An 86978-nucleotide genomic window follows, 5' to 3' on the forward strand; every position below is an offset into this window, starting at 1 on the left:
TCAGGTGGTTGACGATCTGGTTGTGCTGCTTGGGCAGCAGGTAGTACTCGCCACGGAACGGGCAGATGATGAAGCTGGGTTCGATGCCCAGCATGCGCACCACACGGTCGGCCATCAGCCCGGAACAGGTAATGAGGAAGCGCCCACGGAACTCGTCGGCCCCCGCACGCACCACGACCTGGTCGGCATGTTCCTGGAGGCCCTGTACCTGCGCGCTGTAGCGGATCTCGCCGCCTGCCGCCTGGAACTCGCGGGCCATCGCGGCAGTGACTTCGGCATAGCTGACGATGCCGCTGGAGGGCACGAAGATACCGCCGATGCCGACGATATTCGGTTCACGTTCACGCAGTTCGGCCGCCGACAGCCACGAGCGTTCCAGGCCATTGGCAGCGGTACGCTCCCACAATGCCTTCATGCGCTCCATTTCCAGGGCATTGGTGGCCACCAGCAACTTGCCGCACTCGTCGTAGCGGATGGCGTGCTTGTCGCAGAAGGCCTTGGTGGCTTTGTTGCCCTCCAGGCAGAAACGTGCCTTGAGGCTGCCGGGGGTGTAGTACACACCGGCATGGATCACGCCACTGTTATGGCCAGTCTGGTGACGGGCAGGCCCGGACTCTTTCTCCAGCAGGAGCATCTTGGCGTCCGGGTAGAGCTGAATCAGCTGCATGGCTGTGGACATGCCCACGATACCGCCGCCGATGATGATGAAATCGTACACAGCCATTACCTCTTTACCGGTGGCGCGCGGCGCCAGCCGGTGGTTTTGTTTCGGGCACGACGAAGGGCCGCCCCCTGGGCAGCCCTGCAGCGTTGGAAGGGTTACTGGCCGCGCTGGTACAGCGGCTTTTCGTAGCTGATGTAGCCTCGCTGGCGCATCAGCTCACGGCGCAGGCCGTCATGCGGCGTGAAGCGGTCGCGGCCGTGCAGCCAGAACAGGTTGTTGATCAGCAGGAAGCTGCCGACCGGCACTGGCACCGACAGCTTGCGCTCGCTGCCTTCCAGCGACTCGGAAAGCGCATTCAGCCAGATGCCTTCCTCGAAGTTTTCGGGCTGCACGAACTGGTCGATGTAGCGCATGGTCGGGCGGCCCACGGCGTCGGTGTCGAACACGGCGTGGAACACGTCCTCGCTGACCTTCTTGCTGGGCGGCGCGGTCCAGCGCATTTCGCGGCGAGCCATAGGGTGACGGAAGAACGACTCGCACTGCTCCCAATCATCCAGGTGCAGCAGCAGCGAGTTGCCGCCTTCCATGTTCTTTTCATCGATCTTGAGCATCAGCACGTAATCGGTGATCTGGTTCACGAAGGTGCCGTCGTTGTGCAATTCCATCACCCGGTGCGGCTGGCGCAGGTAGCTGTCGGAGTTGTCCGTGTTGACCACCACGAAGCGGGCATAGAACTGACCGCTCATGGCGTCGTAGTTGGAACGACCCACCAGGTGCGCGCAGGCGGTGGTGAACTTGACCATGTCCTCGGCCTGGCTCACATCGTCCAGCCCCTGCGGTGTGATCAGCATGCCACCGGTGGCACGGTCGAGCAGGCCGTTCAGCAAGACCGGGCGCAGGGTGCCTTCGCACAGCTCATCGAGAATCTGGCCAACGCGAAAACGCAGGAAGGACTTGTACTCCAGCGCCTGCACGGGCCATTCGGCCACGGCCTTGACGAACGCTTCCACCGTTTCGCGGGCAAACACCACTTCCAGCAGGCGTGGCGACTGTTCGGACGGTTTGACGGAGAAGCCCCGGGTTTCCAGAGGCATCGGCAGCACGGGTTCCTCGATCTTGGTGAAGGCGTTCATGGCGGTTTCCTGGCAGAGAGGTTCGAAGACAGTGCCCGGATCAGGTGGGCACGGCAAAAATATCGCCACAAAAGCAAAATGTCTACATTTTTATAAAACGATAACAAAACGCTCGTTTGTCCATTGTTTCTATCTGAAAAGACGTTTCGGTATGATTTGCAAAACGTTTTGAGGACAGCACCTTGGAAGCACACGCCCCACGGCAGAACTCGGCCTTCAGTGGGTATGAGTGGCTCAAGCAAGACATCATCCGCGGCCTGTTCAAACCGGGCGAAAAGCTGCTGATGAGCACGCTCAAGGAGCGCTACGACCTGGGCGTCGGCCCACTGCGCGAGGCCCTGTCGCAATTGGTGGCGGAAAAGCTGGTGGTTGCCATCAGCCAGAAGGGCTACCGGGTGGCGCCGATGTCGCTGGACGAGATGGAAGATATCTACGATGCCCGCGCCAACCTCGAAGCCATGATCGTTGGGCTGGCCATCGAGCGTGGCGATGACGCCTGGGAGGCTTCGGTGCTGGCGCAGTCGCATACCCTGGCCAAGGTCATGGAAGTGAAGACCCGTGAACAGCGTCTGGACGTCTGGGACCAGCGCCACAAGGCGTTCCATACCGCCATCGCGTCAGGCTGTGGCTCGAAGCACCTGCTGCAGGCGCGCACCTACCTGTTCGACCAGGCCGAACGTTACCGTCATCTGTGGCTGACCCATACGGTGTTTTCCGAGGAGGCTCTGGAAACCAAGCGCCAGGAGCACGCGGCACTGGTCGAGGCGATTCTCGCCCGTGATGCCGCCCGTGCCAGCACGATGATGCATGCGCACTTGATGACCCCGGTGCCAATCATCGCCCAGATCATGCGCGAGCAAGGCTGAGGAAGAAGCGACGCCCGGGCATCGCCCCTAGACGCCGCGTCGGTCCGCAGCGTGGCCTGAAGCTGCGTTTGGGGCCGGTGTCGTCACCCTTTCACGCACACCACCTGACGCAAAGTGTGCACCACCTCCACCAGCTCCCGCTGGGCCAGCATCACCGCGTCGATGTCCTTGTAGGCCATGGGGATCTCATCGATCACCTCCTTGTCCTTGCGGCACTCCACGTGCGCGGTCGCTCGCCGCTGGTCTTCGACGCTGAAACGACGCTTGGCCTGGGTGCGGCTCATGACCCGCCCAGCACCGTGGCTACAGGAACAGAACGACTCCTCATTGCCCAGGCCACGTACGATGAAACTCTTGGCGCCCATCGAGCCGGGGATGATGCCCAACTGCCCCTTCTGCGCCGAAACCGCCCCCTTGCGCGTCACCAGCACCTCGCGGCCGAAATGGTGTTCGCGCTGCACATAGTTGTGGTGACAGTTGACGGCTTCCAGGCGGGCCTCGAAGGGCCGCCCCAATACCTGCCGTGCGGCGGCGACCACTGCGTGCATCATCAATTCGCGATTGCGCCGGGCGTAGTCCTGGGCCCACTCGACCGCCTCGACGTAATCGGCAAAATGCCGGCTCCCCTCCTCGAAGTAGGCCAGGTCCTTGTCCGGCAGATTGGCCAGGTGCTGACGCATGTCGGCCTGGGCCAGTTCGATGAACAGGTTGCCGATGGCATTACCGACGCCGCGTGAACCGCTGTGCAGCATGAACCAGACCTGGTCGGCCTCGTCCAGGCACACCTCGATGAAATGATTGCCGCCGCCCAGCGTCCCCAGGTGATGGCGGTTGTTGGTCTTCTCCAGGCGAGGGTACTTGTCGGTGATCGCCTTGAAGCGACCTGCCAACCCACGCCACTGCTGGTCCGCAGAAGTGGGAACATCATCCCAGGCGCCTTGGTCGCGACGACCGAAGGTCTTGCCGTGGGGCACCGCTTTCTCGATGGCGCTGCGCAGACCGTGCAGGTTGTCCGGCAGGTCCCGGGCGTGCAGCGAGGTACGGGCAGCGATCATGCCGCAGCCGATATCCACACCTACCGCAGCCGGGATGATCGCACCGACGGTTGGAATCACACTGCCAATGGTCGAGCCTTTGCCCAGGTGCACATCGGGCATCACCGCCAGATGCTTGAAAATGAACGGCATCTTCGCCGTGTTCAGCAATTGCTGGCGGGCTTCGTCTTCAACCGGCACGCCGTCGGTCCACACCTTGATCGGCTTGCCGCCAGCGACTTGGAGAATGTCCATGATGTCGTTTTCCAAAAGACCCTGGCCGCATGATACCGCCGAAGGTCGTAGCCTGCCGGGTTGCCAGCGGGGTGGCACGGTGCTGTATGCTTGGGCGGTCTTCAGGGCGGGGTGAAAGTCCCCACCGGCGGTAAATCGAAAGATGAGCCCGCGAGCGCCCCGGCCATGCCGGGGGTCAGCAGATCTGGTGCGACTCCAGAGCCGACGGTCATAGTCCGGATGAAAGAAGGCGTCAGGCAGGGGCCGTTCGGGCGCCCCCGTGCACGCGTTTTGTTCGCCCCGAGACGTTCATCGATCATTCACGAGGAGCGTTTCATGTCCCCTATGCTGCAACAGCAATTCCCCAACGTATCCGCCGCCATCGCTGCCTTCCAGGCCGGTCGCCCCGTTTTGCTGCTTGACGATGACGACCGCGAGGACGAAGCCGACATCGTCGCCGCTGCCGAGAACCTGTCGTTACAGACCATGGCCATGATGATTCGCGACTGCAGCGGCATCGTCTGCCTGTGCCTGGACGAAACTACCGTCGACGCCCTGCAGCTGGCACCGATGGTGCAGAACAACCAGGCACGCCACGGTACCGGTTTCACCGTCAGCATCGAAGCCGCCGAAGGCGTGAGCACCGGGGTTTCGGCCCAGGACCGCATCACCACCATCGAAGCGTGCTTGCGCTCGAGCGCCGAACAGCGCCACATCGTCAGCCCCGGCCATGTGTTCCCGCTGCGTGCACGCAATGGCGGGGTGCTGACCCGCCGTGGGCACACCGAAGGCTCGGTGGACCTTGCGCGTCTGGCCGGGTTGCGCCCGGCAGCAGTGCTGTGCGAGCTGATGAACCCTGATGGCAGCATGGCCAGGGGCGAACAGGTGGCGGTGTATGCGCGGCAATACAATCTACCCGTGCTGACTATTGAAGAGCTGGCGCGGTACCGCGAGGCGATGCTGGTGCGGGAAGCGGAAATGGTGTGATTGCCTGCAGGCGCTCGCCTTGAGCGCAGTGGCGCAGCGGATCGCGAGCTAGGCTCGCTCCTACCGGTTGGGTTACCCCCTCCCTGGGCTGAATCAACCGTAGGGGCGAGCCTTGCTCGCGATGCGCCGCGCACGCGGCGCTCGATTTCACAGACACCACAGAAATCATGCCTACCCCAAAGAACCTGGCCCGCCACACAAGTTTGCTCCCCCCGCCCTGCTCTGCTAGTGTCGCGCCGTTCTGAACACCACCGAGACAGTCGCCATGGCCCGCAAAAAAGCCTCCATCGATTTCGAACAATCCCTCGCAGACCTGCAAGCGCTGGTCGAGCGCCTGGAGAACGGCGAATTGTCGCTGGAAGAGTCGCTGGCCGCCTTTGAACAAGGCATTGCCCTGACCCGTGATTGCCAGGGGGCGCTGGCCCAGGCCGAGCAGAAAGTACAGATCCTCCTGGAGCGGGACGGCGAGCTGGCCGCCCAGCCCTTCGATGCGGAGCCAGAAGCATGATCAGCGCTTACCAGGCCAGCAGCCAGGCCCGTGTCGACGCCGCGCTCGAACCCCTGTTCGAGGCCCCGTCCAAAGAGCTCGAACGCCTCTACGCAGCCATGCGCTATAGCGTCATGAACGGCGGCAAGCGGGTACGCCCACTGCTCGCCTATGCTGCCTGCGAAGCCCTGGGTGCCCCGGCCGAACAAGCCAATGGCGCGGCCTGTGCGGTGGAACTGATCCATGCCTATTCGCTGGTGCACGATGACCTGCCGGCGATGGACGACGATGACCTGCGCCGTGGCCAGCCAACTACCCACAAGGCCTTCGACGAAGCCTGCGCCATCCTTGCGGGCGACGGCCTGCAGAGCCTGGCCTTCAGCGCTCTGCTCGACCCGCGTCTGAGCCCCCAGCCAGACAGCATCCGCCTGGCGATGGTGCAAACCCTGGCCAAGGCAGCCGGGCCGGCTGGCATGGTCGGCGGCCAGGCCATCGACCTGGGGTCGGTGGGCCTGAAGCTTGACCAACAGGCGCTCGAATTCATGCACCGGCACAAGACCGGCGCGTTGATCGAAGCCAGCGTACACCTAGGCGCCCTGGCCAGCGCCCGCGCCGAGCAAGCACAGCTCGATGCCTTGAAAACCTATGCACGAGCCATCGGCCTGGCATTCCAGGTGCAGGACGACATCCTCGACGTGGAAAGCGATACCGCCACCCTCGGCAAACGCCAGGGCGCCGACATAGCCCGTGACAAACCGACCTATCCGGCCTTGCTCGGCCTGGACGCGGCCAAGGCCTACGCGCTGGAGCTGCGTGACCAGGCGCTGGCCGCGCTCGATGGTTTTGGCGAGAACGCCGAGCCACTCCGGGCGCTGGCACGCTATATCGTCGAGCGCCGCCATTGATCGGGGCCGCTTCGCGGTCCATCACCGGCACGTTTCACCGCAGCATTCGTAGGCGCCGGCTTGCCGGCGATGGGCTGTAAAGCAGCCCGAAGCGACCCCGACCCAATGGGCAGCTTTTCCCACAATGGGGTAAACTGCCGCGTCTTCACACCTATAACGACTCGCCTGATGCCCACGACGTTTCAAGAGATCCCCCGCGAACGCCCGGTCACGCCGTTGCTCGACCGCGCTGACACGCCTGCTGGCCTGCGCCGGTTGGCCGAAGCCGACCTGGAGACCCTGGCCGACGAGTTGCGCCAGGAGCTTCTGTACACCGTTGGTCAGACCGGTGGGCATTTTGGCGCCGGTCTGGGCGTCATCGAACTGACGATTGCCCTGCACTACGTCTTCGATACCCCGGATGACCGCCTGGTGTGGGACGTCGGCCACCAGGCCTACCCGCACAAGATTCTCACCGGCCGTCGCAACCGCATGCTGACGCTGCGCCAGAAAGATGGCATCGCCGCCTTCCCGCGCCGCAGCGAGAGCGAATACGACACCTTCGGCGTCGGCCACTCCAGCACCTCGATCAGCGCCGCCCTGGGCATGGCCATTGCCGCACGCCTGCAGAACGACCCACGCAAGTCGATCGCGGTGATCGGCGACGGCGCACTGACTGCCGGCATGGCCTTCGAAGCGTTGAACCACGCCCAGGAAGTCGACGCCGACATGCTGGTGATCCTCAACGACAACGACATGTCGATCTCGCGCAATGTCGGCGGCCTGTCCAACTACCTGGCCAAGATCCTCTCCAGCCGCACCTATTCGAGCATGCGCGAAGGCAGCAAGAAGGTGCTGTCGCGCCTCCCAGGCGCCTGGGAAATCGCCCGCCGCACCGAGGAATACGCCAAGGGCATGCTGGCCCCCGGCACCCTCTTCGAGGAATTGGGTTGGAACTACATCGGCCCGATCGACGGCCATGACCTGCCGACCATGATCGCCACCCTGCGCAACATGCGTGACCTCAAGGGTCCACAGTTCCTGCACGTGGTGACCAAGAAAGGCAAAGGCTTCGCCCCTGCCGAAGCCGACCCGATCGGCTACCACGCCATCACCAAGCTGGAACCGGCCGACAAGCCGGCCGCACCGAAGAAAGCCAGCGGCCCGAAATACTCCGCGGTGTTCGGCCAGTGGCTGTGCGACATGGCCGCCGCCGACAATCGCCTGGTAGGCATCACCCCAGCGATGAAGGAAGGCTCGGACCTGGTCGCCTTCAGCGAACGCTACCCGGAGCGCTACTTCGACGTAGCCATCGCCGAGCAGCATGCCGTCACCCTGGCGGCGGGCATGGCCTGCGAAGGCGCCAAACCGGTCGTTGCCATCTACTCGACCTTCCTGCAGCGCGCCTACGACCAGTTGATTCACGATGTCGCCGTGCAGAACCTCGACGTACTGTTCGCCATCGACCGCGCCGGCCTGGTCGGCGAAGACGGCCCCACCCACGCAGGCAGCTACGACCTTTCGTACCTGCGCTGCATCCCCGGCATCGTGGTGATGACCCCAAGCGACGAGAACGAGCTGCGCAAGATGCTCAGCACAGGCCATCACTACAACGGCCCGGCTGCCGTGCGCTACCCGCGTGGCACAGGACCGAACGCACCGATCAGCGGCGATCTCGAGCCCCTGGAAATTGGTAAGGGCGTGGTTCGCCGCCAGGGCGAGAACGTCGCACTGCTGGTATTCGGCGTGCAGTTGGCCGAAGCCCTGCAAGTGGCCGAGCAGATCAACGCGACTGTGGTCGACATGCGCTTCGTCAAACCCCTGGACGAAGCCTTGGTCCGCACGCTGGCTGACAGCCATGAACTGCTGGTGACCATTGAGGAAAACGCCATCATGGGCGGGGCCGGTGCTGCCGTGGGCGAGTTCCTCGCTCGCGAGGGCGTGGTGAAGCCGCTGCTGCACCTTGGCCTGCCCGACCTCTATGTCGAGCACGCCAAGCCCGCCCAAATGCTGGCCGAGTGCGGCTTGGATGCTGCCGGCATCGCAGCGTCGGTCAAAGCGCGGATGAACAAGCTCGGCCTGTAAAGCGCGTCGCTCCGAGCGCCAGGTTTCAATCTGGCGCTCGGGCCTCCAGCAGTGCACACAGACGCTTGGTGGCGTCGATCATCTGCCCGCTGGGCCGCTCCAGGCCCTTGTCCGGCACTACCAGCAAGCGCTTCCCCGCCACGGCACGCAGTCGCGGCCAGGCTTTCCAACGGGCCAATTGTGCCCAATCGCCGGCCAGAATCACCTGAGGATCACGTTGAAGCACCGCTTCCACGCTTATCTGCGGAGCAGGCAGGTTAATATCGTCGAACACGTTCCGGGCCCCGCATACGGCCAATGCGTCACTGATGATCTGCGTTGCACCCACTGTATAGAGCGGCGTGTCCCACACCTGGTAGAACACGCTTACCGGTTGCTCGCGCCGGTAGCGCTGGCGCAACTGCTGTAAACGATCACGAAGCAGCGCCCCATATCGCAGCCCTTGCTCGCCACGGCCAATACGTTCGGCTATCGCCTCGATCTGCTCGATAAGCTGGTCAAGGCTGTGGGGTTCGGCACTGAAGGTCTCGATGCCCAATCGCTTGAGCTGGGCTTGTTGGGCTGGCGACACGCCTGAGGGCCATACCAGCACCAGGTCGGGCCTGAGGCTGAGCAAACGCTCCATGTCCAGTTGCCCGTGGCGCCCCACCGAGGGCAAGGCACGTAGACCCGCTGGCCGCTCGCCGCCATCCAGTACGCCAACCAGCAGGTCATCGGCCTGCAGTTCGAGCATGATGTCGGTCATCGAGGGTGCCAGGCTGATCACCCGCAGCGGTTCCTGCGCCCGGGCACTGCACGCCAGCAGTGCCAACAGGCAGAGGAAAATGCGCATCAGCCCAACTGACGCGGAATACGGTAGAGGTAGAGCAGCACCACGGTCGACAGCGCCAGGAGCACCTGCGGCACGGCTTCCAGGCCCACCAGTACCGACAGCGCCGCGACCCAGGCAGGAAAACAGGCGTACAGCATGGCCCACCGTCGCACACGGGCCAGCTCGATCCAGGCCGCAGGCTCTTCAGCCGTGCCCAGCGCCTTGGAAGTGGCGATCAGGGCGCGCTTGTAGGCGCCAAAGCGCGGTAGGCTCAGGAACATGGAAGCAGCACCGGCGATGAACAGCGGCATCGCCAGTACCGGGATCAACGCATCGCCGCCGCCGAAGGCCCAGGCCATGACCGGCAGCGGCACGAGGCCCACCGCCAGGTATTGCCACCAGGCCAACGCCAGACGCCGCTTCACCTCGCCACGTGTCACGCCTGAGGCACCTCACCCTGGTGCTTATTGCCCATCATGTGGCCGAGTTTATCGGCCTTGGTCGCCAGGTAAAGACGGTTGTGCGGGTTGTGGCCGGTGTGCAGCGGCACGCGCTCGGCGACCTTGATGTTCATGTCGGTCAACGCCTTGACCTTGCGCGGGTTGTTGGTCATCAGACGCAGCGATTTCACGCCCAAGTGCTCAAGCATCGGCAGACAGATACCGTAGTCGCGCTGGTCGGCGGCGAAGCCCAGACGCTCGTTGGCCTCAACGGTATCGGCGCCGCCATCTTGCAGCTCATAGGCGCGGATCTTGTTGAGCAGGCCAATGCCACGGCCTTCCTGGCGCAGGTACAGCAGCACCCCGCGCCCCTCACGGGCGATAGCTTGAAGTGCGGCCTCCAGTTGCGAGCCGCAATCACAGCGCTGGCTGAACAGGGCATCACCGGTCAGGCACTCGGAGTGCAAGCGCCCCAGCACCGGCTCGCCATCGGCAATGTCACCCAGGCTGAGCACGACGTGCTCTCGGCCAGTGGCTTCATCGAGGAAGCCATGCATGGTGAAGATTGCAAAAGGAGTCGGGAGTTTCGAGGCGGCAACAAAGACGACGGGCACGTTGTGCTCCTGGATAAGTTTGAAATTTCACGTGAGCCGATTGTATCAGCAGGTTGGCGGCTGTGCGCTGGCTGAATATCGTGGCTTAAGATCGAAAAGTTCGATGCTTGAAATGCTCACGGGCGGGTCGCTCTCCAGTGGCGACAGCCGCGCTATTGCGGCTTGCTGTCCGGGGTGAATGGATACGGCTGCTTCCAGTGCTCGAAGATGGGCTTGAGTTCGCCACTTCGCACCAGCTCCGCCATTCGCCTGTCGAATACCCTGATCAGCGCCTTGGCCTCATCGCTGCGGCCAAAGGCCAGGTACAGCGGCAGTTCGGCCACATGGGTACGGCGGAAGCGCTCAGGCTGCGGCGCCTGCTCCAGCACATAGTCCACTTCGGTCAGGGCATCGATGTAGAAATCCACACGGTCGTGCTCGAGCATGGGCAAAATGCCTTCGCGCCGCTGGATCTCGCGGAATCTGCGCACATTTGGCAGGTAGTTGCCGTAGTCGTAGCCACGGACCCAGGCCAGGCGATACTGGCCGACGGTGTCCAGCGTCGGCGTGGGCTTGCTGGTCAAGCCAAGGGCATAGATATGGTCCATATCAAAATGCCAGCTCGGGTACAGGTTGTCGTCGTTCTCCTGCTTGTAGGAGCCGACCCAGGCGTCGGCTGCGCCGCGCTTGACCAGCCCAACCGCCCGGCTGTAGGGCGCACTTTGCACCTGGACCTTGATGCCGGCGGGCTCGAACACCTTGCGCAGTACATCCCATGCCACCCCGGTGCCGTCGGCATTGGTGTAGTCTAGCCACTGCTCGCTCACCAGCCGGATCTGCCTGGGCAATTGTTCGGCCACCGCGTTGCCCGCCCACGTGGCGAGAGTCAGCATCATTGCCAGCAGCATCGTCCTAATGGCCATTCGCGTACTCCCTGTCAGGCCACCACCCACACCAGAACCTGCATGCCCAGCCAGGCGAATACGCCAGCCAGGATATCGTCGAGCATGATCCCCACACCGCCGTGCACATGACGGTCGATCCAGCGGATCGGCCACGGCTTGAGGATGTCGAAGAAGCGGAACATCAAGAACCCCGCCAGCAGCCACTGCCATCCTTCAGGCACCAGCCACAGGGTGATCCACATGCCGACCATCTCATCCCAAACAATGCCCTCATGGTCATGCACACGCAAGTCATTGGCGACTTTGCCGCACAACCAGAAGCCAAACAGCATGGTAATGCCCAGCAGCAGCCAGTAGCCCCAGTCCGGTAGCATTTGCCACAACGGAATGAACGGCAAGGCCACCAGCGAACCCCAGGTACCCGGTGCCTTGGGCAGCGTGCCGGAACCGAAGCCGAAGGCGATGAAGTGCCACGGGTTGCGCCAGACCGATGGCGGAACGAACTCCGCTGGCACCTGGTTGGGGTGGTCGGTCACGGTGTCTCCCTAAAATGTTGATAACCCCGCTGCACGGGGGTGATGTCTCGGCCCTGCGGATCACGCAGCGTCACGCCTTCGCCCTCGAGTACCCGGCCGATGACGTGCACCGCTACACGGCCCTGCAGGGATGAAAGCGCCTCGGGCGGCAAGGTGAACGCCAGCACATAGTCGTCGCCACCGGTAAGCGCCGCTCGCCGCGCTGCGTCCTGGCCAAGGAAGGCCTGCAAAGCAGAAGACATGGGGACCTGCTCCAGGTTCACCTCGATCGCGACACCGGAGGCCTTGGCGATATGCCCGCAATCGGCGAGCAGGCCATCGGAAATGTCCAATGCCGCCGTCGCGTGCCCCCGCAGCAACTGCCCCAGCTCGAGCTGCGGCATCGGCGACCAGTAATGGCCCAGCAACGGCGCTGCCAGCTCGACCGGCGCCACACGCTCGCCCAGTACCAGCGGCAAGGCACCTGCAGCGTTACCCAACGCTGCGCCGACGCACAGCACATCACCCGGCCTTGCGCCACTGCGGCGCAGGGCCTGGCCAGCAGGCACACTACCAAACACGGTCACGGTGATGCTCAAGGGGCCTCGTGTGGTATCGCCGCCGATCAGGCTCATGCCGCAACGATGGGCCATGCGGCTGAGGCCTTCGGCAAACGCCGCGAGCCAATCAGGGCCTACATCGGGCAAGGTCAGGGCAAGGGTGAAGCCGATCGGCTTTGCCCCCATGGCCGCCAGGTCGCTGGCTGCCACCGCCAGCGAACGCTGGCCGAGCAGGCAAGGATCGCAGACAGCGGGAAAATGCACCCCGGCGACCAGCGTGTCGGTGGACACCGCCATTTGCTCGCCTGGGAAAAGGCTAAGCAGTGCGCAGTCGTCGCCAATGCCCAACACCACACCTTCGCCGCCTTGCGCACAGGACGCAGCAGCGAAGAAGCGGTTGATCAGCTCGAACTCACCCATGGCCCGACAGCGCCAGGATCAGCGCTTGTTCGCCTTGACTTCTGCTTCACGCAGGATCGGAGCGAGCTTGTCCAGCACGCCGTTGACGAACTTGTGGCCGTCAGTGGCGCCAAAGACCTTGGCCAGTTCCACGCCTTCGTTGATCACCACGCGGTACGGTACGTCGACGCGCTTGATGAACTCCCAGGTGGACAGGCGCAGCACGGCCAGCTCGACCGGGTCGAGCTCTTCCAGTGCCAGATCCAGGCAAGGTGCCAGGGCGTTGTCGATCTCGCCCTTGATCGCCGGAACCCCGTGCAGGATTTCGCGGAAGTAGGCGCCGTCGACATCGGAGAAATCGTTATCGACCCGGAACTGTGCCTCGATCTCGTTCAGCGAATGCTGAGCCATGTGCCACTGGTACAGGGCCTGGGTCGCGAGCTTGCGGGCTTCGCGGCGCTTGGCGCTCTTCGATGGCTTGCCGGCATCCGCAGGTTTTGGATCGCGCGGGTTGAAACGATCGCTTTCGTCGCTAATCACTTGGCCTCCAACTGCGCCAGCAGGCTGACCATTTCCAGTGCGGACAGGGCAGCTTCAGCACCTTTGTTACCGGCCTTGGTGCCGGAACGCTCGATGGCTTGCTCGATGGAATCGACGGTCAGGACGCCGAAGGCGACCGGTACACCGAACTCCATGGACACCTGGGCCAGGCCCTTGGTGCATTCGCCCGCCACGTATTCGAAGTGCGGGGTACCGCCACGGATCACTGCGCCCAGGGCGATGATCGCGTCGTATTCCCCTTGCTGGGCAACTTTCTGAGCCACCAGCGGGATTTCGAACGCGCCCGGGGCACGGATGATGGTGATGTCGCTTTCGCTGACGCCATGGCGAACCAGGGCATCGACTGCACCGCTTACCAGGCTTTCGACGACGAAGCTGTTGAAGCGGCCAACCACCAAAGCATAGCGACCTTTGGGGGCGATGAAGGTACCTTCGATGGTCTTCAGGGTCATTCCGATGTTCTCATCTTCAAGAGCGAGGCCGCGCGCAGGCGGCCTCGGGAGGGTTTGGACTCGAGCAGAAGGGCGTCAATGCCGCTTCAAGTCACTCGGAGGGCACGTATTCTACAACTTCCAGATCGAATCCGGATATCGCATTGAACTTCATCGGCGAACTCATCAGGCGCATCTTGCGCACGCCCAGATCGCGCAGGATCTGCGAACCGGCCCCCACGGTGCTGTAGGTGGTCGGCGCCTTGGCCGGCACATCGCCTGCACTTTCGCGGATGTGGGCCAGCAGCACATCGCCGTCCAGCGGGTGGCCCAGCAGCAGCACCACGCCACTGCCCGCCTCGGCCACCGCGGCCATGGCCGCACGCAGGCTCCAGCGGCCCGGCTGCTTGACCATCAGCAGGTCGCGCAGCGGATCCATGTTGTGGACCCGCACCAGGGTCGGCTCTTCGGCGCAGATCTTGCCCAGGGTCAGGGCCATGTGCACGTCACCTTCCACCGCGTCGCGGTAGGTGACCAGGTTGAACTGGCCCAGCTCGCTCTCGATTGGCTGCTCGGACACACGCTGCACGGTGCGTTCATGGATCATGCGGTAGTGGATCAGGTCGGCGATGGTGCCGATCTTCAGGCCGTGCTCGGCGGCGAACACTTCCAGCTCGGCGCGACGCGACATGGTGCCGTCGTCGTTCATCACTTCGCAGATCACACCGCTAGGCTCGAAACCGGCCATGCGCGCCAGGTCGCAGGCCGCTTCAGTGTGGCCAGCACGGGCCAGGGTGCCGCCCGGCTGGGCCATCAGCGGGAAGATGTGGCCAGGGCTGACGATGTCTTCGGCCTTGGCGTCCTTGGCGGCGGCAGCCTGCACGGTACGCGCGCGGTCGGCGGCGGAGATGCCGGTGGTGACACCTTCGGCGGCCTCGATCGACACGGTGAACTTGGTGCCGAAGCCCGAGCCGTTGCGCGGCGCCATCAGCGGCAGCTTGAGCGTTTCGCAGCGCTCGCGGGTCATCGGCATGCAGATCAGGCCACGGGCGTGCTTGGCCATGAAGTTGATGTGCTCGGGTTGGCAGCACTCGGCGGCCATGATGATGTCGCCTTCGTTCTCACGGTCTTCGTCGTCCATGAGGATGACCATTTTGCCCTGGCGGATGTCTTCTACCAGTTCTTCGATGCTGTTGAGCGCCACTCGGCACCCCCTTCTCAATCAGGATTTCAAGAAGCCGTTGGCGGCCAGGAAGCTTTCGGTAATGCCACTGCCCTTGCTCGGCTCGGCAGCCTTGTCACCCAGCAGCAGACGCTCCAGGTAACGGGCCAGCAGGTCGACCTCAAGGTTGACCCGACGACCTGCACGGTAGTCGGCCATGATGGTTTCGGACAGGGTGTGCGGGACGATGGTCAGCTCGAATTCGGCGCCATTGACCTCGTTGACCGTCAGGCTGGTGCCGTCGACGGTGATCGAACCCTTGTGGGCGATGTACTTGGCCAGCTCCTTCGGTGCACGCACGCGGAACTGGATAGCGCGGGCGTTATCGCTGCGCGAAATGATCTCGCCGACGCCGTCGACGTGGCCACTGACCAGGTGCCCGCCTAGGCGGGTGGTCGGGGTCAGGGCTTTCTCCAGGTTGACCTTGCTGCCGCTCTTGAGGTCGATGAACGCGGTGCGCTTGAGCGTCTCGACGCTGACGTCGGCCCAGAAACCGTCGCCCGGAAGCTCGACGGCGGTCAGGCACACGCCGTTGACGGCAATGCTGTCACCGAGCTTGACGTCACCCAGGTCGAGCTTGCCGGTCTCGACGTAGACGCGCACGTCGCCGCCTTTCGGGGTCAAGCTGCGGATGGTGCCGATGGATTCGATGATACCGGTGAACATGGGGTCTTCCTCAGGAACGGGTTGCGCAGGGCAAGCCCGGCATTATACGCCGGGCGGCGGCAAGGGGATGGCCGTGACCCGCCAGTCATCGCCCACAGCACGCATTTCAGTGATCTTCAGTCGTGGCGCCTCGCTCATTTTCGCCAATGGCCAGTCCAGCAGAGGGCGGGCCTGGGAGCCGAGGAAGGTACCGGCGACAAACAATTGGTACTCGTCGATCAGTCGTTGCCGGGCGAAGGCGCCAACCAGGCCGGCGCCCGCCTCCAGCAGGATCTCATTGACGCCGCGGGCAGCCAAGGTGCGCAGCAGTTCGGGCAGGTCGACCTGGCCATTCTCGCCTGGCAGGCACAGCAGCTCATGGCCGGCAGCGGCATAACGCGGGTCTTCAGCGACAGCGGTCACCACCAGCGCGGGGCCGGCCTGGAAGAATGGAGCGCTCAGCGGCAGGCGCAGGCGGCCATCGATGAGTACACGCAGGGGTGGCCGGCTCAGGGCCAGGGCGGTGGTTTCGGCATCCAGTCCCAGCTCGTCGCCGCGCACGGTCATGCGGGCATTGTCGGCCAGCACACTGGCGGCGCTGGTCAACACCACGCTGGAGCGGGCGCGCAGGCGCTGTACCGCCGAGCGGGCGGCCGGGCCAGTGATCCATTGGCTCTCGCCACTGGCCATGGCGGTGCGACCATCCAGGCTCATAGCCAGCTTGACCCTGACGAACGGGAGCCCATGTTCCATGCGCTTGAGAAAACCGGGGTTGAGCGCCCGCGCTTCGCCTTCAAGCACACCGCTGGCGACCTCGATACCCGCCTCGGCCAGACGGCGCAGGCCTTGTCCAGCCACTTGCGGGTTCGGGTCCTGCATGGCCGCCACCACCCGGGCGACGCCTGCCTTGACCAAGGCCTCGGCGCACGGCGGGGTGCGGCCATGGTGGCTGCAGGGTTCGAGGGTCACATAGGCACAGGCACCACGGGCACGTTCGCCAGCCTGGCGCAGGGCATGCACCTCGGCATGCGGTTCGCCGGCGCGCACATGCCAGCCCTCACCCACCACCTCGCCGTCACGCACGATGACGCAGCCCACCCGTGGGTTGGGGTGCGTGGTGTAGGCGCCCTTGCGGGCCAGTTCCAGGGCACGGGCCATGTAATGGGCGTCGAGGATCGCGGTCTGGCTGGGCATGCTTACTCTTTAGCTGGCTCGCGGGCCAGTCGGTCGATTTCTTCGCGGAATTCGTCGAGATCCTGGAACCGCCGGTAGACCGAGGCGAAACGGATGTAGGCGACTTCGTCGAGCTTGCGCAGCTCGGCCATCACCAACTCACCCACGACCAGTGACTTGACCTCACGCTCGCCGGTGGCGCGCAAACGGCTCTTGATGTGCGCCAGCGCAGCTTCCAGGCGCTCGACGCTGACCGGACGTTTTTCCAGCGCGCGCTGCATGCCGGCCCGCAGCTTCTCTTCATCGAAGGGCTGGCGCGTGCCATCCTGCTTGATCAGCCGAGGCAGCACGAGTTCGGCGGTTTCGAAGGTGGTGAAACGCTCGCCGCAAGCGACGCATTCGCGCCGGCGACGCACCTGTTCGCCCTCGGCGACCAGGCGCGAGTCGATGACCTTGGTGTCGTTGGCACCGCAAAAGGGACAGTGCATGGTGGCAGGCAACAAAAAAAGGGAGGGCCATGGTAGCGCATTGCACTGGCAAGACAAGCCAAAGGGGTTAACATCCATTCAATTCTGCCCGTGAAGGACGACCCCATGCATCTTCGAGCGCTCGCCGTGCTGTGCTGCGCCGCCCTGCTCGCCGCCTGCAGCAGCGAACGGCCCAAGACCGAACAGCCCCCCGCGCCCACACCGGCCAAGGTGACGAAAAAGGCCGAACCACTGGGTCCGTTGCCGGCCTACCAGCGTGAATTGAGCGGCACCTTGCTGGACATTCCTGCCGGCGCCGACGTCGAACTGGCCTTACTGGTGATCGACGAACGTGACCGTCCACAACAGTTGTTGGCCAGCAGCACCCTGACAGGCACCGGCCAGGCCCTGCCTTATCAACTGCGCTTCAACCCCGAAGTCTTTCCCACCGGCGCGCGGGTCGAGCTGCGCGGTCGAGCCAGTCAGTCAGGGCAACTGATCCTGCACCTGCCGCCGGTGCGCATCACCCAGGCGCAAACCCAGGCCACCGGCCCACTGCGTTTCAAGAAGGCGCCGTAGATGGCGCCGCAACACCTGCAACAGGCCCTGAGCGGCCTGATCGGCGAAGCACGCCTGATCGTCACCGACCTGCCGGGTTGCGAGCTCAAGCTCTGGCTGATCGACGAGCAGAACATGGACCGCGCCTTCAGCAGCGAGGAAACCCGGCGGATCCTCGAAGACCCGCCCTATTGGAGCTTCTGCTGGGCCAGCGGCCTGGCCATGGCCCGCTACCTGGCCGAGCGGCCTGAGTGGGTGGCAGGCAAGCGCGTGCTGGACTTCGGCGCAGGTTCAGGCATTGCCGGGATCGCTGCCGCCCGTGCCGGCGCCCTGGAAGTGGTCGCCTGCGACCTCGACCCATTGGCACTGGACGCTTGCCGCGCCAATGCCGCACTCAATGGCGTCGAGCTGGGCTACAGCAGCGATTTCTTCGGCGAAGACGACCGCTTCGACCTGATTCTGGTCGCCGACGTGCTCTACGACCGCGCCAACTTGCCTCTGCTGGACGCCTTTCTGGGGCGGGGCCGACAGGCGCTGGTGGCCGACTCGCGCGTGCGCGACTTCAGCCACCCGCTGTATCGCCAGTTGGGCGTACTCGAAGCCCTGACACTGCCAGACCTGGCCGAGCCGCACGAATTCCGCAGGGTCAGCCTGTACCACGCCAGTCGCGAGCCTTTATAGTGAGCCCATTGACCGATTTGCGAGAGTTACGATGAGCCAGGAAACGCCGTATATCTTCGATGCCACCGATGCCACCTTCCAGCAACTGGTCATCGAAAATTCCTTCCACAAGCCGGTGCTGGTCGATTTCTGGGCTGAATGGTGCGCGCCCTGCAAGGCACTGATGCCGTTGCTGGCGAAGATCGCCGAGGGTTACCAGGGCGAGCTGCTGCTGGCCAAGATCAACTGCGATGTCGAACAGCAGATCGTTGCCCAGTTCGGCATCCGCAGTTTGCCGACCGTGGTGCTGTTCAAGGACGGCCAGCCGGTCGACGGCTTTGCCGGTGCCCAGCCAGAATCGGCGATCCGCGCCATGCTCGAACCGCACGTGCAAATGCCCGCCGCACCGACGGCCTCCCCGCTGGAACTGGCCAAGGCGCTGTTTGCCGAGAGCCGCTTCGCCGAAGCCGAAGCGCAGCTCAAGCAACTGCTGGGTGAAGACAACAGCAATGCCCAAGCGCTGATCCTCTATGCCCGCTGCCTGGCCGAGCGCGGCGAGTTGGGCGAAGCCGAAGTGGTGCTTGACGCGGTCAAGACCGACGAGCACAAGGCCGCACTGGCCGGCGCCAAGGCCCAGCTGACCTTCCTGCGCCAAGCGACCAGCCTGCCAGAAGTCGCCGAGCTCAAGAGCCGACTGGCGCAGAACCCGCAGGATGACGAAGCCGCCTACCAGCTGAGCATTCAGCAACTGGCACGTCAGCAGTACGAAGCCGCCCTGGACGGGCTGTTGAAGCTGTTCCAGCGCAACCGTGGTTACGAGAACGGGTTGCCGCAGAAGGCGATGCTTCAGGTGTTCGAGTTGCTGGGGAGTGACCATCCATTGGTTGGCGTTTATCGTCGCAAGTTGTCGGCGGCGATGTTCTGACCTGCACCGCACCCGAAAGGCAGGGGCAGATAGCGCAGCAGCTACCTGCCCTTCACTTTTTTGACATCAGCCACCATTGCGCATGGCCACGAATTCAGCGGCTGTCAGCATCGGCACGGGAATGATGATCACCGCGAACTGCATGTAGATCGGATCACGGTGAATTGCCTGTACCACGCTAAACCTGTTGATGACGCCAGGCGTGAAAATGCCGTCCGACACTTTCCCGTCCCCTGCCAGCACTTTCCAGTCGGTAAGTTCCGGCGCTACCACGGTTTCTCCGCCCCCCCACGGCTCATAACAGAACGTCATCTGCAGTTTGCCGCCGACAATGGCGAGCTTGAAGTAATGAGTCGGTTTGGCATTGAGCACGACAATGGTCGAGTAATAGGGAAGTAGCGTGAAGCCCGTTATAATTCGGACAATATCAACGGGATTTCTTTTCAACGAAGTATGCAACGCTGCATCCTTCCGGGTGAGCGGACTTTCCCCGTAGATCACATCGCCATCGCCCTGCGGGACGTAAGTGCACGTGCGGCCGTCAGGAACAAGCTGCCCTATAGTTTCCGAAGCAAACTGCCAGACCGGTGTGCCAAGGTTGACTGTGTTTAGCACCAATCGCTGGCCGACACTCCCCGCAGGGACGATACGGACCAAAGGATTCACATGCGAAGAATAAGCGGCATTCTCTGTTGCGAATGCATCAGCGCCCTTGACCTGCAAGTCAACCAATCTGGCTTCAGCAACCGTATTGCCCGGAGCCCCCCAAATCATCCCGGCAAACTTCACATATCCACGAGGGAATAGTATTTGGGCAAAGTGCTCGAAATCTAGCCCGTAGTAACCTGCCTCGGGAATGTTTCTGACATCCAGGTAGCACTGACCCAATAGACTCTCGTCCGTAACCGACACTTCGTCGCGCCCGGTGTTCCTACTGCCAGGAAATGACCCGTTGGCCTCATCAGAACTGGCGATATACATTACAAGCTGGCCTTCAACGCTTCGCAGATGGAAACGTAGATCCTGCATCAACCATCGCCCGTAGCTAACATCCGCGGTCTTGGGCAGCACAACATTTTTTTCACCCGCAGGAAGGTTGGCGAAACGAATCTTGAATGGCAGGCCCGCCTCTGTGTCGCGCCCTTGCCCTCCCAATAATCCGACAGAAAAGTCGGAACCCTCCGTCAGCGTAAAGACGGCGTTATCGTTGTATTTATAGGTCCCGACGCACTGGTCCAGCTTGAAGGTCTGAAACAGCGCCATGCGCTCATTCCGGCTGCCGGCAACGACCTCAAACAGCTCAGCCTGATTCGCCCCCGACGCTCTCTGAAACTCGTAGCTGGTGTAGGACACAAAACGCCTTGTCACATTGATCGAATCACCATTGCCGGTTGGAAACTCCAGCAGTGGACTGCCCAACACACAGCATATCCTCAGCCAGCCACTGGGGCGCTGATGGACAAAATCCAGGGCGTCATTGTTGGCACTGTCAGGCCGACTCTCGTAGTAGCGCAGCAGGAGGGCGTTTAGTTTTTCAACATTGAAAACAAAGTGCATGCGCCAACCGCGCAAGTCGTAATGTTGTCCCGCTTCGTCGATTCCGGTGTCCATGGCAGGCCCTCCTGTTCGAAGACCTACCCATTCGACACCTTCGGACACTCAACATAAACTGGTAATAATGTCAGTTGATATCAGACCGGATAGTGCTCAAAGCTGCTCGCTTGCATCTTCCTGCCAACAGTACAGTGGCGCATCTTCTCCCGCCAACACGCGTACCTGAGCAGAGTGCCTCAACCGCACCAGCAGCTTCTTGCCTGCTGCGGCACTGCCGGCCAACCCCGTGAGGCTCTCCAACAAATCAGGCCCGGACATCTGCCCAGCCTGGCGCAATACATCAAGCGCCACAGCCCACTGGCCGTCATCCTGACGCGGTGTCGACATTGTCGGCGCAGGCGAGGCTGTGCCCTGTACCTGCGCCTCGACCTGCCCCCCCAACTGCGCCCATTCTGCCGGATCCAACTCGATAGTCAGGTCCACCGGCCAGTCGCCGATCTGTCCGCGAATTCTCATGATGCATTCCTTGAACCCAAGTCAATGCCCCATGCTACCGCAACATGAAACCTGCGCCACGCAGGCTGGCGACTCGCAGAGAACTTGTTATAACATAACTTAAACTTCAACCCGCTCCCGGAGTCGTCCATGCGTCGCCTGCTGCTTGCCCTGCCCTTCGCCCTGCTGCCCCTGGCCGTGGTCCATGCCCACGATGACCATGATCATGACCACGATCACGCCCACGGCAGCCTCGGCGCCCACGAGCATGGGGTGGCCAAGCTCAACGCCGTGCTCGACGGCAACACCCTTGAGCTGGAACTGGACAGCCCGGCGATGAACCTGGTCGGCTTCGAGCACACCGCCAACACCGACGCCGACAAAGCCAAGGTCGCCGCCGCTCGCCAGCAGCTCGAACAGCCCCTGAAGCTCTTCGGCCTGGCGCAAGCCGCCGGCTGCAAGGAAGAAGCGCAGGAACTGGAGAGCCCGCTGTTCGGCGATGCCGCCCATGCCGATGACGAGGGCGATGCCCATGAACACGCGCACCAGCACGCCGACGTCAACGCCCACTATCAACTGAGCTGCGCGAACCCCGACAAGCTTTCCCAGATTGACCTGAGCCCTTTGTTCAAGGCCTTCCCGCAAACCCAGAAGATCAGCGTGCAACTGATCGGCCCTGATGGCCAGAAAGGCCTGGAAACCACTCCCGCCAAGGCCGTGGTTGCATTCTGAATGAGCCAGGCGCTGATCGAACTGCATGACCTGGTGTTCGCCTGGCCAGGGCAGCCGCCCTTGCTGGATATCCCGGCATTGCGCCTGGATACCGGCGAGGCGTTGTTCCTCAAAGGCCCCAGCGGCAGTGGCAAGACCACCCTGCTGGGGCTGCTGGGTGGCGTCAACCAACCCGGCCAAGGCAGCATCCGCCTACTCGGGCAAGACCTCTCCGGCCTGGGCCAAGGGGCCCGCGATCGGTTCCGGGTCGACCACACCGGTTATATCTTCCAGCAGTTCAACCTGCTGCCGTTTCTCTCGGTGCGCGAAAACGTCGAACTGCCCTGTCGCTTCTCGCAAAGCCGCGCCAAACGTGCGATGGAGCGCCACGGTAGCGTGAGCCAAGCCGCCGCCTCACTGCTGGCCCACCTGGGCCTGGACGACCCGGCCTTGCTCGCTCGCCGCGCGGGCAGCCTGTCGATCGGCCAGCAACAACGGGTCGCCGCAGCCCGGGCATTGATCGGCCAACCTGAACTGGTGATCGCCGACGAACCCACTTCGGCGCTTGACGCCGATACCCGTGAGGCGTTCATTCGCCTGCTGTTCGACGAATGTCGGGCAGCGGGTTCCAGCCTGCTGTTCGTCAGCCACGACCAAAGCCTGGCCCCCCTGTTCGACCGACACCTGTCGCTGACCGAACTCAACCGCGCCGCCAAGCCCCGGGAGGCCTGATGTACCTGCTTCGCCTTGCCCTGGCCAGCCTGGCCAACCGTCGTTTCACCGCCTTCCTGACGGCCTTTGCCATTGCCCTGTCAGTGTGCCTGTTACTGGCCGTCGAACGAGTACGCACCGAAGCCCGCGCCAGTTTCGCCAGCACCATAAGCGGCACCGACCTGATCGTCGGTGCCCGTTCGGGCTCGGTGAACCTGTTGCTGTATTCGGTGTTCCGCATTGGCAATGCCACCAACAACATTCGCTGGGACAGCTTCGAGCACTACGCCAAGGACCCTCGGGTGAAATGGGCCATCCCCATCTCACTGGGCGACTCGCACCGAGGCTACCGGGTGATGGGCACCACCGGCGACTACTTCAGCCACTACCAATATGGCCGCCGCCAACATCTGGAACTGAGCCAGGGTCGGGCGTTCGCCGACGACCCGTTCGAAGTGGTGCTCGGAGCCGAAGTCGCCGAGGCCCTGCAGTACAAGCTGGGTGACAAGCTGGTGCTGGCCCACGGGGTGGCCGCGATCAGCCTGGTCAAGCATGACGACAAGCCCTTCACTGTGGTGGGTGTGCTCAAACGCACCGGCACTCCCGTGGACCGAACGCTGCACATCAGCCTCGGCGGCATGGAAGCTATCCACATCGACTGGCACAACGGTGTCCCTGCCAGGGGCGCCGGACGCATCAGCGCCGAGCAGGCACGTGGTATGGACCTGCAGCCCACCGCAATCACCGCCTTCATGCTGGGCCTGAACAACAAGATCGCCACCTTCAGCCTGCAACGCGAAATCAACGAGTACCGCAATGAGCCGCTACTGGCGATTCTGCCTGGGGTGGCGCTGCAAGAGCTGTGGAGCCTCATGGGCACGGCCGAGCAGGCCTTGTTCGTGGTGTCGCTGTTCGTCGTGCTGACCGGGCTGATTGGCATGCTCACCGCCATTCTCACCAGCCTCAACGAACGGCGCCGGGAGATGGCGATTCTGCGCTCGGTTGGCGCGCGCCCTTGGCACATTGCCGGCTTGCTGGTGCTCGAAGCATTCGCCCTCGCCGTGGCGGGCATCGCTGCTGGGCTTGGTCTGCTCTATGCCGGTATAGCCCTGGCCCAGGGTTATGTGCAGGCCAACTACGGCCTCTACCTGCCGCTGGCCTGGCCAAGTGCGCATGAGTGGACGTTGCTGGCTATCATCCTCGTTGCCGCGCTGCTGATGGGCAGTGTGCCCGCCTGGCGCGCCTACCGGCAGTCGCTCGCCGACGGTCTGTCGATTCACCTCTGAGTGCCTACCATGACCAGGAACCTCACCGCCTTCTTCGCGGGTAAACCCGCGAACAGGCCGGCCAGAGCAGCACAACTTCTACTGGTTGTGCTGCTCTGGCTGGCATCGCCTGCCTGGGCCTCGGAACCTCGCGAGCTGGATTGGCCCGCGCTCATCCCCGAGGGCGCACCGGTCATCCCGCCACAACTCGCCCCGCTGCACGACATGTCGCAGCTCAGCGATGCACTGTCCGCCGAATCTGCCCCGGCAGCGCGCCAGCAAGCGCCCAATGCTCCCGTGGTCAAGAAACTGGACGGCCAGTTGATCAAACTGCCCGGCTATATCGTGCCGCTGGAAGTCAGCGAAGAAGGCCGCACCACCGAATTCCTGCTGGTGCCTTACTACGGCGCCTGCATACACGTGCCGCCTCCGCCCTCGAACCAGATCGTGCATATTTTCAGTGAGATGGGCGTACGCGTCGAAGACCTCTACCAGCCCTACTGGATCGAGGGAAAGATGCAAGTTAGAGCCTCCAGCAGCGAGCTGGCCGATGCCGGATACCAGATGGAAGCCGAGAAAATCTACGCTTATGAGCTGAAGTGAGAACTGTTTCGAAGTCGTACACACGCTTCGTTGAGCTGGGTCAAACTTTCTGTTTATGCGTCTTCGTACCATTGGACTTCACAAAATTTTCACGTCCTTTGGGAGCTTCCATGAACAAGTCCTTGCTCGGCGCCGCACTCGTTGCCTTGGCGCTCGCAGCCCCTGTTGCCAACGCCCACCAGGCGGGTGATTTCATCATCCGCGCCGGTGCCGCCACGGTAGATCCGAACGAAGACAGCGGCGCACTCAAGCTCGATGGCGCAAAGGTTTCGGGCACCAAGGCTACCCTGGACAGCGACACCCAGTTGGGCCTGACCTTCGCCTACATGCTCACCGACCACATCGGCGTCGAGCTGCTGGCCGCCACCCCGTTCAACCACACCGTGGCCGTCAAAGGCCTTGGCCCGGGCCTGGACGGCAAACTGGCCGACATCAAGCACCTGCCACCGACCCTGTCGTTGCAGTACTACCCGATGGCGCCTACTTCGAAGTTCCAGCCGTACGCCGGTATCGGTATCAACTACACCATGTTCTTCGACGAAGACCTCAGCGGTGCACGCAAACAGCAGGGCTTCAGCAACCTGAAGCTGCAGGATTCGGTGGGCCTGGCCGGCCAGTTGGGCATGGACTACATGCTGACCGATAACCTGCTGTTCAACGCCTCGGTCTGGTACATCGACCTCGACACCAAGGCGACCGTCGATGGCCCCAACGCCCTGGGCGTTGGCAAGACCAAGGTCGACGTGGACGTAGACCCTTGGGTGTACATGGTCGGTCTCGGCTACAAGTTCTGATTCAGGTCGCGATACTGGCGGGGGCCTTGCGCCCCCGCTGTGCTGTGGGCTTATTGCCGGCAAACCGGCTTTCTGCAGGTGACGGGCGATAACCCTTGGATTATCTCAGCCTTTACCCAGAAGCTGGGCCAAGCCCTCGACCATCGAGGTCGGCTGTGGGAATTGGAACCGCGCCAGCAACCGCTGGTTATCCGCCCGAGAATGGCGAATGTCACCCGACCGCGCCGGCCCGTAGCTGATAGCCGGCAAGCTGCCCACCACCGTCTCCAGCGCCTTCAACAGCTGGTTCAGCGAAGTCGCCTGGTTCAGGCCGATATTCACAGCCCCCTCTTCCGCTTGCGGCTTTTCCAGTGCCTGCACCATGACCTGTACCAGGTCCGCCACATAGAGAAAATCGCGAGTCTGCTCACCATCACCGAACACAGTGATCGGCAGGCCCTGGGTCGCTCGTTCGCAGAAAATGCTGATCACACCGGAGTAGGGCGAGGACGGATCCTGCCGTGGCCCGAAAATATTGAAGAAGCGGAACACCACTGGCTCCAGGCCATGCTGACGACGGTAGAAGTCCAGGTACTGCTCACTGGCCAGTTTATCCACGGCGTAGGGCGTCAGCGGCGCCTTGGGCGTGTCTTCGGCGATCGACTCGCCCTCGCCGTTGTTGCCATAAACCGCCGCACTGGAAGCGAACAGCACACGACGCACACCTTGCACACGCATCGCCTCGCATACATTGAGGGTGCCAATGAAGTTGCTCTGGTGGGTTTTCACCGGGTCTTCGACCGACGCCTGCACCGAAGCCACCGCCGCCAGGTGCACCACGCCAGCACAGTCGGCAACGGCGCGGTTGACCAGCTCGGCGTCTGCCACGTCGCCTTCGATCAGTTCGAGCTTTGGGTGGCCCAGCTGCAGGTTGTCCCGCTTGCCTGTGGACAGGTCGTCGAGGATACGTACGGCGTAGCCTTTGCCTAGCAAAGCATCACACAGATGGGAGCCAATGAAGCCGGCGCCGCCGGTGATGAGGATGGGGGCATCAGCCATGTCGGTAGAATCGGTCCAGAAGGGGCGGCAAACCGGCGCGCCAGGCACGCGGCTTGATGCCGAAGGTGTGAAGGATTTTCTTACAGGCCAGCACCGCATGCTGGGGTTCCTCGCTGGCATCCGGGCGCGCAGCGTGTGCCTGCGGGGTGGGTGCCTGCACGGCCAGCTTGCGGTACTGCCCGGCCTCGCCGAGGATGGCCTGGCCCAGCGCCAGCGGCGTAGTCGCCTCGTTACCAGCGTAGTGGTAGGTGCCCCACAGCGGCGCGTTGCAGTCGAGCTGCTTGAGCACCGAGAGAATGACCCGGGCCGCATCGTCGACAGGCGTTGGGTTACCACGGCGATCGTCCGCCAGCAGCAACTCCTGTGGCTGCTCGGCGCGGGTCAGGAAGCGCCCCAGGGTGCCGTCGATGCTCTCGTCCAGCAGCCAGCCGAACCGCAGCAGCACATGGTGAGGGCACGCTGCCCGCACGCTCTGCTCGATCCGCCACAGCGCCTGGCCACGCAGGCCGAGCGGCAGCGGCTCGTCCTTTTCGCTGTAGGCCGTGGCCCGCGAGCCGTCGAAAACCCGGTAGCTAGACGGTTGCACCAAGGTGATCTGGTGGTGCTGGCACAGTTCCGCCAGCCGCTCCACCGCCCGCTCCTGCAGGGCCAGACGCTGTTCGCTGACCGACTCGGCCTGGAACCAGTCGAAGTAATAGGCCAGGTTGACCAGGGCGTCGGGGCGATGATCGTCCAGCAACTGGGTGAGACTGGCAGGGGTCCAGCCGTCCTCAGGCGGACGCGGCGCCAGGAATGCGATGTCCTCCTCGGCCCCGAGACGAATCAGCGCTTGCCCGAGGGCATTGCCACCACCCAACAGCATCAGGCGCATACGCATAGAGTCAGCAGATCCGAACAGGTTGATTTGAGGAAAGGAGTCATTTTGCGGTTTCCGGGCGGGGAAGTCCAACTCTAGGCACGGCGTAACTTATTCAACCCAATCACACCCCTACACGAGAAATGCCCGACACGCGGAACGAGCTCGGCCCTGCATCAGACGCGAAAAAAATCTGGCTCAATCATCAGTGTTTTCCAAAAACTCCCGCCAAGCCCTACATACAAAGAAAAGAACAATGACAGGACGTTATTGCGAAACACGGTCTACAGCACTTCGCGTTGCAGATAAGGCACGAAAGAGGCTGAGCATCACTCAATCTCGAACAAACTGTTCTTCAGCGGCCCCACGCTCAACCGCTCACGCACATCATCATCGATGCGCGGATCGTCCGGCCGGTACAGTTTGACCTGCCGGTAGGCATTGATGCGGTTGATTTCCTCCCCCAGGTATTCCCAGACCACACGGGTGCAGGCCGGGTTGCGCCGGTCGCCGCTAGAGACGCCGGTCTTGAGCCCATTGAGGCGGGTGATGCGGCTCTTGAAACTGGGGATGAGAATGGTCTGGCTCATTTCGTTGAGGGTCAGCGACTCGTAGTCGATCAGGAACACGCGGTCCTGCAGCTGGAATGCCGCCCCCAGATAACGGCAGCGTACTTCGGCATGCAGGTCGGTCGCAGTGGATCGCTCCTGACGCTCCTGACGCTCGAACAGAAACTGGCCGCGCTCCTCCCGCAAATGCACCAGCGAGACCAGGATCGTGCCGGGCACCGACATGCAGTTGGAATATTCAAAGTAGTACCCGCAATAGCGCGACAGGTTGCCAGCGTGTGCATGCAGCGGCCGGAACAATTCACTGATCGGGTCGCTGGCCTGGTCGGCCACGGTGGAAACCCGGGCGCCTATCAACCGCGCGAACTGTTCGGGTGGCAGGTTCAGCTCGTAATCCTCGACGCCGAAGAAATCGCCGATGCGCTTGAGGTTGTAGGCCGTCGGACGGCTCTGCCCACTCAGGTACTTGTTGAACTGAGCGCGGTTGATCGACAACTGCCGGCAAACTTCGGAAATAGAGCGGTAGTGGCTGCAAGCCAGTTTCAGATTGGTAGCGAAATGATCGCTCATGTGCGGAATCCAAGGTGACGCGAATGGCGCCATTGTAGCATCAAGTCGCATCAACTCAGAGCAACCCGCGAAATTGTAACGACTCTTGTCATAGCCAAACATGCGCCCCAACGCATAGCGGTGCGCCTGCCGCCCGCTGTTCTATTCACACGAACAATAAGAATCGAGGTCATTTTCCAATGCTCGAAGCACTCAACGATTTCCTTTCGGGGAAACTCCTCATCGTGCTGATCGTCGGACTCGGCAGCTACTTCACCATCCGCTCGCGGTTCGTGCAGTTCCGCCATTTCGGCCATATGTTCAGTGTCTTCAAGGAATCCCTTCGCGGCCAGGCAGGCCAACTGAGCTCGTTCCAGGCCTTGATGCTGAGCCTCGCCGGCCGTGTCGGTGCCGGTAACATCGCAGGCGTCGGCATCGCCGTGACCCTGGGCGGCCCAGGTGCCGTGTTCTGGATGTGGGTTACCGCACTGGTGGGCATGTCCAGCAGCTTCTTCGAATGTACCCTGGCCCAGGTCTACAAGCGCGCCGATGGCGATGGCCTGTACCGTGGCGGCCCAGCCTACTACATCCAGCATGGTCTGAAGCTCAAGAGCATGGCCGTGGTGTTCTCGGTCCTGCTGCTGGTCACCTATGGCTTCGCCTTCAACGGGCTGCAGTCGTACACCGTGACCCACTCGCTGCAAAACGCCTTCGGCTTCGACCCACAGCACACCGGTATTGCCCTGGCCGTGCTGCTGGCCATCGTGTTCCTCGGCGGCATCAAGCGCATCGCAGCTGTGTCCGACCTGCTGGTTCCGGTCAAGACCCTGGCCTACATCGGCGTAACCCTGTACGTGATCGGCAGCCAGATCGAGCACGTACCCGCCATGCTGGAAACCATCTTCAAGAGCGCCTTCGGCCTTGACCCAGCGTTCGGCGGCCTGCTCGGCAGTGCCATCGTCATGGGCGTGAAGCGTGGCGTGTTCGCCAACGAAGCCGGCCTGGGCAGCGCGCCTAACGTCGCTGCGGTCGCCGCTGTGAAGCACCCAGGCGCCCAAGGCGTGGTCCAGGCGTTCAGCGTGTTCCTCGACACCTTCGTCATCTGCACCTGCACCGCACTGCTGATTCTGTTGTCGGGCTTCTACACCCCTGGTTTCGAGGGTGACGGTATTGTCCTGACCCAGAACTCCCTGGCTGCCGTGGTCGGTGACTGGGGTCGTCTGTTCGTCAGCGTCGCGCTGTCGCTGTTCGTGTTCACCTGCATCCTCTACAACTACTACCTGGGCGAGAACAGCCTGCAGTTCCTGAGCCGCAATCGTGCTGTGCTGATGGGCTACCGCGCACTGGTCCTGGCGCTGATCGTATGGGGTTCGGTGCAGAACCTGTCGACCGTGTTCGCCTTCGCCGACATCACCATGACCTGCCTGGCGTTCGTCAACCTGATCGCCCTGGCCCTGCTGTTCAAGGTCGGACTGCGTGTGATGCGCGACTACGACGCCCAGCGCAAGGCCGGCGTGAAGCAACCGGTATTCGACTCGTCCAAGTTCACCGACCTGGACCTGGACCGCGATGCCTGGCCTGCCAATCCTCAGGTTGAAACAGCCGCTGACAAGATCACCGGTCACGCTCAACCTCAGCGCTGATATCCTGCCGTACCCAGCCGCCCCTTCCGTGGGCGGCTGTTCTTTCTCCGCTCACCGCTACGGATGCTTTCCATGCGTGCAGTCAAGAATCTCCTCGTCCTCTACACCGGAGGCACCATCGGCATGCTCGAAACCCCAGAAGGCCTGGCCCCGGCCGGTGGTTTCGAGGCGCGGATGCGCGAACACTTTGCCCAGCAGGCCGACGCGCCGCAGGTGCAGTGGTCGCTGATGGAAATGAACCCGCTGCTCGACAGCGCCAACATGCAGCAAGCCAACTGGCTGGCAATGCGTGATGCCATCGTCGAGGCTGTCGAGGTTGGCGGCCACGACGGCGTATTGCTGCTGCATGGCACCGATACGTTGGCCTACAGCGCCGCCGTGTTGTCGTTCCTGCTGCTGGGCCTGCCAGTGCCGGTGCTGCTGACAGGCTCGATGTTGCCGGCGGGCGCACCGGGCAGCGATGCCTGGGACAACCTCAGCGGCGCGCTGCGTCAGTTCGAGGCAGGCCTTGAAGAGGGCGTGCAACTGTATTTCCACGGCCAGCTACTGCACGGCTGCCGCGCCTCGAAGCTGCGCAGCGAAGCATTCGACGCATTTGCCGTCCTGCCTCGCCATCGCGAGGGCGAACGTGTCGGTAGCGTGCCTGCCGCGCTGGATTACCGCCAGCCGCGCAAGCTGGTGAACCTTGCGGTGATGCCCGTGTTCCCCGGCCTGCAGGCCGATCACCTGCGCGCCCTGCTCGACAGCGGCGTGCAAGGCTTGCTGCTGGAGTGCTACGGCAGTGGCACCGGCCCTTCGGATGACCACGCATTGCTGGAGGTGCTGCAGGCGGCACGCCAGCGTGGCGTGATGATCGTTGCGATCAGCCAGTGCCCTGAGGGTTCGGTGGTGTTCGATACCTATGCGGCAGGTAACAAGCTGCGAGGTGCGGGGTTGGTCAGCGGTGGCGGCATGACCCGTGAGGCGGCGTTGGGCAAGCTGTTTGCACTGCTGGGAGCAGGGTTGGATGCGGATGCGGCCGAGCGGTGGTTTGCGTTGGATCTGTGTGGGGAGCGGGCCTGACTTGGGCGTTGCGCTCGACCCCATGGGCGCGGCCACCTTGCGCCAAGCTTCCAACAGCCCACACGCCATTCCCACGTGCAAAAAAATTGGCGGAAGGCAGCGGGAGTCGAACCTGCCCGGGAACGGCTGCCGTCCCCAACCGGGTTTGAAGCCCGGCCGCGCCACCGGGCGCGATTGCCTTCCTTGAACTCAGGGCCTGCCCTGCTGCTGTGCCAGGGCGCTGTCGGCACGGATGTGACGCTGATCGGCGACCCTGCGGGTCAGACCGATGCGGTCGAAGTACTCGAGAATCTGCACACTGCGCTTGCGACCGATGCCCAACATATCGCGAAACGCCGCAACCTGCACTATCGGGGTTTCATTGGCCTGCGCAAGCAACAGCTCTGCCATGCACTGCAGGGTCGCTTCAGGGTAAAAAAGGTCGCGCACCACCTGGTGCACCAAGCCCAACCGCGCCAACTTGCGTAACAGCAGACGCACATCCGCTTCGGGACATTTTTCCTCGCTGGCCAAGGTCCTCACCCACGGCGGGTCGAACTGCCCCTCCAGCAAGCGAGGCTGCAGACGCGACCACAACGCGCTGTCGGCATCGCTCAGTTGAACCTTGTGACTAGGCAGGTGAAGCCAAGCACCGCTGCTGGCAATCGCGCCTTCATTCAGCAACTCATCCAGCAGGCTGACGAATGCCGGCCGCTCAAGCGGCAAGGCAGCAAAGCGACGCAAGCGATCGCGGTCGGGACCAAGCTGGTCGGGCTCTTGCTCGTGGAATGCCGCCAGTTGCTCCAGCACACGGATCCTGAGTCGTTGCCATTGGCCTTTATCGAACAACAACTGGCCTTGCCGGGTAGCGACCACCCACACATTGTCTGGAAGTTGCCAGGTTTCTCGCAGACGGTTGAACTGGCGCTCAAGGCGCTGCGGATCCACTCCGCCAGGTGCGTTTTCCAGCAACGTCGTCAGAGCATGCTCCAGCCCCTCGGCATCGCGCAGCACTTGCAACTGACGCAGGCGCTCATCACTGCGTCGCTGGCGACTGGGTGCGAACGGATCGAGGACCTTGCCGCCGCCCAAGGTGCGCTGGGCACGCTGGTCGCGCAGCACCAAACGGTCGCCGTGGACGGCTTGTAACGGGGCGTTGAGCAGCAACTGGGCAAACATGCGCTGGCCCGCCGACAATCGCTCGCCCTCCAGCAGCGCGACACGGGCAGTGACGTCCTGGGTGCCCAGGTGTACGTGCACGGCACTGAAATGTTCGAAAGTGCGGGTTTCTCCCGCCAACAGGGTCAGTTCAATATCGACCCGCATGCTCGGAGCATGCAGCCATTCAGGCACCAGCCAATCGCCCCGATGCACCTGCTCGACGGTCAGGCGTTCGGCGGTGACGTTCAACGCCACCCGTTGCCCCGCTTCGGCCACCAGGGCCGCCTGATTCTGCGCATGCAGGCCACGCACCCGCACCGGCTTGCCTGCCTTGCCCAGGCACAACGTGTCGCCTGCACTCACCAGCCCGGCCAACGCCGTCCCCGTGACCACCACACCTGCACCGGTGACGGCAAAGGCACGGTCTACGGCCAGGCGAAAGCCCCCGCGGGCACTACGTTGCTGCACACGCCTTTCGGCCGCCAGCAAGGCCTCACGCAGGGATCCGATGCCTTCACCGGTGATGCTCGACAGCGGAAACTGCGGTGCGCCGGCGTAAGGCCCTGGCGCGAGTAATTCGGTGACCTGCGCCTGCACCTCCAGCAAACGCACGGGTTCCACCCGGTCACATTTGCTGATCGCCACCAGCGCCTGGGGAATGCCCAGCAGTTCGATGATCGCCAAGTGCTCACGGGTCTGTGGCATGACTCCGTCATCGGCGGCCACCACCAGCAGCACCAGGTCGATGCCATGCGCCCCGGCCAGCATGTTGTGGATAAATCGCTCGTGGCCGGGCACATCGATAAAGCCGGTCAACGGCGCCCCTTCGGCGAGGGATGCGTAGCGATAACCGAGGTCGATGGTCATGCCACGGGCACGCTCTTCCTGGCGATGGTCACCCGCTTGGCCCGTCAGTGCCTGCAACAGCGCAGTCTTGCCATGGTCGATGTGGCCAGCGGTTCCTACGATCACTGCACAGGCCCCAACTGCAAGGCAGGGAGTTGCGCCAGCCATTGGGCTTCGTCATCGAGCTGGCGCAGGTCGAGCCACAGTGCATCGTCGTCGATGCGCCCCAGCACCGGCACGGGCAGGCTTCGCAGGGCACGCTCCAGCACATGCAGGCTGCGCCCGCGCAACTTCTTCGACACCTGCGGACGCAGGCACAACGCAGCACTGGGCAAACGCGCCACGGGTTGGCTGCCACTGCCGATCATGCCCAGCGCCGGCTCCACGCTGACCCGCCACTGCTCACCCAGGCGGGCCGTGAGTGCCGGTGCCAGACGCTCGGCCTGGGCCTGGATCTGGGCTTGGCTGCGGGTCAGCAGACGCAGGCTGGGCAGGCGCTCGGCCAGGCGGTCGGGGTTGCGATACAGCGCCAGCACCGCTTCGAGTGCAGCGAGGGTGATCTTGTCGACCCGCAAGGCTCGCTTGAGCGGGTTTTTCTTGATTCTGGCAATCAGCGCCTTGCGCCCGACAATGATGCCCGCCTGAGGGCCGCCGAGCAGTTTGTCGCCACTAAAGGTCACGATGTCGGCACCATCGGCGAGCGCTTGGCGAACCGTGGGTTCGGCCGGCAGGCCCCAGCGCGTCAGGTCGAGCAGACTGCCGCTGCCCAGGTCTTCAAGCAGTGGCAGCTGATGTTGGTGAGCAATGCGCGCCAGTTCTGCGGTGGCCACCTGGGTGGTGAAACCCTGGATGCTGTAGTTACTGCAGTGCACGCGCATCAACAGACCGGTGCGCGGGCCGATGGCCGCTTCGTAGTCGCGGAGATGGGTGCGATTGGTGGTGCCGACTTCATGGAGGCGTACACCGGCACGGGCCATGATGTCGGGAATGCGAAAGGCGCCGCCGATCTCGATCAGTTCCCCGCGCGAGATGACGCCTTCCTTGCGCGCGCCCAGGCTATTGAGCGCCAGCAGCACGGCGGCGGCATTGTTGTTGACCACGGTGACGGCTTCGGCACCAGTCAGCTCGCGGATCAGGCCTTCGATCAAGTCGTCACGGTCACCGCGCTTGCCGGTGGCCAGGTCGAATTCCAGGTTCAGCGGATAGCGGGCAGCGGTCTGCATGGCCTCAATGGCCTCTTCCGGCAACAGTGCCCTGCCGAGATTGGTGTGGAGCACCGTGCCAGTGAGGTTGAAGACGCGGCGCACGTGGCTGCGCTGTTGGATGGCCAGGCGCTCGCCCGCGCGGCCCACTAGCACTTCAGCGGCCAGCTCGGCGGCGCAGAGTTGGCCGGCGCGAGCCGGCTCGCGCAGATCGTCTAGCAGCTGGCGCAGGGTGGCGAGCACGGCATCGCGACCGTGGCGGTCGATCAGCGCAAGACTGGCCGGGTGGCGCAGGAGGGTGTCGATGGAAGGCAGGCGTGGGGTGTCGCTGGCTACGCTGGATGACATGCGGTACTACCTTGGACTGATCCGTTGTCTGTGCTGGCCTCTTCGCGGGTAAACCCGCTCGCGCAGATCCCGCTGCGAAAGCGGGCCTACCCGCGAATCAGGCGACTCGGTATTGCAGTGTAGACACTCCCCACTATCCGGGCGCGAGCATCAGGTTAGGTGCCAGGCGATGAAAGCCCTCCTCGTCCAGGCGGATATCCAGCGCCAGGCTGGCCAGGTCGTCGGCCAGCGGCTCGGCCGCTGCATCGTTTTCCAGGTAATTCTGCTTCAGGTAGCTTTCGCACCCCGGGCAGCATTCGGCACGCAGCGGCGCCTTGCCCGGCGCATGGCGGTCATCCTCCAGATAGGTGTACCGCAAGCCTTTGCTCGACTCGCAGTACACACACTTGACCCGCACCACATGCCATTCACAGGCGCACAATGAACATACCAGGTAACGCAACCCATTGTGCTTGCCGCGATTGCGCACTACGCCGGCCATGGCCGGCGAACCGCAAGCCGGGCACTGGGCCAGGCTAGCGGTGGGCTGGAGTTCGGGCGCGGGCAACGCCAGCAACCAGCTCGACCAGGCCGCTTGTAAAGCCGCGCCAATGAAGGGGACCAGCGCCGCCGGCACTGCGTCGTACTGGCCAGCGAGCAGGGCGATGCCCCAGCCTTTGCGCTGGCCATCGTCGCTGCCACGCAGGGCCTGCAAGGCATCGACCAGCGGGCCATCAGCTTCACTGTCGAAGTGATCGAGCAACGCCTGCAGCCATCCCAGCCACGGGCCTTCGCGAACCAGGCTATCTGCGGCCAGCGGCGGCAACCCATGACTCATACACAAGCGCTGACGGTCTTCTGCCACCGGCAAACCGCTGGGCGGGTTATCCACAAGCTGTTGCTGAATGCGGCACAGCCGGGCGACCAGCCGCAAATAGTCACCCAAGGCATGCCCTGTGGATAATTGTTCGAGGCGCGTGGCGCGCAGCTCGAACAGGTTGGCGGGGGGCAGATGCAGAAACGGCGGCATCACTGCCGAGGCTTCGATCTGCCCTGGCTCGAGTATCGTGCTCAAACGGTCATCCTTCTTTACGTCCGTGAGGGGTCGGCGTCTTGTCGCCAGTCACTTCGCGGTACCACAACGCGTGGTGTTTGCGCGCCCAGGCGCGGCTCACCCAACCATGCAACATGGCGCCTACCGAGCCCTTGATCCAGATCCCGGCATAGATGTGCACGATGATGCTGAGAATCAGCACGAAGGCTGCCAAGGCATGTAGCAAGGAGGCAAGACGAATGGCGCCGATGTCGAAGTAATGGCTGAAGTACGCTCGCCAGATCACCACGCCACTGACCAGCAACACCAGCATGCACACCAACAGGGTCCAGAACAGCAGCTTCTGGCCCGCGTTGTACTTGCCGATCGGCGGTACGCCCTCCTCCTTGTTGAGCATCACCCGGTCGATGCGGCGCAACCACAGGCGGTCATTGGCGGTGATGAAGTTGGCACGCCAGAAGCGCAGCACCAGGCCCAGGAAGAACACGAACATCGCTACCCCGATGAACGGATGCAGGATGCGCGTCCATGGGCCGCCACCGAACAGGTGACTCAGCCAGAACAGCGCTGGGTGGAACAGCGCCAGCCCCGACAGTCCAGCGAGCACGAACAGGATCGCCACGACCCAGTGATTGCTCCGCTCGTTGGCGTTGTAGCGCAGGATAGGCTTGTTGTCGTTCATGGCCGCTGCTCCCCCTGCCCGCCGGGCTGTTTAGGATCATAGACATGGACCGACGGGTCCACCTGATGCACGCCATCACCCGGCGGTGCGGGGTGTTCATCCTCCTCGACACGCTGCGGGCCGACCCGCACATAGTGGAAGAATCCAGCCAGCACCGCCGCGCCCATGGCCAGCAGCGCCAGCGGCTTGGTGAAGCCCTTCCACAACCCGACCAGCGGGCTGATCACCGGCTGGTCCGGCAGGCCGGCGTAAAGCTTGGGCGTGTCGGCATGGTGCAACACGTACATGACGTGAGTGCCACCGACACCATCGGGGTCGTACAACCCGGCGTTGTCGTAGCCTCGCGACTTGAGATCGACGATACGCTCGGCGGCATGAACCTTCATCTCGTCCTTGGTCCCGAACACAATCGCCCCGGTTGGGCACGTCTTCACGCAGGCCGGTTCCAGGCCCACGGTCACGCGGTCGGAACACAAGGTGCACTTGTATGCCTTGTGGTCTTTCTGCGAGATCCGCGGAATGTTGAACGGGCAGCCGGTGATGCAGTAGCCGCAACCGATGCAATGGTCCTGGTTGAAGTCGACGATGCCGTTGGCATGCTTGATGATCGCCCCCGGACTCGGACACGCCTTCAGGCAACCCGGGTCTGCGCAATGCATGCAGCCGTCCTTGCGGATCAGCCACTCCAGGTTACCGTCATCGCGCTCGTGCTCGGTGAAGCGCATCAGGGTCCAGGTTTCAGCGCTCAGGTCCTGAGGATTGTCGTAGGTACCATGGTTGTGGCCGACCTCGTCACGCAGCTCGTTCCACTCCGAACACGCCACCTGGCAGGCCTTGCAGCCGATGCACTTGGTGGTGTCGATCAGCTTGGCCACTTCCTGCTGCTGGCGTACCGAAGGCGGTACGGTGGTGGTGGCCGAGCGAGCGATGATGTCTTGGCTGGCCATCAGATTTTCTCCACTTTGACGAGGAACGACTTGGACTCCGGCGTCTGGGTATTGCCGTCACCGAGGAACGGCACCAGCGTGTTGGTCAGGTAGCCGTGCCGAGTAGCCCCGGTGAAGCCCCAGTGCAACGGGATGCCGATCTGGTGCACGGTCTGGTTGTTGACCTTGAGCGGGCGAATCCGCTTGGTCACCACCGCTACCGCTTCGATATGCCCGCGCTTGCTCGACACCCGCACCCGGTCGCCCGCCTTGATGCCCTTCTCATTGGCCAACACCTCGCCGATCTCGACGAACTGCTCGGGTTGGGCAATGGCGTTGAGTCGGCAATGCTTGCTCCAGAAGTGGAAGTGCTCGGTCAGCCGGTAGGTCGTTGCCGCGTAAGGGAACTCGTCGTGCTTGCCCAAGGTGTCCCACACCGAATCGAAGATCCGTCCGGCCGGGTTGCTCGTGGCCTTCTGGTTCTGCGGATGCAGCGGGTTGATGCCAATCGGCGTTTCGAACGGCTCGTAGTGCTCGGGGAACGGCCCCTCGGCCATCTTGTCGATGGCGAAGAACCGCGCCACGCCCTCAGGGTTCATGATGAACGGATTCATCCCCGCCTCCGGTGGCGAGTCGACCTTGAAGTCGGGCACGTCGGTGCCTGTCCAGGCCTTGCCGTTCCACCACACCAGGCGCTTCTTCTCCGGGTCCCACGGTTTGCCTTGTGGGTCGCTGGAGGCCCGGTTGTAGAGGATGCGACGGTTGGCGGGCCAGGCCCATGCCCAGTTCTGTACCTGGTGCATGCCATAGGGGTCGCTGTTGTCGCGGCGGGCCATCTGGTTGCCCTGCTCGGTCCAGCAGCCGGAGAAGATCCAGCAGCCGGAGGCGGTGCTGCCGTCATCCTTGAGCTGACCGAAGCCCGACAGCTGCTGGCCGGCCTTGAGCTGCGCTCCGGTCGGGTCGGTGAGGTCGGTCACTGCCCAGCCGTTCATCTCCTTGGCCAGTTCCTCCGGGGATGGCTCTTCGGGGACCTTGTACGGCCAGTTGATGCTCATCAGCGCGTCCGGGAAAGCACCGCCTTGGGCCTGATACCGCTTGCGCAGGCGCAGGAACAGTTCGCTCATGATGTGCACATCGGTGCGTGTTTCGCCCGGGCCATCGGCGCCTTTCCAGTGCCACTGCAACCAACGACTGCTGTTGACCAGCGAACCATCTTCCTCGGCGAAACAGGTGGTGGGCAGGCGGATGACTTCGGTCTGGATGTTGGCCGTGTCGACATCGTTGAACGGCCCGGCGTTGCGCCAGAACTCCGAGGTTTCGGTGGCCAGCGGGTCCATGATCACCAGCCACTTGAGCTTGGCCAAGGCCGCAGTGACGCGGTTCTTGTCCGGCAACGCGGCAATAGGGTTGAAGCCCTGGCACATGTAGCCGTTGACCTTGCCCTGCCCCATCATCTCGAACATGCGCAGCACGTCGTAGGCTGGTACGTCGAGCTTGGGTAGCCAGTCGTAGCCCCAATTGTTCTGCGCAGTTGCATTGGCGCCGAACCAGGCCTTCATCAAGCTGACATGGAACTTGCCGTAGTTCTGCCAGTATGACAGCTGGCCGGGGCGCAACGGTTTGGAGGCGCGCTTGTCGATGTAGGCGGCGTAGTCCTGCTCGGCGTCACCAGGCAAGGTCAGGTAACCCGGCAGCGAGTTCGACAGCAGGCCAAGGTCGGTCAGACCCTGGATGTTGGAATGCCCGCGCAGGGCATTGACCCCGCCCCCCGGCATGCCAACGTTGCCCAGCAGCAACTGCACCATCGCGGCGCTGCGGATGATCTGCGCACCGATCGAGTGTTGCGTCCAGCCCAGCGCGTAGAGGATCGTCATGGTCTTGCCCGGTACCGAGCAGGTGGCGATCTCCTCCCAGATTTTCATCATGGCGTCCTGCGGCATGCCACAGGTCATGCTCGCCACTTCCGGTGTGTAGCGGCTGTAGTGCTGCTTCATCAGTTGATAGACGCATCGCGGGTGCTGGAGCGTCGGGTCGACCTTGGCGAAGCCATCTTCACCCAGCTCGTATCCCCAGCCGGATTTGTCGGCATACACACGCTTGGCCGCATCGTAGCCGCTGAACAGCCCGTCCTCGAAACCATAGTTTTCTTTGACGATGAACGACACGTCGGTGTAGTTGCGCACGTATTCGTGCTGGATCTTGTCGTTGCTCAGCAGGTAATTGATCAGCCCGCCCATGAAGGCGATATCACTGCCGGTGCGTATCGGCGCGTAGTAGTCCGCCACCGAGGCGGTACGGGTAAACCGCGGGTCGACCACGATCAGCCGCGCCTTGTTGTGCGCCTTGGCCTCGGTCACCCACTTGAAGCCGCAAGGATGCGCTTCTGCTGCGTTGCCACCCATCACCAGGACCAGATTCGCGTTGGCGATATCTGACCAATGGTTGGTCATGGCGCCACGGCCGTACGTCGGGGCAAGACTTGCCACCGTCGGGCCATGTCAGACACGCGCCTGGTTATCGAACCCCAGCATGCCTGTTGCGCGGATGACCTTGTGGGTCAGGTAGCCAGCCTCGCTGGAGGCGGCGGATGCAGCGAGAAAACCAGTGGTGAGCCAACGGTTGACCGTCTGACCCTGGGCGTTTTTCTCGATGAAGTTGGCGTCGCGGTCCTGCTTCATCAGGTCCGCGATGCGGTCGAGCGCATCATCCCAACTGACCCGTACCCACTCCTTGCTGCCCGGCTTGCGCACCTCAGGGTACTGCAGGCGACTGGCGCTGTGGATGAAGTCCAGCAGGCCAGCGCCTTTCGGGCATAGGGTGCCGCGGTTGACCGGGTGATCGGCGTCGCCTTCGATATGGATGATGTTCTGTTTGACGTTCTTGCCCGCATCACCCTGGCTGTACATGATCAGGCCGCAGCCGACCGAACAGTAGGGGCAGGTGTTACGCGTCTCGTGGGTGTGCGCCAGCTTGAAGTGGCGCACCTGCTCGGCGAAGGCTGGCGTCGGGGTCATGCCCAACGCCGCCAGGCTCGAGCCTCCAAGGCCGACGGCGGCGACCTTGAAGAACTGCCGACGGTTGAGGTCCATCGTGTACTCCTGATCAGGTGTGAGCGCGCGGGACTTGGCCGGCGCCTCTGGTAGTCACGGTGGTGGCAAATAGATGCCGCCAACCGTTAAGACTAGACAAGATTCATGGAAGTGCGATGACGTGGGTCATGGGGGGAGTCGTTGGGTATGTCTTGGGCTATTCAGTGCACATGAGATCGAGCGCCGACCGCCCGCGCATCGCATCGCATCGCATCGCATCGCGAGCAAGGCTCGCTCCTACGTTCGTTTTGGGCCAGTTATGCCAGTGCGATCTGCACGTTACCGCCGTACGCCACAGACGAAATTGGCTGAGAAAAAGGGAGCGAAGCGCCGCGCGGGCGGCGCTCGTTCTGATGGGCGCTGACGATCCGGTGGCAAGCACCATGGAGGTGGGATGCAGGCTTTTCAGCACTCTGGCAGGTTGCGCACCACGTTCAGCGCCGCACTGCTCTGCGCAACCGGCATCATTTCTACGGTATTGATGTTCACATGGGCCGGTTGCTCGGCGATCCAGGCAACGGTGGCAGCAATGTCTTCGGGCAGAATTGCCTGCACGTCGCGATACAGCGCCTCCACCGCGGCCAAGTCACCGTTCAGGCGCACCACCGAGAAGTCGGTACCCGAACACAGCCCAGGTTCGATGTTGCTGACGCGCACGCGGGTGCCTGCCAGATCGGCGCGCAGGTTCAAGCTGAACTGGCGGACGAAAGCCTTGCTGGCACCGTACACGTTGCCACCGGGGTAGGGATAAGTACCCGCAATCGAGCCGATGTTGATGATCATACCGCTGTCGGCCTTCACCATCTGCGGCAGCACGGCATGGGTAACCATGGCCAACCCGGTGACATTGGTGTCGATCATGCGCTGCCAGTTCTCGGCACTGCTGACCTGGGCACGCTCGATGCCCAGCGCCAGCCCGGCGTTATTGACCAGCACATCGATGCTGGGCGCCGCCTCGTTGATCTGTTCTACCGCAGAAGCAATCGACCGGGCATCGGTGACATCCAACGTCAGCGGGATGAAATTGTCGCCCAGTTCCGCTTCCAGCTCCTGCAGTTTGTCGGTGCGCCGGGCGCCACCGATGACGCGGTAGCCCTTCTTGACCAGGGTTTGGCAGATGGCACGGCCAAACCCAGAGGATGCGCCGGTTACAAATGCTGTTTTCATCAGGGATCTCCAGAAGTCAGGGGGTCAGGCCAGGTATTTCACGCCCAGGCTGGTGAACAGGCACAGCATCGAGAAAACGAGGGCCTTGCGTACCACCTCGTTGCCTTTACGGATGGCCAGGGCGCTGCCCATGTGGTTGCCGAGGATGTTGCAGGCCACCAGGGGCACGGCCAGGAGATAGACCACCTTGCCCGCCATCACGAAAGCCACCAGTGCACCGATGTTGGAGGCAAAGTTGAAGGTCTTGGAGTTGGCCGAGCTGGATACCAGGTCCATGCGCAACAGGTAATGGAACGCGATGATGAACATGCTGCCGGTACCTGGTCCGAAGAAGCCGTCGTAGAAGCCGATCACCAGGCAGGTCAGTGGCACCACCGTGTAGAGCATGCGCGTCGACAGCTCGCGTTCTTCGACAGGTCGATCTTTAGGGGTAAGGAAGATCAGGATGCCGAAAGGGATCAGTGCGAGGATGATCTTGCCCACAGTCTCCTGGGAGATCGACACGATCAGGTGGGCCCCTAGATAAGCACCGAGCAGCGAGAACGGTACACCGACCAACGCCACCTGCCAGACCATCTTGCTGTTGGCCAGGAAGTTTCTGATGGCCGCCAGGGTTCCCAGCGTACTCACCAGCTTCTCCTGGCCCAGGGCGACCTGGGGCGGCATGCCGACCAGCAGAAACCCTGGGACCAGAAACAGCCCACCGCCCCCAGCGATGCTATCCACGAAGCCAGCGATGAAGGCGATTGCGCCCAGCAGCAAAATCGCCAACAGCCAATGTTCCGCCCAGAAGGCGCCTAACAGTTCCATAGCAGTGTGTCCGTCGAGTGGTGGAGAGGGTTACGAGAGAACTTCGTAGAGGTGGTCGGCCCGGGCCAGGCGAACCCGGTTCAGGTCATTGACCGCGAACAGTCGCAACAACCAGCGGTCGGCGCCGTCGTTCTGTGGCTCGAAGCCATCACGGGCATGCAGCACGCGCTGGTTCTTGAAGATCATGAAGTCGCCTGGCAGTAACAGGTGCGGCTCATCGAAGCGGCGGGTTTCCAACAGACTGCGCAAACTGGCCAACGCTTGTTCGGCACGCAGGTTCAGGCCATGGGTATTCTCGCTGTCGAAGCGGCACAACCACTCGCCGGATTGACCGCGTACCAGCACCGGCAGCTCGGCCGTGCGACGGCGGTTACCCGTGAAGGAGTCCGGACGGCGAATCTCGAACTGCGGCAGGCACAGTTCTCGCACCGTGGCCATTGGCAGGGCTGCGATCACGGCATCGAGGTTGACCAGGGTGGTGCTGATGCGCGGGTCACAGCGCATACCGAAGAACGACAGGTACTCCGGGCAGCAGGACGCCTCGCCGATGGGCTCGGAGGACAATGGCAGGTCAGGGTTGTCGACGTGATAGGAAAAACGCAGTCGGGAGCCATGCGAGCTCTTGTGACTGGAGGAACTACGCGCCGGGATGACATGGCGGAACAGCCGGCCGTCGTTCTCGCCTTCGTAAACGATCGGGTGGATGCCCATCAGGCTCTGCATGGTCAGGCTGACCAGGCAGGCAACCGGCGTGCTGCGCGGGCTGAGTACGCCGGAATACGGCGTTGGCGGCACATCGCGGTCACGGGGGCAGTTGCGCACGATCAGGGAGGTCAGGTCAGGGTTTTCGACGAAGTGATGAATCTGCTGACACAGCGCCTTGCCCAGCACTTCCTGCGCCTGGTCCTTGAGTTGTGGATAAAGGTCTTTGCTGGTCTCGAAGTCGAGCGGCGTGTTGTTCAGCAAGGTTTGCCAGGCACTGGAGACGACCCAGGGCAAGCGAATCTCCAGTGAGGCCTGAGTTTCGGCTGCTTGTTGCAGGTGTGCGCTTTCCATTTCGAGTGATATTCCATTGAACTAGCTTGGGGCCATTCGTTGTCGTGCTAAGCCGGGCAGAGGCGGCAGACGTCGTTATTTTTTGAAGCCGTTCACAACAATGCGATGACAGGGCGTACGTCCGAGCGGCGCAGGCACATTGCATCGACTCAATCATTGTAATAACGGGAAATGACTCGATTCAATTAAATTTTTACAATGATTACGCACAAAATTGCACCGACTCAATCAAGCCATTGATTTCAAAAGATTTCAACATGGGCTGGCGAAGAGACGGCACCCTACCACCCGCCTTGGACCGGCGAGAACGCGCCTTCGTATCGACCGATCACAGAGCAGAACCGATGCAATAGAGGTAATTAACCCGTAGGAAATTGCAATTACCTCTATAAGACCATTCGTGCTAGGCTTCCGCGTTCTCGCAGATTCTGGTGCCATTTCTATGTGGGTTCCTCACTACAGCGACCTGTCGCAACCGGTCTACCTGATGATCGCCGACGCCCTCGAACAGGACATCGGCAGCGGTCGTCTTGCAGCTGGCGATCGCTTGCCAACACTCAAGGACCTGGCCGAGGCGTTGAGCGTGACCCCTGGCACCATCGGCCGGGCTTACGACGAAGCTGCCAAGCGCGGCCTGGTGGTTGGCGAGGTCGGCCGTGGCACCTTCGTGTTGCAGCGACAGTCCGCGACACCCACGCCTGCGCTACAGACGGTGCCTGCAGCGCAGAAAGGCGACAGCAGCCAGGTCGACCTCTCGATCATCAAACCCAACGACGCGCACATGGCCGACTGGCTGCGCGGCGCGATCAATGCGCTGGCCGACGCCCCCGATCTTGCGCAAGTGCTGGACTACGTCACCGAAGGTGGCCATGCGACGCACAAGCAAGCGGGTGCCGCCTGGATCCAGCGCTGGTTGCCCGAGGCCCGCTGGCAGCAGGTGGTGCTGACCTCTGGCGCGCAGCATGGCCTGCTGGTAGCCATCAGCAGCCTGTCGAAAAGCGACGATGTGATTCTGTGCGAGTCGTTCTGCTACCCCGGCATCATTTCGCTTGCGCACAGCATGGGTCGCCGTCTGCGCGGTGTGGCGATGGACGAGCACGGCCTCATTCCGGAGGCGCTTCGTGCGGCCTGTCGCGAGCATCGCCCTGCCCTGCTGGTTTGCGTGGCGACCCACCAGAACCCGACCAACTCGATCATGCCCCGCGAGCGACGCGAAGCTATCGCTCAGATCGCGCGTGAATTCGACCTGTTCATCATCGATGACGACATCTACGGGTTTCTTGAACCGAACCCCGAGTACGAACCACTGGCCGCCTATGCGCCCGAGCGTTCGGTGTACCTGACCAGCCTGTCCAAGAGCGTGCTGCCGGCGCTGCGCATCGGCTACCTGTATGCCCCGCCGCAGACGCTGTCGCGGCTGTCGTCGATGGTGCGCAGCAGCGTCTGGATGCCTTCGCCACTGATGGCCCAGCTGGCCAGCAACCTGATCAACAGCGGCAAGGCCGATCAGTTGATCCAGGTCCAGCAGAGCGAAGCCGCGGCGCGACAGCAGATGGCACGGGAAATCCTCGGCCAGTACAACATTCGCAGCCAGCCCAACAGCTTCCACATCTGGCTGGAATTGCCCGAGCCCTGGACCAGCGACGAGTTCGCCAACCTGGCGCGCAACAATGGGGTGACGGTTGTCAGTGGCAGCCAGTTCCTGCCAGAGCGGACCTCCGCCACCTGCGGCGTGCGCATCGCCTTGATGACACCCAGCCGCCAGGAACTGAGCTTCGCCTTGACCAAGCTGGCCAGCCTGCTGGATTCGCCGGAGCCGCGGCTGTTCTACTGAACCTTCACGGTTCAGGGCGTTCATGCGCGGCCCGGGTTGCTTCAATACAAAACACCACACCTATAAAAAACCCCCGCATCGCGGGGGTTTTACGATCAGCTCAACGCTGCAGCAATTCCTTAGAACGGAATATCGTCGTCGAAGCTATCGAAGTCGGCGGCTGGCTGTGGAGCTGGCTGCTGCGGCGCGGGACGCTGTGGTGCCTGTTGCGGACGTGGGGCCTGCTGGCGCGGTGCCTGGTTGTACTGCTGCTGGCCACCGTAGTTGCCGCCACCCTGGTTGTAGGGGTCGCCGCCCTGTTGCTGGTTCTGCGGACGGCCGCCGAGCAGCTGCATGGTGCCCTGCATGTCGACGATGATTTCGGTGGTGTAGCGCTTGATGCCGTCTTTTTCCCACTCGCGAGTCTGCAGCTTGCCCTCGATGTAGACTTGGGAACCCTTGCGCAGGTATTCACCAGCAATTTCGGCAACCTTGCCGAACAGCGACACACGGTGCCACTCGGTACGCTCGACCTTCTGACCGGACTGCTTGTCGGTCCACTGCTCACTGGTAGCCAGGCTCAGGTTGGTCACGGCGTTACCGTTGGGCAGGTAGCGGACTTCGGGATCCTGACCGCAGGTGCCGACCAGAATGACTTTGTTAACCCCACGGGCCATAACGTTCTCCTAGGCTTCGCACGCCGAAGAGGCTGGATTCACCAGACGCTCCAGGGTCGCACGGTCCAAAATTTTCGTATCCAGTTTGATATAGATGGCGGCCTCGTCTGCCACCACCACGGCGTCGGTTACACCCGGCACGGCCATCAGACGCTCGGTCAGTCCGGCTTCACGGACGGCCTCGGGCGACAGCGGCATGCGCAGGCTGGTCACATAGGGCGGCTCGTTCATACGCAAGGCAACGACCAACCAAATGGCGCAGAGCCCTGCACAACCGAGGAACACCATGCTCAGCCCACCGTGCTGGAACAACCAGCCACCGATGATTCCTCCCAGAGCAGCGCCGAGGAACTGGCTGGTGGAATATACCCCCATCGCCGTCCCTTTGCCGCCAGCGGGCGACACCTTGCTCACCAACGAAGGCAACGACGCCTCCAGCAAGTTGAATGCGGTAAAGAATACCACGGTGCCGATCACCAGTCCGCGCAAGTTGTCAGCCCATTCCCAGAAGAACACCTCGACTAGCAGCAGCACAGCGACCGCACCAACCAAAACGCGCTTCATCTTGCGCTTCTTTTCGCCGTAGATGATGAACGGGACCATTGCAAAAAATGAGATGAACAACGCGGTCAGGTACACCCACCAGTGCTCTTCCTTGGGCAGCCCGCCACGCTCGACGAACGCCAACGGCAGCGCCACGAAGCTGGCCATGAGGATGGCATGAAGGATGAAAATGCCCGCGTCCAGGCGCAGAAGGTCCGGATGGCGCAGGGTCGGGCCGAGGGCCTGGCGCGCCACACCTGACTCTCGGTGCTGCAAGGTGCTGTGGGTATTAGGCACCAGGAAGGCGATCAGCGCGATACCGACCAGCGCCAACGCTGCGGTGGCGAGGAATAATCCTGACAAGCCGAAGGCACGTGTCAGCAAGGGGCCGACGACCATGGCTACAGCGAACGACAGGCCGATGCTCATGCCGATCATGGCCATGGCCTTGGTACGGTGCTGCTCGCGTGTCAGGTCTGACAGCAACGCCATGACCGCTGCGGAAATCGCCCCTGCGCCTTGCAGGATGCGACCGGCGATCACGCCCCAGATCGAGTCGGCCTGGGCCGCCAGCACACTGCCCAGGGCGAAGATGACCAAGCCCAGGTAGATCACCGGGCGACGGCCGATGCGGTCGGAAATCACCCCGAACGGGATCTGCAGCACCGCTTGGGTCAATCCATAGGCACCGATGGCCAGGCCAATCAGCGCGGGGGTAGCGCCGGCAAGGTCCATGCCGTAGGTGGCCAGCACGGGCAAGACCATGAACATGCCCAGCATACGAAAGGCAAAGACCAGAGCCAGGCCGCCTGCGGCGCGGGTTTCGCTGCCACTCATGCGTTCGTTGTGGGTGTCGTGCATGGTTTAACCTCGTATGAACCGGCGGCGATTCTACCAGTCCGACAGCTTGACGGCATCTACGCGACGCTTTGCCGCGTACTGGCAGCGCGCCGTATACTTCCTTGTTTATGCCCGCAGAGCGAGGCCGCAGTGGACAAGATCCTGATTCGTGGGGCACGTACCCACAACCTGAAGAACATCGACCTGACCCTGCCCCGGGACAAGCTGATCGTGATCACCGGCCTGTCCGGCTCCGGTAAGTCATCCCTGGCGTTCGACACCCTGTACGCCGAAGGCCAGCGCCGCTACGTCGAGTCGCTCTCGGCCTATGCCCGACAGTTCCTGTCGATGATGGAAAAACCCGACGTCGACACCATCGAGGGGCTGTCGCCGGCCATTTCCATCGAACAGAAATCGACGTCGCACAACCCACGCTCGACCGTCGGCACCATTACCGAGATCTACGACTACCTGCGCCTGCTCTATGCCCGTGTCGGTACGCCGCGTTGCCCTGACCACGACATTCCGCTGGAAGCGCAGACCATCAGCCAAATGGTCGACCTGGTGCTTGCCCAACCCGAGGGCAGCAAACTCATGCTGCTGGCCCCGGTGATCCGCGAGCGCAAGGGCGAGCACCTGGCTGTGTTCGACGAACTTCGCGCCCAGGGCTTCGTCCGTGCACGGGTCAATGGCAAGCTCTACGAGCTCGACGAACTGCCCAAGCTGGACAAGCAGAAGAAGCACAGCATCGATGTAGTGGTAGACCGTTTCAAAGTGCGTGCCGATTTGCAGCAGCGCCTGGCCGAGTCGTTCGAGACAGCCCTGAAACTGGCGGACGGCATTGCCCTGGTGGCGCCGATGGACGACGAGGCCGGCGAAGAGATGATCTTCTCCGCACGCTTCGCCTGCCCTATCTGCGGTCATGCGATCAGCGAGCTGGAACCGAAGCTGTTCTCCTTCAACAATCCCGCTGGCGCCTGCCCGACGTGCGACGGTCTGGGCGTAAAGCAGTTCTTCGACACCAAGCGCCTTGTCAATGCCGAGCTGACGCTGGCCGAAGGGGCGATCCGCGGCTGGGACCGGCGCAACGTCTATTACTTCCAGATGCTCGGCTCGCTGGCCGCGCACTATGGCTTCAGCCTCGAAGCGCCTTTCGAGCAGCTCTCTGCGGAACACCAGAAGGTCATTCTTCAGGGCAGTGGCAAGCAGAGCGTCGACTTCAAGTACCTCAACGACCGCGGGGACATCGTCAAGCGTTCGCACCCGTTCGAGGGCATCGTGCCGAACCTGGAGCGGCGCTACCGTGAGACCGAGTCGGCCACCGTGCGCGAAGAACTGGCCAAATTCCTCGGCACGCAGCCCTGCCCGGACTGCCGTGGTACGCGTTTGCGCCGTGAAGCCCGCCATGTTTGGGTCGGGGAGAAGACCCTACCAGCAGTGACCAACCTGCCGATCGGCGAAGCCAGCGATTACTTCGGCGCATTGACCCTGACCGGTCGGCGCGGTGAAATCGCCGCGAAAATCCTCAAGGAAATCTGTGAACGCCTGCAGTTTCTGGTCAACGTCGGCCTCGACTACCTGACACTGGACCGCAGCGCCGAGACCTTGTCCGGCGGCGAAGCCCAGCGTATCCGCCTGGCAAGCCAGATCGGCGCAGGCTTGGTGGGGGTGATGTACATCCTCGATGAACCGTCCATCGGACTTCATCAACGCGACAACGATCGCTTGCTGGCCACCCTCAACCACCTGCGGGACCTGGGCAATACGGTGATCGTCGTCGAACACGACGAGGATGCCATTCGCCTGGCCGACTATGTCGTCGACATCGGCCCCGGGGCGGGCGTGCATGGCGGCCGGATCGTCGCCGAGGGTACACCACAGGAAGTGATGGCTCACCCTGACTCGCTCACCGGTAAGTACCTGTCCGGTCGCAAGAAGATCGTGGTGCCGGCCAAACGCACGCCGCGCAACAAGAAGCTGCAACTCAAACTCAAGGGTGCGCGAGGCAATAACCTGCAGAACGTCGATCTGGAGGTGCCGATCGGTCTGCTGACCTGCGTGACCGGTGTCTCCGGCTCGGGCAAGTCGACCCTGATCAACAACACCCTGTTCCCCCTGGCCGCCACCGCCCTCAATGGCGCAAGCAGCCTGGAGGCTGCCGCCCACACCAGCATCGATGGCCTGCAGCACCTGGATAAAGTGGTCGATATCGACCAGAGCCCGATTGGCCGTACACCACGCTCGAACCCAGCCACCTATACCGGCATCTTCACTCCGATCCGCGAGCTGTTCGCGGGCGTGCCGGAATCGCGATCCCGCGGTTACGGACCGGGGCGCTTCTCGTTCAACGTCAAAGGTGGCCGTTGCGAAGCGTGCCAGGGCGATGGCCTGATCAAGGTCGAAATGCACTTCCTGCCGGATATCTACGTTCCGTGCGATGTCTGCAAGAGCAAGCGCTATAACCGTGAGACGCTTGAGATCAAGTACAAGGGCAAGAACATCCACGAAGTACTGGAAATGACCATCGAGGATGCCCGCGAGTTCTTCGACGCCGTCCCCGCGCTGGCGCGCAAGCTTCAGACCCTGATGGATGTCGGGCTTTCGTACATCAAGCTGGGGCAGTCGGCGACCACGTTGTCCGGTGGTGAGGCGCAACGGGTGAAGCTGTCGCGCGAGCTGTCCAAGCGCGACACGGGCAAAACGCTGTATATCCTCGATGAGCCGACCACCGGCCTGCACTTCGCCGACATCCAGCAGCTGCTGGACGTACTGCATCGCCTGCGCGACCACGGCAACACCGTAGTGGTGATCGAGCACAACCTGGACGTGATCAAGACAGCCGACTGGCTGGTGGATCTGGGGCCTGAGGGTGGCTCCAAGGGTGGCCAGATCATCGCCTGTGGTACACCGGAAGAACTGAGCAACACCAAACAGTCCTATACCGGGCATTACCTCAAACCGTTGCTGGAGCGGGACCGGGCATAAACAAAAAGCCCCTGGCAGTTGATTGCCAGGGGCTTTGGGTATCAGGGTGGCCGGCGTTACATCTGCGACTGCAGGTAGTTCTCCAGGCCTATCGCCTTGATCAGGCCCTGCTGCTTCTCCAGCCAGTAGGTGTGATCTTCCTCGGTGTCGGCCAACTGCGCACGCAGGATATCGCGGCTGACGTAATCCTTGTGCAGCTCGCAAAGCTCGATGCCTTTGCACAGTGCAGCCCGTACCTTGTACTCGAGCTTCAGATCCGCTTCGATCATCTCCGGCACGGTTGTACCCACTTCGAGGTCATCCGCGCGCATGTCTGGCGTACCTTCGAGCATGAGAATTCGACGCATCAGGGCATCGGCGTGCTGCGTCTCTTCTTCCATCTCATGGTTGATTCGCTCGTAGAGCTTGGACAGGCCCCAGTCTTCGTACATACGCGAGTGGATGAAGTACTGGTCGCGCGCCGCCAGTTCGCCCTTCAGCAATGTAACGAGGTAGTTGATAACATCCGGGTGACCTTGCATCGCCCTGTTTCTCCATGTGAAAACGTCTATGCCACATAGTGTGAACCAGCTTTCGCGCGCGGTCACTGAAAAACGCGCAATTAGAAGTAAAAAATCGGCTAAACAGTAGTGATATTCATTGAAAAACCGCCCAATTGAGGGCGGTTCTTCTTATCACTTCGACTTAGGCGAGGTTTACGCCCAACGCCTTGGCTATCCCTTCTGCGTAGGCCGGGTCAGCCTTGAAGAAGTGCTGCAGCTGCCGCTGAACCACCTCTTCGCTGACACCGGCCATGGCGCCGGCGATGTTGCGGAAAAGAAGTGCCTTTTGCTGCTCATTCATCAAGCGGAACAACGCACCGGCATGACTGTAGTAGTCATTGTCCTCACGGTGATCGTAACGATCCGCGGCACCACTCAAGGGCAACGCGGGCTCGGCGTGACGTGCCGACTGCTTGGGCGCGTCCGCGTAGCTGTTCGGCTCATAGTTCGGCGCACTGCCATAGCTACCGTTAGCCATCGAGCCATCGCGCTGGTAGCTGTGCATCGGACAGCGCGGCGCGTTAACCGGCAACTGCTGATGGTTGGTCCCGACGCGGTAGCGGTGGGCGTCTGCATAGGCGAACACGCGGCCTTGCAGCATGCGGTCGGGCGAGAGGCCAACGCCAGGCACCATGTTGCTCGGGCCGAACGTGGCTTGCTCGACTTCGGCAAAGTAGTTCAACGGGTTACGGTTGAGCTCCAGAACGCCCACCTCGATCAGCGGAAAATCTTTCTGCGACCAGGTTTTCGTGACATCGAACGGATTCTCGCCACGTCCGGCTGCCTCGGCTTCGCTCATCACCTGGATGCAGACAGTCCAGCGCGGGTAATCGCCGCGTGCAATGGCCTCGAACAGGTCACGCTGCGCGTAATCCGGGTCAGTACCTGCCAAACGCGCGGCTTCGGAAGGTTCCAGATTCTTGATGCCCTGCTGGGTCTTGAAGTGCCATTTGACCCAGGTGCGCTCACCTTGGGCATTGACCAGGCTGTAGGTGTGGCTGCCGAACCCGTGCATGTGGCGATAGCCATCCGGAATTCCGCGGTCAGAGAACAGAATGGTGACCTGGTGCAGCGCTTCGGGCGAGTGCGACCAGAAATCCCACATCATCTGGGCATTTTTCAGGTTGGTCTGCGGATGGCGCTTCTGGGTGTGGATAAAGTCAGGGAACTTCAACGGATCGCGGATGAAGAATACCGGCGTGTTGTTGCCAACGATGTCCCAGTTGCCTTCTTCGGTATAGAACTTGACGGCAAAACCGCGCGGGTCGCGCTCGGTGTCGGCCGAGCCACGCTCACCCCCAACAGTAGAGAAGCGCAGGAAGGTCTCCGTTTGCTTGCCGACCTCCGAGAACAGTTTTGCATGGGTGTAATGGGTGATGTCGCGGGTGACCGTGAAGGTACCGTAAGCACCCGAGCCCTTGGCGTGTACACGACGCTCGGGGATGTTCTCACGGTTGAAATGGGCGAGTTTCTCCACCAGGTGGAAATCATCGAGCAGCAGCGGGCCGCGCGGGCCTGCAGAACGGGAATTCTGGTTATCGGCTACGGGTGCACCGCTGGCGGTGGTGAGAATCTTGCTCATGGGCTCTCCTTATGGGGTCTTGATGTGCCGACCAAACGGCTTGAGGAGAGTATTGGCGAACGAGGTTACAAGAACAAATTCATTGAATGACTAACATCAATAGATAATTACAATACATGTAAAGACAAAAAACCGGGCACTAGGCCCGGTTCTTTGTAGCAGACAGAACGTCTTACTCAGCAGCTTCTACAGCACCGCCGACCGGACGATCAACCAGCTCGACGTACGCCATAGGGGCGTTGTCGCCAGCGCGGAAACCGCACTTCAGGATGCGCAGGTAGCCGCCCTGACGGGTGGCGTAACGCTTGCCCAGGTCGTTGAACAGTTTGCCAACAGCGGACTTCGAACGGGTACGGTCGAAGGCCAGACGACGGTTAGCAACGCTGTCTTCCTTGGCCAGGGTGATCAGCGGCTCGGCAACGCGGCGCAGTTCCTTGGCTTTCGGCAGGGTGGTTTTGATCAGCTCGTGCTCGATCAGCGACACAGCCATGTTCTGGAACATAGCTTTGCGGTGAGAGCTGGTACGGCTCAGGTGACGTCCACTTTTACGATGACGCATGATTCATTCCTTACCAAACACTACGTTCGGTGATTACGACGATCAGGCGGTCGCCTTGTCGTCTTTCTTAAGACTTGCAGGCGGCCAGTTGTCGAGGCGCATGCCGAGAGACAGACCACGAGAGGCCAGCACGTCCTTGATTTCAGTCAGGGACTTCTTGCCCAGGTTAGGAGTCTTCAACAGCTCTACTTCGGTACGCTGAATCAGGTCGCCGATGTAGTAGATGTTCTCCGCCTTGAGGCAGTTGGCCGAACGTACAGTCAGTTCCAGGTCGTCAACCGGACGCAGCAGGATCGGATCGATCTCGTCTTCCTGCTCGACTACGACAGGCTCGCTGTCACCTTTGAGGTCGACGAACGCGGCCAGCTGCTGTTGCAGGATGGTCGCAGCGCGGCGGATAGCCTCTTCAGGATCCAGGGTGCCGTTGGTTTCCAGATCAATGACCAGCTTGTCCAGGTTGGTACGCTGTTCAACACGGGCGTTCTCGACCACGTAGGCGATACGACGCACCGGGCTGAACGAAGCGTCCAGCTGGAGACGGCCAATGCTGCGGCTTTCGTCTTCGTCAGTTTGACGAGAGTCGGCCGGCTCGTAACCGCGACCACGAGCTACAGTGAGCTTCATGTTCAGGGCGCCGTTGGACGCCAGGTTCGCGATTACGTGATCGGGGTTGACGATCTCGACATCGTGATCCAGCTGAATATCGGCAGCGGTAACCACCCCCGAACCCTTTTTCGACAAGGTCAGCGTAACTTCGTCACGACCGTGCAGCTTGATAGCCAGACCTTTCAGGTTCAACAGGATTTCAATTACGTCTTCCTGTACACCTTCGATCGCGGAGTACTCGTGGAGTACGCCATCGATCTCGGCCTCGACTACTGCACAGCCAGGCATGGAGGACAACAGGATGCGGCGCAGCGCGTTGCCCAGGGTATGGCCGAAACCACGCTCGAGAGGCTCGAGCGTAATCTTGGCGCGGGTTGGACTGACTACCTGCACGTCAATGTGACGGGGAGTCAGGAACTCATTTACCGAAATCTGCATGGATGCACCTATTTTCTAGCCCTTACTTGGAGTAGAGCTCGACAATCAGGTTTTCGTTGATGTCGGCAGACAGGTCGCTGCGAGCAGGAACGTTCTTGAAAACGCCCGACTTTTTAGCAGCATCTACGTCTACCCACTCAACGCGGCCACGCTGGGCGCACAGTTCAAGGGCTTGAACAATGCGCAGCTGGTTCGACGACTTCTCGCGAACCGCGACCACGTCACCCGGACGAACTTGGTAGGATGGAATGTTTACAGTCTTACCGTTGACGCTGATCGCTTTGTGCGAAACCAGCTGACGGGACTCGGAACGAGTCGAGCCGAAGCCCATACGGTAGACGACGTTATCCAGACGGCACTCGAGCAGTTGCAGCAGGTTCTCACCAGTTGCGCCTTTTTTCGAGGCAGCAGCTTGGTAGTAACCGCGGAACTGACGCTCCAGAACACCGTAGATACGACGGACTTTTTGTTTCTCGCGCAGCTGGGTACCGTAGTCGGACTGACGGCCACGGCGCTGGCCGTGGATACCTGGGGCTGCTTCGATGTTGCACTTCGATTCCAGAGCGCGAACGCCGCTCTTCAGGAACAGGTCAGTGCCTTCACGGCGAGACAGTTTGCATTTTGGACCAATGTAACGTGCCATTTATCTGTCTCCTGATTACACGCGACGCTTCTTCGGCGGACGGCACCCGTTGTGCGGGATAGGCGTCACGTCGGTGATGCTGGCGATCTTGTAGCCGCAGCTGTTCAGTGCACGAACGGCGGACTCACGACCTGGACCTGGACCCTTGACGTTAACGTCGAGGTTCTTCAGACCATATTCCAGCGCAGCTTGACCAGCACGTTCAGCAGCGATCTGAGCTGCGAACGGGGTGGATTTGCGCGAACCACGGAAACCCGAACCACCGGAGGTAGCCCAGGACAACGCGTTGCCCTGACGGTCGGTGATGGTCACGATGGTGTTGTTGAAAGACGCATGGATGTGGGCGATGCCATCAACCACTGTCTTTTTGACTTTCTTACGAGGACGAGCAGCAGGTTTTGCCATGTCTATATTCCTGGGCGATTACTTGCGGATCGGCTTACGCGGGCCCTTACGGGTGCGTGCGTTGGTCTTGGTGCGCTGACCGCGAACCGGCAGACCTTTACGATGACGCAGGCCGCGGTAGCAACCCAGGTCCATCAAGCGTTTGATCTTCATGTTGATGTCACGACGCAGGTCACCTTCAGTGGTGAACTTCGCGACTTCGCCACGCAGGATTTCGATTTGCTCGTCGCTCAGATCCTTGATCTTAGCGGCTGGGTTGACACCAGCGTCTGCACAGATCTTCTGTGCAGTAGTGCGACCGACACCATAGATGTAGGTCAGCGAGATAACAGTATGCTTGTTATCTGGAATGTTGACGCCTGCAATACGGGCCATTCAGTGGGACTCCAATTGACAGCTACCTACGCCCCGGAAGCCAAGAAATAGGGCGCGAGATAATATCGCTGTAGAAACGAATAATCAACCCAGCAGCACACTAGCTGCTGGGTTTGAAGCGCAGATCACACTCAGCCTTGGCGCTGTTTGTGACGCGGTTCCGCGCTGCAGATCACTCGTACGACGCCTTCGCGACGAATGATTTTGCAGTTGCGGCACAGCTTTTTCACCGATGCACGAACTTTCATTACCGACTCCTCGAACCTTAGGGGCGTATCAGCGCAGCAGACCGCTGCCACCGTAGCCTTTCAGGTTGGCTTTCTTCATCAGGGATTCGTACTGGTGCGAAACGAGGTGCGATTGTACTTGGGACATGAAGTCCATCACAACCACTACCACAATCAGCAACGAGGTCCCGCCAAGGTAGAACGGCACATTTGCTGCCACCACCAGGAACTGGGGCAGAAGGCAGACGGCCATCATGTAAAGAGCACCGAACATGGTCAGACGAGTCAGAACGCCATCAATGTAGCGTGCCGACTGCTCACCAGGACGGATACCCGGAATAAAGGCACCGGACTTCTTCAGGTTTTCCGCTACGTCTTTCGGGTTGAACATCAGCGCTGTGTAGAAGAAGCAGAAGAAAATGATCCCTGCACTAAACAGCAGAATGTTCAACGGCTGACCAGGAGCGATCGACTGCGAGATGTCCTGCAGCCAGCCCATACCTTCGGACTGACCGAACCAGGCACCCAGCGAAGCCGGGAACAGCAGAATGCTGCTCGCGAAGATGGCCGGGATAACCCCTGCCATGTTCACTTTCAACGGCAAGTGGCTGGTCTGCGCAGCGAAGACCTTACGGCCCTGCTGACGCTTGGCGTAGTGAACGGCGATACGACGCTGACCACGCTCGATGAACACCACGAAACCGATAATCGCTACTGCCAGCAAACCGATAGCGACCAGGGCGAAGATGTTGATATCGCCTGTGCGTGCAGACTCGAAAGACTGCCCGATTGCTCTCGGAAGACCGGCAACGATACCTGCGAAGATCAACATCGAGATACCGTTGCCCACACCGCGCTCGGTGATCTGCTCGCCCAGCCACATCATGAACATCGCGCCAGCCACGAACGTGGAGACGGCAACGACATGGAAGCCCAGGCCTACAGAAAACGCCACGCCCTGGTTGGCCAGGCCAATGGACATGCCAATGGCTTGAACCAGTGCCAGGATAACGGTGCCGTAGCGGGTGTACTGGCTGATCTTGCGACGGCCAGCTTCACCTTCCTTCTTCAACTGCTCCAGTTGCGGGCTGACCGCAGTCATCAGCTGCATGATGATCGATGCCGAGATATACGGCATGATCCCCAGTGCAAAGATGCTCATGCGCTCGAGCGCGCCACCGGAAAACATGTTGAACAAGCTAAGAATGGTCCCCTCATTCTGCCGAAACAGATCCGCCAGACGGTCTGGATTGATGCCAGGAACCGGGATATGCGCACCTATCCGATAGACGATGATCGCCATGAACAGAAAGCGCAGACGAGCCCAGAGTTCCGACATCCCGCCCTTACCGAGCGAAGAGAGAGCACCTTGCTTAGCCATTTATTCCTCGAACTTGCCGCCAGCTGCTTCGATAGCCGCACGCGCACCCTTGGTGGCTGCGATACCCTTGATGGTGACTGCGCGAGTGACTTCGCCAGACAGCATGATTTTCACACGCTGGACGTTCTGGCCGATCACGTTGGCATCCTTCAGGGATTGCACGGAGACCACGTCGCCTTCCACCTTGGCCAGCTCGGACAGACGCACTTCTGCGCGGTCCATGGCTTTCAGGGAAACGAAGCCGAACTTCGGCAGGCGACGGTGCAGCGGCTGTTGACCGCCTTCGAAGCCCGGAGCGATCGAACCACCCGAACGGGAAGTCTGACCTTTGTGGCCACGGCCGCCAGTCTTACCCAGACCGCTACCGATACCACGACCCGGACGATGCTTTTCGCGACGGGAACCCGGCGCTGGACTCAGATCATTGAGTTTCATCGATTAACCCTCGACGCGCAGCATGTAGTAAGCCTTGTTGATCATCCCGCGGTTCTCGGGAGTATCCTGGACTTCTACAGTGTGACCGATGCGACGCAGACCCAGGCCTTTAACGCACAGTTTGTGGTTAGGCAGACGGCCGGCGGTGCTTTTGATCAGCGTTACTTTTACGGTTGCCATGATCAGATGATCTCCTCAACGCTCTTGCCGCGCTTGGCAGCAATGGACTCAGGAGATTGCATGGCTTTCAGACCCTTGAAGGTGGCGTAAACCACGTTCACTGGGTTGGTCGAACCGTAGCACTTGGCCAGGACGTTCTGAACGCCAGCAACTTCCAGGACGGCACGCATGGCGCCGCCGGCGATGATACCGGTACCTTCCGAGGCAGGCTGCATGTAAACCTTCGAGGCGCCGTGGGCGGCCTTGGTGGCGTACTGCAGGGTGGTGCCTTTCAGGTCAACCTGAATCATGTTGCGACGAGCAGCTTCCATGGCTTTCTGGATCGCGGCAGGTACTTCGCGCGATTTGCCACGGCCGAAACCAACACGACCCTTGCCATCACCAACCACGGTCAGCGCGGTGAAGGTGAAGATACGGCCGCCTTTAACGGTTTTAGCTACGCGGTTAACTTGAACCAGCTTCTCGATGTAGCCTTCGTCGCGCTTTTGATCGTTATTTGCCATAACTTAGAACTCCAGCCCGCCTTCACGAGCAGCATCAGCCAGCGCTTTGACGCGGCCGTGGTACTTGAAGCCGGAACGGTCAAAGGCAACTTGAGATACACCGGCGGCTTTCGCACGCTCAGCTACCAGCTTGCCAACCTTAGTGGCCGCGTCGATGTTGCCGGTGGCGCCATCACGCAGTTCTTTGTCCAAGGTCGAGGCGCTTGCCAGAACCTTGCTGCCGTCGGCCGAAATGACCTGGGCATAGATGTGCTGCGAGGAGCGGAACACGCAGAGACGCACGACTTCGAGTTCGTGCATTTTCAGGCGTGCTTTGCGAGCGCGACGCAGTCGAGTAACTTTTTTGTCGGTCATTTGCTAGGCCCTACTTCTTCTTGGCTTCTTTACGACGGACTACTTCGTCCGCGTAACGCACACCCTTGCCTTTGTAAGGCTCTGGCGGACGGAAGTCGCGGATTTCAGCGGCCACCTGACCCACCAGCTGCTTATCGATACCCTTGATCAGGATGTCGGTCTGGCTTGGGGTTTCAGCGGTGATACCGGCTGGCAGTTCGTAGTCCACTGGGTGCGAGAAGCCCAGAGCCAGGTTCAGAACGGTGCCTTTAGCCTGTGCCTTGTAACCAACACCGACCAGCTGGAGCTTACGCTCGAAGCCTTGGCTTACGCCTTGGACCATGTTGTTGACCAGAGCACGGGTAGTACCGGCCATGGCGCGAGCTTGCTGGTCACCATTGCGAGCGACGAAACGCAGCTCGCCAGACTCTTCGGTAACTTCAACAGACGAGTGAACATTCAGTTCGAGAGTGCCTTTGGCACCCTTAACCGAAAGCTGTTGGCCGGCGAATTTGACTTCGACACCAGCTGGCAGCTTAACGGGGTTCTTAGCGACGCGAGACATGCCTATCTCCCCTTAGAACACTGTGCACAGAACTTCGCCGCCGACACCGGCAGCGCGCGCAGCGCGATCAGTCATCACACCTTTGTTGGTGGAGACGATAGACACGCCCAGACCGCCACGTACTTTCGGCAGGTCAGAGACGGACTTGTACTGGCGCAGGCCTGGACGGCTGGAGCGCTTCAGCTCCTCGATGACCGGACGGCCTTCGAAGTACTTCAGTTCGATCGACAGGGAAGGCTTGGCTTCGCCACTGACCTGGTAGCCAGCGATGTAACCTTCGTCCTTCAGAACTTTGGCAACCGCGACCTTCAGGGTGGAGGAAGGCATGCTTACGACGGACTTTTCAGCCATCTGGGCATTACGGATGCGAGTTAGCATGTCCGCTAACGGGTCCTGCATACTCATGGGCTAGATGCTCCTGATACAAGAATTATTAGCCTTGCGGCTATCACAACCACCCGAGCAGGCAGGGCAAAAAACCCAGGCTCAGGTGAGCCGGTCATTCTAGACACAAGACAGAAACGAAACAAGCCCCGTATAGGGGCTTGTTTGTTGGCGAGGTCACCGACGGTCGGAAGATTGCTCCCCTTCCGCCGGGATCACACCTGCAGCGATTACCAGGAGGCTTTGACCAGGCCTGGTACGTCGCCGCGCATTGCAGCTTGACGCAGCATGTTACGGCCCAGGCCGAACTTACGGTATACACCGTGAGGACGACCGGTCAGGCGGCAACGGTTGCGCAGGCGCGAAGCGCTGGCGTCACGTGGCTGTTTCTGCAGAGCGACTACGGCAGCGAAACGCTCTTCTGGAGAGGCGTTCAGGTTGACGATGGTCGCTTTCAGCTCGGCACGCTTCTTAGCGTACTTGGCTACCGTGAGCTGACGCTTCAGCTCGCGGTTCTTCATGCTCTTCTTGGCCATTTTCCTACTCCAATCAGTTGCGGAACGGGAATTTGAAAGCACGCAGCAGTGCGCGGCCTTCATCATCCGTACGAGCAGTGGTGGTCAGGGTAATGTCCAGACCGCGCAGAGCATCGATCTTGTCGTAATCGATTTCCGGGAAGATGATCTGCTCTTTCACGCCCATGCTGTAGTTGCCACGACCGTCGAAGGACTTGGCGTTCAGGCCGCGGAAGTCGCGAACCCGAGGCAGGGAGATCGCCAGCAGGCGGTCCAGGAACTCGTACATCTTGTCGCGACGCAGGGTCACCTTGACACCGATCGGCCAACCTTCACGGACTTTGAAGCCCGCGATGGATTTACGAGCGAAAGTCACAACTGGCTTTTGACCAGTGATCTTTTCCAGGTCGGCAACAGCGTGCTCGATGACTTTCTTGTCACCGATCGCTTCGCCCAGGCCCATGTTCAGGGTGATCTTGGTTACGCGCGGAACTTCCATCACGTTCGAAAGCTTAAGTTCTTCCTTAAGCTTGGGAGCGATTTCGTTCCGGTAAATCTCTTTCAGTCGTGCCATTGTCTTCTACCTAGCAGTGTTCAAGCATCAACCGCTTTCTGGGTCGACTTGAAGACACGAATTTTCTTGCCGTCTTCAACTTTGAAGCCAACGCGGTCTGCCTTGTTGGTTTCGCTGTTGAAAATGGCAACGTTGGAAGCGTGCAGAGGCGCTTCTTTTTCGACGATACCGCCCTGTACGCCCGCCATCGGGTTAGGCTTGGTATGACGCTTGACCAGGTTGACACCGCCAACGACCAGACGGTCGTCAGCGAGAACCTTCAGCACCTTACCGCGCTTACCTTTGTCTTTGCCGGCGATCACGATGATCTCGTCATCACGACGAATCTTTTGCATGTCGGATCTCCTTACAGCACTTCAGGGGCGAGCGAGACGATCTTCATGAACTTCTCAGTACGAAGTTCACGGGTCACTGGCCCGAAGATGCGAGTGCCGATCGGCTCTTGCTTGTTGTTCAGCAGAACAGCAGCGTTGCCGTCGAAACGAATGATGGAACCGTCAGCGCGACGTACACCGTGACGGGTACGGACGACAACAGCAGTCATCACCTGGCCTTTTTTGACCTTACCGCGCGGAATTGCTTCCTTGACGGTTACCTTGATGATGTCACCGATACCGGCGTAACGACGGTGCGAACCGCCGAGCACCTTGATGCACATGACGCGACGAGCGCCGCTGTTATCGGCCACATCGAGCATGGATTGAGTCTGAATCATAAAATTTCTCCGACCCTTAGCCCTTAGACTTCAACAGCGCGTTCGAGGACTTCAACCAGTGCCCAGGACTTGGTCTTGGCCAGCGGACGGGTTTCACGGATGGAAACCTTGTCGCCGATCTTGCACTGGTTGGCTTCGTCGTGCGCGTGCAGCTTAGTCGAACGCTTAACGTATTTACCGTAGATCGGGTGCTTAACGCGACGCTCGATCAGAACGGTGATGGTCTTGTCCATTTTGTCGCTGACGACACGGCCAGTCAGCGTACGGACGGTTTTTTCAGCTTCAGCCATGATCACTTACCTGCCTGCTGGTTGAGCACAGTTTTCACGCGAGCGATGTCACGCTTAACTTGCGAGAGCAGGTGCGACTGCCCCAACTGGCCAGTTGCTTTCTGCATACGCAGATTGAACTGGTCGCGCAGCAAGCCGAGCAGTTGCTCATTCAGTTGCTGTGCCGATTTTTCACGAAGTTCATTCGCTTTCATCACATCACCGTCCGCTTAACAAAGGAGGTGGCGAGAGGCAGCTTTGCAGCGGCCAGAGCGAAAGCTTCGCGCGCCAGCTCTTCAGAAACACCCTCGATTTCGTACAGGACTTTGCCTGGCTGAATCTGGGCAACCCAGTATTCCACGGAACCCTTACCTTTACCCATACGAACCTCGAGAGGTTTCTTGGAGATCGGCTTGTCCGGGAACACACGGATCCAGATCTTACCGCCACGTTTTACGTGACGGGTCAGCGCACGACGTGCGGACTCGATCTGGCGAGCGGTGAGGCGACCGCGAGCAACAGCCTTCAGGGCGAATTCGCCGAAGCTGACTTTGCTACCGCGCAGTGCCAGACCACGGTTGTGGCCGGTCATCTGCTTGCGGAATTTTGTACGCTTTGGTTGCAACATTTGGCGTACCCCTTACTTAGCAGCTTTTTTACGAGGCGCTGGTGCTTGTGGTTTCAGTTCTTCTTGGCGACCACCAATAACTTCGCCTTTGAAGATCCAAACCTTCACACCGATCACACCGTAGGTGGTGTGAGCTTCGTAGGTGTTGTAGTCGATATCGGCACGCAGGGTGTGCAGAGGCACACGACCTTCGCGATACCACTCGGTACGAGCAATCTCAGCACCGCCGAGACGACCGCTCACCTGGATCTTGATGCCCTTGGCACCAATACGCATGGCGTTCTGAACGGCGCGCTTCATGGCGCGACGGAACATTACGCGGCGCTCCAGCTGCTGAGCTACGCTCTGCGCAACCAGCATAGCGTCGAGTTCCGGCTTGCGGATCTCTTCGATGTTGATGTGCACAGGCACACCCATCTGCTTGGTCAGGTCCTGACGCAGCTTCTCGACATCTTCACCTTTCTTACCGATAACGATACCGGGACGAGCGGTGTGGATGGTGATGCGTGCAGTTTGAGCCGGACGATGAATATCGATACGGCTTACGGACGCGCTTTTTAGTTTGTCCTGGAGGTACTCACGCGTTTTCAGATCCTTCAACAGGTAATCTGCGTAAGTAGCACCGTCTGCGTACCAGACGGAGGTGTGCTCCTTGACGATTCCCAGGCGAATGCCAGTGGGATGTACTTTCTGACCCATCTGATCGACTCCGTTACTTGTCCGCAACCTTGACAGTGATATGGCAAGACCGCTTGACGATGCGATCAGCACGGCCTTTGGCACGTGGCATGATGCGCTTCAGCGAACGCCCTTCGTTGACGAAGACGGTGGAGACCTTCAGGTCATCAACGTCTGCGCCTTCGTTGTGTTCGGCGTTGGCAACGGCCGACTCGAGGACTTTCTTCATGATTTCAGCGGCTTTTTTGCTGCTGAAGGCCAACAGGTTGAGCGCTTCGCCCACCTTCTTCCCGCGGATCTGGTCGGCGACCAAGCGGGCTTTCTGGGCGGAGATGCGAGCGCCCGACAACTTAGCGGCTACTTCCATTTCCTTACCCCTTAACGCTTGGCTTTCTTGTCAGCCACGTGCCCGCGATAGGTGCGGGTACCGGCGAACTCGCCCAGTTTGTGGCCGACCATGTCTTCGTTCACCAGAACTGGGACGTGTTGACGACCGTTGTGTACCGCGATGGTCAGACCGACCATTTGTGGCAGGATCATCGAACGGCGCGACCAGGTTTTAACTGGCTTGCGATCGTTCTTCTCCACCGCCACTTCGATCTTCTTCAGAAGGTGAAGATCGATAAAAGGACCTTTTTTCAGAGAACGTGGCACTGTCGTATCCCTCTAGTTACTTGCGACGACGGACGATCATGTTGTCGGTACGCTTATTACCACGAGTCTTAGCACCCTTGGTTGGGAAGCCCCATGGCGATACCGGATGACGACCACCGGAGGTACGACCTTCACCACCACCATGTGGGTGGTCAACCGGGTTCATGGCAACACCACGAACGGTTGGGCGAACGCCGCGCCAGCGTTTGGCACCAGCTTTACCCAGCGAGCGCAGGCTGTGCTCGGAGTTCGAGACTTCGCCCAGGGTCGCACGGCACTCAGCCAGTACTTTGCGCATCTCACCGGAGCGCAGACGCAGAGTCACGTAGACGCCTTCACGAGCGATCAGCTGAGCCGAAGCACCAGCGGAACGAGCGATCTGAGCACCTTTACCCGGCTTCAGTTCGACGCCGTGAACGGTGCTACCTACTGGGATGTTGCGCAGTTGCAGGGAGTTACCGGCCTTGATTGGGGCCAGGGCACCTGCGATCAGCTGGTCGCCAGCGCTCACGCCTTTAGGGGCGATGATGTAGCGACGCTCGCCGTCTGCGTAGCACAGCAGGGCGATGTGAGCAGTACGGTTCGGATCGTATTCGATACGCTCGACAGTGGCTGGAATGCCATCTTTGTCGTTGCGACGGAAGTCGACCAGACGGTAATGCTGCTTGTGACCACCACCAACGTGACGAGTGGTGATGCGGCCATTGTTGTTACGACCACCAGACTTCGATTTTTTCTCGATCAGCGGTGCGTGAGGAGCGCCTTTGTGCAGCTCCTGGTTGACCACCTTGACCACGAAACGGCGGCCAGGGGAAGTCGGTTTGCATTTAACGATTGCCATGATGCACCCCTTCCTTACTCAGCACTGCTGCTGAAATCGAGATCTTGGCCTGGCTGAAGGGAGACGATCGCCTTCTTCCAGTCATTACGCTTGCCCAGACCACGTGCGGTACGCTTGGTTTTACCCAGAACGTTAACGGTCGACACGTTTTCAACTTTTACGTTGAACAGGCCTTCGACAGCTTTCTTGATTTCCAGCTTGGTTGCATCGGTAGCAACCTTGAATACGAACTGGCCTTTTTTCTCAGCCAGAACGGTAGCCTTCTCGGAAACGTGCGGGCCAAGGAGGACTTTAAATACGCGTTCCTGGTTCATCCCAGCAGCTCCTCGAATTTCTTCACGGCCGAGACAGTGATCAACACTTTCTCGTATGCGATCAGACTGACCGGGTCGGAACCTTGAACGTCACGTACATCTACGTGCGGCAGGTTGCGAGCAGCCAGGTACAGGTTCTGATCAACAGCGTCCGAAACGATCAGTACGTCGTTCAGACCCATGCCGTTCAGCTTGTTCAGCAGGTCTTTGGTTTTCGGGGCTTCAACAGCGAAGTCCTGAACCACGACCAGACGGTCGCTACGCACCAGCTCAGCGAGGATGGAGCGCAGAGCTGCGCGATACATCTTCTTGTTGAGCTTCTGCGAGTGATCCTGAGGACGAGCTGCGAAGGTAACACCACCGCCACGCCAGATCGGACCACGAGTGGTACCAGCACGAGCACGGCCAGTACCCTTCTGACGCCATGGGCGCTTACCGCCACCAGCCACGTCGGAACGGGTCTTCTGCTGCTTGGTGCCCTGACGGCCGCCGGCCATGTAGGCCACGACTGCTTGGTGTACCAGCGTCTCGTTGAATTCGCCACCGAAGGTCAGTTCGGAAACTTCGATCGCCTGAGCGTCATTTACATTGAGTTGCATGTCAGTTTCCCCTTAACCGCGAGCCTTGACAGCTGGACGAACAATCACGTCGCCGCCAGTAGCGCCCGGAACGGCACCCTTGACCAGCAGCAGATTGCGCTCAGCGTCTACACGCACTACTTCCAGGGACTGAACAGTCACGCGCTCGGCGCCCATGTGACCGGACATTTTCTTGCCCTTGAACACACGACCAGGAGTCTGGCACTGGCCGATGGAGCCTGGGACACGGTGCGACACGGAGTTACCGTGGGTGTTGTCCTGACCACGGAAGTTCCAGCGCTTGATGGTACCGGCGAAGCCTTTACCTTTGGACTGACCAGTAACGTCTACCAGCTGGCCTGCAGCGAAGAGTTCAGCTTTGATCGAGTCGCCAGCCTGGAACTCGCCTTCTTCAAGACGGAACTCCCAGACACCGCGACCAGCGGCAACGTTCGCTTTAGCGAAGTGACCTGCCTGAGCGGCAGTCACGCGCGAAGCACGACGCTCGCCGACAGTGACTTGCACTGCACGGTAGCCATCGGTTTCTTCAGTTTTGAACTGGGTGACGCGATTCGGCTCGATCTCAATGACCGTGACCGGAATGGAGACACCTTCTTCGGTGAAAATGCGGGTCATACCGCACTTGCGACCGACTACACCAATAGTCATGTTGTAAACCTCATGAGTGTACGGGGCTTTCACCCGCTATGGCCGCCCATTTCAGAGCGTTACACGACCAGACCGAAGTCTTAGCCGAGGCTGATCTGCACTTCCACGCCTGCCGCGAGATCAAGCTTCATCAGCGCATCAACGGTTTTATCCGTTGGCTGGACGATGTCCAGAACACGCTTATGAGTGCGAATCTCGTACTGATCACGCGCGTCTTTGTTGACGTGCGGGGAGACCAGAACGGTGAAACGCTCTTTGCGGGTAGGCAGTGGAATTGGACCACGCACTTGTGCACCAGTACGTTTCGCGGTTTCCACGATTTCCTGGGTGGATTGGTCGATCAGGCGATGGTCGAAAGCCTTCAACCTGATACGGATTTGCTGATTTTGCATTGGATTTCAGACTCCAGGCTGTTCCCATCGGGCGCACTACGCCCGTTAAAAGGAGGCGTGATTCTATAGACGCCCCCATTTAGTGTCAACCCAATAAAAAAAGCCCCCGCTGAGCGGGGGCTTTTTCAATCGACCGAGTGATTACTCGATGATTTTGGCTACGACGCCGGCGCCGACGGTACGACCGCCTTCACGGATAGCGAAGCGCAGACCGTCTTCCATTGCGATGGTCTTGATCAGGGTGACAGTCATCTGAATGTTGTCACCTGGCATTACCATTTCAACGCCTTCCGGCAGTTCGCAGTTACCGGTCACGTCAGTGGTACGGAAGTAGAACTGAGGACGGTAGCCTTTGAAGAACGGAGTGTGACGACCGCCTTCTTCCTTCGACAGAACATAGACTTCTGCGGTGAACTTGGTGTGCGGCTTGACCGAACCTGGCTTGACCAGAACCTGGCCACGCTCAACGTCGTCACGCTTGGTACCACGCAGCAGAACGCCGCAGTTCTCGCCAGCACGACCTTCGTCCAGCAGCTTGCGGAACATCTCGACACCGGTGCAGGTGGTGGTCGAAGTTTCACGCAGACCAACGATTTCCAGCGGGTCTTGAACGCGAACGATACCACGCTCGATACGACCGGTAACAACGGTACCACGACCCGAGATCGAGAATACGTCTTCGATCGGCATCAGGAACGGCTGGTCAACGGCACGAACTGGCTCAGGAATGTAGGCATCCAGAGTTTCTACCAGCTTCTTGACAGCGGTAGTGCCCATTTCGTTGTCGTCTTTGCCTTCCAGCGCCATACGAGCCGAACCGATGATGATCGGAGTGTCGTCGCCTGGGAAGTCGTAGGTGGACAGCAGGTCGCGAACTTCCATCTCGACCAGTTCCAGCAGCTCAGCGTCGTCTACCAGGTCAGCCTTGTTCAGGAAGACCACGATGTACGGAACGCCAACCTGACGGGACAGCAGGATGTGCTCACGGGTTTGTGGCATCGGACCATCGGCGGCCGAGCAAACCAGGATCGCGCCGTCCATCTGGGCAGCACCGGTGATCATGTTCTTCACGTAGTCAGCGTGACCTGGGCAGTCAACGTGAGCGTAGTGACGAATGTTCGAGTTGTACTCGACGTGAGCGGTGTTGATGGTGATACCGCGCGCTTTTTCTTCCGGAGCCGAGTCGATCTTGTCGAACTCAACGACTGCCGAACCGAAAACTTCGGAGCAGACGCGAGTCAGAGCTGCGGTCAGAGTGGTCTTACCGTGGTCAACGTGGCCGATGGTGCCGACGTTAACGTGGGGAAGGGAACGATCAAATTTTTCTTTAGCCACGACAGTGAACCTCTTGCCTAAAGGGCTGGATTAGCCTTGTTTTTTAACGAGTGCTTCGACGATGTTCGACGGAGCTTCGGAGTACTTGGAGAATTCCATGGAGTAGCTTGCGCGACCCTGAGACATGGAACGAACGTCGGTCGCATAACCGAACATCTCTCCCAGTGGGACTTCTGCACGGATAACCTTGCCGGAGACCGAGTCATCCATACCCTGGATCAGACCACGACGACGGTTCAGGTCACCCATCACGTCACCCATGTAATCCTCAGGGGTTACTACCTCAACCTTCATGATCGGCTCAAGCACAACACCGCCACCCTTCTGGGCCAGCTGCTTGGTCGCCATGGAGGCCGCGATCTTGAACGCCATCTCGTTGGAGTCGACGTCGTGGTACGAACCGTCGAACACGGTAGCCTTCAGGCCGATCAGAGGATAGCCGGCGACAACGCCGTTCTTCATCTGCTCTTCGATACCCTTCTGGATCGCCGGGATGTATTCCTTCGGAACCACACCGCCAACGACTTCGTTGGTGAAGACCAGGCCTTCGGTGATGTTGCCCTTTTCGTCCTGATCCGGCTCGGAGAAGCGGATCCAGCAGTGACCGAACTGACCACGACCGCCGGACTGACGAACGAACTTGCCTTCGATCTCGACGCCGGACTTGGTGATCTTCTCGCGGTACGAAACCTGAGGCTTACCAATGTTGGCTTCAACGTTGAATTCGCGCTTCATGCGGTCAACGATGATGTCCAGGTGCAGCTCACCCATACCGGAGATGATGGTCTGGCCAGTCTCTTCGTCGGTCTTGACACGGAACGACGGGTCTTCCTGAGCCAGCTTGCCCAGTGCGATACCCATTTTTTCCTGGTCTTGCTTGGTCTTCGGCTCAACAGACAGCGAAATCACTGGCTCTGGGAAGTCCATGCGCTCAAGGATGATTGGCTTGTCAGCGTCGCACAGGGTTTCACCAGTGGTAACGTCTTTCATGCCGATCAGGGCCGCGATGTCGCCAGCGCGAACTTCCTTGATCTCTTCACGCTGGTTGGCGTGCATCTGCACCATACGACCAACGCGCTCTTTCTTGCCTTTGACCGAGTTGATGACCGAGTCACCGGAGTTCAGAACGCCCGAGTAGACGCGAACGAAGGTCAGAGTACCTACGAACGGGTCGGTAGCGATCTTGAACGCCAGAGCCGAGAACGGCTCGTTGTCGTCAGCGTGACGCTCGTCATGACGAACAGCCGGGTCATCTTTGGCCAGGTCGGCGTCGTCCGGGTTGATACCCTGGATAGCAGGGATCTCGGTCGGAGCCGGCAGGAAGTCGATAACGGCGTCGAGAACCAGGGGAACACCCTTGTTCTTGAACGAAGAACCGCAGACCGCAGGCACGATCTCGCTCGCCAGAGTACGGGCGCGCAGACCAGCCTTGATCTCTTCGACGGACAGGTCACCTTCTTCGAGGTACTTGTTCATCAGCTCTTCGTTGGCTTCAGCAGCGGACTCGACCATGTTGGCGCGCCACTCTTCAGCCAGCTCCAGCATATCGGCAGGAATCTCTTCCTCGCGATAGGTGGTGCCCTTGTCGTCTTCGTTCCAGTAGATGGCTTTCATCTTGATCAGGTCAACCTGACCCTGGAAGTTGTCTTCAGCACCGATAGCCAGCTGGATTGGAACCGGGGTGTGACCCAGGCGGTTCTTGATCTGGCCGACAACGCGCAGGAAGTTGGCACCAGCACGGTCCATCTTGTTCACGTAGACAACACGTGGAACGCCGTACTTGTTGGCCTGACGCCATACGGTTTCGGACTGCGGCTCAACGCCGGAGGTACCGCAGAACACGACGACCGCGCCGTCGAGTACGCGCAGCGAACGCTCTACTTCAATGGTGAAGTCTACGTGGCCGGGGGTATCGATGACGTTTACGCGGTAGTTGTCGTACTGACCACGGGAGCCTTTCCAGAAAGTGGTAACAGCAGCGGAGGTAATGGTGATACCGCGCTCCTGCTCCTGAACCATCCAGTCGGTGGTCGCGGCGCCATCATGCACCTCGCCCATCTTGTGGCTCAGGCCTGTGTAGAACAGGATCCGCTCGGTAGTGGTAGTCTTGCCCGCGTCAACGTGCGCGCAGATACCGATGTTACGGTAGCGGTTAATTGCTGTAGTACGAGCCATAAAGCCCTCGCAAAAAGATTGATGCTTGAATTAGAAGCGGTAGTGCGAGAACGCCTTGTTGGCTTCAGCCATACGGTGCACGTCTTCACGCTTCTTGACTGCAGCACCCTTGCCTTCAGCAGCATCCAGCAGCTCGCCAGCCAGGCGCAGAGCCATCGACTTCTCGCCGCGCTTGCGGGCGTAGTCTACGAGCCAGCGCATTGCCAGAGCGTTACGACGGGACGGACGAACTTCAACCGGAACCTGGTAAGTGGCACCGCCGACACGGCGGGACTTTACTTCGACCAGCGGAGCGATGGCGTCGAGAGCTTTCTCGAAGATTTCCAGGGGATCGCTGTTCTTGCGTGCTTTGACGGTATCCAGAGCACCGTAAACGATGCGCTCGGCTACGGCCTTCTTGCCGCTTTCCATCACGTGGTTCATGAACTTGGCGAGGATCTGGGATCCGTACTTCGGATCGTCCAGGATCTCACGTTTTGCTGCTACACGACGTCTTGGCATGATAAGCCCTCAAACGGTCTTCAGGTTAGCCCGGGACGTGGGTCTTCGACCCCTGCCCGACCTTACTCTTATCGACTCAAAAAATTGGATGTCTGCAAACGGCCGATTACTTCGGACGCTTGGTACCGTACTTCGAACGACCCTGGTTACGGCCTTTGACGCCCGAAGTATCCAGAGAGCCGCGAACGGTGTGGTAACGAACACCTGGCAAGTCTTTTACACGGCCGCCACGGATCAGAACGACGCTGTGCTCTTGCAGGTTGTGGCCTTCACCACCGATGTACGAGGAAACCTCGAAACCGTTGGTCAGACGCACACGGCATACTTTACGCAGTGCCGAGTTAGGTTTTTTCGGCGTGGTGGTGTACACGCGGGTGCACACGCCACGACGTTGCGGGCAGTTCTGCAGCGCAGGAACGTCGGATTTCTCGACGATACGCTTACGCGGCTGACGTACCAGCTGGTTGATAGTTGCCATCTACTAGCTCCACTGATTGTCTTGCGACGCTATTGTCTTGCAAGAAAAGCCAAAAATTGGCGAGACGGAGCCTCACCAAATTTAAGGGTACAAAAGTCTAAAGAGGATCTTGCACCCAGTCAAGACGAGGCCCCGGCCCTCCCCGCCCGGTCATCGGTAACAAATCCTGTCACCGATGACCTTCAGGAACTGCCGGGGCCCTGCCCTGTACTTAGTTACCGCTGGAGTTCAGCGCTTCGGTCAGTGCGGCTTCCACCTCACTGGCGCTTACACGCAGCGGCTTGTCGGCATCACGGCGACGCTTACGCTCGCTGTGGTACGCCAGACCGGTACCAGCCGGGATCAGACGACCCACGACCACGTTCTCTTTCAGGCCGCGCAGGTAATCGCGCTTGCCGGTTACCGCCGCTTCGGTCAGTACGCGGGTAGTTTCCTGGAAGGAAGCCGCGGAGATGAACGACTCGGTCGACAGCGACGCCTTGGTGATACCCAGCAGCACGCGGGTGAACTTCGAGATGAACTTGTCCTCGCTGGCGAGACGCTCGTTCTCGACCAGTACCTGGGTCAGTTCCATCTGGTCGCCCTTGATGAAGCTGGAATCGCCCGACTCGGAGATCTCGACCTTGCGCAGCATCTGACGCAGGATGGTCTCGATGTGCTTGTCGTTGATCTTCACGCCCTGCAGACGGTAAACGTCCTGAATCTCGTTGACGATGTACTTCGCCAGCGCGCTCACACCCAGCAGACGCAGGATGTCGTGCGGATCGCTCGGACCGTCGGAGATAACTTCGCCGCGGTTTACCTGTTCGCCTTCGAAGACGTTCAGGTGGCGCCACTTCGGAATCAGCTCTTCGTACGGCTCGCTACCGTCGGTCGGGGTAATGACCAGACGACGCTTGCCCTTGGTCTCTTTACCGAAGGCGATGGTGCCGCTGACTTCTGCCAGAATCGAGGCTTCTTTCGGACGGCGCGCTTCGAACAGGTCGGCAACGCGCGGCAGACCACCGGTGATGTCACGGGTCTTGGACGTTTCTTGCGGGATACGCGCGATAACGTCACCAACACCGATCTGGGCGCCGTCAGCCACACCAACCAAGGCGTTGGCCGGCAGGAAGTACTGAGCAGGTACGTCGGTACCTGGCAGGTACAGATCCTTGCCAGAGGCGTCGACCATCTTGATGGCCGGACGGATTTCCTTGCCTGCGGCAGGGCGATCCTTGACGTCCATGACTTCGATGTTGGTCAGGCCGGTCAATTCGTCAGTCTGACGCTTGATGGTGATGCCTTCCTCCATGCCTACGAAGGTCACGGTACCTTTCAGCTCGGTGACGATCGGGTGGGTGTGCGGGTCCCACTTGGCGACGATGGCGCCAGCTTCGACCTTGTCACCTTCCTTGACCGAAATCACAGCACCGTAAGGCAGCTTGTAGCGCTCACGCTCACGACCGAACTCGTCGGCAATGGCCAGCTCGCCGGAACGCGATACCGCGACCAGGTTGCCATCGGCACGCTCAACCTGCTTCAGGTTGTGCAGACGCACCATACCGCCGTTCTTCACCTGTACGCTGTCGGCAGCCGAAGTACGGCTTGCAGCACCACCGATGTGGAACGTACGCATGGTCAGCTGGGTACCCGGCTCACCGATCGACTGAGCGGCGATAACGCCGACAGCTTCACCGATGTTGACCAGGTGACCACGCGCCAGGTCGCGACCGTAGCACTTGGCACAGATGCCGTAGCGGGTTTCACAGTTGATCGGCGAACGAACGACGACTTCGTCGATGCTGTTCAGCTCGATGAACTCGACCCACTTCTCGTCGACCAGGGTACCGGCCGGAACGATGACGTCCTCGGTGCCTGGCTTGAACACGTCACGGGCAATCACACGACCCAATACGCGCTCGCCCAGCGGCTCTACAACGTCGCCGCCTTCGATGTGCGGAGTCATCAGCAGGCCCTGGTCGGTGCCGCAGTCGATCTCGGTCACAACCAGATCCTGGGCAACGTCTACCAGACGACGAGTCAGGTAACCGGAGTTCGCGGTCTTCAGTGCAGTATCCGCCAGACCCTTACGAGCACCGTGGGTCGAGATGAAGTACTGCAGAACGCTCAGACCTTCACGGAAGTTCGCGGTGATCGGCGTCTCGATGATGGAGCCGTCCGGCTTGGCCATCAGACCACGCATACCGGCCAGCTGACGGATCTGGGCGGCCGAACCACGCGCACCGGAGTCTGCCATCATGTACATCGAGTTGAAGGACTCTTGCTCGACTTCCTTGCCCTCGCGGTCGATGACCTTCTCTTTCGAGAGGTTGGCCATCATCGCCTTGGACACTTCGTCGTTCGCCTTCGACCACAAGTCGATGACCTTGTTGTACTTCTCGCCCTGGGTTACCAGGCCGGACGCGTACTGGCTCTCGATCTCCTTCACTTCGTCGGTAGCGGTACCGATGATGCGGGCTTTCTCGTCCGGGATAACGAAGTCGTTAACACCGATGGAAACGCCGGAGATGGTCGAGTAGGCGAAACCGGTGTACATCAGTTGGTCAGCGAAGATCACGGTCTCTTTCAGACCAACCACGCGATAGCACTGGTTGATCAGCTTGGAGATCGCCTTTTTCTTCATCGGCTGGTTGACCACGTCGTACGGCAGACCTGCCGGTACAACCTGGAACAGCAGCGCACGGCCGACAGTGGTGTCGACGATGCGGGTGTTCTTGACCACCGAGCCATCACGCTCTTTCACGGTTTCGTTGATACGAACCTTGATTTTCGCGTGCAGGGCAGCTTCGCCGGCGCGGAATACGCGGTCGACTTCCTGCAGGTCAGCGAACACGCGACCTTCGCCCTTGGCGTTGATGGCTTCACGGGTCATGTAGTACAGACCCAGTACAACGTCCTGCGACGGAACGATGATCGGCTCACCGTTGGCTGGCGACAGGATGTTGTTGGTCGACATCATCAGTGCGCGCGCTTCGAGCTGGGCTTCCAGGGTCAGCGGCACGTGAACGGCCATCTGGTCACCGTCGAAGTCGGCGTTGTACGCGGCGCAGACCAGCGGGTGCAGCTGGATAGCCTTACCTTCGATCAGAACCGGTTCGAAGGCCTGGATACCCAGACGGTGCAGGGTCGGTGCACGGTTGAGCAGGACGGGGTGTTCGCGAATCACTTCGGCGAGAACGTCCCACACCTCTGGCAGTTCGCGCTCGACCATCTTCTTGGCAGCCTTGATGGTGGTCGCCAGACCACGCATTTCCAGCTTGCCGAAAATGAACGGCTTGAACAGCTCCAGAGCCATCTTCTTCGGCAGACCGCACTGGTGCAGACGCAGGGTCGGACCTACGGTAATTACCGAACGGCCAGAGTAGTCCACACGCTTACCGAGCAGGTTCTGACGGAAGCGACCTTGCTTACCTTTGATCATGTCGGCCAGCGACTTCAGCGGACGCTTGTTCGAGCCAGTGATGGCGCGACCGCGACGGCCGTTGTCCAGCAGGGCGTCGACCGCTTCCTGCAGCATGCGCTTCTCGTTGCGCACGATGATGTCCGGCGCCGACAGATCGAGCAGGCGCTTCAGACGGTTGTTACGGTTGATCACCCGACGATACAGGTCGTTCAGGTCGGAGGTCGCGAAGCGGCCGCCATCCAGCGGAACCAGCGGGCGCAGGTCCGGCGGCAGCACTGGCAGGACGGTCAAGACCATCCACTCAGGCAGGTTGCCCGAACCCTGGAAAGCTTCCATCAGCTTCAGGCGCTTGGACAGCTTCTTGATCTTGGTTTCCGAGTTGGTCTGCGGAATCTCTTCGCGCAGGCGGCCGATCTCGTGCTCCAGGTCGATAGCGTGCAGCAGTTCGCGGACAGCCTCGGCACCCATGCGGGCATCGAAGTCATCGCCGAACTCTTCCAGCGCTTCGAAATACTGCTCGTCGTTCAGCAGCTGGCCTTTTTCAAGGGTGGTCATGCCTGGGTCGATAACGACATAGCTCTCGAAGTAGAGAACACGCTCGATATCACGCAGGGTCATGTCCATCAGCAGGCCGATCCGGGACGGCAGCGACTTCAGGAACCAGATGTGGGCAACCGGCGAAGCCAGTTCGATGTGGGCCATGCGCTCACGACGAACCTTGGCCAGGGCGACTTCAACGCCGCACTTCTCGCAGATGACACCGCGGTGCTTCAGGCGCTTGTACTTACCGCACAGGCACTCGTAGTCCTTGACTGGGCCAAAGATCTTGGCGCAGAACAGGCCGTCACGCTCAGGCTTGAACGTACGGTAGTTGATGGTTTCCGGCTTCTTAACTTCACCGAACGACCACGAACGGATCATTTCAGGCGACGCCAGACCGATGCGGATGGCGTCGAACTCTTCGACTTGACCCTGGTTTTTCAGCAAATTCAGTAGGTCTTTCAAGGCCTTTCCTCCTGGCGGAGCAGGGAGCGGGCATTAGCTGCCCACTCCCCTTCGCGTCACGTGTTATTCGGTTTCCAGATCGATATCGATACCGAGCGAACGGATCTCTTTGATCAACACGTTGAAGGACTCGGGCATGCCCGGCTCCATACGGTGATCGCCATCCACGATGTTCTTGTACATCTTGGTACGGCCGTTCACGTCGTCCGACTTCACTGTGAGCATTTCTTGCAGGGTGTATGCCGCGCCGTATGCTTCCAGCGCCCACACTTCCATCTCCCCGAAACGCTGACCACCGAACTGCGCCTTACCACCCAGCGGCTGCTGGGTAACCAGGCTGTACGAACCAGTGGAACGCGCGTGCATCTTGTCGTCCACCAAGTGGTTCAGCTTGAGCATGTACATGTAACCAACGGTCACTGGACGCTCGAACTTGTTGCCGGTACGGCCATCGAACAGCACCATCTGGCCGCTCTCTGGCAGGTCGGCCAGTTTCAGCATGGCCTTGATCTCATGCTCCTTGGCACCGTCGAAGACTGGAGTGGCCATGGGCACGCCCTTCTTCAGGTTGTTCGCCAGGGTAAGGATCTCTTCGTCAGAGAACTCGTCCAGGTTTTCCTGACGACCGCCAATCTCGTTGTAGATCTCGGTCAGGAAGGTACGCAGTTCAGCGGCCTTGCGCTGTTCTTCGATCATGCGGTCGATCTTCTCGCCCAGACCTTTGGCCGCGAGGCCCAGGTGGGTTTCAAGGATCTGACCGACGTTCATACGCGAAGGTACGCCCAGCGGGTTCAGTACGACGTCGACCGGAGTACCGTTGGCGTCGTGCGGCATGTCTTCGACCGGCATGATCACCGAGACAACACCCTTGTTACCGTGACGACCGGCCATCTTGTCACCCGGCTGGATGCGACGGCGGATTGCCAGGTAGACCTTGACGATCTTCAGAACGCCCGGAGCCAGGTCATCGCCCTGCTGCAGCTTGCGCTTCTTGTCTTCGAACTTGTCGTCCAGCAGACGACGGCGATCGACGATGTACTGCTGAGCTTTTTCCAGCTGCTCGTTCAGTGCATCTTCAGCCATGCGCAGCTTGAACCACTGCCCATGCTCCAGACCGTCCAGCACTTCGTCAGTGATCACGGTGCCTTTCTTCAGGCCCGCGCCACCGTCGACCACCTGGCCGTTCAGGGCAGCACGCAGACGCTCGAAGGTTGCGCCTTCGACGATGCGGAACTCTTCGTTGAGGTCCTTGCGGATCTCGTCCAGTTGCATCTTCTCGATGGCCAGGGCACGGCTGTCGCGCTCTACGCCATCACGGGTGAAGACCTGAACGTCGATGACGGTACCCTTGGTGCCGGTCGGCACGCGCAGGGAGGTGTCTTTGACGTCGCTGGCTTTCTCACCGAAGATCGCGCGCAGCAGCTTCTCTTCCGGAGTCAGCTGGGTCTCGCCTTTCGGAGTGACCTTGCCGACCAGGATGTCACCAGCGCCGACTTCGGCACCGACGTAGACAATACCGGCTTCGTCCAGTTTGTTCAGGGCGGCTTCACCGACGTTCGGGATGTCCGCGGTGATTTCCTCTGGGCCAAGCTTGGTGTCACGCGCCACACAGGTCAGTTCCTGGATGTGGATGGTGGTGAAACGGTCTTCCTGAACAACACGCTCGGACAGGCAGATGGAGTCTTCGAAGTTGAAGCCGTTCCACGCCATGAACGCGATGCGCATGTTCTGACCCAGTGCCAGTTCACCCATGTCGGTGGACGGGCCGTCGGCCATGATGTCACCACGCGCAACCACATCACCCTTGCTGACCAGCGGACGCTGGTTGATGCAGGTGTTCTGGTTGGAACGGGTGTATTTGGTCAGGTTGTAGATATCCACACCTGCTTCGCCGGTTTCGACTTCGTCGTCGGCTACGCGAACGACGATACGGCTGGCGTCGACCGAGTCGATCACACCACCACGGCGAGCTACCACGCAGACACCGGAGTCACGGGCGACGTTGCGCTCCATGCCGGTACCTACCAGCGGCTTGTCGGCACGCAGGGTCGGTACAGCCTGACGCTGCATGTTCGAACCCATCAGTGCACGGTTGGCGTCGTCGTGCTCGAGGAACGGAATCAGCGAGGCAGCGACGGAAACAACCTGCTTCGGCGAAACGTCCATAAGGGTGACGTCTTCCGGCGCCTTGACGGTGAATTCGTTCAGGTGACGGACCGCTACAAGCTCGTCGATCAGCTGCTTCTTCTCGTTCATTGCGGCCGAAGCCTGTGCAATGACGTGATCCGCTTCTTCGATCGCCGACAGGAACACGATGTCATCGCTGACCACGCCTTCCTTCACCACGCGGTACGGGCTTTCCAGGAAACCGTACTGGTTGGTGCGGGCATAGGCTGCCAGGGAGTTGATCAGACCGATGTTCGGACCTTCAGGAGTCTCGATCGGGCACACACGGCCGTAGTGGGTCGGGTGTACGTCACGGACTTCGAAGCCAGCGCGCTCACGGGTCAGACCGCCTGGGCCGAGTGCAGAGACACGACGCTTGTGGGTGATCTCGGAGAGCGGGTTGTTCTGGTCCATGAACTGCGACAGCTGGCTGGAACCGAAGAACTCTTTCACCGCCGCCGCTACCGGCTTGGCGTTGATCAGGTCTTGCGGCATCAGGCCTTCGCTTTCAGCCATCGACAGACGTTCCTTGACCGCGCGCTCCACGCGCACCAGGCCAACACGGAACTGGTTCTCGGCCATCTCGCCGACGCAGCGAACGCGACGGTTACCCAGGTGGTCGATGTCGTCGACGATGCCTTTGCCGTTACGGATGTCGACCAGGGTCTTGAGGACCTCGACGATGTCTTCCTTGCTCAGCACGCCCGAACCTTCGATCTCGGTGCGACCGATACGACGGTTGAACTTCATGCGGCCTACGGCGGACAGGTCGTAACGCTCGGCGCTGAAGAACAGGTTGTTGAACAGGGTCTCGGCAGCATCCTTGGTTGGCGGCTCGCCTGGGCGCATCATGCGGTAGATCTCCACCAGAGCTTCCAGCTGGTTGCTGGTGGTGTCGATCTTCAGGGTGTCGGAGATGAACGGACCGCAGTCGATGTCGTTGGTATACAGCGTTTCGATGCGGACGACCTGAGCCTTGGCGATCTTGATCATCAGCTCGGTGGTCAGCTCGGTGTTGCACTCGGCGAGGATTTCACCGGTTGCCGGGTGCACGATGGCCTTGGCGGTAGTACGGCCCAGGACATATTCCAGCGGTACGTCCAGCTGGTTGACCCCAGCCTTCTCGAGCTGGTTGATGTGGCGCGCAGTGATACGACGGCCCTGCTCGACGATGACCTTGCCGCTACCGTCGTGGATATCCATCACCGCGACTTCACCACGCAGACGCTGCGGTACCAGTTCCAGGCTCAGCTTCTCGCCGGATACGTGGAATACGTTGGTGGTGTAGAAGGTGTTCAGAACCTCTTCGGTGCTGTAACCCAGGGCGCGCAGCAGTACCGAGGCCGGCAGTTTGCGGCGACGGTCGATACGGACGAACACGCAGTCTTTCGGGTCGAACTCGAAGTCCAGCCACGAACCACGGTAAGGGATGATGCGAGCGGAGTACAGCAGCTTGCCGGAGCTGTGCGTCTTGCCACGGTCGTGGTCGAAGAACACACCAGGCGAACGGTGCAGCTGGGAAACGATCACACGCTCGGTACCGTTGATAACGAAGGTACCGTTCTCAGTCATCAGGGGGATTTCACCCATGTAGACTTCTTGCTCTTTGATGTCCTTGATCGCTTTGTTCGACGATTCCTTGTCGAAGATGATCAGGCGCACCTTGACCCGCAGTGGGACCGCGAAGGTCACGCCACGCAGGACACATTCCTTCACATCGAAGGCTGGTTCGCCCAGGCGATAGCCTACGTACTCCAGGGCAGCATTGCCGGAGTAGCTGATGATCGGGAATACCGATTTGAAGGCCGCGTGCAGGCCGACGTCGCGGAACTGATCCTTGGATGCTCCCGCTTGCAGGAATTCGCGATACGAATCCAGCTGGATGGCCAGGAGGTAAGGCACATCCATGACGTCCGGCAACTTGCTAAAGTCCTTGCGGATACGTTTTTTCTCAGTGTATGAGTAAGCCATCAGCGTTCCCCAGCTTGGTCACCTGCTTGTTTGGCTTCTCCCGGCGGGAGCAGCCAGAAAATCGTGCAAACCTCTTGGTTTGCGCCACCCACATGGGTGTCTTGCAGCCAGTTATCGGGGCCGACCTGATCGGCCACCAATAACGGAAAAAGGCCGGTGGCATAAGCCACCAGCCATCAGCCTTCGCTCAACGCTCCGGCTGGAGTCGCAAGGTCGAGATTACTTCAGCTCGACTTTAGCGCCAGCTTCTTCCAGCTTCTTCTTCGCGTCTTCAGCGGCTTCTTTCGAAACGCCTTCAGCGATAACCTGAGGAGCGCCGTCGACTTTCTCTTTGGCTTCTTTCAGGCCCAGACCGGTCAGTTCACGAACGGCCTTGATCACGTTTACTTTCTTGTCGCCAGCTTCGGTCAGAACGACGTTGAACTCGGTCTGCTCTTCAGCAGCAGCGGCAGCAACAGCTGGGCCAGCGGCAACAGCGGCAGCAGCGGTAACGCCGAAGGTTTCTTCCATCGCTTTGATCAGTTCAACAATTTCCAGAACAGTTTTCTGGCCGATCGCTTCGATGATTTGTTCGTTAGTCAGAGACATGACTTAAATCCTGTATTGGGGTGACAGCCTACGCAGCCATCAAATTAAACGTATGATTTTGAAAGAGTTGCGCGTGCCTTAGGCAGCAGCAGCTTCTTTCTGGTCGCGCAGAGCTGCCAGGGTACGAGCCAGCTTGCTGGTTGCACCTTGGATTACGCTCATCAGCTGTGCGATAGCCTCGTCGCGAGTTGGCAGGGTTGCCAGCACGTCGATCTGGTTAGCGGCAAGGAACTTGCCGTCAAACGCAGCTGCCTTGATCTCGAACTTGTCCTGACCCTTGGCGAACTCTTTGAACAGACGAGCAGCAGCGCCCGGGTGTTCGTTGGAGAAAGCAATCAGGGTCGGGCCTTTGAACGCGTCGTTGAGGATCGAGAATTCGGTGCCTTCAACAGCGCGCTTGAGCAGGGTGTTACGTACGACACGTACGTAAACGCCAGCTTCGCGGGCCTCTTTACGGAGTCCGGTCATTGCGCCTACAGTCACACCACGGGCATCAGCCACGACAGCGGACAGAGCGACTTTGGCAGCCTCGTTGACTTCAGCGACGATGGCCTTCTTGTCTTCGAGTTTAATTGCCACGGGTTTACTCCTGGTTTTTACCGTTTCATCTGGCCGAAGCCGGATGTCGTTTTGGTGTCTGATTCGGTAACGAATCGGGAGCACCATCTGCGTAGGCTTGTGGTTTAAGGCTTGCGCCGCCTACGGTCTTGGATAGCCCCCGCCAGGCAGGGACCCCAATTTTTTGCTGGTGGCGCGACGAATCGCGCCACCATCGGTCTTACGCGTTCAGCGAGCTCTGGTCGATGACCAGGCCTGGGCCCATGGTGGTGCTCAGGGTAACGCGTTTGACGTAGATACCTTTCGAAGAAGCAGGCTTGATACGCTTCAGATCAGCGATCAGTGCCTCAACGTTTTCCTTCAGCTTGCCAGCTTCGAAGCCGACCTTGCCAACGGAGGTGTGGATGATACCGTTTTTGTCGGTACGGTAGCGAACCTGACCAGCCTTGGCGTTTTTGACAGCCGAAGCGACGTCTGGCGTCACGGTACCAACTTTCGGGTTAGGCATCAGGCCGCGCGGACCCAGAACCTGACCCAGCTGACCTACAACGCGCATTGCATCAGGCGATGCGATGACGACGTCATAGTTCAGGTCGCCGCCTTTCATTTCGGCAGCCAGATCGTCCATACCTACGCGGTCAGCGCCAGCAGCCAGAGCGGCTTCAGCAGCAGGACCCTGGGTGAAGACGGCAACACGTACGGTCTTGCCAGTGCCGTGTGGCAGCACGGTAGCGCTACGAACGACCTGGTCGGATTTACGCGGGTCAACGCCGAGGTTGACGGCAACGTCGAAGGACTCGCTGAACTTCACGGTGGACAGTTCGGCCAGCAGCACTGCTGCTTCTTCGAAGTTGTAAACTTTGCCAGCTTCGACTTTCGAAGCAATGGCCTTTTGGCGCTTGGTCAGCTTAGCCATTACACACCCTCCACGTTCAGACCCATGCTGCGGGCAGAGCCAGCGATGGTGCGTACAGCTGCGTCCAGGTCAGCAGCGGTCAGATCAGCCTGCTTGGTCTTGGCGATCTCTTCCAGCTGAGCACGGTTGACGGTACCAACCTTGACAGTGTTCGGACGAGCCGAACCGCTGGTCAGGCCAGCAGCCTTCTTCAGCAGAACCGAAGCAGGGGTGCTCTTGGTTTCGAAAGTGAAGCTACGGTCACTGTAAACAGTGATGATCACTGGAGTCGGCAGACCTGGCTCTTGACCCTGAGTACGGGCGTTGAAGGCCTTGCAGAATTCCATGATGTTCACACCGTGTTGACCCAGTGCTGGACCAACGGGTGGGCTTGGGTTGGCCTGGCCGGCCTTAACTTGCAGCTTGATGTAAGCCTGAATCTTCTTAGCCATGAGCTACTCCAATATCGGGTACGAACGCCAGATGGCTCCCCGGATGACTTGCGTTTTATCCCAGTGACGACAAAACCCCGCAGCACACAGGGCTGCGGGGTATGGGATGCGTTGTCCGCCTAGACCTTTTCGACCTGGCTGAACTCGAGCTCCACCGGAGTAGAGCGACCGAAAATGAGCACCGCCACCTGGAGGCGACTCTTTTCGTAGTTAACCTCTTCGACGCTACCATTGAAGTCAGCAAACGGACCATCAATGACTCGAACCACTTCACCCGGCTCGAAGAGCGTCTTCGGCTTCGGCTTATCACTACCGTCAGCCACGCGACGCAGGATAGCTTCAGCTTCTTTATCAGTGATCGGCGCAGGCTTATCTGCGGTACCACCGATAAAGCCCATCACACGAGGGGTGTCCTTGACCAAGTGCCAAGTCCCTTCGTTCATCTCCATCTGGACCAGAACGTAGCCAGGGAAGAATTTGCGCTCACTTTTGCGCTTCTGGCCGTTGCGCATCTCAACGACTTCTTCGGTCGGGACCAGGATCTCGCCGAATTCGTCTTCCATGCCAGCCAGCTTGACGCGCTCGATCAGCGACCGCATCACATGCTTCTCGTAACCCGAGTAAGCATGCACAACATACCAACGCTTAGCCACGGGACACCTTTAGCCAACGATCAAGGAGACCGCCCAGCCGAGCAGGGAATCAAGACCCCACAGCAGCAGTGCCATAACCAACACGACAGCCACGACAATCAGAGTGGTCTGGGTGGTTTCCTGGCGGGTCGGCCACACGACTTTACGAATCTCGGTACGAGCTTCCTTCGCCAGCGCAAAGAACGACTTACCCTTCGCAGTCTGCAGAGCAACGAAGCCTGCGACAGCAGCCAGGGCGAGAAGTGCAAGGACGCGATACAGGATTGGAGAGGCGGAGTAATACTGATTACCCACAACGCCAACGACTACCAAAGCCACTACAGCCAGCCACTTGAACAGATCAAAACGCGATTCTTGGGCTTCAGTCTTGGGCGTCATCGGGGAGGATCCTGTGAGAAGAAAGCCAATCACACCGAGGTGAATGGCAGGTCAGGAGGGAATCGAACCCCCAACCTACGGTTTTGGAGACCGTCGCTCTGCCAATTGAGCTACTGACCTATAACGCTGTATCAGGCCGGCCATTATACCGGCCCGATCAAGTAAATCAACTACTTATTCAATAATTTTTGCTACGACGCCGGCGCCGACGGTACGACCGCCTTCACGGATAGCGAAGCGCAGACCGTCTTCCATTGCGATGGTCTTGATCAGGGTGACAGTCATCTGAATGTTGTCACCTGGCATTACCATTTCAACGCCTTCCGGCAGTTCGCAGTTACCGGTCACGTCAGTGGTACGGAAGTAGAACTGAGGACGGTAGCCTTTGAAGAACGGAGTGTGACGACCGCCTTCTTCCTTCGACAGAACATAGACTTCTGCGGTGAACTTGGTGTGCGGCTTGACCGAACCTGGCTTGACCAGAACCTGGCCACGCTCAACGTCGTCACGCTTGGTACCACGCAGCAGAACGCCGCAGTTCTCGCCAGCACGACCTTCGTCCAGCAGCTTGCGGAACATCTCGACACCGGTGCAGGTGGTGGTCGAAGTTTCACGCAGACCAACGATTTCCAGCGGGTCTTGAACGCGAACGATACCACGCTCGATACGACCGGTAACAACGGTACCACGACCCGAGATCGAGAATACGTCTTCGATCGGCATCAGGAACGGCTGGTCAACGGCACGAACTGGCTCAGGAATGTAGGCATCCAGAGTTTCTACCAGCTTCTTGACAGCGGTAGTGCCCATTTCGTTGTCGTCTTTGCCTTCCAGCGCCATACGAGCCGAACCGATGATGATCGGAGTGTCGTCGCCTGGGAAGTCGTAGGTGGACAGCAGGTCGCGAACTTCCATCTCGACCAGTTCCAGCAGCTCAGCGTCGTCTACCAGGTCAGCCTTGTTCAGGAAGACCACGATGTACGGAACGCCAACCTGACGGGACAGCAGGATGTGCTCACGGGTTTGTGGCATCGGACCATCGGCGGCCGAGCAAACCAGGATCGCGCCGTCCATCTGGGCAGCACCGGTGATCATGTTCTTCACGTAGTCAGCGTGACCTGGGCAGTCAACGTGAGCGTAGTGACGAATGTTCGAGTTGTACTCGACGTGAGCGGTGTTGATGGTGATACCGCGCGCTTTTTCTTCCGGAGCCGAGTCGATCTTGTCGAACTCAACGACTGCCGAACCGAAAACTTCGGAGCAGACGCGAGTCAGAGCTGCGGTCAGAGTGGTTTTACCATGGTCAACGTGGCCGATAGTGCCAACGTTCACGTGTGGTAGGGAACGATCAAACTTTTCCTTAGCCATCGATACAATCCTCCGCAGAAGAAAATAGTCACACCGCTGATAAAACAAAGGCAGATATTTTCATATCTGCCTTGTTTATATGGAGCTCTTGAGCGGACTTGAACCGCTGACCTCACCCTTACCAAGGGTGTGCTCTACCAACTGAGCTACAAGAGCGAAACACTTTGTGCAAAACCAGCAAACTTGGAGCGGGTAGCGGGAATCGAACCCGCATCATCAGCTTGGAAGGCTGAGGTTCTACCACTAAACTATACCCGCGGAGCTTGCAGCTCTCGCTAAAACTGGTGGAGGGAGAAGGATTCGAACCTTCGAAGCTCTCGCAACGGATTTACAGTCCGTCCCCTTTGACCGCTCGGGAATCCCTCCAGATGTGGCCGGCATTCTATTTGTCTGCCGTCCTAGTGTCAAGCGTTTTTTCAAATTTTTTCAATCAAATCCGAAACTTAGCTGCTTTGACACTGCTTCCAGTTCCGCCACCTTGGTGGTGTTCCCTGTGAAGCGGGCGCCATTCTATCAAGCTATTCGCCAGTTGCAATACCCTGGCAGAAAATAATTTTATGTTTTAAGTCTTTGAAATCGTTGGAAAGTGTCGAGAGGACCACAGGGTCCAGCAAACGCTCGCTTTGCGGACTGACCTTGAGCCAACGACCCTCCGCGCCAGCCAGCTGCCCAGACACCGGCACGGCGCTGATATCAAGACTCAACAGACGCTGGCGCAGCTCATCAAGCTCCTCTTGAGTCGCCAGGCCTCCCACCACAAGACACTCATCTCGCCGCTTGGCCGGTGCATTGATCCCCGCCTCCCGCAGTAGACGGATCTCTTGCTGATTTCCCTTGTACAGCGACAGGGGGGCGACTTCCTTGACCTTCAGCGGGGCTTCCTGCTGGTGCCATACGTAATAGACGACGTTAAGCACCACCAACAACAGAAACAACCAACGCATAGGCACCTCAATCCAATGGGCAGGCCATGGCCAGACCGACGAACACCAGGTCAGGCACGACTCGCGCCTGAGGCACGGCATCTCTTACCAGCGGGGCATCCCCGCCTGTGAGAAATACCGCGAAATCATCCCCCCACAAACTACGCGCCTGCTCGAGCTGGGTGCGCGCAAAACCCTGGAGCATGAGCACGCAACCGCGCTCGACCGCTTCAACGGTGGAGCGCCCTGGCGCCAGACTGGTCAGCGCCCGCTCTGCCGATGCATCGTCGTATCGAATGCGACGGGTATGGGTGCGCAGTTGACTGCGCATCAGTGGCATACCGGGGCAGATGTAGCCGCCAAGATGCTCACCATCAGCAGCGACGAAGTCGGCTTTCGCTGCGGTACCAAGGTCGATGACCAAGCAGGCCCCCTTGGCAAGGTGAAAAGCACCCAGTGCAGCCAGCCAGCGATCCATGCCCAAGCGCTGGTAATCTTCGTAGCCATTACGCACACCGGACATTTCCTGCGCTGGCTGGGCGACCTGCACTTCAACCGAAAACGCCTGGGCAAGAAGGACGCAAAGCGCTTCAGTTTCGTCCTCACTGCGGACACTGACCATGCGACAGCCAGACAAATGAGCAGATGCCAACGCCGCCACTTGCTCAACCAGGGCCTGGTCGGAGTCGACGATGCCACCCCCTACGATAGTGGCGTCAGTCGTGTGTATGACCCGCCACTTTATGAAACTGTTTCCGCAATCGAGCTCAAGAATCATCACGCAACCTCAAACTGAGCTCTCCGCCACTGAAGCTCTTTTCCACACCATCGACTTCAAGGCGCAAACCGCCCTGCCCGTCCACGCCTAACACCACGCCATCGATCCGGGTGGTGCCAGCAATCAACGATACATTATGCCCTTGCCATAGATGTGCCTGCTCCCACTCTTCCTGGAATGCTGCAAAACCGTATCGACGGTGGCGCGACAACTCATGCTGTAGTTGCTGGGTAAGGGCCGACACCAGGCGATTTCGGTCAATACTTGCACCAAGCTCCCGCCGCATCGAGGTCCAGGCCTGGTCAACCTGTTCGTTGACCTGCATGTTCACATTGATACCAACTCCAAGCACCACGTGGCAGACATCAGCGGGATCGCCGACCAACTCAAGCAGGATGCCAGTAATCTTCTGCCCCCTGACCAGCACGTCATTAGGCCATTTCAGCCCCACCTCTTTCACGCCGAATGCCTGCAGTGTCCGCATGACCGCCAAGCCGACGACCAGACTCAACCCTTCAAGTTGCCGCATCCCACCATCGATACGCAGCACCAGGCTGTAGTAAAGGTTTTCGGCAAACGGACTTACCCACTGGCGCCCACGCCGCCCTCGGCCAGCACTTTGGCGCTCAGCGAGCACCACGAAGGGGGCAACCTGCCCCTGTGTGGCGAGCCTCAAGCCTTCGGCATTGGTGGAGTCGATGGTGTCATGGATGAATACCGGCCATTGTTCCCCCTGGGAAAACTCGGCGATCGCTTGCTCCTCGAGCAACGCCAAGGGCGCGGCGAGTTGATAGCCGCGTCCACGAACCTTGTGGATAGTGAGGTTCAGTTCACTTTCGAGGTGCTGTAGCTGTTTCCAGACGGCACTACGACTCACCCCGAGGGCTGCACCCAAGGCTTCTCCGGAATGGAACCGGCCATCCTTGAGGAGATTCAACAACTTCAGCATGCCAGTCTCGACTTGGAATAAGGCTGGCATGATAGCTATGGGTAATGGGCTTGCATAGGAAAAGGGCCCCGATATAGCGGCCATACGCTCATGAATGGGGCATGAAGGGGGCTGCGCGGCTGATACGCTAAGACGAACTGCGGCCCATGGCACGGCTAGCCTGCGCCA

At 60.4% G+C, this 86978-nt stretch carries 95 protein-coding genes, 5 tRNA genes and 1 riboswitch (1 of these 101 only partly in view); of the genes, 17 read left to right on the forward strand and 83 right to left on the reverse strand.

Going from position 1 to position 86978, the window contains the following annotated elements:
* Together lhgO and glaH are read right to left on the reverse strand one after the other, a co-directional pair.
* Nucleotides 1-718, reverse strand: partial view of an L-2-hydroxyglutarate oxidase gene (gene lhgO, locus VXM67_RS24145; RefSeq protein WP_041925759.1) — the 5' portion only. 533 nt of this gene lie to the left of the window's left edge; 718 of the gene's 1251 nt are visible here — the first part of the coding sequence; the start codon lies at nt 716-718; its stop codon lies off the left edge, out of view.
* A 101-nt stretch (nt 719-819) separates the two neighbouring features.
* Nucleotides 820-1797, reverse strand: coding sequence for a glutarate dioxygenase GlaH (gene glaH / locus VXM67_RS24150; protein ID WP_027907548.1), 978 nt, complete (start codon nt 1795-1797; stop codon nt 820-822).
* A 182-nt stretch (nt 1798-1979) separates the two neighbouring features.
* Between glaH and csiR the strand changes: the two genes are divergently transcribed.
* On the forward strand, nt 1980-2663 hold the full coding sequence (csiR, locus tag VXM67_RS24155) for a DNA-binding transcriptional regulator CsiR (RefSeq protein ID WP_104881194.1): 684 nt from the start codon (nt 1980-1982) through the stop codon (nt 2661-2663).
* A gap of 83 nt (nt 2664-2746) precedes the next feature.
* On the opposite strand, the gene VXM67_RS24160 is transcribed toward csiR, so the two are convergent.
* The gene (locus VXM67_RS24160) at nt 2747-3952 is read right to left on the reverse strand and encodes an RtcB family protein (RefSeq protein ID WP_104883244.1); all 1206 of its coding nucleotides are present in this window, start codon (nt 3950-3952) and stop codon (nt 2747-2749) included.
* Nucleotides 3953-4045: 93 nt separating this feature from the next.
* Nucleotides 4046-4187, forward strand: a riboswitch (FMN riboswitch).
* Between the two features lie 80 nt (nt 4188-4267).
* Here VXM67_RS24160 and ribB point away from each other — a divergent pair.
* The 4 genes from ribB (at nt 4268) to dxs (ending at nt 8374) form a co-directional block, all read left to right on the forward strand.
* Complete coding sequence (gene ribB, locus VXM67_RS24165) at nt 4268-4918, forward strand: 3,4-dihydroxy-2-butanone-4-phosphate synthase (RefSeq protein ID WP_104883243.1); 651 nt, start codon at nt 4268-4270, stop codon at nt 4916-4918.
* Between the two features lie 265 nt (nt 4919-5183).
* Nucleotides 5184-5426 (forward strand): exodeoxyribonuclease VII small subunit, encoded by a 243-nt coding sequence (locus tag VXM67_RS24170; protein WP_011531978.1) that lies wholly within the window; start codon nt 5184-5186, stop codon nt 5424-5426.
* On the forward strand, nt 5423-6310 hold the full coding sequence (ispA, locus tag VXM67_RS24175; protein WP_023382581.1) for a (2E,6E)-farnesyl diphosphate synthase: 888 nt from the start codon (nt 5423-5425) through the stop codon (nt 6308-6310). Before VXM67_RS24170 ends, ispA begins: the two co-directional genes overlap by 4 nt.
* Nucleotides 6311-6478: 168 nt before the next feature.
* On the forward strand, nt 6479-8374 hold the full coding sequence (dxs, locus tag VXM67_RS24180) for a 1-deoxy-D-xylulose-5-phosphate synthase (protein WP_023382582.1): 1896 nt from the start codon (nt 6479-6481) through the stop codon (nt 8372-8374).
* A gap of 25 nt (nt 8375-8399) precedes the next feature.
* Here dxs and VXM67_RS24185 read toward each other — a convergent pair whose 3' ends face one another.
* From VXM67_RS24185 to nrdR, 12 genes are all read right to left on the reverse strand, one after another.
* Nucleotides 8400-9206 carry a cobalamin-binding protein gene (locus VXM67_RS24185; protein ID WP_367237423.1) on the reverse strand — a complete coding sequence of 269 codons (807 nt, stop codon included), beginning with the start codon at nt 9204-9206 and terminating at the stop codon, nt 8400-8402.
* Nucleotides 9206-9625, reverse strand: a complete 420-nt coding sequence (locus VXM67_RS24190) for a hypothetical protein (protein ID WP_027907544.1) — start codon at nt 9623-9625, stop codon at nt 9206-9208. Before VXM67_RS24190 ends, VXM67_RS24185 begins: the two co-directional genes overlap by 1 nt.
* Entirely contained in the window at nt 9622-10239 is a 618-nt protein-coding gene (gene ribA / locus VXM67_RS24195; protein ID WP_023382585.1) for a GTP cyclohydrolase II, read from the reverse strand. The genes VXM67_RS24190 and ribA overlap by 4 nt, the downstream gene beginning before the upstream one ends.
* A gap of 152 nt (nt 10240-10391) precedes the next feature.
* Nucleotides 10392-11141, reverse strand: coding sequence for an ABC transporter substrate-binding protein (locus VXM67_RS24200; protein ID WP_023382586.1), 750 nt, complete (start codon nt 11139-11141; stop codon nt 10392-10394).
* A gap of 14 nt (nt 11142-11155) precedes the next feature.
* A complete protein-coding gene (locus VXM67_RS24205) occupies nt 11156-11659 on the reverse strand; it encodes a phosphatidylglycerophosphatase A (RefSeq protein ID WP_023382587.1) in 504 nt (167 codons plus the stop codon).
* Nucleotides 11656-12618 carry a thiamine-phosphate kinase gene (gene thiL, locus VXM67_RS24210; protein WP_023382588.1) on the reverse strand — a complete coding sequence of 321 codons (963 nt, stop codon included), beginning with the start codon at nt 12616-12618 and terminating at the stop codon, nt 11656-11658. The genes VXM67_RS24205 and thiL overlap by 4 nt, the downstream gene beginning before the upstream one ends.
* 18 nt (nt 12619-12636) lie before the next feature.
* The gene (nusB, locus tag VXM67_RS24215; RefSeq protein ID WP_023382589.1) at nt 12637-13137 is read right to left on the reverse strand and encodes a transcription antitermination factor NusB; all 501 of its coding nucleotides are present in this window, start codon (nt 13135-13137) and stop codon (nt 12637-12639) included.
* The gene (gene ribE, locus VXM67_RS24220) at nt 13134-13610 is read right to left on the reverse strand and encodes a 6,7-dimethyl-8-ribityllumazine synthase (protein ID WP_008092356.1); all 477 of its coding nucleotides are present in this window, start codon (nt 13608-13610) and stop codon (nt 13134-13136) included. The genes nusB and ribE overlap by 4 nt, the downstream gene beginning before the upstream one ends.
* 91 nt (nt 13611-13701) lie before the next feature.
* Complete coding sequence (ribBA, locus tag VXM67_RS24225; protein WP_023382590.1) at nt 13702-14793, reverse strand: bifunctional 3,4-dihydroxy-2-butanone-4-phosphate synthase/GTP cyclohydrolase II; 1092 nt, start codon at nt 14791-14793, stop codon at nt 13702-13704.
* A gap of 18 nt (nt 14794-14811) precedes the next feature.
* Nucleotides 14812-15477, reverse strand: coding sequence for a riboflavin synthase (locus VXM67_RS24230; RefSeq protein WP_003255399.1), 666 nt, complete (start codon nt 15475-15477; stop codon nt 14812-14814).
* A gap of 42 nt (nt 15478-15519) precedes the next feature.
* Nucleotides 15520-16650: a bifunctional diaminohydroxyphosphoribosylaminopyrimidine deaminase/5-amino-6-(5-phosphoribosylamino)uracil reductase RibD gene (ribD, locus tag VXM67_RS24235; protein WP_202675666.1), complete on the reverse strand. Its 1131-nt coding sequence runs from the start codon at nt 16648-16650 to the stop codon at nt 15520-15522.
* Between the two features lie 2 nt (nt 16651-16652).
* A complete protein-coding gene (gene nrdR / locus VXM67_RS24240; protein ID WP_008092351.1) occupies nt 16653-17117 on the reverse strand; it encodes a transcriptional regulator NrdR in 465 nt (154 codons plus the stop codon).
* Nucleotides 17118-17222: 105 nt separating this feature from the next.
* On the opposite strand from nrdR, the gene VXM67_RS24245 reads away from it, so the two are divergent.
* Genes VXM67_RS24245 through trxA form a run of 3 tightly spaced genes read left to right on the forward strand, consistent with a single transcriptional unit; the run spans nt 17223 to nt 19239 of the window.
* A complete protein-coding gene (locus VXM67_RS24245; RefSeq protein WP_023382592.1) occupies nt 17223-17675 on the forward strand; it encodes a YbaY family lipoprotein in 453 nt (150 codons plus the stop codon).
* Nucleotides 17676-18335: a methyltransferase gene (locus VXM67_RS24250; protein WP_023382593.1), complete on the forward strand. Its 660-nt coding sequence runs from the start codon at nt 17676-17678 to the stop codon at nt 18333-18335.
* Between the two features lie 31 nt (nt 18336-18366).
* The gene (gene trxA / locus VXM67_RS24255; RefSeq protein ID WP_023382594.1) at nt 18367-19239 is read left to right on the forward strand and encodes a thioredoxin; all 873 of its coding nucleotides are present in this window, start codon (nt 18367-18369) and stop codon (nt 19237-19239) included.
* A gap of 66 nt (nt 19240-19305) precedes the next feature.
* Here the strand turns inward: trxA and VXM67_RS24260 are convergent, their stop codons facing one another.
* Together VXM67_RS24260 and VXM67_RS24265 are read right to left on the reverse strand one after the other, a co-directional pair.
* Entirely contained in the window at nt 19306-20850 is a 1545-nt protein-coding gene (locus tag VXM67_RS24260) for a hypothetical protein (RefSeq protein ID WP_023382595.1), read from the reverse strand.
* Between the two features lie 96 nt (nt 20851-20946).
* On the reverse strand, nt 20947-21309 hold the full coding sequence (locus tag VXM67_RS24265; protein ID WP_023382596.1) for a hypothetical protein: 363 nt from the start codon (nt 21307-21309) through the stop codon (nt 20947-20949).
* Nucleotides 21310-21438: 129 nt separating this feature from the next.
* Here VXM67_RS24265 and VXM67_RS24270 point away from each other — a divergent pair, with 129 nt between their 5' ends.
* The 5 genes from VXM67_RS24270 to VXM67_RS24290 all read left to right on the forward strand — a co-directional run bounded on the left by VXM67_RS24270 (nt 21439) and on the right by VXM67_RS24290 (nt 25372).
* On the forward strand, nt 21439-22020 hold the full coding sequence (locus tag VXM67_RS24270; protein WP_027907539.1) for a DUF2796 domain-containing protein: 582 nt from the start codon (nt 21439-21441) through the stop codon (nt 22018-22020).
* Complete coding sequence (locus tag VXM67_RS24275) at nt 22021-22731, forward strand: ABC transporter ATP-binding protein (RefSeq protein ID WP_023382598.1); 711 nt, start codon at nt 22021-22023, stop codon at nt 22729-22731.
* Nucleotides 22731-23996, forward strand: a complete 1266-nt coding sequence (locus tag VXM67_RS24280; RefSeq protein ID WP_023382599.1) for an ABC transporter permease — start codon at nt 22731-22733, stop codon at nt 23994-23996. The genes VXM67_RS24275 and VXM67_RS24280 overlap by 1 nt, the downstream gene beginning before the upstream one ends.
* Before the next feature lie 9 nt (nt 23997-24005).
* On the forward strand, nt 24006-24578 hold the full coding sequence (locus tag VXM67_RS24285; protein WP_049818789.1) for a DUF3299 domain-containing protein: 573 nt from the start codon (nt 24006-24008) through the stop codon (nt 24576-24578).
* Between the two features lie 110 nt (nt 24579-24688).
* Complete coding sequence (locus VXM67_RS24290) at nt 24689-25372, forward strand: OmpW family outer membrane protein (RefSeq protein WP_023382601.1); 684 nt, start codon at nt 24689-24691, stop codon at nt 25370-25372.
* A 105-nt stretch (nt 25373-25477) separates the two neighbouring features.
* Here VXM67_RS24290 and VXM67_RS24295 read toward each other — a convergent pair whose 3' ends face one another.
* From VXM67_RS24295 to VXM67_RS24305, 3 genes are all read right to left on the reverse strand, one after another.
* Nucleotides 25478-26410, reverse strand: coding sequence for an NAD-dependent epimerase/dehydratase family protein (locus tag VXM67_RS24295; protein ID WP_027907538.1), 933 nt, complete (start codon nt 26408-26410; stop codon nt 25478-25480).
* Nucleotides 26403-27287 carry a sugar nucleotide-binding protein gene (locus VXM67_RS24300; RefSeq protein ID WP_023382603.1) on the reverse strand — a complete coding sequence of 295 codons (885 nt, stop codon included), beginning with the start codon at nt 27285-27287 and terminating at the stop codon, nt 26403-26405. The genes VXM67_RS24295 and VXM67_RS24300 overlap by 8 nt, the downstream gene beginning before the upstream one ends.
* Nucleotides 27288-27595: 308 nt before the next feature.
* The gene (locus VXM67_RS24305) at nt 27596-28405 is read right to left on the reverse strand and encodes a helix-turn-helix transcriptional regulator (RefSeq protein ID WP_023382604.1); all 810 of its coding nucleotides are present in this window, start codon (nt 28403-28405) and stop codon (nt 27596-27598) included.
* A 179-nt stretch (nt 28406-28584) separates the two neighbouring features.
* On the opposite strand from VXM67_RS24305, the gene VXM67_RS24310 reads away from it, so the two are divergent.
* Nucleotides 28585-30027: a sodium:alanine symporter family protein gene (locus VXM67_RS24310; RefSeq protein WP_023382605.1), complete on the forward strand. Its 1443-nt coding sequence runs from the start codon at nt 28585-28587 to the stop codon at nt 30025-30027.
* Nucleotides 30028-30099: 72 nt separating this feature from the next.
* Nucleotides 30100-31089 (forward strand): asparaginase, encoded by a 990-nt coding sequence (locus tag VXM67_RS24315; RefSeq protein ID WP_023382606.1) that lies wholly within the window; start codon nt 30100-30102, stop codon nt 31087-31089.
* 87 nt (nt 31090-31176) lie between these two features.
* On the opposite strand, the gene VXM67_RS24320 is transcribed toward VXM67_RS24315, so the two are convergent.
* The 10 genes from VXM67_RS24320 to VXM67_RS24365 all read right to left on the reverse strand — a co-directional run bounded on the left by VXM67_RS24320 (nt 31177) and on the right by VXM67_RS24365 (nt 43388).
* Nucleotides 31177-31272 (reverse strand) — tRNA-Sec (locus tag VXM67_RS24320).
* A gap of 6 nt (nt 31273-31278) precedes the next feature.
* Entirely contained in the window at nt 31279-33201 is a 1923-nt protein-coding gene (gene selB, locus VXM67_RS24325; RefSeq protein ID WP_367237424.1) for a selenocysteine-specific translation elongation factor, read from the reverse strand.
* The gene (selA, locus tag VXM67_RS24330) at nt 33198-34625 is read right to left on the reverse strand and encodes an L-seryl-tRNA(Sec) selenium transferase (protein ID WP_367237425.1); all 1428 of its coding nucleotides are present in this window, start codon (nt 34623-34625) and stop codon (nt 33198-33200) included. Before selA ends, selB begins: the two co-directional genes overlap by 4 nt.
* 133 nt (nt 34626-34758) lie before the next feature.
* Nucleotides 34759-35679 carry a formate dehydrogenase accessory protein FdhE gene (gene fdhE / locus VXM67_RS24335; RefSeq protein ID WP_104883238.1) on the reverse strand — a complete coding sequence of 307 codons (921 nt, stop codon included), beginning with the start codon at nt 35677-35679 and terminating at the stop codon, nt 34759-34761.
* A 4-nt stretch (nt 35680-35683) separates the two neighbouring features.
* The gene (locus VXM67_RS24340; protein ID WP_023382610.1) at nt 35684-36340 is read right to left on the reverse strand and encodes a formate dehydrogenase subunit gamma; all 657 of its coding nucleotides are present in this window, start codon (nt 36338-36340) and stop codon (nt 35684-35686) included.
* The gene (gene fdxH / locus VXM67_RS24345) at nt 36337-37287 is read right to left on the reverse strand and encodes a formate dehydrogenase subunit beta (RefSeq protein WP_104883237.1); all 951 of its coding nucleotides are present in this window, start codon (nt 37285-37287) and stop codon (nt 36337-36339) included. The genes VXM67_RS24340 and fdxH overlap by 4 nt, the downstream gene beginning before the upstream one ends.
* The gene (gene fdnG, locus VXM67_RS24350; RefSeq protein ID WP_158664620.1) at nt 37287-40355 is read right to left on the reverse strand and encodes a formate dehydrogenase-N subunit alpha; all 3069 of its coding nucleotides are present in this window, start codon (nt 40353-40355) and stop codon (nt 37287-37289) included. The genes fdxH and fdnG overlap by 1 nt, the downstream gene beginning before the upstream one ends.
* Before the next feature lie 405 nt (nt 40356-40760).
* Nucleotides 40761-41522, reverse strand: a complete 762-nt coding sequence (locus VXM67_RS24355; RefSeq protein ID WP_104881184.1) for an SDR family NAD(P)-dependent oxidoreductase — start codon at nt 41520-41522, stop codon at nt 40761-40763.
* Between the two features lie 24 nt (nt 41523-41546).
* Nucleotides 41547-42332, reverse strand: a complete 786-nt coding sequence (locus VXM67_RS24360; protein WP_023382615.1) for a TSUP family transporter — start codon at nt 42330-42332, stop codon at nt 41547-41549.
* A gap of 30 nt (nt 42333-42362) precedes the next feature.
* Nucleotides 42363-43388, reverse strand: coding sequence for a TauD/TfdA family dioxygenase (locus tag VXM67_RS24365; RefSeq protein WP_023382616.1), 1026 nt, complete (start codon nt 43386-43388; stop codon nt 42363-42365).
* Nucleotides 43389-43830: 442 nt separating this feature from the next.
* Between VXM67_RS24365 and VXM67_RS24370 the strand changes: the two genes are divergently transcribed.
* Nucleotides 43831-45222, forward strand: a complete 1392-nt coding sequence (locus VXM67_RS24370) for a PLP-dependent aminotransferase family protein (RefSeq protein ID WP_027907534.1) — start codon at nt 43831-43833, stop codon at nt 45220-45222.
* A gap of 119 nt (nt 45223-45341) precedes the next feature.
* Here the strand turns inward: VXM67_RS24370 and VXM67_RS24375 are convergent, their stop codons facing one another.
* Together VXM67_RS24375 and VXM67_RS24380 are read right to left on the reverse strand one after the other, a co-directional pair.
* Nucleotides 45342-45878, reverse strand: coding sequence for a single-stranded DNA-binding protein (locus VXM67_RS24375; protein ID WP_023382618.1), 537 nt, complete (start codon nt 45876-45878; stop codon nt 45342-45344).
* A gap of 9 nt (nt 45879-45887) precedes the next feature.
* The gene (locus tag VXM67_RS24380; protein WP_023382619.1) at nt 45888-47282 is read right to left on the reverse strand and encodes an MFS transporter; all 1395 of its coding nucleotides are present in this window, start codon (nt 47280-47282) and stop codon (nt 45888-45890) included.
* Between the two features lie 129 nt (nt 47283-47411).
* Between VXM67_RS24380 and uvrA the strand changes: the two genes are divergently transcribed.
* A complete protein-coding gene (gene uvrA, locus VXM67_RS24385; RefSeq protein WP_023382620.1) occupies nt 47412-50246 on the forward strand; it encodes an excinuclease ABC subunit UvrA in 2835 nt (944 codons plus the stop codon).
* 56 nt (nt 50247-50302) lie between these two features.
* On the opposite strand, the gene bfr is transcribed toward uvrA, so the two are convergent.
* From bfr to birA, 51 genes are all read right to left on the reverse strand, one after another.
* The gene (gene bfr, locus VXM67_RS24390; RefSeq protein ID WP_023382621.1) at nt 50303-50767 is read right to left on the reverse strand and encodes a bacterioferritin; all 465 of its coding nucleotides are present in this window, start codon (nt 50765-50767) and stop codon (nt 50303-50305) included.
* Nucleotides 50768-50930: 163 nt separating this feature from the next.
* The gene (locus VXM67_RS24395) at nt 50931-52370 is read right to left on the reverse strand and encodes a catalase (protein ID WP_027907533.1); all 1440 of its coding nucleotides are present in this window, start codon (nt 52368-52370) and stop codon (nt 50931-50933) included.
* A 172-nt stretch (nt 52371-52542) separates the two neighbouring features.
* On the reverse strand, nt 52543-52929 hold the full coding sequence (gene rplQ, locus VXM67_RS24400; protein WP_003255451.1) for a 50S ribosomal protein L17: 387 nt from the start codon (nt 52927-52929) through the stop codon (nt 52543-52545).
* Nucleotides 52930-52971: 42 nt separating this feature from the next.
* Nucleotides 52972-53973, reverse strand: coding sequence for a DNA-directed RNA polymerase subunit alpha (rpoA, locus tag VXM67_RS24405; RefSeq protein ID WP_003255452.1), 1002 nt, complete (start codon nt 53971-53973; stop codon nt 52972-52974).
* 22 nt (nt 53974-53995) lie between these two features.
* Nucleotides 53996-54616: a 30S ribosomal protein S4 gene (rpsD, locus tag VXM67_RS24410; RefSeq protein ID WP_023382623.1), complete on the reverse strand. Its 621-nt coding sequence runs from the start codon at nt 54614-54616 to the stop codon at nt 53996-53998.
* Nucleotides 54617-54631: 15 nt separating this feature from the next.
* A complete protein-coding gene (gene rpsK, locus VXM67_RS24415; RefSeq protein ID WP_003255454.1) occupies nt 54632-55021 on the reverse strand; it encodes a 30S ribosomal protein S11 in 390 nt (129 codons plus the stop codon).
* An 18-nt stretch (nt 55022-55039) separates the two neighbouring features.
* Nucleotides 55040-55396, reverse strand: coding sequence for a 30S ribosomal protein S13 (rpsM, locus tag VXM67_RS24420; RefSeq protein ID WP_023382624.1), 357 nt, complete (start codon nt 55394-55396; stop codon nt 55040-55042).
* Between the two features lie 131 nt (nt 55397-55527).
* A complete protein-coding gene (rpmJ, locus tag VXM67_RS24425; RefSeq protein ID WP_002555468.1) occupies nt 55528-55644 on the reverse strand; it encodes a 50S ribosomal protein L36 in 117 nt (38 codons plus the stop codon).
* Nucleotides 55645-55672: 28 nt separating this feature from the next.
* Complete coding sequence (secY, locus tag VXM67_RS24430; protein ID WP_003257108.1) at nt 55673-57004, reverse strand: preprotein translocase subunit SecY; 1332 nt, start codon at nt 57002-57004, stop codon at nt 55673-55675.
* Nucleotides 57005-57439, reverse strand: coding sequence for a 50S ribosomal protein L15 (rplO, locus tag VXM67_RS24435; RefSeq protein WP_023382625.1), 435 nt, complete (start codon nt 57437-57439; stop codon nt 57005-57007).
* A gap of 3 nt (nt 57440-57442) precedes the next feature.
* Nucleotides 57443-57619, reverse strand: a complete 177-nt coding sequence (rpmD, locus tag VXM67_RS24440; RefSeq protein WP_009397493.1) for a 50S ribosomal protein L30 — start codon at nt 57617-57619, stop codon at nt 57443-57445.
* A 2-nt stretch (nt 57620-57621) separates the two neighbouring features.
* Nucleotides 57622-58122, reverse strand: a complete 501-nt coding sequence (gene rpsE, locus VXM67_RS24445; protein ID WP_023382626.1) for a 30S ribosomal protein S5 — start codon at nt 58120-58122, stop codon at nt 57622-57624.
* Nucleotides 58123-58125: 3 nt separating this feature from the next.
* Nucleotides 58126-58476: a 50S ribosomal protein L18 gene (rplR, locus tag VXM67_RS24450; RefSeq protein WP_009397496.1), complete on the reverse strand. Its 351-nt coding sequence runs from the start codon at nt 58474-58476 to the stop codon at nt 58126-58128.
* A 10-nt stretch (nt 58477-58486) separates the two neighbouring features.
* Nucleotides 58487-59020, reverse strand: coding sequence for a 50S ribosomal protein L6 (rplF, locus tag VXM67_RS24455; RefSeq protein WP_009681972.1), 534 nt, complete (start codon nt 59018-59020; stop codon nt 58487-58489).
* A gap of 12 nt (nt 59021-59032) precedes the next feature.
* The gene (gene rpsH / locus VXM67_RS24460) at nt 59033-59425 is read right to left on the reverse strand and encodes a 30S ribosomal protein S8 (RefSeq protein ID WP_023382627.1); all 393 of its coding nucleotides are present in this window, start codon (nt 59423-59425) and stop codon (nt 59033-59035) included.
* A 209-nt stretch (nt 59426-59634) separates the two neighbouring features.
* Nucleotides 59635-59940: a 30S ribosomal protein S14 gene (gene rpsN / locus VXM67_RS24465; protein WP_013970638.1), complete on the reverse strand. Its 306-nt coding sequence runs from the start codon at nt 59938-59940 to the stop codon at nt 59635-59637.
* Between the two features lie 13 nt (nt 59941-59953).
* The gene (rplE, locus tag VXM67_RS24470; RefSeq protein WP_023382628.1) at nt 59954-60493 is read right to left on the reverse strand and encodes a 50S ribosomal protein L5; all 540 of its coding nucleotides are present in this window, start codon (nt 60491-60493) and stop codon (nt 59954-59956) included.
* Nucleotides 60494-60513: 20 nt separating this feature from the next.
* Complete coding sequence (gene rplX, locus VXM67_RS24475; RefSeq protein WP_023382629.1) at nt 60514-60828, reverse strand: 50S ribosomal protein L24; 315 nt, start codon at nt 60826-60828, stop codon at nt 60514-60516.
* 11 nt (nt 60829-60839) lie between these two features.
* Nucleotides 60840-61208 (reverse strand): 50S ribosomal protein L14, encoded by a 369-nt coding sequence (gene rplN / locus VXM67_RS24480; protein WP_002555479.1) that lies wholly within the window; start codon nt 61206-61208, stop codon nt 60840-60842.
* A gap of 23 nt (nt 61209-61231) precedes the next feature.
* Complete coding sequence (gene rpsQ, locus VXM67_RS24485) at nt 61232-61498, reverse strand: 30S ribosomal protein S17 (RefSeq protein ID WP_003255478.1); 267 nt, start codon at nt 61496-61498, stop codon at nt 61232-61234.
* 2 nt (nt 61499-61500) lie between these two features.
* Complete coding sequence (gene rpmC / locus VXM67_RS24490) at nt 61501-61692, reverse strand: 50S ribosomal protein L29 (RefSeq protein ID WP_002555481.1); 192 nt, start codon at nt 61690-61692, stop codon at nt 61501-61503.
* Nucleotides 61692-62105: a 50S ribosomal protein L16 gene (rplP, locus tag VXM67_RS24495; RefSeq protein ID WP_003255479.1), complete on the reverse strand. Its 414-nt coding sequence runs from the start codon at nt 62103-62105 to the stop codon at nt 61692-61694. The genes rpmC and rplP overlap by 1 nt, the downstream gene beginning before the upstream one ends.
* A gap of 12 nt (nt 62106-62117) precedes the next feature.
* Nucleotides 62118-62804 carry a 30S ribosomal protein S3 gene (gene rpsC, locus VXM67_RS24500; protein ID WP_003255481.1) on the reverse strand — a complete coding sequence of 229 codons (687 nt, stop codon included), beginning with the start codon at nt 62802-62804 and terminating at the stop codon, nt 62118-62120.
* Between the two features lie 13 nt (nt 62805-62817).
* Entirely contained in the window at nt 62818-63150 is a 333-nt protein-coding gene (gene rplV / locus VXM67_RS24505) for a 50S ribosomal protein L22 (RefSeq protein ID WP_003103908.1), read from the reverse strand.
* Between the two features lie 11 nt (nt 63151-63161).
* Nucleotides 63162-63437, reverse strand: coding sequence for a 30S ribosomal protein S19 (rpsS, locus tag VXM67_RS24510; protein WP_010486981.1), 276 nt, complete (start codon nt 63435-63437; stop codon nt 63162-63164).
* Nucleotides 63438-63453: 16 nt separating this feature from the next.
* Nucleotides 63454-64278, reverse strand: coding sequence for a 50S ribosomal protein L2 (gene rplB, locus VXM67_RS24515; RefSeq protein WP_023382630.1), 825 nt, complete (start codon nt 64276-64278; stop codon nt 63454-63456).
* A 14-nt stretch (nt 64279-64292) separates the two neighbouring features.
* Nucleotides 64293-64592, reverse strand: a complete 300-nt coding sequence (rplW, locus tag VXM67_RS24520; RefSeq protein WP_003255484.1) for a 50S ribosomal protein L23 — start codon at nt 64590-64592, stop codon at nt 64293-64295.
* Nucleotides 64589-65191, reverse strand: a complete 603-nt coding sequence (gene rplD / locus VXM67_RS24525) for a 50S ribosomal protein L4 (RefSeq protein ID WP_008089819.1) — start codon at nt 65189-65191, stop codon at nt 64589-64591. The genes rplW and rplD overlap by 4 nt, the downstream gene beginning before the upstream one ends.
* A gap of 12 nt (nt 65192-65203) precedes the next feature.
* Nucleotides 65204-65839: a 50S ribosomal protein L3 gene (gene rplC / locus VXM67_RS24530; RefSeq protein ID WP_023382631.1), complete on the reverse strand. Its 636-nt coding sequence runs from the start codon at nt 65837-65839 to the stop codon at nt 65204-65206.
* Nucleotides 65840-65919: 80 nt separating this feature from the next.
* Nucleotides 65920-66231 (reverse strand): 30S ribosomal protein S10, encoded by a 312-nt coding sequence (rpsJ, locus tag VXM67_RS24535; protein ID WP_003186070.1) that lies wholly within the window; start codon nt 66229-66231, stop codon nt 65920-65922.
* Between the two features lie 141 nt (nt 66232-66372).
* A complete protein-coding gene (gene tuf, locus VXM67_RS24540) occupies nt 66373-67566 on the reverse strand; it encodes an elongation factor Tu (protein ID WP_023382632.1) in 1194 nt (397 codons plus the stop codon).
* A 30-nt stretch (nt 67567-67596) separates the two neighbouring features.
* Nucleotides 67597-69741 carry an elongation factor G gene (fusA, locus tag VXM67_RS24545; RefSeq protein ID WP_023382633.1) on the reverse strand — a complete coding sequence of 715 codons (2145 nt, stop codon included), beginning with the start codon at nt 69739-69741 and terminating at the stop codon, nt 67597-67599.
* 30 nt (nt 69742-69771) lie between these two features.
* A complete protein-coding gene (gene rpsG, locus VXM67_RS24550) occupies nt 69772-70242 on the reverse strand; it encodes a 30S ribosomal protein S7 (RefSeq protein WP_003246741.1) in 471 nt (156 codons plus the stop codon).
* Between the two features lie 106 nt (nt 70243-70348).
* A complete protein-coding gene (gene rpsL, locus VXM67_RS24555) occupies nt 70349-70720 on the reverse strand; it encodes a 30S ribosomal protein S12 (RefSeq protein WP_003186084.1) in 372 nt (123 codons plus the stop codon).
* A 211-nt stretch (nt 70721-70931) separates the two neighbouring features.
* The gene (gene rpoC, locus VXM67_RS24560) at nt 70932-75131 is read right to left on the reverse strand and encodes a DNA-directed RNA polymerase subunit beta' (protein WP_023382634.1); all 4200 of its coding nucleotides are present in this window, start codon (nt 75129-75131) and stop codon (nt 70932-70934) included.
* 63 nt (nt 75132-75194) lie between these two features.
* A complete protein-coding gene (gene rpoB, locus VXM67_RS24565; RefSeq protein WP_023382635.1) occupies nt 75195-79268 on the reverse strand; it encodes a DNA-directed RNA polymerase subunit beta in 4074 nt (1357 codons plus the stop codon).
* Entirely contained in the window at nt 79268-79438 is a 171-nt protein-coding gene (locus tag VXM67_RS24570) for a hypothetical protein (RefSeq protein WP_023382636.1), read from the reverse strand. Before VXM67_RS24570 ends, rpoB begins: the two co-directional genes overlap by 1 nt.
* A gap of 49 nt (nt 79439-79487) precedes the next feature.
* Nucleotides 79488-79856: a 50S ribosomal protein L7/L12 gene (gene rplL, locus VXM67_RS24575; RefSeq protein WP_011531883.1), complete on the reverse strand. Its 369-nt coding sequence runs from the start codon at nt 79854-79856 to the stop codon at nt 79488-79490.
* A 78-nt stretch (nt 79857-79934) separates the two neighbouring features.
* Nucleotides 79935-80435, reverse strand: a complete 501-nt coding sequence (rplJ, locus tag VXM67_RS24580; protein WP_003257082.1) for a 50S ribosomal protein L10 — start codon at nt 80433-80435, stop codon at nt 79935-79937.
* Nucleotides 80436-80634: 199 nt separating this feature from the next.
* Nucleotides 80635-81330 carry a 50S ribosomal protein L1 gene (gene rplA / locus VXM67_RS24585; RefSeq protein ID WP_023382637.1) on the reverse strand — a complete coding sequence of 232 codons (696 nt, stop codon included), beginning with the start codon at nt 81328-81330 and terminating at the stop codon, nt 80635-80637.
* On the reverse strand, nt 81330-81761 hold the full coding sequence (rplK, locus tag VXM67_RS24590) for a 50S ribosomal protein L11 (protein ID WP_023382638.1): 432 nt from the start codon (nt 81759-81761) through the stop codon (nt 81330-81332). The genes rplA and rplK overlap by 1 nt, the downstream gene beginning before the upstream one ends.
* A 119-nt stretch (nt 81762-81880) precedes the next feature.
* Nucleotides 81881-82414, reverse strand: a complete 534-nt coding sequence (nusG, locus tag VXM67_RS24595) for a transcription termination/antitermination protein NusG (protein ID WP_011531880.1) — start codon at nt 82412-82414, stop codon at nt 81881-81883.
* A 9-nt stretch (nt 82415-82423) separates the two neighbouring features.
* Nucleotides 82424-82792, reverse strand: a complete 369-nt coding sequence (gene secE / locus VXM67_RS24600; RefSeq protein ID WP_008089117.1) for a preprotein translocase subunit SecE — start codon at nt 82790-82792, stop codon at nt 82424-82426.
* Nucleotides 82793-82836: 44 nt separating this feature from the next.
* Nucleotides 82837-82912 (reverse strand) — tRNA-Trp (locus VXM67_RS24605).
* A 54-nt stretch (nt 82913-82966) separates the two neighbouring features.
* Nucleotides 82967-84160 (reverse strand): elongation factor Tu, encoded by a 1194-nt coding sequence (gene tuf / locus VXM67_RS24610; RefSeq protein WP_023382632.1) that lies wholly within the window; start codon nt 84158-84160, stop codon nt 82967-82969.
* A gap of 80 nt (nt 84161-84240) precedes the next feature.
* Nucleotides 84241-84316: transfer RNA gene (locus VXM67_RS24615), tRNA-Thr, on the reverse strand.
* 28 nt (nt 84317-84344) lie between these two features.
* Nucleotides 84345-84418, reverse strand: a tRNA-Gly gene (locus VXM67_RS24620).
* 24 nt (nt 84419-84442) lie between these two features.
* A tRNA-Tyr gene (locus VXM67_RS24625) sits at nt 84443-84526 on the reverse strand.
* 152 nt (nt 84527-84678) lie between these two features.
* Nucleotides 84679-85104 (reverse strand): hypothetical protein, encoded by a 426-nt coding sequence (locus VXM67_RS24630; protein WP_023382639.1) that lies wholly within the window; start codon nt 85102-85104, stop codon nt 84679-84681.
* 7 nt (nt 85105-85111) lie between these two features.
* Complete coding sequence (locus VXM67_RS24635) at nt 85112-85861, reverse strand: pantothenate kinase (RefSeq protein WP_023382640.1); 750 nt, start codon at nt 85859-85861, stop codon at nt 85112-85114.
* A complete protein-coding gene (birA, locus tag VXM67_RS24640; RefSeq protein WP_023382641.1) occupies nt 85851-86810 on the reverse strand; it encodes a bifunctional biotin--[acetyl-CoA-carboxylase] ligase/biotin operon repressor BirA in 960 nt (319 codons plus the stop codon). The genes VXM67_RS24635 and birA overlap by 11 nt, the downstream gene beginning before the upstream one ends.
* Between the last annotated feature and the right edge of the window lie 168 nt (nt 86811-86978).

Source organism: Pseudomonas sp. Rh2 (assembly GCF_040762985.1).
Lineage (GTDB): Bacteria > Pseudomonadota > Gammaproteobacteria > Pseudomonadales > Pseudomonadaceae > Aquipseudomonas > Aquipseudomonas taiwanensis.

What these genes read in the sequence shown, in the direction of transcription:
- glaH (WP_027907548.1), bottom strand. Translation starts at nt 1,797, where the DNA reads ATGAACGCCTTCACCAAGATCGAGGAACCCGTGCTGCCGATGCCTCTG.
- VXM67_RS24160 (WP_104883244.1), bottom strand. Translation starts at nt 3,952, where the DNA reads ATGGACATTCTCCAAGTCGCTGGCGGCAAGCCGATCAAGGTGTGGACC.
- ribB (WP_104883243.1), top strand. Translation starts at nt 4,268, where the DNA reads ATGTCCCCTATGCTGCAACAGCAATTCCCCAACGTATCCGCCGCCATC.
- VXM67_RS24170 (WP_011531978.1), top strand. Translation starts at nt 5,184, where the DNA reads ATGGCCCGCAAAAAAGCCTCCATCGATTTCGAACAATCCCTCGCAGAC.
- ispA (WP_023382581.1), top strand. Translation starts at nt 5,423, where the DNA reads ATGATCAGCGCTTACCAGGCCAGCAGCCAGGCCCGTGTCGACGCCGCG.
- dxs (WP_023382582.1), top strand. Translation starts at nt 6,479, where the DNA reads ATGCCCACGACGTTTCAAGAGATCCCCCGCGAACGCCCGGTCACGCCG.
- VXM67_RS24185 (WP_367237423.1), bottom strand. Translation starts at nt 9,206, where the DNA reads ATGCGCATTTTCCTCTGCCTGTTGGCACTGCTGGCGTGCAGTGCCCGG.
- VXM67_RS24200 (WP_023382586.1), bottom strand. Translation starts at nt 11,141, where the DNA reads ATGGCCATTAGGACGATGCTGCTGGCAATGATGCTGACTCTCGCCACG.
- thiL (WP_023382588.1), bottom strand. Translation starts at nt 12,618, where the DNA reads ATGGGTGAGTTCGAGCTGATCAACCGCTTCTTCGCTGCTGCGTCCTGT.
- ribE (WP_008092356.1), bottom strand. Translation starts at nt 13,610, where the DNA reads ATGACCCTGAAGACCATCGAAGGTACCTTCATCGCCCCCAAAGGTCGC.
- VXM67_RS24230 (WP_003255399.1), bottom strand. Translation starts at nt 15,477, where the DNA reads ATGTTCACCGGTATCATCGAATCCATCGGCACCATCCGCAGCTTGACC.
- ribD (WP_202675666.1), bottom strand. Translation starts at nt 16,650, where the DNA reads ATGCCCAGCCAGACCGCGATCCTCGACGCCCATTACATGGCCCGTGCC.
- nrdR (WP_008092351.1), bottom strand. Translation starts at nt 17,117, where the DNA reads ATGCACTGTCCCTTTTGCGGTGCCAACGACACCAAGGTCATCGACTCG.
- VXM67_RS24245 (WP_023382592.1), top strand. Translation starts at nt 17,223, where the DNA reads ATGCATCTTCGAGCGCTCGCCGTGCTGTGCTGCGCCGCCCTGCTCGCC.
- VXM67_RS24250 (WP_023382593.1), top strand. Translation starts at nt 17,676, where the DNA reads ATGGCGCCGCAACACCTGCAACAGGCCCTGAGCGGCCTGATCGGCGAA.
- trxA (WP_023382594.1), top strand. Translation starts at nt 18,367, where the DNA reads ATGAGCCAGGAAACGCCGTATATCTTCGATGCCACCGATGCCACCTTC.
- VXM67_RS24260 (WP_023382595.1), bottom strand. Translation starts at nt 20,850, where the DNA reads ATGGACACCGGAATCGACGAAGCGGGACAACATTACGACTTGCGCGGT.
- VXM67_RS24265 (WP_023382596.1), bottom strand. Translation starts at nt 21,309, where the DNA reads ATGAGAATTCGCGGACAGATCGGCGACTGGCCGGTGGACCTGACTATC.
- VXM67_RS24270 (WP_027907539.1), top strand. Translation starts at nt 21,439, where the DNA reads ATGCGTCGCCTGCTGCTTGCCCTGCCCTTCGCCCTGCTGCCCCTGGCC.
- VXM67_RS24275 (WP_023382598.1), top strand. Translation starts at nt 22,021, where the DNA reads ATGAGCCAGGCGCTGATCGAACTGCATGACCTGGTGTTCGCCTGGCCA.
- VXM67_RS24280 (WP_023382599.1), top strand. Translation starts at nt 22,731, where the DNA reads ATGTACCTGCTTCGCCTTGCCCTGGCCAGCCTGGCCAACCGTCGTTTC.
- VXM67_RS24285 (WP_049818789.1), top strand. Translation starts at nt 24,006, where the DNA reads ATGACCAGGAACCTCACCGCCTTCTTCGCGGGTAAACCCGCGAACAGG.
- VXM67_RS24290 (WP_023382601.1), top strand. Translation starts at nt 24,689, where the DNA reads ATGAACAAGTCCTTGCTCGGCGCCGCACTCGTTGCCTTGGCGCTCGCA.
- VXM67_RS24295 (WP_027907538.1), bottom strand. Translation starts at nt 26,410, where the DNA reads ATGGCTGATGCCCCCATCCTCATCACCGGCGGCGCCGGCTTCATTGGC.
- VXM67_RS24300 (WP_023382603.1), bottom strand. Translation starts at nt 27,287, where the DNA reads ATGCGTATGCGCCTGATGCTGTTGGGTGGTGGCAATGCCCTCGGGCAA.
- VXM67_RS24305 (WP_023382604.1), bottom strand. Translation starts at nt 28,405, where the DNA reads ATGAGCGATCATTTCGCTACCAATCTGAAACTGGCTTGCAGCCACTAC.
- VXM67_RS24310 (WP_023382605.1), top strand. Translation starts at nt 28,585, where the DNA reads ATGCTCGAAGCACTCAACGATTTCCTTTCGGGGAAACTCCTCATCGTG.
- VXM67_RS24315 (WP_023382606.1), top strand. Translation starts at nt 30,100, where the DNA reads ATGCGTGCAGTCAAGAATCTCCTCGTCCTCTACACCGGAGGCACCATC.
- selA (WP_367237425.1), bottom strand. Translation starts at nt 34,625, where the DNA reads ATGTCATCCAGCGTAGCCAGCGACACCCCACGCCTGCCTTCCATCGAC.
- VXM67_RS24340 (WP_023382610.1), bottom strand. Translation starts at nt 36,340, where the DNA reads ATGAACGACAACAAGCCTATCCTGCGCTACAACGCCAACGAGCGGAGC.
- fdxH (WP_104883237.1), bottom strand. Translation starts at nt 37,287, where the DNA reads ATGGCCAGCCAAGACATCATCGCTCGCTCGGCCACCACCACCGTACCG.
- VXM67_RS24355 (WP_104881184.1), bottom strand. Translation starts at nt 41,522, where the DNA reads ATGAAAACAGCATTTGTAACCGGCGCATCCTCTGGGTTTGGCCGTGCC.
- VXM67_RS24360 (WP_023382615.1), bottom strand. Translation starts at nt 42,332, where the DNA reads ATGGAACTGTTAGGCGCCTTCTGGGCGGAACATTGGCTGTTGGCGATT.
- VXM67_RS24365 (WP_023382616.1), bottom strand. Translation starts at nt 43,388, where the DNA reads ATGGAAAGCGCACACCTGCAACAAGCAGCCGAAACTCAGGCCTCACTG.
- VXM67_RS24370 (WP_027907534.1), top strand. Translation starts at nt 43,831, where the DNA reads ATGTGGGTTCCTCACTACAGCGACCTGTCGCAACCGGTCTACCTGATG.
- VXM67_RS24375 (WP_023382618.1), bottom strand. Translation starts at nt 45,878, where the DNA reads ATGGCCCGTGGGGTTAACAAAGTCATTCTGGTCGGCACCTGCGGTCAG.
- VXM67_RS24380 (WP_023382619.1), bottom strand. Translation starts at nt 47,282, where the DNA reads ATGCACGACACCCACAACGAACGCATGAGTGGCAGCGAAACCCGCGCC.
- bfr (WP_023382621.1), bottom strand. Translation starts at nt 50,767, where the DNA reads ATGCAAGGTCACCCGGATGTTATCAACTACCTCGTTACATTGCTGAAG.
- VXM67_RS24395 (WP_027907533.1), bottom strand. Translation starts at nt 52,370, where the DNA reads ATGAGCAAGATTCTCACCACCGCCAGCGGTGCACCCGTAGCCGATAAC.
- rplQ (WP_003255451.1), bottom strand. Translation starts at nt 52,929, where the DNA reads ATGCGTCATCGTAAAAGTGGACGTCACCTGAGCCGTACCAGCTCTCAC.
- rpoA (WP_003255452.1), bottom strand. Translation starts at nt 53,973, where the DNA reads ATGCAGATTTCGGTAAATGAGTTCCTGACTCCCCGTCACATTGACGTG.
- rpsD (WP_023382623.1), bottom strand. Translation starts at nt 54,616, where the DNA reads ATGGCACGTTACATTGGTCCAAAATGCAAACTGTCTCGCCGTGAAGGC.
- rpsK (WP_003255454.1), bottom strand. Translation starts at nt 55,021, where the DNA reads ATGGCAAAACCTGCTGCTCGTCCTCGTAAGAAAGTCAAAAAGACAGTG.
- rpsM (WP_023382624.1), bottom strand. Translation starts at nt 55,396, where the DNA reads ATGGCCCGTATTGCAGGCGTCAACATTCCAGATAACAAGCATACTGTT.
- rpmJ (WP_002555468.1), bottom strand. Translation starts at nt 55,644, where the DNA reads ATGAAAGTTCGTGCATCGGTGAAAAAGCTGTGCCGCAACTGCAAAATC.
- secY (WP_003257108.1), bottom strand. Translation starts at nt 57,004, where the DNA reads ATGGCTAAGCAAGGTGCTCTCTCTTCGCTCGGTAAGGGCGGGATGTCG.
- rplO (WP_023382625.1), bottom strand. Translation starts at nt 57,439, where the DNA reads ATGAAACTCAATGATCTGAGTCCAGCGCCGGGTTCCCGTCGCGAAAAG.
- rpmD (WP_009397493.1), bottom strand. Translation starts at nt 57,619, where the DNA reads ATGGCAACCGTAAAAGTAACGCTGATCAAAAGCACCGCCGGCCGTCTG.
- rpsE (WP_023382626.1), bottom strand. Translation starts at nt 58,122, where the DNA reads ATGGCAAATAACGATCAAAAGCGCGACGAAGGCTACATCGAGAAGCTG.
- rplR (WP_009397496.1), bottom strand. Translation starts at nt 58,476, where the DNA reads ATGACCGACAAAAAAGTTACTCGACTGCGTCGCGCTCGCAAAGCACGC.
- rplF (WP_009681972.1), bottom strand. Translation starts at nt 59,020, where the DNA reads ATGTCTCGCGTCGCTAAGAACCCCGTTAAGCTGCCAGCTGGTGTCGAA.
- rpsH (WP_023382627.1), bottom strand. Translation starts at nt 59,425, where the DNA reads ATGAGTATGCAGGACCCGTTAGCGGACATGCTAACTCGCATCCGTAAT.
- rpsN (WP_013970638.1), bottom strand. Translation starts at nt 59,940, where the DNA reads ATGGCCAAGAAGAGCATGAAGAACCGCGAGCTGAAGCGTCAGCTCACG.
- rplE (WP_023382628.1), bottom strand. Translation starts at nt 60,493, where the DNA reads ATGGCACGACTGAAAGAGATTTACCGGAACGAAATCGCTCCCAAGCTT.
- rplX (WP_023382629.1), bottom strand. Translation starts at nt 60,828, where the DNA reads ATGCAAAAGATTCGTCGTGATGACGAGATCATCGTGATCGCCGGCAAA.
- rplN (WP_002555479.1), bottom strand. Translation starts at nt 61,208, where the DNA reads ATGATTCAGACTCAATCCATGCTCGATGTGGCCGATAACAGCGGCGCT.
- rpsQ (WP_003255478.1), bottom strand. Translation starts at nt 61,498, where the DNA reads ATGGCTGAAGCTGAAAAAACCGTCCGTACGCTGACTGGCCGTGTCGTC.
- rpmC (WP_002555481.1), bottom strand. Translation starts at nt 61,692, where the DNA reads ATGAAAGCGAATGAACTTCGTGAAAAATCGGCACAGCAACTGAATGAG.
- rplP (WP_003255479.1), bottom strand. Translation starts at nt 62,105, where the DNA reads ATGTTGCAACCAAAGCGTACAAAATTCCGCAAGCAGATGACCGGCCAC.
- rpsC (WP_003255481.1), bottom strand. Translation starts at nt 62,804, where the DNA reads ATGGGTCAGAAAGTACATCCCACTGGCATTCGCCTGGGAATCGTCAAG.
- rplV (WP_003103908.1), bottom strand. Translation starts at nt 63,150, where the DNA reads ATGGAAGTAGCCGCTAAGTTGTCGGGCGCTCGCATCTCCGCCCAGAAA.
- rplB (WP_023382630.1), bottom strand. Translation starts at nt 64,278, where the DNA reads ATGGCAATCGTTAAATGCAAACCGACTTCCCCTGGCCGCCGTTTCGTG.
- rplW (WP_003255484.1), bottom strand. Translation starts at nt 64,592, where the DNA reads ATGAACCAGGAACGCGTATTTAAAGTCCTCCTTGGCCCGCACGTTTCC.
- rplD (WP_008089819.1), bottom strand. Translation starts at nt 65,191, where the DNA reads ATGCAACTCAATGTAAATGACGCTCAGGCGATCGAAGTTTCCGAACTG.
- rplC (WP_023382631.1), bottom strand. Translation starts at nt 65,839, where the DNA reads ATGACTATTGGTGTAGTCGGTCGCAAGTGCGGTATGACCCGCATTTTC.
- rpsJ (WP_003186070.1), bottom strand. Translation starts at nt 66,231, where the DNA reads ATGCAAAATCAGCAAATCCGTATCAGGTTGAAGGCTTTCGACCATCGC.
- fusA (WP_023382633.1), bottom strand. Translation starts at nt 69,741, where the DNA reads ATGGCTCGTACTACAGCAATTAACCGCTACCGTAACATCGGTATCTGC.
- rpsG (WP_003246741.1), bottom strand. Translation starts at nt 70,242, where the DNA reads ATGCCAAGACGTCGTGTAGCAGCAAAACGTGAGATCCTGGACGATCCG.
- rpsL (WP_003186084.1), bottom strand. Translation starts at nt 70,720, where the DNA reads ATGGCAACTATCAACCAGCTGGTACGTCAGCCGCGTAAGCGTATCGTC.
- rpoB (WP_023382635.1), bottom strand. Translation starts at nt 79,268, where the DNA reads ATGGCTTACTCATACACTGAGAAAAAACGTATCCGCAAGGACTTTAGC.
- rplL (WP_011531883.1), bottom strand. Translation starts at nt 79,856, where the DNA reads ATGTCTCTGACTAACGAACAAATCATCGAAGCGATCGGCCAGAAAACT.
- rplA (WP_023382637.1), bottom strand. Translation starts at nt 81,330, where the DNA reads ATGGCTAAGCTGACCAAGCGCCAAAAGGCCATTGCTTCGAAAGTCGAA.
- rplK (WP_023382638.1), bottom strand. Translation starts at nt 81,761, where the DNA reads ATGGCTAAGAAGATTCAGGCTTACATCAAGCTGCAAGTTAAGGCCGGC.
- secE (WP_008089117.1), bottom strand. Translation starts at nt 82,792, where the DNA reads ATGACGCCCAAGACTGAAGCCCAAGAATCGCGTTTTGATCTGTTCAAG.
- tuf (WP_023382632.1), bottom strand. Translation starts at nt 84,160, where the DNA reads ATGGCTAAGGAAAAGTTTGATCGTTCCCTACCACACGTGAACGTTGGC.
- VXM67_RS24630 (WP_023382639.1), bottom strand. Translation starts at nt 85,104, where the DNA reads ATGCGTTGGTTGTTTCTGTTGTTGGTGGTGCTTAACGTCGTCTATTAC.
- VXM67_RS24635 (WP_023382640.1), bottom strand. Translation starts at nt 85,861, where the DNA reads ATGATTCTTGAGCTCGATTGCGGAAACAGTTTCATAAAGTGGCGGGTC.
- birA (WP_023382641.1), bottom strand. Translation starts at nt 86,810, where the DNA reads ATGCTGAAGTTGTTGAATCTCCTCAAGGATGGCCGGTTCCATTCCGGA.